Annotated in this window: 81 protein-coding genes; 37 read left to right on the top strand and 44 right to left on the bottom strand. The window is 73.0% G+C overall.

Features of this window, described 5'->3' with window-relative positions:
* The 4 genes from ACWEJ6_RS37495 to ACWEJ6_RS37480 all read right to left on the bottom strand — a co-directional run.
* The coding region (locus ACWEJ6_RS37495) for an amino acid adenylation domain-containing protein (RefSeq protein ID WP_452429992.1) at nt 1-5,332 on the bottom strand (5,332 nt) is incomplete at its 3' end.
* On the bottom strand, nt 5,329-10,074 hold the full coding sequence (locus tag ACWEJ6_RS37490; protein WP_452429990.1) for an amino acid adenylation domain-containing protein: 4,746 nt from the start codon (nt 10,072-10,074) through the stop codon (nt 5,329-5,331). The genes ACWEJ6_RS37490 and ACWEJ6_RS37495, both read right to left, overlap by 4 nt.
* A 922-nt stretch (nt 10,075-10,996) precedes the next feature.
* Nucleotides 10,997-11,284 (bottom strand): hypothetical protein, encoded by a 288-nt coding sequence (locus ACWEJ6_RS37485; protein WP_452429988.1) that lies wholly within the window; start codon nt 11,282-11,284, stop codon nt 10,997-10,999.
* Between the two features lie 29 nt (nt 11,285-11,313).
* Nucleotides 11,314-12,093, bottom strand: a complete 780-nt coding sequence (locus ACWEJ6_RS37480; RefSeq protein WP_452429986.1) for a L,D-transpeptidase — start codon at nt 12,091-12,093, stop codon at nt 11,314-11,316.
* A gap of 91 nt (nt 12,094-12,184) precedes the next feature.
* Between ACWEJ6_RS37480 and ACWEJ6_RS37475 the strand changes: the two genes are divergently transcribed.
* The 3 genes from ACWEJ6_RS37475 to ACWEJ6_RS37465 are packed head-to-tail and all read left to right on the top strand — an operon-like array spanning nt 12,185 to nt 15,886.
* Nucleotides 12,185-12,868, top strand: coding sequence for a response regulator transcription factor (locus ACWEJ6_RS37475; protein WP_358301322.1), 684 nt, complete (start codon nt 12,185-12,187; stop codon nt 12,866-12,868).
* Nucleotides 12,865-14,640, top strand: coding sequence for a sensor histidine kinase (locus ACWEJ6_RS37470; RefSeq protein ID WP_452429984.1), 1,776 nt, complete (start codon nt 12,865-12,867; stop codon nt 14,638-14,640). Before ACWEJ6_RS37475 ends, ACWEJ6_RS37470 begins: the two co-directional genes overlap by 4 nt.
* Nucleotides 14,641-14,671: 31 nt before the next feature.
* The gene (locus ACWEJ6_RS37465) at nt 14,672-15,886 is read left to right on the top strand and encodes an ROK family transcriptional regulator (protein WP_452429982.1); all 1,215 of its coding nucleotides are present in this window, start codon (nt 14,672-14,674) and stop codon (nt 15,884-15,886) included.
* A 78-nt stretch (nt 15,887-15,964) separates the two neighbouring features.
* Here ACWEJ6_RS37465 and ACWEJ6_RS37460 read toward each other — a convergent pair whose 3' ends face one another.
* Nucleotides 15,965-16,183 carry a hypothetical protein gene (locus tag ACWEJ6_RS37460; protein ID WP_352327660.1) on the bottom strand — a complete coding sequence of 73 codons (219 nt, stop codon included), beginning with the start codon at nt 16,181-16,183 and terminating at the stop codon, nt 15,965-15,967.
* A gap of 432 nt (nt 16,184-16,615) precedes the next feature.
* Here ACWEJ6_RS37460 and ACWEJ6_RS37455 point away from each other — a divergent pair, with 432 nt between their 5' ends.
* The 5 genes from ACWEJ6_RS37455 (at nt 16,616) to ACWEJ6_RS37435 (ending at nt 24,447) form a co-directional block, all read left to right on the top strand.
* Nucleotides 16,616-17,935 carry a cellulose binding domain-containing protein gene (locus tag ACWEJ6_RS37455; RefSeq protein ID WP_452429979.1) on the top strand — a complete coding sequence of 440 codons (1,320 nt, stop codon included), beginning with the start codon at nt 16,616-16,618 and terminating at the stop codon, nt 17,933-17,935.
* Nucleotides 17,936-18,283: 348 nt separating this feature from the next.
* Nucleotides 18,284-19,294 carry a ketoacyl-ACP synthase III family protein gene (locus tag ACWEJ6_RS37450; protein ID WP_452429977.1) on the top strand — a complete coding sequence of 337 codons (1,011 nt, stop codon included), beginning with the start codon at nt 18,284-18,286 and terminating at the stop codon, nt 19,292-19,294.
* Entirely contained in the window at nt 19,291-19,545 is a 255-nt protein-coding gene (locus ACWEJ6_RS37445) for an acyl carrier protein (RefSeq protein WP_358301306.1), read from the top strand. Before ACWEJ6_RS37450 ends, ACWEJ6_RS37445 begins: the two co-directional genes overlap by 4 nt.
* Before the next feature lie 20 nt (nt 19,546-19,565).
* Complete coding sequence (locus tag ACWEJ6_RS37440; protein ID WP_452429975.1) at nt 19,566-20,609, top strand: ketoacyl-ACP synthase III family protein; 1,044 nt, start codon at nt 19,566-19,568, stop codon at nt 20,607-20,609.
* Between the two features lie 49 nt (nt 20,610-20,658).
* Nucleotides 20,659-24,447 (top strand): type I polyketide synthase, encoded by a 3,789-nt coding sequence (locus ACWEJ6_RS37435; protein WP_452429973.1) that lies wholly within the window; start codon nt 20,659-20,661, stop codon nt 24,445-24,447.
* Nucleotides 24,448-24,501: 54 nt separating this feature from the next.
* Here the strand turns inward: ACWEJ6_RS37435 and ACWEJ6_RS37430 are convergent, their stop codons facing one another.
* Nucleotides 24,502-25,089, bottom strand: coding sequence for a TetR/AcrR family transcriptional regulator (locus tag ACWEJ6_RS37430; protein WP_452429971.1), 588 nt, complete (start codon nt 25,087-25,089; stop codon nt 24,502-24,504).
* Between the two features lie 85 nt (nt 25,090-25,174).
* On the opposite strand from ACWEJ6_RS37430, the gene ACWEJ6_RS37425 reads away from it, so the two are divergent.
* Entirely contained in the window at nt 25,175-26,140 is a 966-nt protein-coding gene (locus tag ACWEJ6_RS37425; RefSeq protein ID WP_452429969.1) for an alpha/beta fold hydrolase, read from the top strand.
* A gap of 19 nt (nt 26,141-26,159) precedes the next feature.
* Here the strand turns inward: ACWEJ6_RS37425 and ACWEJ6_RS37420 are convergent, their stop codons facing one another.
* Nucleotides 26,160-26,612 (bottom strand): MarR family winged helix-turn-helix transcriptional regulator, encoded by a 453-nt coding sequence (locus tag ACWEJ6_RS37420; RefSeq protein WP_452429967.1) that lies wholly within the window; start codon nt 26,610-26,612, stop codon nt 26,160-26,162.
* Between the two features lie 63 nt (nt 26,613-26,675).
* On the opposite strand from ACWEJ6_RS37420, the gene ACWEJ6_RS37415 reads away from it, so the two are divergent.
* Complete coding sequence (locus ACWEJ6_RS37415; protein ID WP_452429965.1) at nt 26,676-27,800, top strand: FAD-dependent monooxygenase; 1,125 nt, start codon at nt 26,676-26,678, stop codon at nt 27,798-27,800.
* On the opposite strand, the gene ACWEJ6_RS37410 is transcribed toward ACWEJ6_RS37415, so the two are convergent.
* Nucleotides 27,778-28,422 carry a hypothetical protein gene (locus ACWEJ6_RS37410; protein ID WP_452429963.1) on the bottom strand — a complete coding sequence of 215 codons (645 nt, stop codon included), beginning with the start codon at nt 28,420-28,422 and terminating at the stop codon, nt 27,778-27,780. The two genes, ACWEJ6_RS37415 and ACWEJ6_RS37410, sit on opposite strands and share 23 nt — an antisense overlap.
* 87 nt (nt 28,423-28,509) lie before the next feature.
* On the opposite strand from ACWEJ6_RS37410, the gene ACWEJ6_RS37405 reads away from it, so the two are divergent.
* From ACWEJ6_RS37405 to ACWEJ6_RS37385, 5 genes are all read left to right on the top strand, one after another.
* Nucleotides 28,510-29,559, top strand: coding sequence for a sensor histidine kinase (locus ACWEJ6_RS37405; RefSeq protein WP_452429961.1), 1,050 nt, complete (start codon nt 28,510-28,512; stop codon nt 29,557-29,559).
* Nucleotides 29,556-30,194 carry a response regulator gene (locus ACWEJ6_RS37400; protein ID WP_452429959.1) on the top strand — a complete coding sequence of 213 codons (639 nt, stop codon included), beginning with the start codon at nt 29,556-29,558 and terminating at the stop codon, nt 30,192-30,194. Before ACWEJ6_RS37405 ends, ACWEJ6_RS37400 begins: the two co-directional genes overlap by 4 nt.
* Nucleotides 30,195-30,326: 132 nt before the next feature.
* Complete coding sequence (locus tag ACWEJ6_RS37395; RefSeq protein ID WP_452429957.1) at nt 30,327-30,941, top strand: hypothetical protein; 615 nt, start codon at nt 30,327-30,329, stop codon at nt 30,939-30,941.
* Nucleotides 30,942-31,017: 76 nt separating this feature from the next.
* Nucleotides 31,018-31,470, top strand: a complete 453-nt coding sequence (locus tag ACWEJ6_RS37390) for a MarR family winged helix-turn-helix transcriptional regulator (RefSeq protein ID WP_452429955.1) — start codon at nt 31,018-31,020, stop codon at nt 31,468-31,470.
* Nucleotides 31,471-31,620: 150 nt separating this feature from the next.
* Entirely contained in the window at nt 31,621-32,001 is a 381-nt protein-coding gene (locus tag ACWEJ6_RS37385) for a DoxX family protein (RefSeq protein ID WP_452429953.1), read from the top strand.
* 15 nt (nt 32,002-32,016) lie between these two features.
* Here ACWEJ6_RS37385 and ACWEJ6_RS37380 read toward each other — a convergent pair whose 3' ends face one another.
* From ACWEJ6_RS37380 to ACWEJ6_RS37355, 6 genes are all read right to left on the bottom strand, one after another.
* Nucleotides 32,017-34,557 (bottom strand): ATP-binding protein, encoded by a 2,541-nt coding sequence (locus tag ACWEJ6_RS37380; protein ID WP_387678416.1) that lies wholly within the window; start codon nt 34,555-34,557, stop codon nt 32,017-32,019.
* Nucleotides 34,554-35,387, bottom strand: a complete 834-nt coding sequence (locus ACWEJ6_RS37375) for a potassium-transporting ATPase subunit C (protein ID WP_452429951.1) — start codon at nt 35,385-35,387, stop codon at nt 34,554-34,556. Before ACWEJ6_RS37375 ends, ACWEJ6_RS37380 begins: the two co-directional genes overlap by 4 nt.
* Nucleotides 35,388-37,493 carry a potassium-transporting ATPase subunit KdpB gene (gene kdpB, locus ACWEJ6_RS37370; protein WP_358301270.1) on the bottom strand — a complete coding sequence of 702 codons (2,106 nt, stop codon included), beginning with the start codon at nt 37,491-37,493 and terminating at the stop codon, nt 35,388-35,390. It abuts the gene before it with no gap.
* Nucleotide 37,494: 1 nt separating this feature from the next.
* Nucleotides 37,495-39,156: a potassium-transporting ATPase subunit KdpA gene (gene kdpA, locus ACWEJ6_RS37365; RefSeq protein WP_452429948.1), complete on the bottom strand. Its 1,662-nt coding sequence runs from the start codon at nt 39,154-39,156 to the stop codon at nt 37,495-37,497.
* Entirely contained in the window at nt 39,156-39,245 is a 90-nt protein-coding gene (gene kdpF, locus ACWEJ6_RS37360; RefSeq protein ID WP_352356118.1) for a K(+)-transporting ATPase subunit F, read from the bottom strand. The genes kdpA and kdpF overlap by 1 nt, the downstream gene beginning before the upstream one ends.
* 274 nt (nt 39,246-39,519) lie before the next feature.
* Nucleotides 39,520-40,197, bottom strand: a complete 678-nt coding sequence (locus ACWEJ6_RS37355) for a helix-turn-helix domain-containing protein (RefSeq protein WP_387678429.1) — start codon at nt 40,195-40,197, stop codon at nt 39,520-39,522.
* 149 nt (nt 40,198-40,346) lie between these two features.
* On the opposite strand from ACWEJ6_RS37355, the gene ACWEJ6_RS37350 reads away from it, so the two are divergent.
* Together ACWEJ6_RS37350 and ACWEJ6_RS37345 are read left to right on the top strand one after the other, a co-directional pair.
* On the top strand, nt 40,347-41,297 hold the full coding sequence (locus tag ACWEJ6_RS37350) for an ATP-binding cassette domain-containing protein (protein WP_452429946.1): 951 nt from the start codon (nt 40,347-40,349) through the stop codon (nt 41,295-41,297).
* Nucleotides 41,294-42,052 (top strand): ABC transporter permease, encoded by a 759-nt coding sequence (locus ACWEJ6_RS37345; RefSeq protein WP_352356112.1) that lies wholly within the window; start codon nt 41,294-41,296, stop codon nt 42,050-42,052. The genes ACWEJ6_RS37350 and ACWEJ6_RS37345 overlap by 4 nt, the downstream gene beginning before the upstream one ends.
* On the opposite strand, the gene ACWEJ6_RS37340 is transcribed toward ACWEJ6_RS37345, so the two are convergent.
* From ACWEJ6_RS37340 to ACWEJ6_RS37295, 10 genes are all read right to left on the bottom strand, one after another.
* Nucleotides 42,040-42,378, bottom strand: coding sequence for a DUF1048 domain-containing protein (locus ACWEJ6_RS37340; protein ID WP_387678437.1), 339 nt, complete (start codon nt 42,376-42,378; stop codon nt 42,040-42,042). The genes ACWEJ6_RS37345 and ACWEJ6_RS37340 overlap by 13 nt on opposite strands.
* A gap of 1 nt (nt 42,379) precedes the next feature.
* The gene (locus tag ACWEJ6_RS37335) at nt 42,380-42,736 is read right to left on the bottom strand and encodes a DUF1048 domain-containing protein (RefSeq protein ID WP_452429943.1); all 357 of its coding nucleotides are present in this window, start codon (nt 42,734-42,736) and stop codon (nt 42,380-42,382) included.
* A complete protein-coding gene (locus tag ACWEJ6_RS37330; protein ID WP_387678443.1) occupies nt 42,733-43,059 on the bottom strand; it encodes a PadR family transcriptional regulator in 327 nt (108 codons plus the stop codon). Before ACWEJ6_RS37330 ends, ACWEJ6_RS37335 begins: the two co-directional genes overlap by 4 nt.
* 82 nt (nt 43,060-43,141) lie before the next feature.
* Nucleotides 43,142-43,570 carry a YbaB/EbfC family nucleoid-associated protein gene (locus ACWEJ6_RS37325; RefSeq protein ID WP_452429941.1) on the bottom strand — a complete coding sequence of 143 codons (429 nt, stop codon included), beginning with the start codon at nt 43,568-43,570 and terminating at the stop codon, nt 43,142-43,144.
* A gap of 5 nt (nt 43,571-43,575) precedes the next feature.
* Nucleotides 43,576-44,448, bottom strand: coding sequence for a hypothetical protein (locus ACWEJ6_RS37320; RefSeq protein WP_452429939.1), 873 nt, complete (start codon nt 44,446-44,448; stop codon nt 43,576-43,578).
* The gene (locus ACWEJ6_RS37315; protein ID WP_452429937.1) at nt 44,445-44,762 is read right to left on the bottom strand and encodes a hypothetical protein; all 318 of its coding nucleotides are present in this window, start codon (nt 44,760-44,762) and stop codon (nt 44,445-44,447) included. The genes ACWEJ6_RS37320 and ACWEJ6_RS37315 overlap by 4 nt, the downstream gene beginning before the upstream one ends.
* A gap of 103 nt (nt 44,763-44,865) precedes the next feature.
* A complete protein-coding gene (locus ACWEJ6_RS37310; protein WP_452429935.1) occupies nt 44,866-45,477 on the bottom strand; it encodes a DUF1707 SHOCT-like domain-containing protein in 612 nt (203 codons plus the stop codon).
* Nucleotides 45,478-45,524: 47 nt separating this feature from the next.
* Nucleotides 45,525-46,733, bottom strand: a complete 1,209-nt coding sequence (locus ACWEJ6_RS37305; protein ID WP_452429933.1) for a cytochrome P450 — start codon at nt 46,731-46,733, stop codon at nt 45,525-45,527.
* 10 nt (nt 46,734-46,743) lie between these two features.
* Nucleotides 46,744-47,505 carry an ABC transporter permease gene (locus tag ACWEJ6_RS37300; RefSeq protein ID WP_364336704.1) on the bottom strand — a complete coding sequence of 254 codons (762 nt, stop codon included), beginning with the start codon at nt 47,503-47,505 and terminating at the stop codon, nt 46,744-46,746.
* A gap of 11 nt (nt 47,506-47,516) precedes the next feature.
* A complete protein-coding gene (locus tag ACWEJ6_RS37295) occupies nt 47,517-48,281 on the bottom strand; it encodes an ABC transporter ATP-binding protein (protein ID WP_358301232.1) in 765 nt (254 codons plus the stop codon).
* A 367-nt stretch (nt 48,282-48,648) separates the two neighbouring features.
* Here ACWEJ6_RS37295 and ACWEJ6_RS37290 point away from each other — a divergent pair, with 367 nt between their 5' ends.
* Nucleotides 48,649-48,900: a hypothetical protein gene (locus ACWEJ6_RS37290; protein WP_452429930.1), complete on the top strand. Its 252-nt coding sequence runs from the start codon at nt 48,649-48,651 to the stop codon at nt 48,898-48,900.
* A 102-nt stretch (nt 48,901-49,002) separates the two neighbouring features.
* Nucleotides 49,003-50,442, top strand: coding sequence for an LCP family protein (locus ACWEJ6_RS37285; protein WP_452429928.1), 1,440 nt, complete (start codon nt 49,003-49,005; stop codon nt 50,440-50,442).
* A gap of 1 nt (nt 50,443) precedes the next feature.
* On the opposite strand, the gene ACWEJ6_RS37280 is transcribed toward ACWEJ6_RS37285, so the two are convergent.
* A complete protein-coding gene (locus ACWEJ6_RS37280) occupies nt 50,444-51,670 on the bottom strand; it encodes a serine hydrolase domain-containing protein (RefSeq protein WP_452429926.1) in 1,227 nt (408 codons plus the stop codon).
* A gap of 83 nt (nt 51,671-51,753) precedes the next feature.
* On the opposite strand from ACWEJ6_RS37280, the gene ACWEJ6_RS37275 reads away from it, so the two are divergent.
* The 5 genes from ACWEJ6_RS37275 (at nt 51,754) to ACWEJ6_RS37255 (ending at nt 56,767) form a co-directional block, all read left to right on the top strand.
* The gene (locus ACWEJ6_RS37275) at nt 51,754-52,041 is read left to right on the top strand and encodes a helix-turn-helix domain-containing protein (RefSeq protein ID WP_449916101.1); all 288 of its coding nucleotides are present in this window, start codon (nt 51,754-51,756) and stop codon (nt 52,039-52,041) included.
* Between the two features lie 43 nt (nt 52,042-52,084).
* Nucleotides 52,085-52,714, top strand: a complete 630-nt coding sequence (locus tag ACWEJ6_RS37270; protein WP_387678471.1) for a TetR/AcrR family transcriptional regulator — start codon at nt 52,085-52,087, stop codon at nt 52,712-52,714.
* A complete protein-coding gene (locus tag ACWEJ6_RS37265; RefSeq protein ID WP_452429923.1) occupies nt 52,711-54,405 on the top strand; it encodes an AMP-binding protein in 1,695 nt (564 codons plus the stop codon). The genes ACWEJ6_RS37270 and ACWEJ6_RS37265 overlap by 4 nt, the downstream gene beginning before the upstream one ends.
* On the top strand, nt 54,402-55,190 hold the full coding sequence (locus ACWEJ6_RS37260; protein ID WP_358301216.1) for an enoyl-CoA hydratase/isomerase family protein: 789 nt from the start codon (nt 54,402-54,404) through the stop codon (nt 55,188-55,190). The genes ACWEJ6_RS37265 and ACWEJ6_RS37260 overlap by 4 nt, the downstream gene beginning before the upstream one ends.
* Nucleotides 55,191-55,435: 245 nt before the next feature.
* Nucleotides 55,436-56,767 carry an amino acid permease gene (locus ACWEJ6_RS37255; protein ID WP_452429921.1) on the top strand — a complete coding sequence of 444 codons (1,332 nt, stop codon included), beginning with the start codon at nt 55,436-55,438 and terminating at the stop codon, nt 56,765-56,767.
* A 93-nt stretch (nt 56,768-56,860) separates the two neighbouring features.
* Here the strand turns inward: ACWEJ6_RS37255 and ACWEJ6_RS37250 are convergent, their stop codons facing one another.
* Together ACWEJ6_RS37250 and ACWEJ6_RS37245 are read right to left on the bottom strand one after the other, a co-directional pair.
* Entirely contained in the window at nt 56,861-57,649 is a 789-nt protein-coding gene (locus ACWEJ6_RS37250) for an SDR family oxidoreductase (protein ID WP_452429919.1), read from the bottom strand.
* Between the two features lie 23 nt (nt 57,650-57,672).
* The gene (locus ACWEJ6_RS37245; RefSeq protein ID WP_452429917.1) at nt 57,673-58,287 is read right to left on the bottom strand and encodes a TetR/AcrR family transcriptional regulator; all 615 of its coding nucleotides are present in this window, start codon (nt 58,285-58,287) and stop codon (nt 57,673-57,675) included.
* Nucleotides 58,288-58,401: 114 nt separating this feature from the next.
* On the opposite strand from ACWEJ6_RS37245, the gene ACWEJ6_RS37240 reads away from it, so the two are divergent.
* The 3 genes from ACWEJ6_RS37240 to ACWEJ6_RS37230 are packed head-to-tail and all read left to right on the top strand — an operon-like array spanning nt 58,402 to nt 60,649.
* Nucleotides 58,402-58,617: a hypothetical protein gene (locus ACWEJ6_RS37240; RefSeq protein ID WP_364336686.1), complete on the top strand. Its 216-nt coding sequence runs from the start codon at nt 58,402-58,404 to the stop codon at nt 58,615-58,617.
* Nucleotides 58,617-58,958, top strand: a complete 342-nt coding sequence (locus ACWEJ6_RS37235; RefSeq protein ID WP_352327141.1) for an ArsR/SmtB family transcription factor — start codon at nt 58,617-58,619, stop codon at nt 58,956-58,958. Before ACWEJ6_RS37240 ends, ACWEJ6_RS37235 begins: the two co-directional genes overlap by 1 nt.
* Nucleotides 58,955-60,649 (top strand): SulP family inorganic anion transporter, encoded by a 1,695-nt coding sequence (locus tag ACWEJ6_RS37230; protein WP_452429914.1) that lies wholly within the window; start codon nt 58,955-58,957, stop codon nt 60,647-60,649. Before ACWEJ6_RS37235 ends, ACWEJ6_RS37230 begins: the two co-directional genes overlap by 4 nt.
* 37 nt (nt 60,650-60,686) lie before the next feature.
* On the opposite strand, the gene ACWEJ6_RS37225 is transcribed toward ACWEJ6_RS37230, so the two are convergent.
* Complete coding sequence (locus tag ACWEJ6_RS37225) at nt 60,687-61,058, bottom strand: hypothetical protein (RefSeq protein ID WP_397161914.1); 372 nt, start codon at nt 61,056-61,058, stop codon at nt 60,687-60,689.
* Between the two features lie 131 nt (nt 61,059-61,189).
* Nucleotides 61,190-62,137 (bottom strand): helix-turn-helix transcriptional regulator, encoded by a 948-nt coding sequence (locus ACWEJ6_RS37220; protein ID WP_452429912.1) that lies wholly within the window; start codon nt 62,135-62,137, stop codon nt 61,190-61,192.
* Nucleotides 62,138-62,219: 82 nt separating this feature from the next.
* Between ACWEJ6_RS37220 and ACWEJ6_RS37215 the strand changes: the two genes are divergently transcribed.
* Nucleotides 62,220-62,927 carry an alpha/beta fold hydrolase gene (locus ACWEJ6_RS37215; protein ID WP_387678492.1) on the top strand — a complete coding sequence of 236 codons (708 nt, stop codon included), beginning with the start codon at nt 62,220-62,222 and terminating at the stop codon, nt 62,925-62,927.
* A gap of 26 nt (nt 62,928-62,953) precedes the next feature.
* Here the strand turns inward: ACWEJ6_RS37215 and ACWEJ6_RS37210 are convergent, their stop codons facing one another.
* Both ACWEJ6_RS37210 and ACWEJ6_RS37205 read right to left on the bottom strand, forming a co-directional pair.
* Complete coding sequence (locus ACWEJ6_RS37210; protein WP_452429909.1) at nt 62,954-63,640, bottom strand: response regulator transcription factor; 687 nt, start codon at nt 63,638-63,640, stop codon at nt 62,954-62,956.
* A gap of 17 nt (nt 63,641-63,657) precedes the next feature.
* Complete coding sequence (locus ACWEJ6_RS37205; RefSeq protein WP_452429907.1) at nt 63,658-64,860, bottom strand: sensor histidine kinase; 1,203 nt, start codon at nt 64,858-64,860, stop codon at nt 63,658-63,660.
* 138 nt (nt 64,861-64,998) lie between these two features.
* On the opposite strand from ACWEJ6_RS37205, the gene ACWEJ6_RS37200 reads away from it, so the two are divergent.
* Nucleotides 64,999-66,546, top strand: a complete 1,548-nt coding sequence (locus ACWEJ6_RS37200; RefSeq protein WP_452429905.1) for an alpha/beta hydrolase — start codon at nt 64,999-65,001, stop codon at nt 66,544-66,546.
* Between the two features lie 139 nt (nt 66,547-66,685).
* On the opposite strand, the gene ACWEJ6_RS37195 is transcribed toward ACWEJ6_RS37200, so the two are convergent.
* From ACWEJ6_RS37195 to ACWEJ6_RS37140, 12 genes are all read right to left on the bottom strand, one after another.
* Nucleotides 66,686-68,842 carry an alpha-L-fucosidase gene (locus ACWEJ6_RS37195; RefSeq protein ID WP_452429903.1) on the bottom strand — a complete coding sequence of 719 codons (2,157 nt, stop codon included), beginning with the start codon at nt 68,840-68,842 and terminating at the stop codon, nt 66,686-66,688.
* 143 nt (nt 68,843-68,985) lie between these two features.
* Nucleotides 68,986-69,843 (bottom strand): GNAT family N-acetyltransferase, encoded by an 858-nt coding sequence (locus ACWEJ6_RS37190; protein ID WP_452429901.1) that lies wholly within the window; start codon nt 69,841-69,843, stop codon nt 68,986-68,988.
* Nucleotides 69,840-70,814, bottom strand: coding sequence for a hydroxyacid dehydrogenase (locus ACWEJ6_RS37185; RefSeq protein ID WP_387678510.1), 975 nt, complete (start codon nt 70,812-70,814; stop codon nt 69,840-69,842). The genes ACWEJ6_RS37190 and ACWEJ6_RS37185 overlap by 4 nt, the downstream gene beginning before the upstream one ends.
* Nucleotides 70,798-71,814 (bottom strand): dihydrodipicolinate synthase family protein, encoded by a 1,017-nt coding sequence (locus ACWEJ6_RS37180; protein ID WP_397161905.1) that lies wholly within the window; start codon nt 71,812-71,814, stop codon nt 70,798-70,800. The genes ACWEJ6_RS37185 and ACWEJ6_RS37180 overlap by 17 nt, the downstream gene beginning before the upstream one ends.
* On the bottom strand, nt 71,814-72,836 hold the full coding sequence (locus ACWEJ6_RS37175) for an NAD-dependent epimerase/dehydratase family protein (RefSeq protein WP_452429898.1): 1,023 nt from the start codon (nt 72,834-72,836) through the stop codon (nt 71,814-71,816). The genes ACWEJ6_RS37180 and ACWEJ6_RS37175 overlap by 1 nt, the downstream gene beginning before the upstream one ends.
* Entirely contained in the window at nt 72,836-73,681 is an 846-nt protein-coding gene (locus ACWEJ6_RS37170) for a carbohydrate ABC transporter permease (RefSeq protein ID WP_358301166.1), read from the bottom strand. The genes ACWEJ6_RS37175 and ACWEJ6_RS37170 overlap by 1 nt, the downstream gene beginning before the upstream one ends.
* On the bottom strand, nt 73,678-74,532 hold the full coding sequence (locus tag ACWEJ6_RS37165) for a carbohydrate ABC transporter permease (protein ID WP_344207378.1): 855 nt from the start codon (nt 74,530-74,532) through the stop codon (nt 73,678-73,680). Before ACWEJ6_RS37165 ends, ACWEJ6_RS37170 begins: the two co-directional genes overlap by 4 nt.
* Nucleotides 74,532-75,755, bottom strand: a complete 1,224-nt coding sequence (locus ACWEJ6_RS37160; RefSeq protein WP_352356043.1) for an ABC transporter substrate-binding protein — start codon at nt 75,753-75,755, stop codon at nt 74,532-74,534. Before ACWEJ6_RS37160 ends, ACWEJ6_RS37165 begins: the two co-directional genes overlap by 1 nt.
* Nucleotides 75,756-75,767: 12 nt before the next feature.
* Entirely contained in the window at nt 75,768-76,988 is a 1,221-nt protein-coding gene (locus tag ACWEJ6_RS37155; protein ID WP_387678523.1) for a Gfo/Idh/MocA family protein, read from the bottom strand.
* Nucleotides 76,989-79,055, bottom strand: a complete 2,067-nt coding sequence (locus tag ACWEJ6_RS37150; RefSeq protein ID WP_452429894.1) for a hypothetical protein — start codon at nt 79,053-79,055, stop codon at nt 76,989-76,991. It abuts the gene before it with no gap.
* A 12-nt stretch (nt 79,056-79,067) separates the two neighbouring features.
* Nucleotides 79,068-81,017, bottom strand: a complete 1,950-nt coding sequence (locus ACWEJ6_RS37145; protein WP_452429892.1) for a hypothetical protein — start codon at nt 81,015-81,017, stop codon at nt 79,068-79,070.
* A 175-nt stretch (nt 81,018-81,192) separates the two neighbouring features.
* Nucleotides 81,193-81,990: an IclR family transcriptional regulator gene (locus tag ACWEJ6_RS37140; RefSeq protein WP_352356035.1), complete on the bottom strand. Its 798-nt coding sequence runs from the start codon at nt 81,988-81,990 to the stop codon at nt 81,193-81,195.
* A 161-nt stretch (nt 81,991-82,151) separates the two neighbouring features.
* Between ACWEJ6_RS37140 and ACWEJ6_RS37135 the strand changes: the two genes are divergently transcribed.
* From ACWEJ6_RS37135 to ACWEJ6_RS37120, 4 genes are read left to right on the top strand one after another with little or no spacing between them, the layout of a single operon-like run.
* A complete protein-coding gene (locus ACWEJ6_RS37135) occupies nt 82,152-83,489 on the top strand; it encodes an aspartate aminotransferase family protein (RefSeq protein ID WP_452429890.1) in 1,338 nt (445 codons plus the stop codon).
* Nucleotides 83,476-84,657, top strand: coding sequence for a mandelate racemase/muconate lactonizing enzyme family protein (locus tag ACWEJ6_RS37130; RefSeq protein ID WP_387678536.1), 1,182 nt, complete (start codon nt 83,476-83,478; stop codon nt 84,655-84,657). The genes ACWEJ6_RS37135 and ACWEJ6_RS37130 overlap by 14 nt, the downstream gene beginning before the upstream one ends.
* Nucleotides 84,647-85,489, top strand: coding sequence for an amidohydrolase family protein (locus ACWEJ6_RS37125; RefSeq protein ID WP_452429887.1), 843 nt, complete (start codon nt 84,647-84,649; stop codon nt 85,487-85,489). Before ACWEJ6_RS37130 ends, ACWEJ6_RS37125 begins: the two co-directional genes overlap by 11 nt.
* A complete protein-coding gene (locus ACWEJ6_RS37120) occupies nt 85,486-86,247 on the top strand; it encodes an SDR family NAD(P)-dependent oxidoreductase (protein ID WP_452429885.1) in 762 nt (253 codons plus the stop codon). Before ACWEJ6_RS37125 ends, ACWEJ6_RS37120 begins: the two co-directional genes overlap by 4 nt.
* Before the next feature lie 24 nt (nt 86,248-86,271).
* Here ACWEJ6_RS37120 and ACWEJ6_RS37115 read toward each other — a convergent pair whose 3' ends face one another.
* Nucleotides 86,272-86,853 carry an HD domain-containing protein gene (locus ACWEJ6_RS37115; protein WP_452429883.1) on the bottom strand — a complete coding sequence of 194 codons (582 nt, stop codon included), beginning with the start codon at nt 86,851-86,853 and terminating at the stop codon, nt 86,272-86,274.
* Nucleotides 86,854-86,968: 115 nt separating this feature from the next.
* Here ACWEJ6_RS37115 and ACWEJ6_RS37110 point away from each other — a divergent pair, with 115 nt between their 5' ends.
* From ACWEJ6_RS37110 to ACWEJ6_RS37095, 4 genes are all read left to right on the top strand, one after another.
* Nucleotides 86,969-87,250: a metal-sensitive transcriptional regulator gene (locus ACWEJ6_RS37110; RefSeq protein WP_352356023.1), complete on the top strand. Its 282-nt coding sequence runs from the start codon at nt 86,969-86,971 to the stop codon at nt 87,248-87,250.
* A 22-nt stretch (nt 87,251-87,272) separates the two neighbouring features.
* The gene (locus tag ACWEJ6_RS37105) at nt 87,273-87,485 is read left to right on the top strand and encodes a heavy-metal-associated domain-containing protein (protein WP_358301136.1); all 213 of its coding nucleotides are present in this window, start codon (nt 87,273-87,275) and stop codon (nt 87,483-87,485) included.
* Nucleotides 87,482-88,468, top strand: a complete 987-nt coding sequence (locus tag ACWEJ6_RS37100) for a hypothetical protein (RefSeq protein ID WP_452429880.1) — start codon at nt 87,482-87,484, stop codon at nt 88,466-88,468. The genes ACWEJ6_RS37105 and ACWEJ6_RS37100 overlap by 4 nt, the downstream gene beginning before the upstream one ends.
* Before the next feature lie 28 nt (nt 88,469-88,496).
* Nucleotides 88,497-89,390, top strand: an 894-nt coding sequence (locus ACWEJ6_RS37095; protein ID WP_452429878.1) for a cation transporter, incomplete at its 3' end; no start/stop codon positions are given.

Here is an 89,390-nt window from a genome sequence, read left to right as displayed (position 1 = left end):
TGCCGGTCCGCCGGTCGGCGGGGATCTCCTCGGTGTCGCACACCAGGCAGATCATCGTGGACTCGGTGTGGCCGTAGTGGCTCTGGATCCGCAGCTCGGGCCGGGCGGCGCGGGCCCGCTCCACCAGGTCCCACGGGCACGCCTCGCCCGCCAGGATCAGCAGCCGGCGCGGCAGCACGGCGGCCAGGTCACCGCCCGAGGCCAGCAGCTCCAGGTGGCTGGGGACGCACTTGACGACGTCCACCCGGTGCTCGGCCAGGTAACCGGCGAACGCGGCCGGGTCCATCGCGGTCTCCCGCGGCACCAGGTGCACCGTCCCGCCAGTGGTCAGCGCCCCGAACACGCAGGTCAGACCGAAGTCGGCGGCGGGCGTGGAGACCACGGCGAACGACCCGCCGGGGGCGCCGATGCGCGGCAGCATGCCGCCCAGGTAGTTCAGGACGCCGCCGTGCTCGGCGGCCACCGCCTTGGGGGTGCCGGTGGAGCCCGACGTGAAGATCACGTGGTGCAGGTGCTCCGGCAGCACGTCCACCCGGGGCCGGGTGTCCGGCAGGGACGGCGGCCGGTCCAGCGTCAGCACCTGCCTGCCGGCCCCGATCAGGGGCGCGAACTCGCTCACCGTCACCACGGCGCGCACCCCGGCGGCCTCCAGCATCGCGGCGATCCGCGCCGCCGGGTACGCCGGGTCCATCGGCAGATACCCGCCGCCCGACTTCTGGATGCCGAACAACGCGCACGCCAGGTCGGCGCCCGGCTCCAGCAGCACGCCGACCGGCTCGTCGGCGCTCACCCCGGCTTCCAGCAGCCAGTGGGCGATCCGGTTGGCGGCCGCCTCCAGCTCCGCGTAGGTCAGGGCGCGGTCGGCCCCCACCACGGCCGGCGCGCCGGGGGTCTCGTCCACCCAGCGTTCGATCAGGTGGTGCACCGCCCCGGCGGGCGGCTCCGGCGGCGGCCCGCCGGCCAGCGCCGGGCCGGTCACCGGCTCCAGCGGCACCGCGCCCACCGGCGTGTCCAGGTCGGCGAGCAGCCCGTCGAGCAGGGCGGCGTACCAGCGGGTCAGCTTGGCCGCGGTGCCCGGTTCGAACAGGTCCGTCCGGTAGGCGAGGCCGCCGCGCAGCGGCGCGCCCGGCCCGTCGTCCACGACGTGCCAGCTCAGGTCGAACTTGGTGGTCAGCTCCGGCAGGTGGATCTCGGACGCCTCCAGGCCGGGCAGCTCCGCCCCGGCCACGCCGGGGACGTAGTTGAGCATCACCTGGAACAGCGGCGTGGCCGCCAGGTTCCGCTCCGGCCGCAGCCGGTCCACCACCCGGTCGAACGGCGTGCCCGCGTGCGCGAGCGCGCCCAGCGCGGACTCCCGCGCGCGGGCCAGCAGGTCGCGCCCGGTCGGGTCGCCGCCCACGTCGGTCCGCACGACCACGGTGTTGAGGAAGCAGCCCACCACGCCTTCGGTGTCCGGGTGGTCGCGGCCGGAGACCGGCACGCCGACCGCGATGTCCGCGCTCGCCGACAGCCGGGCCAGCAGCGCCTGCAACCCGGCCAGCAGCACGATGAACGGCGTCGACCGGTAGGCGGCGGCCACCGCCCTGATCCGCTCGCTCAGCTCCGCGGGCAGCTCCAGGTCCAGCGCGGCTCCGCCCGGGTCGGGCACCGCGGGGCGCGGCCGGTCGGTGGGCAGGTCGAGCACCGGCGGCAGGCCGTCCAGGTGCCCGGCCCACCAGTCCAGGTCGGCCGGGTCGGGGACCGGCGAGACCTCGGCGTACTGCGCCGGGGGCGGGTCGAGCGGCGGGCGCAGGCCGAGGCGGGCGGCGTACAGGCCGGACAGCTCCGACAGCAGCAGCCCGCGCGTCCACGCGTCGGTGGCGATGTGGTGGAAGGTGAGCGAGAGCACGTGCTCGTCGCCGTCCCCAGGATCGCCGACGGTGAGCAGCACCGCCCGCATGGGCGGCTCCCGGTCCAGCGCGAACGGCGTCGCCAGGTGCCCGGCCAGCACGTCCTCGACCTCGGACCGGTCCACGCGCGCGGTGGAGACGGGCACCTCGGCGGCGTCCCGGATCACCATCACCGGCTCGGGGCCGGAGTCGTCGACCACGCCGCGCAGCACGTGGTGCCGCTCGGCCAGGTCACGCACCGCGTCCAGCAGCGCCTCCGCGCGCAGCGGGCCGCGCAGCCGCAGCGCCACCGGCACGTTGTAGGCGCTGCTGTCCGGTTCGAGCTGCGCCAGGAACCACAGCCTGGCCTGCACCCCGGACAGCGGCACCGGCCCGTCCGCCGGCGCGCGCCGCACGCGCGCCGCAGTGGCCGGACGGGGCAGCGCGGCGGCCAGGTCGGCCAGCACCGGGTGCTCGAACAGCAGCCGCACCGGCACCGCCGCGCCCAGCCGCTCCCGCAGCCGCCCGGCCACCCGGGTCGCCGCGAACGAGTGCCCGCCGAGGGCGAAGAAGTCGTCGTCCGCCCACACCTCGGCGAGTTCGAGCACGTCGGCCCAGACCTCACCGACCAGGCGCTCGGCGGGCGTGCCCAGCGGCACCCGCACCGCGGGCCCCGCCTCGGGCACGGGCAGCGCCGCGCGGTCCACCTTGCCGTTCGGGGTGAGCGGCAACGCCTCCAGCACGCCGATCGCGGCCGGCACCATGTAGTCGGGCAGCCGCTCGCGCAGCGCCGAGCGTACCTGCGCCACGTCCACCGTCGCGGGCGTCACCCAGGCGGCCAGGCGGCGCTCCAGGCCGTCGCCGACCGGCTGCACGTACGCCTCGGCGACCTGTGGCAGGGCCCGCAACGCCGCGGCGACCTCGCCCAGCTCGACGCGGAAGCCGCGCACCTTCACCTGGTCGTCGATCCGCCCCAGGAACTCGATCAGCCCGTTCCCGGTCACCCGGACCCGGTCGCCGGTGCGGTACCAGCCGCCGGTGAAACGCTCCGCGGTGAGGTCGGGGCGGCCCAGGTAGCCGCGGGCCACGCTCGGCCCGCCGATCCACAGCTCGCCGGGCACGCCGGGCGGCAACGCCCGTCCCGACGGGTCGGCCACCCGGCACACCACGTCGGCCAGCGGCCGGCCCAGCGGCGCCCGGCCCGGCCCCAGCTCGGCCAGGGCCTGGCCGGCGTCGCAGGCCAGCACCGACACCGTGGTCTCGGTGGGGCCGTAGTGGATCTGCACCTCCAGGTCCGGTCGCGCCGCCCGGACCCGCGCGACCAGGTCCGCCGGCACCGCCTCGCCGGCCAGGATCAGCAGCTTGGCGGGCAGGGCGGCCATGCCGAGGAGTTCGAGCTGGCTGGGCACCATCTTGATCGCGTCCACCGGGTTCGCCGCCAGGCGGGCGGCGAACGCGGCCGGGTCGGTGGCCGTCTCGTGGTCGATCAGGTGGAGGGTGGCGCCCGTGGTCAGCGCGCACCACAGGTTCGTCATGCCCAGGTCGGCGGCGGCGGTGGAGACCAGCGCGAACGACGTCATCCCCGCCGGGACGACCTCGGCCACCGCGCCGAGGTAGTGCGTGATGTGCCGGTGCTCGACCGCGACGCCCTTCGGCCGTCCGGTCGAGCCCGAGGTGTAGATCACGTACGCCAGGTGCTCCGGCCGCACCGCCACGCCGGGACGCTCGCCGGACGCCTCCGCCGCGGCGGCGAGCTCGGCGCCGGTGAGCACGATCCGCGCTCCGGCGTCGGCCACCACCGCCTGGTTGCGCCGCTCCGGGTAGACCGGGTCGAGCGGCAGGTAGGCGGCGCCCGCCTTGAGCACGCCGAGCACGGCGACCACCAGCTCGGGCCGCCGCTCCAGCAGCACGCCGACCGGCTCCTGCGGCCGTACGCCGCTCTCCAGCAGCCAGTGGGCCACCTGGTTGGCGCGGCGGTCCAGCTCCGCGTAGCTGAGCGAGCCGACCGCGACCGCGTCGGGGCGGGCGTCGGCCATCCGCTCGATCAGCGTGTGCAGCGGCACGTCCACGGGCAGACCGGCGTCCCGGCCGCGCAGGTCGTCGCCGGCCGGCAGCCGCACCGGCGCGTCGGGGTCGGTGAGCATGCCGTCCAGCAGCTCCAGGTACCAGCCGGCCAGGCGGCGCACGGTGGCCTCGTCGAACAGGTCGGTGCGGAAGCGTAACTCGCCCGAGAAGCGGGTGCCGTCGTCGCCGAGCTCCAGGTTCAGGTCGAACTTGGCGGTCGGCGCGGGCGGCGTCCCGGCCTCGACCGTCAGCCCCGGCAGCGACAGCGGCGCGCCGGTGTCGTAGACGTTGAGCATCACCTGGAACAGCGGCGTGACCGCGAGGTTCCGCTCCGGCTGCAGCCGCTCCACGACCCGCTCGAACGGCGTGCCGGCGTGCGCGAACGCGTCCAGCGCCGCCGTGCGCGCCCGTGCCAGCAGCTCGGCGCCGGTCGGGTCGCCCGCGGTGTCGCCGCGCACCACCAGCGTGTTGATGAAACAGCCGACGACCCGCTCGGCGTCGGGGTGGTGGCGGCCCGCGTGCGGCACGCCGACGGCGATGTCGTCCACGCCGGACAGGCGGCTCAGCAACGCCTGCAACCCGGCCAGGAACACCATGAACGGCGACGTCCCGGCCACCGCGCGCACCTTGGCCGACAACGCCTCGGGCACCTCCACCGCGACCGCCGCCCCCTCCCACGTGGGGACGGCCGGGCGCGGGCGGGCGAGCGGCAGGTCGAGCACCGGCGGCAGGCCCGCCAGGTGGGCGGCCCACCAGTCGAGATCGGCGTCGGGCCGCCCGGCCTCCCACGCGGCCACGTCCGCGTACTGCAGGGCCGGGGGAGCGGGGGGCGGTTCCAGGCCGAGGCGGGCGGCGTACAGGTGGGCGAGATCGTCCAGCAGGACGCGTTCCGACCAGGCGTCGGTGGCGATGTGGTGCAGGGTGAGCGCGAGCACGCACTCCTCGTCGCCGAGCCGGTAGAGCGTGGCCCGCAGGGGCGGCTCGGCGTCCAGCCGGAACGGCCGCCAGGCGTGGTCGGCCAGCTCCCGCTCCAGCTCCGCCGGGGCGGCGGCCGCCATGTCGACCACGGGCACCGGCACGGCGGCGACGGGCCGCACGCGCCCGTCCTCGATGACGCCGCGCAGGATCCAGTGCCGTTCGGCCAGGTCCGCCACCGCGCCGGTGAGGGCGGCGACGTCCACCGGGCCGCGCAGCCGCAGCGTCAGCGGCACGTTGTAGGCGGGCGTGCCCGGTTCGAGCTGGGCCAGGAACCACAGCCGCTCCTGCGCCGGCGACAGCGGCATGTCCGCGGCCGACGTCGCCGGGATCCGGGGGACGGCGGCCTGCTCCTTCTGCTTCAGGGCGGCGGCGAGCCTGGACCGGACGAGTTCGGCGATCCGGTCCTCACGTACCTCGGTCATCCCTCGTCCCCCTCCATCAGGTCGGCGGCCAGCAGTTCCTCCAGCGCGGCGGCGAAGTCGGCCAGCACCGGCCGGTCGAACACCAACCGCACGGGCACGGTGACCTGCAACATCTCGCGCAGGCGGGCGGCCACCCTGGTCGCGGCGAACGAGGCTCCGCCGAGGGCGAAGAAGTCGTCGCCGGCCCAGACCTCGGGCCGTTCGAGCACCTCGGCCCAGACGGCGGCCACCAGGAGCTCGGCCTCGGTGGCCGGTTCGACCCGCGCCGGGGCCGGGCCGGCGTCCGGCTCGGGCAGCGCGTGGCGGTCCACCTTGCCGCTGGGCAGCGTGGGCAGGGCCGGCAGCGCGACCCAGCGGCGCGGCACCATGTGGCCGGGCAGCCGGGACCGGGCGTGCCGCTCGACCGCGGCCAGGTCCGCCGTCTCCGGCGCGACGTAGCCGACCAGGTGGGCCTGCGCGTCCGTGCCCGCCACGGTCACCGCGGCCTCGGCGACCTCGCGCAGCACGGCCTCGACCTCGCCCAGCTCGATCCGGTAGCCGCGGACCTTCACCTGGTGGTCGCGGCGGCCGTGGAACTCCAGCGTCCCGTCCGGCCGCCGGCGGGCCAGGTCGCCGGTGCGGTAGCAGCGGCCGTCCGGCGTGAACGGGTCGGCCACGAAGGCGGCCGCGGTGAGGTCCGGACGGCCCCGGTAGCCGCGGGCCACCCCGGCGCCGCCCAGCAGCAACTCGCCGACCGCGCCGGGCGGCACCAGCCGCAGCCGCGCGTCGACCACGTACGCCCGCTCGCCCGGCATCGGCGACCCGATCGGCACCCGGTCGCCCTCGTGCGCGCGCACCCGGTGCAGCATGGAGGTGACGGTGGTCTCGGTGGGCCCGTAGGCGTTCCACAACTCGCCGACGCGCAGCAGGATCTGCTCGGCCAGCGCCGGGTCCAGCGCCTCCCCGCCGGCGACGGCGCGCAGCGCGGGGTCACCCGCCCAGCCCGCCGCGATCAGCATCCGGTACGCGGTCGGCACCAGGTCGATCACCGTGGCCGCGCTGGTGGTGATCAGCTCCGCCAGCGCGTGCCCGTCGGTGGCCGTGGCCCTGTCCACCACCACCGACGTGCCGCCGGCGGCCAGGACGCTCCACAGCTCGGAGGCGGAGACGTCGAAGCTCAGCGGCGCGACCGCGGGCTGCACGTCGGCCGGGCCGAGGCGGAGCGTCGAGATCATCCCGGCCACGAGGGCGGCCAGGGCGCCGTGGGTGACCTCGACCCCCTTGGGGGCGCCGGTGGAGCCGGAGGTGTAGGTGACGTACGCCAGGTCCTCGGCGCGCACCTCGGGAAGGTCCGCGCGGGAGCCCGCCGCGAGCCGGTCCACGTCGAGCGTCACCGGCCCGTCCTCGCCGGGCGCCGTCTCCAGGGGCGTCCCACCGCGGGTGAGGACCACGCGGGCGCCGGCGTCCGCGGCCAGCAGGCGCAGCCGCTCGGCCGGGTGTTCCGGGTCCAGCGGCAGGTACGCCGCCCCCGCCCGCCACACGCCCAGCAGCGCCGCGGGCAACATCTCGTCCCGCGGCACGTGCACGCCGACCACGTCGCCGCGCGACACCCCGTGCGCCAGCAGCCCGGCCGCGATCCGGTCGGCGCGGTCGTTCAGCTCGGCGTGGCTCAGGGCGACGCCGTCCGGGCCGACCACCGCCGTGCCCGCCGCGCCACCCACGTGCGCGGCGAGCGACAGCGGCACCGGGGGCAAGTCGTCCGGCAGCCGGGGACCGGCCGCGCGGGCCAGCAGCGCGGCGCGTTCGTCCGGGGTGACCGGCTCGAACGTGGCGATCGCCAGGTCCGGCTCGGCCACCACGCGCCGCAGCAGCCACAGCAGCCGGTCCAGGTACGCCCCGGCCGCCTCCCGGCCGAGCAGCGCGACCGCGTACTCCAGGTGCAGCTCGGCGCCGGCGGCCGTGCGGTTGACGAGCACGCTGAACTCGTGCACCGCCGCGCCCGGGCCGACCTCGGTCAGCAGTTCCAGGCATCCGGCGCGCACCGGCACCTCGGCGTGCTGCATGGCCAGCAGCACCGGGGCGCGGGGCACGTCGGCGGGCGGGACCTCCTGGTGGACCAGCGCCCGCGTGGCGGCCTGCCCGGCCTGCCGGACCAGGTCGCGGAAGGTCGGCGCGGCGTCCGGCCGCAGCCGTACCGGCACCGTGTCGATCAGCGGCCCGACGACCCGGGCCAGCTCCGGCCGGGCGCGCCGCGCCGCGACCATGCCGACCAGCGTGTCCGGCTCCCCGGCGGCCAGGGCGAGCGCGGCCAGGTACACGGCGTACGGGGTCGCGCCGCACGCGCGGGCCAGCGCGGCCACGCCGTCCGTGAACTCCTCGGTGAGCGGCCTGATCACCCGGCACGTCGTCAGGTCGCCGGGCGGCGGCCCCGCCACCGGCGCCCCCGCCAGCTCGTCGCGCCAGAACTCGCGCAGCCGCGCGAGGTCGGGCCGGTCCTCCTGCTCGCGCACCGCCACGTCGCCGAGCTGGACCGCCGGCTCGGGGACGGGCTCACCCGCCAGCTCGGCGGCCAGCTCGTCCATCAGCACGCCGGTCGAACCGCCGTCGAAGGCGATGTGGTCCGTCACGAGCACCAGCTCGGCCACGCCCTCTCCGACGGGGCACAGGCTCGCGCGCAGCAACGGCACCTCGGTCGTCACGTCGAACACGTGCTCCACCGCGGCCCGGGCCACCTTGACCGGGTCCGCGCCCGCCGGATGCTCGACCAGGGGAACGGCGACGGGCGGGTGCACGACCGCGTACGGGACGCCGTCCTCGCCGACGGAGATCGTGCTGCGCAGGGCCTCGTGCCGGCGCAGGACCGCGTCCAGCGCCCGGCGCAGCGGCGCGCTCCCGCTGAGGTCGCGCACGCGCAGCCGGATCGACACGGTGGTGACCGGGCTGTGCGGGTGGAGCTGGCGCAAGGTCCAGAACTCGCGTTGCGCGGCGGTGAGCGGGTGCCGGGTCCGGCCGGTCCGCCGCACCGGAGCCGATCCCGGCTCGCGCAGGCGCGCCGCCAGCCCGGCCGCGGTCGGCTCGGTCAGGAACGTCGCCAGCGGCACGGTGTGCCCGAGCCGCCGGGACAGCTCGGTCACCACCCGGGCGGCGGCCAGTGAGTGCCCGCCCAGGTCGGCGAACCGGTCGTGCACGCCCACCTCCGGCAGGCCCAGCACGTCCGCGATCACCTCGGCGACCTGGCGCTCGTCGTCCGTCCGGGGCGCGACCGGCGCCGCGCTCCCCGTCCGGGCGGCGCCCAGCTTGGGCAGGGCCGCGCGGTCCACCTTGCCGGTGGGGGCGATCGGCAGGTCGCCGGTCACGCCGATCCTGGCCGGGACCAGGTGGTCGGGCAGCCGGTCACGCAGCCAGTCGCGCAGCTCGGGCTCGGTCACGCCGGAGGCGGCCACGTGCGCGACGAGGTAGGCGATGCCGTCGTCGTCGGTGTGCGCCAGGACGACGGCGCGGCGCACCGCGGGATGGCGGTCCAGCGCCGACTCGACCTCGCCCAGCTCCACCCGGTAGCCGCGGATCTTGACCTGGTCGTCGGCGCGGCCCACGTAGCGCAGCTCGCCGTCCACCCGCCGGACCAGGTCGCCGGTGCGGTAGACGCGGGTGCCGTCCGGGTCGGTGCCGAACGCCTGCGAGTCGTGGCCCAGGTAGCCGCGGGTCACGTTCGGGCCGCCGATCCACAACTCGCCGATCTCTCCCTCGGGGACCGGGTTGCCGGCGGCGTCGCGCACGCTGAGCAGCGCGTTCGCCATCGGCCCGCCCAGCGGCGGGTCGCCCTGGTGGTCGCGGCTCACCTCGAACAGGGTGGAGCCGGTGGTGCACTCGGTGGGGCCGTACATGTTGAGCACGCGGCGCACACCGGGGTTGGCGTACACGCGCGCGACCAGCGCGGCGGTCAGCCGCTCGCCGCCGGACAGCACCATGCGCACGCCGTCCGGCAGCGGCTCGCGCAGCAGCACCGACAGCGCGGACGGGACGCCGAAGACCGTGCGCACCTCGTCGCGGGCCGGCAGCGTCGGCAGCGCCAGGACGTTGTCCGCCATGATCACGGTCCCGCCGGCGAAGAGCGGCGTGAAGATCTGGGTGATCGAGGCGTCGAAGCAGATGGAGGAGCCGGCGAGCATGCCGCTCAGCTCCTCGGCGGTGTAGGCGGACGCCTCCCAGCGCACCAGGTTCAGGGTGTTGCGGTGCTCCACGACCACGCCCTTGGGACGGCCGGTGGAGCCGGAGGTGTAGATCACGTACGCGGCGTCGCCCGGCTCGCCGGGCACCTGCGGCCCGTGCGCGGCGGGCGTCACGTCGTCGACGAGCACGGTGTCCGCGCCGGTCGGCGCCGCGGTCTCGCGCCGCGCCGCCGAGGTGACCACCGCGGTCATGGCGGCGTCCTCGGCCATGAAACGTAAGCGCTCGGCCGGGTAGGCCGGGTCCAGCGGCACGTAGGCCGCGCCCGCCTTGAGCACCCCGATCAGCGCGGGCACCAGCCACTCGTCGCGGTCGAGGCAGATGCCCACCAGGTCGCCGCGTCCCGCACCTCGCGCGGCCAGGGCGTTGGCGATCCCGTTGGCCCTGCGGTCGAGCTCGGCGTAGGTCATCCGGCTCGTGCCCGCGACGACGGCGAGGCGATCGGGTGTCCGCCGGCACTGCGCCTCCAGGGCCTCGTGGAGGCGTCCCGGCGAGTCGGTGGGAGGGCGGTTCGCGCCCGTCACATCCGTAGTCATGTGTCCTCTTTCCAGCAAAGGTCAAACGTGCCCGGGTGGGCGGTATGGAACAGCCCGTTCCTCGGGACGGCACGCGGGCCCGGGCGAGGTCGTCGCTGGGCGCGTGGGGTCGTGCGGGGTCGTGCGGGCGGTTCAGTGTCGCGCGGTCGGCGGGTGCGGCGGGGGGCATTCGCGGCAAATGTCGTGTTCTGCGGTTACCGCTCCTTTCGCCCATGGTCGTCCGCGCAACAGCATCGGTGACCCGGCTTGCCGCTGACTTGGAACCTGCCATGATCTTGCTTGCAGGAGGGCGCGTCATCGGCCGGTGGGCGCGGGACGGCTCGGCAGGCGGTCAGCGACGTCCCGGCGCCCGGCGTCGGCCGGAGCGCGCGAACCTCCTGGACCGGCGACAGGCAGACCCCGGGCGCCGGACATGGGCGAGGAGTGCGGCCTTCTCGCCACTGCTCCGGGACGCCACACCGACATGATCCTCTTCGCCGGGTCGGTCCCGCAATCGGGGGCGAAAGGCAGGAAAGAGGGCGAAATGTAAGGGTCCCGTTGACATCCGGAGAAGGGTTCTCGTCAACCCCGCGCAACGGAAGGCGCGGACGGGCAAGCACATCCGTCGCGGGACCTCACGGGACGGTGAGGTCGGGAGCCGCGACGGGAAAGGCCCTGGGGTGTTGGCGCAGAGGAGGGCTAGGAAAAAGAAGGCCCCCGCCGGGGTCGGGCCCCGGCGGGGGAGGGGCGACGTCACGGACGTCGTGGCGTGCGTGCTCAGGGGCGGCGTCACGGACGCCGTGGTGTGCGTGGTCAAGGACGGCGTGGCCCCCGCACGCGGCGCCGCGGCGTCCGGGCCCTGCTCCTGCCCGTGATGGCCAGGCCGCCGACGCGGCCGACGGGCAGGAGAGGAGGGACGTCACGCGGCGGCGACGGGTCGTGATCAGCCGGTGTACCGCGGCTTGACGGCGACCGGCTCCCTCGGCCCCGCCGTCTGCTCCACCGTGGGCCGGCCTTCGGCGGGCACCGGGGAGGGCGCCGCGGAGGGGCCCCCGGCGGGCACCACGGCGGGCACTGCTGCGGGCACTGCTGCGGGTACTGCGGCGGGCACCGCGGCGGGCTTCGCGGCGGGCTTCGCGGGCTCGGCCGAGGCCGTCCCCGAGAGCCCGGCGAGGCCCGTCGCGAGCGCCAGCGCCGCGACGCCGCCGACCAGCATGGTTCTGATCTTCATAGGGTTCCTCTCATCCTTCGAACAGGGCCTCAGCCCTTGACGACGACCGGAGTGCCGATCGCCAGGTTCTTCGCCATCCAGGTGATGTCGTCGTTGCTGACCCGGACGCAACCGTGGCTGGCCCGCGTGCCGATGGCGGACGGCTTGTTCGTCCCGTGGATCGCCAGCTGGCCGGGGCCGCCGGCGAAGCTCTTCAGCACCGGCGAGAAGCCGCTCAGCCCGAAGGCGTACGCGCCGTAGGCCCCGCCGTCGCCGGTGGGCCTCACCAGCTCGGTGAAGAAGTAGCGGCCCGGCGGCGTCGGCGTCCCGGCCTCGCCGGTCGCGACCTTGCCCGTCCTGACCGGCCGGTCGCCGTCGTAGACGGTGAAGCGGAACGCCCCGCGGTCGATCTCCACGCGGTGGGAGGTCTCCGCGAGCGTCACGTCGGCGGCCTTGATCCAGCCCTTGCTGCCGTTGGGCCGGATCGGCAGCAGCACCTGGAGCCAGTCGCCCTCGTCGCGTTCCACCAGGAAGACGCGCGTCGCGCCGTAGTCGTTGGGGCTGGTGATCGTCCTCTGGGCCGCGCCCTGTCTGTCCCGGTAGATCGTGATCCGGGCCCCCTTGACGCTCGCGATCTTCGATCCGGCGCCGCCCGCCGGCTCGGCGCGCGCGATGGTGCCCGCCGCGGTGCTCGCCGTGGTGCTCGCCGTGGTGCCCGCCGTGGTGCGCGCGGGGTCGGGGCGTACGGCACTGCCTGCGCTGCCCGCGCAGCCCGCCAGCAGGAGGGCGAGTGCCGTCGCCGCGGCCGTACGAAGCAGGTTGGTTCTCACCCGGCGCAGCCTGGCGGCAGAATGTGTGGAACCTGTTTGCCTGTCATGCGAATCCCGTATGCACTCGCGCAGTGCGCATAACCTCGGGCCCATGTGCGCGTACGTGCTGGTCGCCGAGGACGACCCCAAGCAGGCCGAACTGCTCAGGCGCTACCTGGAGCGCGAGGGCCACGAGGTCCGCGTCGTGCACGACGGACGTTCGGCGATCGACGAGGCCCGGCAGGGGGACCCCGCCCTCGTGCTGCTCGACGTGATGATGCCGAAGGTCGACGGCCTGGACGTCTGCCGGGTGCTGCGCGCCGAGTCCGACCTGCCGATCCTGATGCTGACCGCCCGGTCCACCGAGGACGACCTGCTGCTCGGGCTCGACCTCGGCGCCGACGACTACATGACCAAGCCGTACAGCCCGCGCGAGCTGATGGCCCGCGTGCGCACGCTGCTGCGCCGCACCGGCAGGGCGCCGGAGACGGGCCGGCTGTTCCGGGCGGGTGACCTGGTCGTCGACCCGGTCAGGCACACCGTCACCGTGGCGGGCACGCCGGTCGACTGCACGCTCGCGGAGTTCCGGATCGTCGAGACGCTGGCCGCCGAGCCGGAACGGGTGTTCACCAGGAAGCAGCTGCTGGAGCGCGTCCACGGCTTCGACCGGTTCATCACCGAGCGCACGGTCGACGTGCACGTGATGAACCTGCGCAAGAAGATCGAGCCCGACCCGCGCCGCCCGTCCCGGCTGCTGACCGTGTACGGCGTCGGCTACAAGCTGACCCAGGCATGAGGTCGCTGTTCGTCCGGCTGCTCACCAGCTCGGCCGTCGTGGCGGTCTGCTCGATCACGGCGACGGCGTGGCTGGCCGCCAACAGCACCTCCGGCGCGATCCAGCGCGAGCAGGGCCAGACGCTGGCCAGCGACGCCCAGATCAACAACAGCCTGCTCGGTTACGCCTCCCGCCATCCCGACTGGTCCGGCGTCGCCGCCACCGTACGCGACCTCGCCGCCGCCAACAGCCGCCGCGTCGCGCTGACCACCGAGAAGGGCGCCCTCATCGCGGACTCGGCGGCCGCCGGGACCCCGCTGCCCGCCCGGGTGTCGGCCGTCGTCGATCCGCTGGCCGTGGACGTGACCCTGGTGCCGGGGGCGGCCGAGGACCGGATCGATCCGCGTGCGGTGGGCCCCTTCCTGCTGCCCGACCGTGACCGGGCCCGGCTGGGGAAGGCCGCCGACGCCTACGCCGCCTGCATGAGACGCACCGGGCAGCCCGTCCGGACGAGCGTCTCCCACACCGGCCGGCCCTCCGTGACGACGACCGGCGAGGGCGTCCCGCAGGAGCCGAGCCCGGCCCCGGCGGTGACGGCCCCCTGCGACGCGGTCACCTTCAACACGCCGACGCGCACCGAGAGGGCCGCGTTGAAGCAGCTCAACGTGCTGGTCGGCAGATGCCTGAAGGGCAAGGGCGCGGAACGCGGCTCGGTCGGCCTCGACCTCACCTGGGTTCCCAAGGAGAAGCGGCCGGCGTCCTCGGAGGCCGAGCCCGGCCAGACGATCTCGTCCTGCATCGTCGCCGCCCGCAAGGAACAGCTCGACCCCTACGTCGCCCCCGCCGCCTACCTGTACATCGGATCCCCGGCCGAGGCCGCCGGCCCGCGCATCCCGCTGCCCTCGATCGCCGGCGCCGCCCTCCTCGTGCTCGTGCTGACCGTCGGCGTCAGCGTCATGGCGGCCAGGCGCCTGGTCGGCCCGGTCAACGCGCTCACCCACGCCGCCCGGCGGATGCGCGACGGGGACAGCTCCGCCCGCGTCCAGGTCAGGACGACCGGCGAGATCAGCGAGCTGGCCACGGCGTTCAACGAGATGTCCGAGCACCTCCAGCGCATGGAGGAGCAGCGCAAGGCGATGGTCAGCGACGTCTCCCACGAGCTGCGCACCCCGCTGAGCAACCTCAGGGGCTGGCTGGAGGCGGCACAGGACGGCGTCGCCGAGCTGGACCCCGCGCTGATCGCCTCCCTGGTCGAGGAGCTCCTGCTGCTGCAGCACATCGTGGACGACCTCCAGGACCTCGCCCTCGCCGACGCGGGCAAGCTGCGCCTGCACCTCGAACCCGTGCACCTCGGCGACCTCCTCGACCAGGTGGCCACCGCCCACCGAGGCCGCGCCGAGGCCGCCGGGCTCACCCTGACCACCGGCATCATCGGCGCCCCCACCCTGACCGCCGACCCCGTACGACTCCGCCAGGCCATCGGCAACCTCGTCACCAACTCCCTGCGCTACACGCCGGCCGGCGGGCACATCACGCTGGCCGCCCGCCAGGACGGCGACCACGTGGTCATCGAGGTGACCGACACGGGGATCGGCATCCGCGCCGAGCACCTGCCGCACGTCTTCGACCGGTTCTGGCGGGCGGAGAAGTCCCGCAACCGCCGCACCGGCGGCAGCGGCCTCGGCCTCGCGATCGTCCGCGACCTGGCCGAGGCGCACGGCGGCACCGCCACGGCCGCCAGCACCCCGGGCGTCCGCACCACCTTCACCTTGCGCCTTCCGGCACGACCGTGATCCTGTGAGGACACGTCCTAGGGTGACGGGGATGACGGGATCGGCGGTGGGCGTGCGCACGCAGGAGCAGATGCGGCAGCGGAACCTGAGCGAGGTGCTGCGGCGCGTCCACAACGAGGGGGCGGTGTCACGCGCCGCGCTCGGCCGCCGGATGGGCCTCAACCGCAGCACCATCATGGACCTGACCGCCGAACTCGCCGCGGCCGGGCTCGTCCGCGAGGGCGTGCCGGCCGGGCGGGGGCGGGCGGGGCGGCCGTCCATCGTCGTCATGCCCGAGCAGGGCACGGTGTACGGGCTGGCTTTCGACGTCGCCGTGGACCGGCTGGTCGCGGCCCGCGTCGGGCTGGGCGGCCGGGTCCTCGACCGCAGGGAGGCCGTCCGCGCCCGCGCCGGGGTCGACCTGGAGGACGTCGTCGGGGTCCTGGCCGCGTTCGGCCGCGAGCTGGTCGCCGGGGCCGGGCCGGGCTCGTTGTGCGTGGGGGTGGGCGCCTCGTACTGCGGGCTGATCAGGCGGACCGACGGCACCGTGCGGTACGGGCCGCACCTCGGCTGGGTGGACCAGGCGTTCGGCGCGGAACTCGGCGCCGGGCTCGGCCTCGGGCTGCCCGTCGAGGTGGGCAACGAGGCGCACATGGGGGCGATCGCCGAGCACGTGCGCGGCGCGGGACGTGACACCGACAACCTCGTCTACCTGCACGGGGACGTCGGCGTCGGCGGCGGGATCATCGTCGGCGGCGAACTCCTGGACGGCGACACGGGCTACGGCTGCGAGCTCGGGCACATGCTGGTCAACCCGTTCGACGGCCGGCCCTGCCTGTGCGGGTCGCGCGGCTGCCTGGAGGCCGAGGTGGGGGAGGAGGCGCTGCTCGACTACGCGGGACGGTCCGGCGAGCTCGTCGGCCGCGACGGCATCCGGTCCGTCGTCGCCCTCGCCCGCGCCGGTGACGCCAGGGCGCGGGACGCCCTCGACCGCGTCGGCGACTGGCTCGGCGTCGGCGTCGTCAACCTCATCAACCTGTTCAATCCGGCGCTCGTGGTCTTCGGCGGGATGCTGCGCGACGTCTATCCGGGCGCCGAGCCGCGCGTCCGTGCCCGGATCGACGCGCACGTGCTGCCGGTGTCGCGGGAACGGGTCCGCCTGGCCGTGACGGCCCTGGGCGACGACACCACGCTCGCCGGAGCCGCCGAACTCGCCTTCGCCGGTCTCCTGGACAACCCCCTCACCACCTTGGCGGCCCTTCGCTGAGACGGCCGTCCCTCGATCGCGGCGGGCGCACGCGCCCCCGGTTCGATCCGCGGGCCCGGGGGCGTGCGTCTCACGGGGTCAGGCGTAGAGGAAGTAGTAGCTGTACTTGCTCTCCCACTGGCATGAATAGTCGTCCCACCAGTTCTGGTCGACGCCCTGGGTGCCGATCCGCTCGCACTCCGCGTGCTCCCTGAAGACGCCCGCCAGTTTCTCGGCGTTCGCCGGGGCGGCGCCGATCGTCAGCGACACTCCAAGGACCATGACGGCCGAGACGAGAACAGCGCGTGCCTTTCGCATTCGTCCTCCTGCGACTGGGGAGATCATGTCGGTGGACATTATCACTCACGGCTCCGGTGGGATTGTCGCGGCGGAATCACCGGCCGCCGGGTCATGAAACTTTCATCGGCGTGAAAGACGCCGTGGGGGTGTATCCGACCGGCTGTGCATGCCATGGATGATCTGGGGCCGTCTCCGTGCCTTACGGCCCCAAAGTACGATTTATGCCGCTTTCCCGTTCTAAGGGAAACGAAACTTCGAAAACTTTGACCATTGTCGCGTAAGTGTCATATCGTCTCCCCGCCCATATCGATGTGAGCCGCGACACTCGAACAGGACGTTGTTCTCACAGGCGCTACAGGTCGGCGTGCTCATCACGGCCGCCCTGCCATCGAACGAGACACGGACGGCCACCCGGGAAGCGGCGACCATCCGACCAACCGGAGTCGCACCATGCAAGCTCGAATCCGCACGGCCGCCGTCGGCTTGGCGATGACCGTGCTGGCCGCCGTCGGTGTGCCGGCGGCCTTCGCGCCGCCGGCACACGCGACGCAGACGATCACCGACATCGCCTACGCGCCCGCGCAACCGGCCGGCAGCAGAGGGCATCTGCTGGATCTCTACCTGCCCGCCACCGGCATCACGCCCCGGCCCCTGATCATCTGGCACACCGGCTCGGCGTGGAGCAGCGACGACGGCAAAGCCGGCGCGGACGCCATCGCCGCGATCTTCAACCCGCTGGGCTTCGCGGTGGCCGGCGTCAGCGTCCGCTCCAGCGCCCAGGCGATCTTCCCGGCCCAGGTGCACGACATCAAGGCGGCGATCCGCTGGCTGCGCGCGAACGCCGCCACGTACCAGCTCGATCCCAACCGATTCGCGATCATGGGCGACTCCTCGGGCGGCTGGCTGACGGAGATGGCCACGCTGTCCGGCGGCGTGTCGGCGCTGGAGGGCGCCATCGGCACGACCGGCGTCTCCAGCGCCGTCCAGACGGGGCTCGCCTTCTACAGCCCCACCGACTTCCTGCAGATGAACGCGCAGAACCTGCCGACCGGCGGGCTGGACCACAACTCGCCCGCCTCGCCGGAGTCCCTGCTGGTCGGCTGTCCCATCCAGACCTGCCCGGCCACCGTGGCCCAGGCCAACCCGATGACGTACGTCGACGCCAACGACCCGCCGCTGATGTTCCTGCACGGCCAGGCCGACTTCCTGGTGCCGCACGGCCAGAGCGTGCTGCTCTACAACAAGATCAAGGCTCAGTGCGGGTCGGCCACCTTCGTCTCGGTGCCCGGCGCCGACCACATGATGCCGCAGGTCATGGACCCCGCCCATTACGGCACGCAGACCGTCCGCACCACCAAGAACTGCGGCGAGACCGTCGGCACCGGCACCCTCGACCCCACCTGGCCCAACTTCACGACCTTCCTGCGCGGCGGGCTCAGGATGGGCACCTCCTGCGAGGTCACCTACGCCACCGAGGTCTGGAACGGCGCCTTCAACGGCAGCCTGACCATCAGGAACACCGGCACGACCCCCATCTACGGCTGGACCGCCACGTGGGCCTGGTCGGGCAACCAGCTGATCACCAACGCCTGGAACGCCACGGTGACCCAGACCGGCACGCAGGTGACCGCCCGCGACGCCGGCACCAACACCTACATCGGCCCCGGCTCCAGCCAGAGCCTCGGCTTCTCGGCGTCCGTCACCGGGACGAACGACATTCCCGCCCAGTTCAAGCTCAACAACCTGGTCTGCACGAGAGTGCCCGCCTGAGACGACCCGGGTTCCGCCGCCGTGGATTCCCGAATTTTATTCGGCGAATCCGCGGCGGGAAGCTGAATAGCGGCTTTCCCTTATTGCGCCACGTTCCGTCGAACCTCGGTCACGGAAGGTCGCGGATCACCTTATTGCGTTATTCGACAGGCCGCCCCTATCCTTACCCGGGACGGCCCGCCGGCTCATTTACCGTCGTATTCACCGACCGGCCGGGGGCCATGTGACTCCTCGGAAATAAATCGGATAAGCGCTTTTCCCTGTCGCGGGCCGTTGTCCGGGATTCGTCGATGAGTTAGGGGGCGTGTGCGTACACCCAACATGTTCGTCAGGAGCCTGGGCGTTTACGTGCCTGACAGCGTGAGCGTCGAGCAGGCCGTCCGCGAAGGCTGGTACCCGGCCGCGGACGCCGAGAGGTACCGGCAGCTCGGCGCGGCGGTGGCCGGCGACATGCCGGCGCCGGAGATGGCGCGGCTCGCGGTCCTGGACGCCTACGAGCGGTGGGGCGAGTCCTCCCCGCGCGATCTGGACCTGCTGCTCTACCCGTCGGTCTGGCACCAGGGCCCCAACGGCTGGCAGCCCCAGCACTACCTGCAGATGCACCTCCTCGGCGGCGGCGTGCCGGCGCACGAGATCCGCAGCGGCTGCGTCGGGATGATCAGCTCGCTGGAGCTGGCGGCGAGCTACCTCCAGGCCGCCGCGGACCGGGAGACGGCCATGGTGGTCTCCGCCGACAACCACGGCACTCCGCTGGTGGACCGCTGGCGGATGACCCCCGGGGCGCTGATCGGCGACGCCGCGGCCGCGCTCGTCCTCGGCAAGGACTACGGCATGGCCGAGCTGCTGTCGGTGAACATGACGGTGATCCCCGAGGCCGACGCGGTCAACGACGGCGCCTACCCGCTCTTCCCCCCGGACGCCACCGTCGGCAGGGGGCTGAGCTTCGGGGACCGGCACGAGGAGTTCCGGCAGCGGCTGCTCAAGGCGCAGGGCACCGGCATCCACCTGACGATCCAGAAGACGATGATGCAGCAGGTCGAGCAGACCCTGGACGAGGCCGGGATCGGCTTCGCCGACATCACCCGGGTGGCCTTCCCGCACGGCCGCCGCGAGGACCTGGACGGGCAGATGTCCTGGCTGGGCATCGACGAGGACCAGACGACCTGGGACTACGGCCGGCGCGTCGGCCACTGCGGCGCGGTCGACCAGTTCATCGCCTTCGAGCACCTGATCTCGACCGGCGGGCTCGTGCCCGGCGACCACCTGCTCATGGTCGGCTTCGGCTCCGGCACGTCGGTCGCCGCGGCGGCGTTCCGGATCCTGTCCACCGCTCCCGTCACGAGAGGAGCACGCGCGTGAGCGACGACCTCACCCGGCGGCTGGTCGAGTTCGTCCAGGACAACCTCGTCCTGGACGGCGACGACGTCAAGGTCGACGAGACGACCCCGCTCCTGGTGTCGGGCCTCCTGGACTCCCTGCGCACGGCGCGGCTGCTGAACTTCCTCAGGAAGGACGTCGGCGTCCGGGTCACCGCCGCCATGCTCGACCCCGAGAACTTCAGGGACGTCGCGACCATCGTGACGATGGTCAGAGAACTCCGATCCGCTTAGCCGGGACGAGGACGGAAGTCATGCGGTACGCGGACACCTACATCGGCGGCGTGGGAACCTACCTGCCCAGGACCGTCGTCAGCGTCGAGAAGGCCGTCGCCAAGGGCTGGTACCCGGCGGAGGACGCCGAGCTGCACAACCTGGCGGGGACGGTGGTCGCCGGCGACGTGCCGGCTCCGGAGATGGCCCTGCACGCGGCGCGCAGCGCGATCAAGCGCAGCGGCCGGGCGCCGGGCGACCTCGATCTCCTCCTGTACGCCTCGACCTGGCACCAGGGCCCGGACGGCTGGCCCCCGCACTCCTACCTGCAACGTCATCTCGTCGGCGGAGACGTGCTGGCCACCGAGATCCGGCAGGGCTGCAACGGCATGTTCATCGCCCTGGAACTGGCGGCCGGTCACCTGGCCGCCGCGCCCGGCAGGCAGGCCGCCCTGCTGGTCGCCGCCGACAACTACGGCACCCCGCTGATGGACCGGTGGCGGATGGGCCCCGGCTACATCGGCGGGGACGCCGCCGCCGCGCTCGTCCTCACCAAGGACCACGGGTTCGCCCGCCTGGCGTCGGTCTGCACGACGACGGTGGCCGAGGCCGAGGAGCTGCACCGGGGCAGCGAACCGCTGTTCCCGCCGGGCGTCACGGTCGGGCGCCGGATGAGCTTCGCGGCCCGCAACGAGCAGTTCCGGCAGCAGGTCATGCCCAAGGGCGAGGCCGGCGCGGCGTTGTTCACCATCCAGCGGGCGCTGATGGAGATCGTCGAGCGCGTGCTGGACGAGAGCGGGATCGAGGCCCGCGACCTGACCCGCGTGGCGTTCATGAACTACTCCGAGGAGATCGTCGAACAGCGGTGCATGGCCGTGGTCGACCTGCCCATGTCCCGCTCCACCTGGGACTACGGCCGCACCATCGGCCACTGCGGGGCCGGCGACCAGGTCCTCTCCCTCGACCACCTGCTCACGACCGGGCAGCTGGGCCCCGGCGACCACCTGCTCATGCTCGGCACCGGGCCAGGGGTGACCGTCTCCGGGGCCGTGCTCGAAATTCTCGAAACTCCTCATTGGGCCTGACATCGAAGGGAAACGAACGCAGATGGTCGACACTCCGCGCGGAGCCCGGGTGGAACCAGTCGCGGTGGTCGGGATCGGATGCCGTCTCCCCGGCGACGTCCACTCACCGGACGAGTTCTGGGACCTGCTGTGCGCCGGCCGCAACACGACCGGGCCGCTGCCCGCCGAACGCTGGCGCCGCTACGAGACCCGCAGCCCCGAACACGCCGCCGCGCTGCGCGACGCCGTACGGCACGGCAGCTTCCTGAGCGACATCGAGGGCTTCGACGCGGAGTTCTTCGGCCTGTCGCCGCGCGAGGCCGAGCTGATGGACCCGCAGCAGCGCATCCTCATGGAGACCGCCTGGGAGGCCCTGGAGCACGCCGGGCTGCCGCCGCACGAGCTGGCCGGGACCGACGCCGGGGTGTTCGTCGGCGTCTGCACAGCCGACTACGGCGGCCGGCTGCTGGAGGACCTGCCCCAGATCGAGGCGTGGACCGGGATCGGCGCCGCGACCTGCGCCGTGGCCAACCGCATCTCCTACTCCCTCGACCTGCGCGGCCCCAGCATGGCGATCGACACCGCCTGCTCGGCGTCGCTGGTCGCGCTGCACCTGGCCGCGCAGAGCCTGCGGCTCGGCGAGAGCGACGTCGCCCTCGCCGGCGGCGTCAACCTGCTGGTCACCCCCGGCCAGACGCTCACGCTGGGCACCGCCGGCGCCCTGGCGCCCGACGGGCGGTCGAAGTCGTTCGACGCGGCGGCCGACGGCTACGGCCGCGGCGAGGGCTGCGGCGTGGTCGTGCTCAAGCGCCTGTCGGACGCGCAGCGCGACGGTGACCGCGTGCTCGCGCTGGTCATCGGCAGCGCCGTGAACCAGGACGGCCACACCAACGGCATCATGGCGCCGTGCGGCGAGGCCCAGGAGCACGTGATGGCCCGGGCCTGCAGGCAGGCGGGCGTCGCGCCGTCCACCGTCGACTACGTCGAGGCGCACGGCACCGGCACCCGGCTCGGCGACCCGCTGGAGGCGGGCGCGCTGTCCTCGGTGTACGGCGCGGGGCGGCCCGCCGGCGACCCGTGCCTGATCGGCTCGGTCAAGTCCAACATCGGCCACCTCGAAGGCGCCGCCGGCATCGCCGGCGTCATCAAGGCGGTGCTCGCCCTCGACCGCGGGGAGATCCCGCCGAGCGTGCTGTCCGCCCTCAACCCGGCCGTCCCGTGGGAGTCCTCGGGCCTGCGCGTGGTGACGCGGCGATCGTCCTGGCCGGAGCGCGACCACCCGCGCCGGGCGGGCGTCTCCAGCTTCGGGTACGGGGGCACGGTCGCGCACATCGTGCTCGAACAGGCCCCGCCGGCCCGGCACGCGCCCGCGCAGGAGGAGGCGCCTCCCCGCGCGGAGCGGCTGTTCCCGCTGTCGGCCGCGTCGGAGCAGGCACTGCGGCAGTACGCGGGCCGGCTCGCCGATCACCTCGGGACGGGCGTCGACCCGGCGTCGGCGGGGCACACGCTGGCGCTGCGGCGCACCCATCTGGCCCGCCGCGCCGTCGTCATCGGGACGGACGGCGACGAGCTGGCGGCCCACCTGCGCAGGCTCGCCGACGACGTGCCGGCCGAGGCGGTGCTCACCGGGGACGTGCTGCCCGACCTCGGCCCCGGGCCGGTCTGGGTGTTCTCCGGGCAGGGCTGCCAGTGGCGCGGCATGGGGCGGGAGCTGCTGGCCGTGCCGGACTTCGCGTCCCTGGTCGACGAGGTGGAGCCGATCTTCGCCGAGGAGATCGGCTTCTCGCCGCGGCAGGTCCTGGCCGACGGCGACCTCGACACGATCGACCGCGTGCAGACCATGATCTTCGTGATGCAGCTGGGCCTCGCCCGGCTCTGGAACGCGTACGGAGTCGCGCCGCGGGCCGTCATCGGCCACTCCGTCGGCGAGATCGCGGCGGCGGTGACGGCCGGCGCGATGACCGCCGCCGACGGCGCCCGCCTGATCTGCCGCCGCTCGCGGCTGCTGCGGCAGGCCGAGGGCAAGGGGGCCATGGTGATGGTCGGCCTGTCCTTCGAGGAGGCGGCCGAGCGGCTGGCCGGGCGTACCGACCTGGTGGCCGCGATCTCGTCGTCGCCGGGCTCCACCGTGTTGTCCGGCGACGTCGCCGCGGTCGAGGCGGTGGTCGAGGACTGGCCGGCCGAGGGCATCGTGGTGCGGCGGGTGGCCTCGGACGTCGCCTTCCACAGCCCGCACATGGAACCGCTGGCCGTCGAGCTGGCCGCCGCCGTCGCCGATCTGTCGTTCGGCGCACCCAGCATCCCCATGTACACGACCGCGCTGGGCGACCCCCGGGCGACGCCCGTGCCGGACGGCGCGTACTGGGCGGCGAACCTCCGTGACCCCGTGCGGCTGACCGCGGCGACGACGGCCGCGGCGCAGGACGGCCACCGCGTGTTCCTGGAGATCTCCCCCCACCCGGTGGTCGCGCACTCCGTCACCGAGACGCTGTCGGAGAACGGGTTCGAGGACGTGTTCGTCGGCACCTCGCTGCGCCGGAACCAGCCGGAGCTGCCCGGCTTCCTGGCCGCGGTGGGCACGGCGCACTGTCACGGCGTCGAGGTGGACTGGAACCGGCTGCAGCCGTACGGCGGCCTCACCGACCTGCCTCCGTACGCCTGGCAGCACCGCCGCCACTGGCGCGAGGACTCCGGCGACGACGGCAACCGCGGGCACGACGTGCGCTCCCACACCCTGCTCGGCGCCGGGACCCGCCTCGCCGGCAGCCGGACCCGCGTGTGGCGGACCGGCCTGGAGGACGCCAACCGGCCCTACCCGGGCAGCCACACCCTCAACGGGATCGAGATCGTGCCCGCCGCCGTGCTGGTCAACACGTTCCTGCACGCCGCCGAGGACGAGGACGTCACGCTCACCGGCGTGGAGATGACGCATCCGCTGATGACCGCGGAACGCCGGCAGGTCCAGGTCGTGCACGAACCTCCGGCGATACGGCTCGCGGCCCGTACGCCGGCCGCCCCCGGCGAGCCGGAACCGGCCTGGCTGGTGCACGTCACCGCCGACGTGGCCGCTCCTGGCCAGGTCAAGCCCGACGTGCTGCCCGACGCCGGCGCTCTGACCCCGATCGACCCCACGTTCGTGCACCGGCGGCTGGCCGCCGTCGGCGTGCCCTCGACGGGGTTCGACTGGACGATCGAGACGCTGCTGGGCGGCGACGGCGCGCTGCGCGCCACCGTCCGGACCGGGGACGCCGAGAGCTGGGCCCCGGCGCTGGACGCGGCGATGTCCGTGGCGCCCTGCGTGTTCCCCGGCGACCCGGTGCTGCGCATGGTCGTGCGCATCGACGAGGTCGTGCTGACCGGCGCCCCGCCCGCGACCGTGGTCATCGACGCGGCCGTGGACCGGGCCGCCGACGACACCGTGCGGGCGCTGCTGGCCGACCCGGACGGCCGGGTGGTGGGACACCTCACGGGGCTGCGCTACCCGGTGATCGACGCGCCCGTCCCGGCCGAGGAGGAGCTGGGCGGGCCCGCGGAGTCGTTCGCCGGGCTGACGGCGGCGGGTCTGCGCGAGCACGTCCTGCCCGAGGTGCGCGCGGAGATCGCGGCCGTGATGCGGCTGGCCCCCGAGGACCTGGCGGTCCGTCGTCCCCTGGTCGAGCAGGGGCTGGACTCGGTGATGACGGTCATGGTCCGGCGGCGGCTGGACAAGCGCTTCGGCTGCCGTCTTCCCGCGACCCTGCTGTGGCAGCAGCCCACCATCGCCGCGATCGCGGACCGGCTGGTGGAGCTGCTCGCGGCGGCCAGGCCGGAGGCGGCGGCGGAGGCCGTACCGGAGGGCATGCCCGCGATCGGCGGGTGAGAGCGGCGCGGGCGGCCCGGCGGAGGATCTCCCCGGGCCGCCCGCGGCGTCCGGTCAGGAGCCCGCCGGCCGGCCGAGCCGGCGGAGCTGGTGGTCGAGGACGGCGGTCGCCTCGGCGATGCCCAGTTCCCCGACCAGCACCCCGTCGGCCAGCCCGCGCGCGAGCGCGAGCAGCACGTGCGCCTCGGCGCCCGCCTCGACGCCGGGGTCCGCGGCGGTGGCGGCCACGAGCGCGGCGATCTCGCGGTGCACCGCGTCGCCGCCCGCGCGGTACAGCTCGCGCACGTCGGGATCGTCGACGGCCCTGGCCAGGAACGCGTGCCCGGCGAGCAGCAGCACGGGAGCGCGCGAGCCCAGCTCGACGACGGCGAGCAGCGTGCGCCGCAGCGTGTCGGCCGGCCCGGCGGCCTCCCGCAGCGCCTCCCGGACATGGCCTTCGATCTCCTGCCTGAGCAGCTGCGCGCCGGCGCGCATCAGGTCGGCCTTCGCCCCGAAATAGTGCTGCACGAGCCCCTTGGAGACGCCGGCCTCCTGGGCGACCCCGCCGATGCTCACCCCGGCCAAGCCGTCACGGGCGCACAGCTTGAGCGCGGCATGGGCGATCTCGGCCCGCCGCGCCGCGTGGTCCACCTGCTTCGGCACGGCCCCCCTCTCTTTGCGATACGAGTGTATCGTGACGTTGTTGCGATACGATCGTATCGCGAAGGGCGAACGAAGGATCCCGCACGTGAACGATCTAGTGGAACCCAACATCGGAGCCGCGTTCCGCGCGCGGCGGCTCGGCCACTTCCGCGACGCCCCCGCCTTCGCGCGCTACCGCAACGCCTACGACGACGCCATGGCCCAGCTCCCCGAACCTGCCGAGATCCACGACGTGGTGACCGGCTTCGGATCCGTCCGGGTCTACCGTTTCGGCGGCGGCGGCGACGGCGTGCCGCTGCTCCTGCTGCCGGGGCGCACCTCGGCCACCCCGATGTGGGAGGCGAACCTGGCCGGCCTCGTCGCCCGGCGGCCGGTCTACACCGTCGACCTGCTCGGGGAGCCCGGCCTGTCGGTGCAGACCCGGGCGTTCGACGGCGCGGCGGACCAGGCGACCTGGCTGGCCGAACTGCTGGACCGGCTCGGCCTCGCCCGGGTGCACCTGGTCGGGGTGTCCATCGGCGGGTGGAGCGCCTTCCACCTGGCCCTGCGCGTGCCGGAGCGGATCGCCTCGGTGAGCGTGCTCGACCCCGCCAACCTGTTCGGCCGGATCACCTGGAAGGTCGTCGTCTTCTCGCTGGGCTCGGTGGTGCCGTTCTTCCCCGAGTCGTGGCGCAGGAAGCTGCTGAGCTGGATCTCCGGCGGGGCCGACGCCTCGGCCGACGAGCCCGTCGCCAACCTGATCTCGGCCGGGATGCGGGACTTCACCGCGTTCCTGCCGCCGCCTGCGTACCCCGCGGACGACCAGGTGGCCGGGCTCGGCGTGCCGGTGCTCGCGCTGATCGCCGGGCGCAGCATCATCCACAACCCGCGCAAGGCCGCCCTGCGGGCCCGCCGCCTGCTCGCCCGGGGCGTCGTCGAGTTGTGGCCGGACGCCTCCCACGCACTCAACGGCGAGTTCCCCGACCGCGTCAACACCCGGGTCCTCGCCTTCGCCGACGAGGTCGACCGCGCTGACGACACTGCCGGAGACACTGCCGGCGGCACGCCCTGACGCCACGGGCCGGGGCTTGTCAGCCGGGCTGCTCGCGGATCTCCCTGGTGGCCGAGCGGTAGGCGCGGGCGACCCCGGCGAGCAGGCCCAGCATCAGCGGCACCTGATCCTGCGTGAACTGCCCGCGGATCTGCTCCAGGTGCCGCTCGGAGGTGACGCGGGTGGCGTGGTACTCGGCCATGCCGCCCTCCAGCAGCTCAACCGTGACCATGCGCCGGTCGCGCTCGCCGCGTACCCGCCGCACGTAGCCGGCCTTCTCCAGACGGTCGATGAGCCGGGTCGCGGACGCGGACGGGAGCCCCAGCTCCTCGGAGATCGCCCCCACCGGGAGGGGGCCGCGCATCTCCAGCAGGATGAGCGCGGCCACGTCCACGTGGTGCACGCCGAGCCGGTCGGCGATCGCCTCGATGTGCAGCATGACCGCGATCAGGAACTCGCGGTAGACGTCCGCTTCTGGGTGGTTGTCGGTCACTCGCCCCAATGTACTTCACAGCGATGTATCTTTGAATCGAAGTAACTTCGTTTTGGAGATAAAATGGACGTTGTTGTCATCGGCGCCGGCGTGGGCGGCCTGGCCGTCGCGCGCAGCCTGCTCGCCGCCGGTCACCAGGTGCGGATCTACGAACAGGCCACCGCCATGCGCACCGGCGGCGCCGGGCTGAGCATCTTCAGCAACGGCGCCGCGGTGCTGCACGACCTCGGTGTCACCCTTGACGGCGTCGGCGGCCGGTTCGACCGGATCGACGCGCTGACCGCGGACGGCCGGCTGCGGCTCACCTCCGACATGGCCCACGCGGCCACGCTCTACGGTTTCCCGAACAAGTCGGTCTCCCGCCGTCTCCTGCTGGAACGGCTGGCCGACGGGCTGCCCGGCGACCTGATCCGCTACGGCACGGCCTGCCGGACCGTGACCCAGGACGGCGACCGGGTGACCGCGACCTTCGAGGACGGCTCGACGGCCACCGGCGACCTGCTGATCGGCGCCGACGGCCACCACTCGGTCGTCCGGCGCGCGTTGTGGGGCGACGTCCCCATCCGGACGGCCACGTTCGGCACCTGGCAGGCATTGAGCCGGATCGACATCGACCTCGCCCGCACCCATCTGCACCTCATGATCACCGGTAAGGAGGGCGCCTGCGGGATCATCCCCGCCGGTGACGGCAAGCTCCAATGGTGGTTCGACGTGCGCTGGGCTCCCGGCGAGCCGCGTCCGGCCGCGCCTTTGGCCGAGCTGCGGCGCCGCTTCGGCCATTGGGCGTCGCCCGTCCCCGAGCTGCTCGCCCAGGCGTCGGAGGCCGACCTCGACTTCTTCGGCCACCACTGGCAGAAGGTGCGCCGGGAGTGGGGCAAGGGCCGCGTCACCCTGCTCGGCGACGCCGCCCACCTCATGCCCCCCACCCTCGGACAGGGCGCCAACCAGACCCTGGAGGACGTGTGGGTGCTCGGCCGCGAGCTCGCCAAGGGCGGCGACCCGGCGCAACGGCTGCGCGCCTACGAACGAGCCCGCTACCCGCACGTCAACCTGGTGTCCAGGCTGGCCCGGCGCAGCCCGGCCAACTGGCGCATCCCCCCGTTCGTCGGCCGGATGGTCTCAGAGACGTCCCAGAGCGGGTTGCTCGCCCGCTTCAGCAACCGCCTCACCGCCGCCCTCGCCCACTGAGCGCGGGCACGCCGGGTCGCGGGCTCCGGCGCCGGTGGTAGGCGTAGGTGACGGCGGCGAGCAGCGGCCCCCACAGCAGGAGCGGAAGGTAGCAGACGGCGAAGATCGCGGCCTCCCAGCCGCCCGCCCGGCTGGGGAAGTCGGGCGGGATCGGCTCGCCGCGCATGGTCACCCCGGCGAGCTCGGTCACGAAGGCGGACGTCCACAGGACCGTCAGGAGCACGGCGCCCGACGCCGCCGGAACGACGGCGGCCGGCGTCGGCACCCTGCGGCCACGCAACCCGGGGACCCAGCGGGGGAACCGCTCACCCCACGCGGCCACCAGCCCGACGGCGGTGAACGCCGCCAGCTCCGACACGATCGACAGGAACACGACGTACAGCCGTTCACCGAGCCCGATCCCGCGGTCGAACGCCGCGGGCAACCGCCAGAGGCTGGACGGCAGCACGGTGAACGGCACGGCGTAGGCGGCGATCCGCGCCCAGCGGGGCACCCCGGCCACCGGCGCGTGGGCGGCCCGCCACGCCGTGCGCAGCCGCCCGCCGGTCACCGGCGATCCCGCGACTGCGGCGGCCACGGGGAGCGGCGCCGCGGCGCCGCGCGAACGATCAGTTCTCGTCATGGCGCTCACGCTAGGAACGACCGGGCCGCCCTGCCTCCCCCCGGCGGGGGAGTGCGGCCCCGGCGGCGTCGGCTAACGTCGGTCCACGTGAAACGCCCTCTCGCCCAGGCCGCGCGGGCCGGGGTCTACCAGCTCCTGGGCGCCGCGCTGCTGGCTCCGGTCGCCGCCGGGCTCGGCCTGCCGATCCTGGCCGAGCTGACGCCGGGCCGCCTGCTGGCGCTGTGGGCGGCGTGCCTGCCCGCCTCGGTGCTGCTCGCGCTGCTGCCGCTGACCCGCCGCCTGGAGGTGATCGCGCTGTCGGACCTGCTCGACGTGGACGTGCCCGAACGCGGTGACCGCCTCTACCTGGTGGCCCTGACCAGCCTGCACCTGTACGTCGGCGGGACGCTCAGCGCGGCCGTCCTGGCGTTGTCCCCCGGGCTGCTGCCGCGGGCCTGGCAGGCGGCGCCCGGCCAGGTGGCCGAGGTGCTGCTGCTCACCGCCGTCGTGCTGGCCGCGATGGTCGCCGCCGGGCTCGGCCAGCGCTGGGTCGCGCGGCGGCTGCTGCGTTCCGAGCCGTCCCGGCTGATCGACGAGCTGGACCGCCGCCAGTCGCTCGCCCTGGAGCTGCACGACTCCGTCGGCCACGCACTCAGCGTCGTCCTGGTGCAGGCCATGGCGGCCGAGGCGGCGCTGCGCCGCGCCGCCCCCGAGCTCGCCGCCCAGTCGCTCGGCCACCTGACGACCACCGCCCGCAACGCCCAGCAGGAGCTCGACGTGCTGCTCGGCGTGCTCGACGACGGCGCGGCCGGCCGGACGCCCACCCTGGAGGCGCTCGGCACGCTCACCCGCGGCCTCGACGTCCGGGTCAGCGTCGGCCACCTCGGCAAGGTGTCGCCCGCGACCTCGCGGGCCGCGTTCGCGATCGCCAGGGAGGCGCTCACCAACGCCCTGCGGCACGGGCACGGCCCGGTCACGCTCGCCGTCGCCGTCGCCGAACAACTGACCCTGACCATGGACAACGCGACCCTGAGCAGGCTGGGGGAGCCGGGGCGCGGCCTGACCGGCATGCGCATGCGGGCCCGGCTCGCCGGGGGGACGTGCACCTGGGAGGAGGTGGGCGGAACGTGGCGCGTCCGGGCGAGCCTGCCGCTGTGATCCGGGTCGTCCTGGCCGACGACGAGCAGCTCATCCGCTCGGGCTGGGCGACCATGCTCTCCCTGCACGACGACATCGAGGTGACGGCCGAGGCCGCCGACGGACGAGCGGCGGTCACGGCCGGCGCCGGCGCGGACGTCGTGCTCATGGACATCCGCATGCCGGTCATGGACGGCCTGGCCGCGACCCGGGAGCTGGCCCGCCGCTCGCCGAGGACGCGCGTCGTCATGGTCACCACGTTCGAGAGCGACCAGCTCGTCTGGGGCGCCCTGCGCGCGGGAGCCGCCGGCTACGTGCTCAAACGCTCGCCCGCCGGCGAGCTGGTGGAGGCGGTCCGCCTGGTGCACCGGCGCGACGCGGTGCTCTTCCCCGACGCGCTGCGCCGCATCGCCGCGCCGCACGTGGGCAGCGCCCGCCGGCGCCTGCCCGTCGAGCCGACGCCGCGCGAGCTGGACGTCCTGCGGCACATCGCGCTCGGGCGAAGCAACGCGGAGATCGCCGCCGCGCTGCACGTCACCAGGGAGACGGTCAAGACGCACGTCGGCAACCTCCTGGACAAGCTCGGCGCCCGCGACCGCACCCAGGCGGCGGTGCTCGCCTACGAGCTCGGCCTCGTCGGCCCGGTCGGGGAATGATCCCTCCCAGGAGGGAGGTGGGGTACCGCATCCCGCTCAAGAGCGAGACGGGACTTCGCCCGCTCCGGCGATGTCCGGCAGGCCGCGGAAAACCAGGATTGGGGAGGTCATCACCGCTAAGGAGTCAACGAGATGAACCCCCGCATCGCCTTCGTCGCCGCCCCCGTGCTCACCTTCACCTACGGCGTCCTCCGCATCCTGGACGGCCTCGACGGCAGCCGCGGTCCCGGCCTGGCCTGGACGACCGGGCACCTGGCCTTCATCGGCGCCCTGGCGTTCTTCGCCGTGACCTTCCACGAGATGCGCAGGCTGGCCGGCCGCGGCCGTCTGGCGACCGGGCTGGCCGTAGCTGGATATGTCGGCATCACCACGCTGATCGCCCAGTTCTCCATCGACATCGTCGTGGGATTCCGCTCGGCCGACCACGCCGCGATGGGCGTGCTCTTCGACCAGGTCCAGTCGGTTCCCGGGGTGCAGGAGGTGGTCTACGACTTCGGGCCGATGTTGTTCTTCGTCGCCCAGATCGGCCTGGTCCTCCAGCTCGCCGTCCAGCGTCGCGTCAAGCCGTGGACGCCCGTCCTGGTGGTCGCCGACGTCATGGTGCCGTTCGTGGAGAAGGACCTCATGCCGCTGGGCGCCGCCTGCCTGCTGGTCTCCTTCCTGGCGATGGCCCGGGTGTCGCGGGCGTCCCGGGCGGCCGACGGCCGGCACCGCGTGGCCGAGCCCGCCGTGCCGGCCGCCGTGTGACGCCTGGCGTTGCGCCCGCCGGCGCATGACGGGCATATAGTTCAAGAGCTGAAACAGTGTGGGCAGCGGGGGAGTCGTGGCGGAGCTGGAGATCGATTGGCCGGATCCCGAGGGCCAGGAGATCGTGGAACGCCTGTTCGCCGCGGACGCCGCCCTGCGGGCGCACTTCGACGAGACGGCCGCCGCGGTCGGGCTCACCGTGCCGCAGGCCCACACCCTGCTCCAGCTCGGGCAACCGCTGCGCATGGGCCAGATAGCCGGCCAGCTGCACTGCGAGCCCTCCCACGTGACCGGCATCGCGGACGCGCTCGAACAGTGCGGTTTCCTGCGCCGGGAGCCTGACCCCGCCGACCGGAGGGCCAAGCGGCTCGTGCTCACCGAGTCCGGCCAGGAGCTCCGCGGCCGCCTGCTGGCCCGCCTCTTCGAGCGGGCGCCGATCATCTCGGTGCTCGACGACGACCAGCGCACCGCGCTGCTGTCGCTGCTCCGTCTGGCCCAGTCGGCCGCCGGCCCGCGCCCCCGCCACTGACCTCCGGGCGATCGCCCCCCTCCTCCTCGCCCCTGCCACTGGCCTCCGGGCGATGGGCCACCCCCTCCTCCTCGCCGTCGCTGCGCCGACCCTTTGGTGCGTCGCGCAGAAAACTTCTGGTAGAACATACTTCAGTCACTGAAGTATTGAATGTTCTATCGCGGGGAGCTCGCGTTCATGTTCATCGCCATCGTCGTGCTGTCCCTCCTGCTGGCTCTCGCCTTCGCCGGCGCCGGCTTCCCCAAGCTCACCGGCAAGGACGCCATGGCGGCCCAGCTGGGCAAGCTCGGGGTGTCGGCCGGGCTCATGCGGGTCATCGGCGCGCTGGAGATCCTCGGAGCCGTGGGGCTGGTCGCCGGGCTGTGGGTCGAAGTCCTCGGGGTCGCGGCCGCGGCCGGCCTCGCGCTCCTCATGGCCGGCGCCGTCGCCACCCACCTCAGGGCCCGCGACGCCGCCAAGGACACCCTGCCGTCCCTGCTGCTGATGATCCTCAGCGCCGCCGCCTTCGCGCTCGGCCTGGCCGCCCTCTGACGCGAGCCCCGGGCCTCACCGTCCGGGGGCGGCGACGGGCAGGGTGAGGATCATGGTGAGACCGCCCCCGGGGGTCTCGTCGGGCACGAGCGTGCCGCCCATGGCCTCGGCGAGCCCGCGGGACAGGGCGAGCCCGAGCCCGACGCCGGAGTGGTTGTCGCGATCGCCGAGCCGCTGGAACGGCTGGAAGACGCGGTCGTGCGCCTCCGGCGGGATGCCGGGGCCGCGATCCATCACCCGGATCTCGACGTGGTCGCCGTGCCCGCTGGCGGTGACCAGCACGGTCCGGCCGGGCGGGCTGAAGCGCACGGCGTTGGCCATGAGGTTGACCAGGACGCGTTCCAGCAACGCGGGATCGGCCAGCACGTCGGGCAGCTCGACGGAGACGTCGCCTTCGACGCGGTCCCGCAGCGGGCCGAGATCGTCGATGGCGCGCGGCACGATCTCTTCGAGCGCCAGCGGCTGCGCGCTCACCCCGAGCACGCCGGCCTGCAGGCGGCTCATGTCCAGCAGGTTCGCCACCAGCCGGTCCAGCTTGTCCAGCGACTCCTTCGCGGTGGCGAGCAGCTCGGACCGGTCCTGTTCCGACCAGGCGACCTCGGTGCTGCCCAGGCTCTCGACGGCGGCCTTGGCGGAGGCGAGCGGCGTGCGCAGGTCGTGGCTGACGGCGGCCAGCAGCGCGGTGCGCATCCGGTCGGCCTCGGCGAGCGGGCGGGCGAGCTCGGCCTCCTGCTGGAGGCGTTCCTGGCGCAGCGCGACGGCGGTCTCGGCGGCGAACGCCTCCAGCACCGTGCGGTCGGCGGCCTCCAGCGGCTCGCCCCGGGCGGCCAGGACCAGTTCCTCGTCGATGACGACGTCGGTGTCGGACCGTCCCGGGCAGGTGGCGGGGGCGCCGCCGGAGGTCGCGACGATCCGCCAGGCGTCGGGGTCGGAGTGCTGGTCGGGCGCGCGCGCGGCCTCGGGCCGCCGTTCCAGCAGGGTGACGGAGGTCAGGCCGAAGGTCTCGCGCATGCGTTCCAGCAGCGAGGACACCGCGGCCTCGCCGCGCAGCACGTGACCGGCCATGGTGGACAGCAGCTCGGCGTCGGCGCCGGCCCGCGCGGCCTCCCTCGTCCGGCGGGCGGCGATGTCCACGATCGTGCTCACCGCCGCCGCCACCAGCACGAACACGACCAGCGCGAACAGGTTCTCCGGGGCGGCGATGGTGAACTCGCCCACCGGCGCGGTGAAGAACCAGTTGAGCAGCAGCGAACCGCCGACGGCCGCGGTGATGGCCGGCCACATGCCGCCCACCAGGGCCACCCCGACGGTCAGGCACAGGAAGAACAGGATCTCGCTGGGCAGCGACAACATGTCCCGGAACGGCGCCAGCGCGGCCGTCAGCAGCGGCATCCCGGCCACCGCCAGGGCCCAGCCGCTCGCCCGCCGGGTGCGGGTGAGCGCGGCCCGCGTACGGGCGGGCCGGCGGCGTCCCTGCTTGGCCTCCTCGTGCGTGATCATGTGGACGTCGATCGAGCCGGACCGGGCGGTGGTCTCCACGCCGACGCCCCGGGAGAAGATCTGCGCGAACCGCCCCCTGCGCGAGGCGCCGAGGACGAGCTGGGTGGCGTTGACGCCGCGCGCGAAGTCGAGCAGCGCCCGCGGGACGTCGTCGCCGACGACCTGGTGGTAGCTGCCGCCCATGTCCTCCACCAGCGTGCGCTGGCGGGCCAGGCTGGCCGGGTCGGCGCCGGCCAGCCCGTCGGCGCTGGTGACGTGCACCGCGAGCAGGTCGGCGCCCTTGGTGCGGGCGGCGATGCGGGCGGCCCGGCGGACCAGCGTGTCGCCCTCGGGGCCGCCGGTCAGGGCGACCACCACCCGCTCGCGGGTCTCCCAGGTGGTGGCGATGCCGTGGTCGGCGCGGTAGCGGTCGAGCTGGTCGTCCACCTTGCCGGCCACCCACAGCAGCGCGAGTTCGCGCAGCGCGGTGAGGTTGCCGACGCGGAAGTAGTTGGACATGGCGGCGCTGACCTTCTCCGGCGCGTACACGTTGCCGTGCGCCATGCGGCGGCGCAGCGCCTCCGGCGACATGTCCACCAGCTCGATCTGGTCGGCGCGGCGCACCACCTCGTCGGGCACGGTCTCGCGCTGCGGCACGCCGGTGATCTCCTGGACGACGTCGTTGACCGACTCCAGGTGCTGGATGTTCACCGTGGAGACGACGTCGATGCCGGCGTCCAGGATCTCGTCCACGTCCTGCCAGCGCTTGACGTTCTTCGAGCCGGGCACGTTGGTGTGGGCCAGCTCGTCGATCAGCGCCACCTTCGGCCGGCGGGCGATGACGGCGTCCACGTCCAGCTCGGTGAAGGTGGCCCCGCGGTGGACGACGGTCCGGCGCGGGATGATCTCCAGGCCTTCCAGGAGGGCGGCGGTGCGGGGACGGCCGTGGGTCTCGACCAGGCCGACGACCACGTCCCGGCCGCGTTCCCGCGCGCGGCGGCCCTCGCCGAGCATCGCGTACGTCTTGCCGACCCCGGGCGCCGCCCCGAGGTAGACCCGAAGGCGGCCCCTGCTCATGAGCGGTCGAGCGCCAGGTTGAGTTCGAGCACGTTGACGGCCGGTTCGCCCATGAAGCCGACGGCCCGGCCGGTGGTGTGCTCCTTGATGAGCCGCTCGACCTCGGCCTGGCCGAGGCCGCGCTCCCTGGCCACCCGCCGCGCCTGGAGCTCGGCGTAGGCCACGGAGATGTGCGGGTCGAGCCCGGAGCCGCTGGCGGTGACCGCGTCGGCCGGGACCTTCGCCTCGGCCTCCCCCCGGACCGGGACGGTGCGCCCGGCCGCGTAGTCCTCACCCGGCTCGGCGCACTCCACCCGCCTGCCCTGATAGGTCGCGACGAACGGGGTGGCCGGGCACGCCTGGTTGACGCTGACGGCCCGGTCGGGGAAGACCTTGAGCACCGCGCCGACCCCGTCCGGGGTGCAGTACGGGCGGGCGCCGCTGACGCCCTCCAGCTCGCCGGCCGCCCTGGAACGGGCGCAGACCTGGGTGAGCAGCGACTGCCGGCCCTCCTGGCCGGCGACCGGCAGCGTGTCCACGACGTCCTCGGGGCCCAGGTTGCTCGCGCCGGACGAGGTCGGGTCGTAGCCGTCGCCCGCCGCCGACGGGCGGGACTGGAAGTACTTCCTGATCGGCCTGCCGTCGGCGTCGGTGAAGGACTGGCCGATGAGCGCGCTGCCCACGGCCCTGCCGTCCTTCTCGACGAGCGAGCCGTTGGCGTGCCCGTTGAACAGGGCCTGGGCGACCCCGGTGGTGACCAGCGGATAGACGATGCCGAGCAGCGCGGTCAGGACGGCGACGGCGCGCAGGGCGGCGAGGTGCTGGCGGACCCAGCTTGGCAGGCGTTCCATTTATGACATCCCCGGAAGGAACTGGATCAGCAGGTCGATGAGCTTGATGCCGATGAAGGGGGCGACGATGCCGCCCAGGCCGTAGACGTACAGGTTGCGCGAGAGCAGCTTGGACGCGCTGGACGGCCGGTACCGGACGCCTCTGAGCGCCAGCGGGATCAGCGCGACGATGACCAGCGCGTTGAAGATCACCGCGGCCAGGATGGCGGACTGGGGGCTGGACAGGCGCATGACGTTGAGCGCGTCCAGGCCCGGGTAGACGGCCGCGAACATGGCCGGGATGATCGCGAAGTACTTCGCGATGTCGTTGGCGATCGAGAACGTGGTCAGCGCGCCGCGCGTGATCAGCAACTGCTTGCCGATCTCGACGATCTCGATGAGCTTGGTCGGGTTGGAGTCCAGGTCGACCATGTTCCCGGCCTCCTTGGCGGCCGAGGTGCCGGTGTTCATGGCCACGCCGACGTCCGACTGGGCCAGGGCGGGGGCGTCGTTGGTGCCGTCGCCGGTCATCGCGACCAGGCGGCCGCCCTCCTGCTCCTTCCTGATCAGGGCCAGCTTGTCCTCGGGGGTGGCCTCGGCCAGGAAGTCGTCCACGCCGGCCTCGTCGGCGATGGCCTTGGCGGTGAGCGGGTTGTCGCCGGTGATCATGACGGTGCGGATGCCCATGCGGCGCATCTCGTCGAAGCGTTCGCGCATGCCCTGCTTGACGACGTCCTTGAGGTGGATGACGCCGAGCACGCGGCCCCGCTCGGCCACGACCAGCGGGGTGCCGCCGGAGGCGGAGATGCCGTCCACGATGTGGCCGACGTCGTCGGTGGGGTGGCCGCCGTTGTCGCGCACCCACTTCATGACCGCGGTGGCCGCGCCCTTGCGGACCTCGCGGCCGTCCAGGTTCACGCCGGACATGCGGGTCTGGGCGGTGAACTGCACCCATTCGGCGCCGTGGATCTCGCGCTCGCGCAGGCCGTACCGCTCCTTGGCGAACACCACGACCGAGCGGCCCTCGGGGGTCTCGTCGGCGAGGCTGGAGAGCTGGGCGGCCTCGGCGAGCTCGGCCTCGGTGATCCCGTCCACGGGGACGAACTCGGCCGCCTGCCGGTTGCCCAGCGTGATCGTGCCGGTCTTGTCCAGCAGCAGCGTGGACACGTCACCGGCCGCCTCGACCGCGCGGCCGGACATGGCCAGGACGTTGCGCTGCACCAGACGGTCCATGCCGGCGATGCCGATGGCCGACAGCAGCGCCCCGATCGTGGTGGGGATCAGGCAGACCAGCAGCGAGACCAGCACGATGCCGGTGACGCCGTTCGCGTCGAGCGCGAGCGAGTCGGGGACGCCGGGGTTGATCTGCTTGGAGTAGACGGCCAGCGGCTGCATGGTGACGGTGGCGACCAGGAAGACGATCGTCAGGGCGGCCAGCAGGATGTTGAGCGCGATCTCGTTGGGCGTCTTCTGCCGGTTGGCGCCCTCGACCAGGGCGATCATGCGGTCGACGAAGCTCTCGCCGGGCTTCTGGGTGATCCGGACGACGATCCGGTCGGAGAGCACCTTCGTGCCGCCGGTCACCGCCGAGCGGTCGCCGCCCGACTCGCGGATGACGGGCGCGGACTCGCCGGTGATGGCCGACTCGTCCACCGAGGCGATGCCCTCGACCACGTCGCCGTCGCCGGGGATGACCTCGCCGGCCTCGACCACCACCAGGTCGCCCTGCCGCAGCTCGGGCGCGCCGACCGTGTCCCACCCGCCCTCGGCGTCGCCGCGCAGGCGGCGGGCCCGGGTGTCGGTCTTGGCCTTGCGCAGCGTCGCCGCCTGCGCCTTGCCGCGCCCTTCCGCGACGGCCTCGGCCAGGTTGGCGAAGATTACGGTCAGCCACAGCCACACGACGGTCGCCCAGGCGAAGAACGACGGATCGACGATCGCCAGGACGGTGGTGAACACCGCGCCGACCTCGACGATCAGCATGACGGGGTTGCGCCACAGCGTGGCCGGGTTCAGCTTCCTGACCGCGTCGGGAAGGGACCTGACGAGCTGCCGGGGATCCAGCAGGCCGCCGCCCACGCGGCCGTCCCGCCGTGCGGGGGAGGGTTTGTCCAGTACGGGGGTTGACATGTCAGGACAGTCCTTCTGCGATCGGGCCGAGCGCGAGTGCCGGGAGGAAGGTGAGGGCGACGAGGATCACCGTCACGCCGACGACCAGGCCGACGAACTGCGGCCGGTGCGTGGGCAGCGTGCCGGCGCCCTCGGGGACGGGCGACTGCGCCGCCAGCGAACCGGCCAGCGCCAGCACCAGGATGATCGGCAGGAACCGGCCGAAGGCCATGCACAGGCCGAGCGCCACGTCGTACCAGGGGGTGTTGACGGTGAGGCCGGCGAAGGCCGAGCCGTTGTTGTTGGAGGCGCTGGTGAAGGCGTACAGGACCTCCGACAGGCCGTGCGGGCCGCCGTTCAGCATGCTCGCGCGCCGCTCCGCCGAGCCCATCGCGAACGCGGTGCCGACCAGCACCAGGGCGGGGGTGACCAGGAAGTACAGGGAGGCGAGCTTGATCTCCCGGGCGCCGATGCGCTTGCCCAGGTACTCGGGGGTGCGGCCGACCATCAGGCCCGCCACGAACACCGTGATCACGGCGAGGATCAGCATGCCGTACAGGCCCGAGCCGACGCCGCCGGGCGCGACCTCGCCGAGCATCATGTTGACCATCGTCATCATGCCGCCGAACGGCGTGTAGGAGTCGTGGAAGGAGTTCACCGCCCCGGTGCTCGTGAGGGTGGTCGAGGCGGCGAAGGTGGCCGAGTTCGAGACGCCGAAGCGCAGCTCCTTGCCCTCCAGCGCCGCGCCGGCCGCCTGCGGCACGGTGGCGTTCCCGGACAGCTCGAAGACGTTGGTGAGCAGGACGCTCGCCAGGGCCAGCACGCCCATCACCGCGAGGATCGCGTACCCCTGCCGGACCTGGCCGACCAGCCGGCCGAAGGTGCGGGTGAGCGAGAACGGGATCACCAGGATCAGGAAGATCTCGAACCAGTTCGTCCAGCTCGTGGCGTTCTCGAACGGGTGGGCCGAGTTGGCGTTGTAGAAGCCGCCGCCGTTGGTGCCCAGTTCCTTGATGACCTCCTGGGAGGCGACCGGGCCGCCGGTGACGCCCTGCGTGCCGCCGGTCAGCGTGGTCACCTCGTGCACGCCGGAGAAGTTCTGCACCAGGCCGCCCGCCACCAGCACCAGCGCGCCGACGAAGGCGATCGGCAGCAGGATGCGCAGGGTGCCGCGGACCAGGTCCACCCAGAAGTTGCCGATCGTGCCGGACCTGCGGCGGGCGAACCCGCGGACCAGGGCCACCGCGACCGCCATGCCGACGGCCGCGGAGACGAAGTTCTGCACGGCCAGGGCGGCCATCTGGGTCAGGTGGCCCATCGTGGACTCGCCCGAGTACGCCTGCCAGTTGGTGTTGGTGACGAAGCTGATCGCGGTGTTCCAGGCGATGTGGCCGGTGACCGGCTCCATGCCGAGGCTCAGCGGCAGCTTGTCCTGCAGGCGCTGGAGGCCGTACACGACCAGGACCGAGACCACCGAGAAGGCCAGCACGCTGCGGGCGTAGACCGGCCAGCTCTGCTCGGTGTCGGCCCGCACTCCCAGCAGGCGGTAGATGCCGCGCTCGACGACGTTGTGCTTCGTCGTGGAGTAGACGCGGTGCATGTAGTCGCCGAACGGCTTGTGCACCAGGGCCAGCGCCGCGATCAGGGAGACGATGAAGATCATTCCGGCCAGGGTCGTACTCATCAGAACCGCTCCGGGAACAGCAGGGCCGCGATCATGAAGATCACCAGGCCGGCGACCACGATGAGACCAGTGGCGTTGACGGCGCTCACAGCCGCTCCACCGCCCGCACGACCAGCCCGAAGACCACGAAGATCGCGATCGTCAGGGCGACGAAGATGACGTCGGCCATCCCCACTCCTCAGTTCGATGATGAGATCACTGCCGCCCCTCGACGGGCGGCCGCAGATCCAGCAAACGCCGGAAAATGGGGTGTTTTGCCGTTCTTGACGGTTTCCATACGGCCGCCGCCCGAATCTTGACGGCCTCCCTACGCGGGCCGGTCCGGGTTCGGGAGGCTCGCGCGCGGCCCGGGCCGCGCTTCGGTCACGGCAGGAGGTCGCGCCAGCGTTCGGCCGACGCCAGGGCGTCCAGGCTGATCCGCTCCAGGAACGCGCCGCCCCTGGCCAGGCGCCGGCCCGCGGGCGTGTCGAGCCCGAGCGTCTGCCCCGCCGCCTTGGCGACCTCCGCCGCCGCGAGCGTCTGCCGGGCGCTGATCATCGTCGAGTGGTACCAGGCGTCGTCGTCGACCACGTAGACGTCGCGCCGTCGTTGCGGATCGCGTTCGCGCCTGATCAGGCCCTGCTGGGTCAGGTAGCCCACCGCCGTGGAGATCGAGGCGGGGCTCACCTTCAGGCCGCGCGCCAGCTCGGCCGCGGTGAGCCGGCCGTCCTCGCTCAGCCACAGGCCGATGAGCACGCGCGCCACCATCTTCGGCAGGCCCATCGCCACCGCCATCTCGACGGCTCCCTCTTCCGCCTCGAAGACCTGGCGGTCCCGGGGCTCGGCCGGACGCGCCGGGGCGCCGCGCCGCGCCCGCCGCGCCGTCGCCTGGTGCGCCCGCTCTGGACGGTAGTCGCCGGGGCCGCCGTTGCGGCCGACCTCGCGGCTGATCGTCGAGGTCGGCCGGTCGAGCCGCCTGGCGATCTCGGCGTAGGAGCGGCCTTCGGCGAGACCGGTCGCGATGCGCCTGCGGTCGTGCAGGGTCAATCTTCCTTCTGCCACGTCCTCACTATTGCGTTCGGCCACACACAATGCAACGTTTCATTGCATTCAGCTTCAGCGTCAATGTATCAATTTATCGCCTTTTAGCTGGGCTTATATGTTGCCGTTGATTGACACATTTTCTCAAAGCAACGTAGCTTTCAATTGTGATGAACACGTACTATCGTGACGAGTCGCGAGCCTTCGTCTCGGTGACGGGGCTGCGCAAGTCCTACGGCGCCCACCGCGTCCTGGACGGCATCGACCTGTCCATCCCCCAGGGCACCGTCTTCTCGCTGCTCGGCCCCAACGGCGCGGGCAAGACCACCACGGTGCAGATCCTCTCCACCCTGATCAAGGCCGACGCCGGCGAGCTCCGGGTCGCCGGGCACGACCTGTCCAGGGAACCCGACAAGGTGCGGGCCGCGATCGGCGTCACCGGCCAGTTCTCCGCGGTCGACGGCCTCCTCACCGGCGAGGAGAACCTGCGGCTCATGGCCGACCTGCTGCACCTCGGCCGCGCCGAGGGCCGCCGCCGAGCCGCCGAACTGCTGGAGCGCTTCGACCTCACCGACGCCGCGGGCAAGCTCGCGGCCGCCTACTCGGGCGGCATGCGCCGCCGGCTCGACCTCGCCATGACCATGGTCGGCACGCCCAGGCTCATCTTCCTCGACGAGCCCACCACGGGTCTGGACCCGCGCAGCCGCCGCACGATGTGGCAGATCGTCCGGGACCTCGTCCGGCAGGACGGCGTGACCATCTTCCTGACCACCCAGTACCTGGAGGAGGCCGACGAGCTCGCCGACCGCATCGCGCTGCTCAGCCAGGGCCGGCTGGTGGCCGAGGGCACCCCTGAGGAGCTCAAGCGCATGGTCCCCGGCAGCCACGTCGTCGTGCGCCTCGCCGACCCCGACGGCTACCGCAGGGCGGTCTCGCTGGTGGGGGCGAGCTCGCACGACGAGGAGTCCCTGACGGTGCAGATCCCCGACACCGGCGTCGGCGCGTTACGCGAGCTCCTTGAACTGCTCGACGCGCACGCCGTCGACGTCGCCGAACTGTCGATGCACACGCCCGGCCTGGACGACGTCTTCCTGGCCCTGACCGAGGAGTCCGCACGATGAGAGCGATCACCGACTCGGCGACGATGCTGCGCCGCCAGATCAGGCACATGTGGCGCTACCCCACGCTGATCCTCACCTACGCGGGCGTCCCCGTGGTGTTCCTGCTGCTGTTCGTCTACGTCCTCGGCGGCATCATGGGCGCCGGGATCGGCGGCGACCGCGCCGCCTACGTCGCCTACATCACTCCCGGCATCCTGATCATGACGATCGCCAGCGCCGCGCAGGGGACCGCGATCGCGGTGGCGATGGACATGACCGAGGGCATCGTCGCCCGGTTCAAGACCATGGCCATCGCCCGCGTCTCGGTCCTGACCGGGCACGTGCTCGGCGCGCTCGTGCAGAACTTCACCGCGATCGCCGCCGTGACGCTGACGGCCCTGCTGATCGGCTTCCGCCCCGCCGCCTCGGCGCTGGACTGGCTCGGGGTGGTGGGCGTGCTGGCCATGTTCACCTTCGCCATCACCTGGCTGTCGGCGGCGCTGGGCATGGTCACCAAGAACGTGGCCACGGCCAGCAACCTGCCGATGCCGCTGATGCTGCTGCCGTTCCTGGGCAGCGGCGTGGTGCCGCCGGAGTCGATGCCGGGCCCGTTGCGCTGGTTCGCCGAACACCAGCCGTTTACGCCGGTCATCGAAACCCTGCGCGCGCTGCTGGCCGGGCGGCCGGCGGGGCCCAGCCTCGCGGCGGCGGCACTGTGGAGCGCGGCCATCGCGCTGGGCGGGTACCTGTGGGCCCGCAGGCTCTACAACCGGTGAGGTTTCCCCTTGGCGCCGGTCTTCTCGCTGACGGACTCCTGGTAGAGGTCGGCGTAGGTGCGGGAGTCCTTGATCAGGCCGTCGGCGAAGGCGGCGACGTCCTCGCCGATGAGTTCCAGGACTCCCTTGCCGGCCGCGACGCCCTCCTCGAAGAAGTCGACGATGCCCGGCAGCAGGGACCCGTCGGTCAGCCCCACCGGCCCGACCTTGAAGAAGTACCGCTGCATCTCCTTGTAGACGATCTGGTAGTCGGGCGGCAGCGCCTTGACCCGCGCCAGGTGCGCCCGCCACTGCTTCTTGCCCTCGATGATGTCCTGGATGCCCACGTCAGCCTCCCAGCCGGCCCAGCTTCTTCGCGACGTTCCTGTTCAGCTGCTCGCGCCACCGGTCGCGGAAGCTGCGGCCCCCGGCCTCGCCGGCCAGGGCCGCGCAGAATCCCGCGATGTCGTCGCCCAGCACCTCGTGGATGTCCTGCCCGTCGGCCGCCGTCTCCTCCAGCAGCCCCAGAACGCCGTCGAAGATCGGCATCAGGTTCCGGCCGGTGAAGTCCGAGTAGTGAAAGAGATGACCTTTGATCTGGTCCCAGGCCGCCCGGTGGTCGGCCGGCAGTGCCGCGGCCCGGGCTTCGAACGCCTTGTAGTCCCTGGTGAGATCGCTGCCTGTGATGGTCTCCCAGAAGCTCATTTCCCGCCCTCCTTGAGCTTGTCGATCCGGGATGTGATGTACGCCCATTTCGCCCAGAAGGTCGCCAGTTCCGCGCGTCCCGCGTCGTTGAGCGCGTAGAACTTGCGCGGCGGCCCCTGCTCGGACGGTCGTTTCGTCACCTGGACGAGCCCGTTCTTCTCCAGTCGCAGCAGGATGGTGTAGACCGTCCCCTCGACGACGTCGGCGAAGCCCAGGTCGTTCAGTCGGCGCGTGATGGCGTACCCGTAGGTCTCCTCGCTGCCGATGATCTGGAGCACGCAGCCCTCAAGCGTGCCCTTCAGCATCTCCGTCAGATTGTCCATGGTGGCTCTTCTTCCGCCGCCTTCCGAAGTACTCGGTGATACCGAGTACTGCTATACAGTACCACAGAGTAGAGCCTTCGGGTCAGGGGCGCAGCAGGCCGCGTACCCGGTCGATCGTCGCCTCGGCCTGCTCCAGGTTCGCCAGCAGGGCGCCGGTCGAGTCGCGCAGCCGGGCGGCGACGAGGCCGCGGCCGGTCAGGAGCGCGTCGCCCGCGCCCAGGAACTCCTCCAGCCTGACGCGCTCCTCGGCCTCGGCCTGGCGCCTGGCCTGGTGGATCAGGCCGAGGACGGTCTCGGCCAGGCGCGCCGACTCCATGCGCATCGCCCGCGGGTCCAGACGCAGGTCCTGGACGCCGGACGCGCAGCTGTACTCGACGCTCACCCAGCCGTCCGGGGATTCGGCCCGGGCCGTGGCGGTCTCGCCGGGGAGCCGGCTCAGTCTGCTGAAAAGGTGGTCGGCGTCGGCCGCGAGCCGTTCGGGATCGAGGCCGAGTGCCTGCTCGAAGTCCATGGCGGTCACTCCCAGGGGAACGAGTAGGAGCCGTCGGCGGCCTGCGCCGGCACGTACCGGCCGGTGATCGTCTGGCTGCCGCTCGTGACGTCGTTGAGCGCCTTGGCGCCCGCCGCCTGCGGGACGCCCTGGGGGAGTGGCCCGCCGGCGCCCTTGCGGCGGCCGGTGAGGCCGTGCGCGGTCAGGTCCCGTTCGATCCGGTTCGCGGTGCCCCAGACCAGCAGCGGGCCCTGGGCGAAGGTGGCGGCGGCGAGGTCGCGCAGCCCGCCGCCGTCGCCGCGGGCCGCCTTGGCGCCCGCGTCCACCGCCACCGCCGCGGACAGGGCGGCGGCGCAGCCGTGCAGCAGCGTGTCGAGCAGCGACTCCACTGCCCGGTAGTTCTCGTACAGGCCGGTCAGGCAGCGGGTGGCCGCGGTGCGGGCGGTGATCAGGCTGAGCGGTGTGAGCGCGGCGGTCAGCACCCACAGCGCCAGCGCGGCCATGGCCGCCGCCACCAGGAACTGGTACAGGATCATCGCGACGAGCGCGGCGCCGACGGTGCGGAGGACGAGGGCGGTGACGACCGCGCGGATCTCGATCGAGCGCAGGCCGGCCAGGTAGGCGTCCATGCGACGGTCGAAGGCCCGGCCGTCCTCGCTCCGCCAGCTCGTCGTGGCCACCTCGCCGACCAGCGCCTCGACGTTCAGCCGGGTGGCCGCCACGTCGTCGTGCACGGCCAGCCAGGTGTCCGCGCCGTCGAAGAACGCCTGCGGGTCGTACTGGTGGACGTACATCCTGCCGACGAACGGCCAGGCGGCGGGCACGCCGAGCGCGGACAGCGTCACCGCCGCCCCCGCGCCCGCCATGAGGGCGTCGCGGGCCAGCTCGGCGGCGTTCACCGCATCCTCACGGTGGCGGCGGTCTCGGCGTCCTGCCAGGTGGTGACCGAGGTGTCCAGGTCGTCCTGGACGCGTGCGATGTCGTCGAGGCGGCGGCGCACCTCGGCCATCGTGAGGGCCTCGACCTCGTTGTAGGCCAGCGCCAGCGAATAGGTGAACGACGTGAACGCCGACTCGGCCACGGTCAGCGACACCAGCCTGGGCACCACCTCGTCCAGCCGCCTGGCCGCCTCGGGCAGGCGCGATCGCATCTCCCTGAGCCGGGACCGGTCGATCTCGATCTCGTGGGGGCCGGAAGGTGTCCGTGGATTCATCGGCATACGTGGCTCTCGTCCGTGCGGGAATGATCTGTCCAGCCTGTCCCGCCGGGGCGTGAACCACCGCAATCCTGACGAAATCCCTACGCGCCGCGCCGCGTCACCGCCGTGTGGCCTGCCGGCGGACGTCGAGCCGGCCGTGCCGCATGCGGCCGGTCAGGCGGACCCGCAACACCTCCGGCGTGTCGTCGTCGGGTGCCCTGCCGATCGCCAGCGTGCCGTGCCGTACCGAGAGCTCGTCGCTCTCCAGCACCATGCCCGGCGCCAGGACCAGCTCCACGCTGCCGCCGCTCACCCGCAGCTCGATGATCAGCTCGGGCGCGCCGCGCACCGCGCTGGTCAGGTCCAGCAGCACGTCGCTCCACGCGGTGCGCACCGCCAGCCGGTGCGGCAACGTCCAGCGGCCGTCGCGGCGCACCGAGCCGTGCTTCTCCTTGATGGTGAGCAGTTCGGCGGCCGGAGCCCCGGCCGGCGGCAGCGCGAGCGCACCGTGGCTGCCCGGTCCCGCGACCAGGTCGGTGACGAGCGGGGCCAGCGCGTTCACGGTGCGGGCGGACAACGCCACCTCCAGCCGCTCCTCGAATTCGGCCAGGTCGAGCCGGCCGTCGGCGACGGCCGTCCGCAGCAGTTCGGTGACGCGGTCGCGGTCCGCGTCGGAGGCCCGCAGCGCCGGTGAGGAGGGCTTCACGGGACCCGCCGGGAGGTCTGCCATGGGTGGTTCCTCTCTGGAGCTCAGGGGTCGGCGCTACCGGGGCGGGGTCAGGCGTCCCAGGTGACGGGGAGGCTCTTGACGCCGTAGATGTCGGCGAGCTCCGGGCGCAGGGCGACCTGGTCGGCCGGTACGGCCAGGCGCAGGCTGGGGAAGCGGCCGAGCAGCGCGGGGAAGGCGACGCGCATCTCGACGCGGGCGAGCTGCTGGCCCAGGCACTGGTGGATGCCGTGGCTGAAGGCCAGGTGGCCGCCGTCCTTCCGGCGCAGGTCGAGGGTGTGGGGGTCGGGGAAACGTTCGGGGTCGCGGTTGGCGGTGTTGAGCGACAGCAGGACCATCGTGCCGGCCTTGACGGTCTGGCCGGCCAGCTCGACGTCCTCCAGGGCGACCCGGTAGAACTGCTTGGCGACGGACAGGTAGCGCAACAGTTCTTCGACGGCCTGGTCGGCGAGCGTGGGGTCGGCGCGCAGCGCGGCGAGCTGGTCCGGGTTCTGCAGCAGGGCGAAGGTGCCGAGGGCCAGCATGTTGGCGGTGGTGTCGAACCCGGCCGACAGCAGGATCAGGGCCATGCCCTGCAGCTCCTCGTCGGTCAGGTCGCTGTCGAGCAGGTCGCTGAGCACGTCGTCGGTCGGGTGGGCGCGCTTGGCGGCCACGAGTTCGGCCAGGTACTGCTGGGTGGCGAGGTAGGCGGCGATCAGTTCCTCGTCGCCGGCCTCGCCGCCGAGGAACTTGTCGATGTTCTCCTGGAAGCGGTCCCGGTCCTCGTACGGCACGCCCAGCAGCTCGCAGATGACGATGGCGGGGATGGGCTTGGCGAACGCGGTCACCAGGTCGGCGGTGGGGCCGGCCTGCTCCATGGCGTCCAGGTGTTCGGCGGTGATCTGCTCGACGCGCTCGGTCAGCAGCCGCATCCGGCGGACGGTGAACTTGCCGACGAGCGGCTTGCGGTAGCGGCTGTGCTGCGGGTCGTCCATGAGCAAGAACTCGCCGGGCGGGGCCGGGGGCACCTCGATGTCGCCGTAGTCGATGGTGGGGTGGTGGCTCATGAGCTCCTTGCGGGAGCTGAAGCGGGGGTCGGCCAGGATCGAGCGGGCCAGGTCGTAGCCGGTGACCAGCCAGCCCTGGTGCCCGTCGGCGAAGGGGAAGCGGCTGATGGGGCCGTGCTCGCGGGCCTCGACGAGCTCCTTCGGCGGGTCGAACGGGCAGCCGGGACGGCGCTCGGCGGGCATCGGCGTGACGGTGTGCACGGAGTCGGTCATGATCGTCCTTTCAGGAGATCTTGCGGCGGTAGGTGTTCATGGCGAAGACGTAGGCGACGACCAGGATGCCGACGCACCAGGCGAGGGCGATCCAGATGTCGTTGCCGACGGGCTGCTCGGCGAACAGGGCGCGGACGGCGTTGACGATGGAGGTCACCGGCTGGTTCTCGGCGAAGACGCGCACCACGGTGGGCATGGTGTCGGTGGGCACGAACGCCGAGCTGAGGAACGGCAGGAAGATGAGCGGGTAGGAGAACGCGCTCGCGCCTTCCATGGTCTTGGCCGACAGGCCGGGGATGACGGCGATCCAGGTCAGCGCCAGGGTGAACAGGATCAGGATGCCCGCGACCGACAGCCAGGCCGACAGGCCCGCGCTTGAGCGGAAGCCCATGAGCAGGGCGACGAGCATCACGACCACCAGCGAGACCAGGTTGGCGACCAGCGAGGTCAGCACGTGCGCCCACAACACCGACGAGCGCGCGGTCGGCATGGACTGGAACCGTTCGAAGATGCCGCCCTTCATGTCCATGAACAGCCGGTAGGCGGTGTAGGCGATGCCGGAGGCGACCGTGATGAGCAGGATGCCGGGCAGCATGTAGTTCACATACGAGTCCGACCCCGTCCTGATCGCGCCGCCGAACACGTAGACGAACATCAGCATCATGGCGATCGGCATGATCGCGGTCGTGACGATGGTGTCCGGGCTGCGGGAGATGTGGCGCAGGGACCGTCCCAGCAGGACGGTGGTGTCACCGAAGAAGTGCTTGCTCATGGTGGTGGTCCTTAGGCTTTCGTGCCGACGAGGGTGAGGAAGACGTCCTCCAGGGTCGGCTGCTTCTCGACGTACTCGACCTTGGCGGGCGGGAGGAGTTGCTTGAGCTCGGCGAGGGTGCCGTTGACGATGATCCGGCCCTCGTGCAGGATCGCGATCCGGTCCGCGAGCTGCTCGGCCTCGTCCAGGTACTGGGTGGTGAGCAGCACGGTGGTGCCCTGGGCGGCGAGCTCCTTGACGGCCTGCCACACCTCGATGCGCGCCTGGGGGTCGAGGCCGGTGGTCGGCTCGTCGAGGAAGATGACCGGCGGGTCGCCGATGAGGCTCATCGCGATGTCGAGGCGGCGGCGCATGCCGCCCGAGTACGTCGCCGCCTTCCGGCCGCCCGCCTCGGTCAGCGAGAAGCGTTCGAGCAGGTCGTCGGCGATCTTGCCGGGGTTCTTCAGGTGCCGCAGCCGGGCGACCAGCACGAGGTTCTCGCGCCCGCTGAGGATCTCGTCCACGGCGGCGAACTGGCCGGTGAGGCTGATGGACTCGCGCACCTGGGCGGCCTGCCCGGCGACGTCGAGGCCGTTGACCCTGGCCGTGCCGGCGTCGGCCTTGAGCAGCGTGGCCAGGATCTTCACCAGCGTGGTCTTGCCCGCGCCGTTCGAGCCGAGCAGGGCGAAGATGCTGCCCCGCGCCACCTCGAAGTCCACGCCGCGCAGCACGTGCAGTTCCTTGTACGACTTCTCCAGGCCGTGCACCTGGATCGCCGGAGCTTGTCGTGTCGTCATCACTTGGCCCTGTCTTCTCTTCCGGGGGGTCTCGCCGTCGGCGCGACTACTTAGTGGTGCTGACTACTGGCTATATAGTGGCACGAAGTACTGGTACCTAGCAACACCGAATAGTCCCGATCGCCGAGGTGTTCATGGCGTTCACCTTCGCGGGCCGCGCTGACACCGCGCCGACGCCGTGCTGACACGGCACGACCCCGTCCTGACGCCGTCAGGGGCGGCGGGATGAACCTTTCATCGCCCGCGGGACGTTCGCGCTGGTCGCCGGGGCCGTGCGAGGGCCGATCTTGCGGTGGGGGCGAGCCCTGTCGTGCAATTCACGGTGATCGCTTCTCACACAATCCGACCCTTGACGAGGGGGGAGCCGATGCGTCGCGGAATCACCGCCCTGGCGCTTGCCGTGGTCACCACCCTGGCGCCCGTCCTGGCCATGAGCACGCCGGCGGACGCCACGTCCACGCTCCAGGTCGTCTACACCAGCCTGCCGTACGACATCTGCGTCTCCTTCGGCCAGTCGGGCCGGCAGAACGGGCGCTGGCAGACCTGGTGGTGCAGCACGCACTATCCGCAGAGCTACCCGGGCTCCACCACCTACGACCTGTGGGCGTACGTGGACTGACGCCGTTCTTCCGCATATTCCGCTGGATAAGTTGCGTACATGGGCAATCAGCCCCGAACCTATGATCTCGGGGGACGTACCACATAGAGATCATGAGGGCGGATGGGCACCAAACGGGGCGCGGGGGCAGCCATCGGCTGGGCAGCGCTGTCGATCGTCATTCCGGGCGCGGCCCATCTGCGGGCCGGGTACCGCCTGCTCGGGTTCGGCCTGCTGGGGCTGTTCCTGGCCGCGGGCGTGGCGGTGGCCCTCGTCGTGGCCTCGGCGGGCGGGTGGGCCATGGCGACCCAGGCCACCTGGGCCTCGGCGATCACCGGTGGCGCCATCGGCGTCGGCGTCGCGTGGGGGCTGCTGGTGGTCGCCTCCTACACCGTGCTGCGGCCGCGGCGGCGGCTGGTCTGGTCGGACGGCGTGGCGCTGCTGCTCGTCGCGGCCGTCGTGTCGCCGTTCGTGGTGGCCTCGCGGACGGTGTCGGAGGCCGACGCCACGCTGACCGACGTGTTCAACGCCCCCGAGCCCACGCCCATCAACCACGCCGACCCGTGGGCCGGCCGGACGCGGGTGAACATCCTGCTGCTCGGCGGCGACGGCGCGCGCGGCCGCAACGGGACGAGCATCCGCACCGACAGCGTCAACGTCGCCAGCATCGACGTCAGGACCGGCGACACCGTGCTGTTCGCGCTGCCCAGGGAGATGGAGAACGCGCCCTTCCCCAGGGGGAGCGTGATGGGGAAGCTGTTCCCGCCGCCCAAGGGCTTCTACATCGCCGGGGCCGGGCGGGAGTCGGAGGACCTGCTGAACGGCGTCTGGGCCTACGCCGACACCCATCCCGCGCTGTTCCGCAACTCGCCCACCCGTGCGCCGGACGCCGTCAAGGGCGCGGTCGGCGAGATCCTCGGCCTCAAGATCGACTACTACGTGCTGGTCAACATGTGGGGCGTGGCCCGGCTGATCGACGCGCTCGGCGGCGTGCGCATCCACGTCGAGCAGGACATCTGCTACGGCGTGGGCCGCAGCGACGGCGGCGTGATCAAGGCGGGCACCCGCCGGCTGAACGGCAACGACGCGCTCTGGTACGGCAGGGCCCGCGACCACGACGGCTCCAGCTGCGCCGGAGGCGACAACCACACCCGGATGCGCCGCCAGCACTGCGTCATCTCCGCCATGCTCGACCAGCTCGACCCGGCCAACGTGCTGCTGAAGTTCAAGCAGCTGGCCGGCGCGGCCCGGCAGACGTTCCGCACCGACATCCCGCGCGGGCTGCTGCAGGACCTGGTGCCGCTGGCCGCCAAGGTCAAGGGCGCCCGGGTGGGGACGTTGTCGATCGTCCCGCCGCGCTACAACCCGGCCTACCCGGACTTCCCGCGTATCCGGGCCGACGTCCGCAGGGCCATCCTCCGCTCGCACCGCGCGCCCGCCACCGTCGCCGCGGGCACGCCGTCCGCCACGCCGTCGAGCACGCCGTCCGCCCGGCCGTCGGGCACGCCCACCAGGACGGCGATGGCGTCGTCGGGGAAGCTGGCCGACTCCTGCGTGGCCTGAGCTACGGGCGCGCGCAGGGGCCGGTGGGCGGCTTGCCGAGGCTCACCCGCAGGGCGTTCTCGATGAACGCGCTGCTCTGCTTCTTGGACACGGTCTCCGCCTGGGTGAGGGTGCCGGTCATCGCGAGCCGCTGCTTCGGCACGTAGATCTGGAACGCGCCGAAGAAGCCGCTGTGCCCGTAGGCGGCATCGCCCGTCGCGGTCAGCCGGGCGATGCCCAGCCCGTACGGCGACCCGGCCTTGACGCTCTGCGGGGTGCTGCGCAACATCGTCCGCAGCGTCGCCGGGTGCTTGAAGACCTTGCCCTCGAACAGGCCGCGCATGAACCGGTTGAGGTCGGCCCCGGTGGAGACCAGGCCGCCGCCGCCGAAGGTGTCGAACGTCGGGTTGTGGTCGTAGGTGTCGCGCTCGCCGAGGTAGTTGTGGGCGCGCGGGCCGCGGTGCGGCTCCCACCACTCCAGGTACGTGCGGTCCATCTTCAGCGGCTCCAGCAGCAACGACCGGTACAGCCGGTGCAGCGGCTCGCGGCCGGCCCTCTCGATGACCATCCCGGCCAGGACGTAGCCCGTGTCGGAGTAGTGGTAGCCCTTGGCGGGGGCGAAGTAGGGCTTGCCCGACCGAAGCGCCCAATCCACCAGTTCCAGCGGCTTCCAGGTCTTGTCCGGGTGGTCGAGCACGTACTGGAACCACTTCTCGTCGCCCACGTAGTCGTACAGGCCGGCGGTGTGGTCGAGGAGCTGCCGGACGGTGATCCGCGACCCGTACGGGATGCGCGCGACCAGCTTCCGGTCCAGGTATTCGCTGATGGGAGCGTCCAGGCGCAGGTCGCCGCGTTCGGCCAGGCGGAGCGCGACGGCCGCGGTCATCGTCTTGGTGACGCTGGCCGTGCGGAAGGCGTCGGAGCTGCGCAGGGCGCGTCCGCCCAGCTCGTACACGCCCGCGGCGCCGTCGAAGGCCCGGCCGGGGCCGGTCACGGTGAGGATCGCGCCGGGCACGGGGGGCTTGACGACGTCGTCCAGCAGGCAGCGGAGCTGCTCGTCGGTGGCGTCGGTGGCGTCGGTGGCGTGGGTGGCGGGGGTGGCGTCCGTGGCGCTCCGGGTCGCGGCGGCGGGGACGTGCGCCGTCCGGGCGTGGGCCGGGACGGCGAGGCCGCCGCCGAGCACCACGCCGGCCAGGACGGCGCCGAGTACGCAGGTTTTCTGGGCATGATGATGATTTTTTGACCGCATGGCCAGGATTTAATCCAGATGGTATGAGTGAGACAAGAGGTTCGCCCGGATCTTGCGGTTTCCCGCACCGAGGAGGTGCCGCCATGCCCGACCCCGGCTGGGACGAGTCCCTGCTGCCCCGGGAGCGCGAGGTGCTCGCCCTGATGGCCGAGGGCTGGTCCAACACCGGCATCGCCGACCAGCTGTACGTGTCGCTGAGCGCGGTGGAGAAGCACGTCACCGCGGTGTTCGCCAAACTCGGCCTGCCCGCGTCGGCGGCCGGCAACCGCCGGGTGCTGGCGGTGCTGCACTACCTCGCGGCGACCGGCCGGCCCGGGAGACGGCCCGGGGAACGGCCGGGCGAGGGGTGGGGGAAACCGCACAGTCGGTGAGCGGGGCTTGCCGGACGCCGGCCGCCGGGCTTGAATCCTGGCCATGCGGTCAAAAATCGATCAGGACGGCCAGAAGAAGGCCTCGTTCATCGAGGAGGCCCGGCGGCGGCAGATCGTGGAGGGAGCCATCTCCACCATCGCCAGCGCCGGGCTGCCCCAGGCGTCGCTGGCTCGGATCGCCCAGGACGTCGGCGTCAGCAGGGGCGTGATCTCCTACCACTTCGCCGGCCGGGACGAACTGATCCAGCAGGTCGTCAACGCCCTGTTCACCGAGAGCAACCGGTTCATCAAGGCTCGGGTGGACCGGGCGCCGGACGCCCCGCACCGGCTGCGCGCCTTCATCGAGGCGAGCTTCGAGTTCATGGCGGCCAACCGCGCCAACTTCGTCGCGCTGGTGGACATCTGGGGCAGCTTCGGATCGCCCGAGGCCAAGCGCCGGTTCAACGCCGACATGTACGACCCGTGCCGCCACCACCTGGAGGGGATCCTGCGGCGCGGCCAGGACAGCGGCGACTTCCGCGACTTCTCGCCGCGCACGCTGGCCGCCACCGTCCAGGGCGCGATCGACGGCGTCATGCTCCAGTGGGTCTTCGACGAGGAGGCCGTCGACCTGGCCGACTGCGCCGCCGAGCTGACGACGATGTTCGACATGGCCACCCGGCGGCGGGCGTGACGGCCGCGCCGCCGTCGTACGGCGGGGGAGCGGCCGAGCGGATCGGGGGCGGCCTCGGCGGGGAAGCGGCCGAGCGGGTCGGGGGCGGCCTCGGCGGGGAAGCGGTCGGGCCGATCGCGGACGGCCTCGGCGGGGGAGCGGCCCGGCGGATCGCCGGGGGCCTCGGCGGGTTGCTCAGGGACCGGGCCGCCGCGCACGGCGACCGGGTGCTGTTCCGCTTCGGCGGCGTCGAGACCACCGTCGCGCAGGTGGAGCGGCGGACCGACCGGCTGGCGGGCGTGCTGGCCGGGCACGGCGTCCGCCGCGGCGACCGGGTGGCGGTGATGCTCGCCAACGGCGTCGGCTTCCCGGTCGCCTGGCTGGCGATCGCCAAGCTGGGCGCGGTGATCGTCCCGCTGAATCCCGGGTATCGCAGCGCCGACCTGGCACACGTCGTCAAGGACTCCGCGCCGGTGCTGGCCCTGGCCGGCTCGGCCGCCGCGGCCGGTGCGCTGCTGGCGCTGGGCCTGGGCGAGGTCGGGCTGCTCGACGCCGCCGACGCCGGGCCCGCGCCCGAGCCCGTCCCCCCGGGCGCCTTCGACGCGGGGGCCGAGAGCGCCGCCGCGCCCGGCGCCCCCGACCTGCCCGACGTCGGCTGGGACGACCTGCTCAACCTCCAGTACACCTCGGGCACCACCGGGTTCCCCAAGGGCTGCATGCTCACCCACCGCTACTGGCTCCACCTGGCCGAGCTGGCGGCCGACGTCGCCGCCGTCACCCCGGACGACGTGGACCTCACCGCCCAGCCGTTCTACTACATGGACCCGCAGTGGAACACGGTGCTGTGCCTGCTGACCGGCATCCCGCTGGTGATCCTGCCGCGCTTCTCCGCCTCCGGCTTCTGGCCCTCGGTGCGCGAGCACGGCGCCACCTTCTTCTACGTCCTCGGCACGATGCCGCTGCTGCTGCTCAAGCAGCCGCCCGACCCCGAACGGGACCGGGCCCACCGCGTCCGGCTCGTCCTGTGCTCGGGCATCGCGCCCGCCCTGCACGCCGCGATCGAGGAGCGCTGGGGCGCGCCCTGGCGGGAGGCGTACGGCAGCACCGAGGCCGGGGTCGTGCTGGCCGTCCGGCCGGAGGACACCGCGTGCGTCGGCACCGGCGCCATGGGCCGGCCCGTCCCCGGCAAGGAGGTCAAGATCGTCTTACCGGACGGATCCGACGCCCCGGACGGCGAGGTCGGCGAGATCATGGTCCGCGGCCGGCCGATGCTGACCGGCTACTGGAACCGGGACGAGCCGCTGCTGCGCGACGGCTGGTACCCCATGGGCGACCTCGGCCGCCGGGACGCCCGCGGCCACTACCACCTGGTCGGGCGGCTCAAGGAGATGATCCGGCGCGGCAGCGAGAACATCGCCGCCGCCGAGGTGGAGGCGGTGCTGACCGGCCATCCGGCCGTGCGCGCCGCCGCCGTGATCCCGGTGCCCGACGAGCTGTTCGGCGAGGAGGTCAAGGCGTTCGTGCAGGTTGCCGAGCCCGTCGAGCCGCACGAGCTGGTCGACTACGTACGGGCGCGGCTGGCCGACTTCAAGACGCCGCGGTTCGTGGAGTTCGTCGAGGCGTTCCCGATGACGCCGTCCGAACGCATCGCCAAGCACCTGCTGCCGCCCGGACGGGACGGCGCCTACGACGCCCGGGAGGGAAACCGATGAGCACCGATCTGCGGGTGCGCCGCGCCGGCTCGGCCCTGGTGGTCGCCTTCGACCGGCCCGAGGTGCTGAACGCCTTCCGGCAGCGCACCTACGGCGAGCTGGTCGCCGTCCTGGACGAGGCCGCCCGCGACGACGCGGTGGGCGCGCTGGTGCTCACCGGCACCGGCCGCGCCTTCTCGGCCGGGACCGACCTGAAGGAGGCCGGCGCGCAGCTCGCCGCCGGGTCCGACGCCGACCTGGTCGAACGGACCGCCGCGCTCCAGGACCTCACCCGCCGCTTCACCACCCACCCCAAGGTGATCATCTCGGCGGTCAACGGGATCGCGGTCGGCGTCGGCGTGGAGCTGGCCATCGCCAGCGACCTGCGGCTGGCCGGCCACGCCGCATCGTTCGCCTTCAAGGAGGTGCACCGCGGCCTGTTCCCGAGCAACGGCGTGCTGTACTCGCTGCCCCGCCTGGTCGGCCACGGCCGCGCGGTGGACCTGCTGCTGACGGGGGAGACCGTCGGCGCCGCCGAGGCGTACCGCGCCGGGCTGGTCAGCAGGCTGGTCCCCGACGCCGACCTGCTCGACACGGCGCTGGAGCTGGCCGAACGCGTCGCCGCCGCGGCGCCCACCCCGGTACGCCTGATCAAGCAGGCCATGCGGCAGGTCTGGGAGCTGGACCTGGAAGAGGTGCTCGACCTGGAGACCGAAGGGCTGCTGGCCTGCCTGCGCGGCCAGGACGTGCGCGAAGGCGTCCGCTCCTTCGTCGAACGGCGCCCCGCCGTCTACCGCGGCCACTGACCGCTGCCACTGACCGCTGCCACTGACCGCTGCCACTGATTGCTGCCACTGACTGCGGCCACTGACCGCTACCACTGACTGCGGCCACTGACCGCGCCGTCCGTACCGCCCCCGCGATCAACCAGACCCCGGCCCGGCCATGGGCCGGGGTCCGATCTCCCCTATCCGAGAACAGCAGGGAGCCGAACGCCATGACCGGGCACGACAGCGGGGGATCGCTCCACCGCGGACTCAAACGACGCCACATGACCATGATCGGGCTCGGCGGCGTCATCAGCGCCGGCCTGTTCGTCAGCAGCGGCAAGGTGATCGCCGACACCGGCCCGGCGGCGCTGGTCGCCTACGCCCTGGGCGGCCTGATCGTCGTCCTGGTGATGCGGATGCTCGGCGAGATGGCCGCCGCCCGGCCCTCTGCGGGCTCGTTCGCCGACTACGCCCGTGCCGCCCTCGGGCCGCGCGCCGGGTTCCTGGTGGGCTGGTGCTACTGGCTGTTCGCGATCGTCGCGGTCGCGTTCGAGGGCGTGGCGGGGGCCAAGCTGCTGCACTCCCTGTCCGGCGCCGTCCCCGTGCTGCCGACGGCCGTCGCGCTGCTGGCGGCGCTCACCCTGGCCAACCTGGTCTCGGTACGGCTGTTCGGCGAGACCGAGTTCTGGCTGGCCTCGGTCAAGGTCGTGGTGATCGTGGCCTTCCTCGCCGCCGGGGCGCTGTACGTCCTGGGTCTGTGGCCGTCCGGCGGCGGCGCCGGTCTCAGCGCGCTGACCGGGCACGGCGGGTTCGCCCCCAAGGGCTGGGGAGCGGTCCTCACCGCGCTCGTCACCGTGCTGTTCTCCTACTTCGGGGCGGAGATCGTCACCATCGCGGCCGCCGAGTCGGCCGAACCCGCCAAGGAGGTCGCGCGGGCCACCCTGCGGGTGGTCTGGCGGGTGCTGATCTTCTACGTCGGCTCGGTGCTGGTCATCCTGGCGGTCGTGCCGTGGAACCGCGTCCCGGCGGGCGGCGCGGACAGCCCGTTCGCGGCCGCCATCGCCGAGCTCGGCGTCCCCGGCGCGGCGACCCTGATGACCTGGGTGATCCTGGTCGCGGTCGTGTCGGTGATGAACGCCGCGCTGTACGCCGCCTCGCGCGTCCTGTGCGCGATGGCCGCCCGCGGTGACGCCCCGGCCGCGGCGGCGCGGGTGCGGGCGTCCGGGGTGCCCGCGCCCGCGCTGCTCGGCGGCGGCGCGCTCGCGCTGGCCCTGATGGCCGGCGCGTTCGCGGTCGGCGACGACGCCTTCGACCTGCTGATCAACACCGCCGGGCTGCTGGTGCTGCTGCTCTACGTCTTCGTGGCGCTCAGCCAGCTCCGGCTGCGCCGGCGTATGGAGGCCGAGTCGCCCGAGCTGCTGCGGCTGCGCATGTGGGGTTTCCCCTGGCTGAGCCGGGTGGTGGTGGCGCTGCTTGTGCTGGCGTTCGTCGCCGTGGCCTCGTCCGCCGAGGCGCTTCCCGTGGTCGGGGCGGTCGCCGTGGCCGTCGGCGGCACGCTGCTGGCCTACGAGATCAGATCCCGCCGCAAACAGCCCGCCGACGCGGTCGCCTGAACGACGGCCTGAACGACGGCCTGAACGACGGCCTGAGCGGTGGCCGGTCGGCGGCCCTCAGCGCCCTCAGCGCCCTCAGCGCCCTCAGCGCCGTCAGCGCCAATGAAGGTCGCCGACCAGTGCCGCCTCCGCGCCTCCGTCGGCGAAGATGATCTGGCCGGTGACGAAGCGGTTGTCGGCGCCGGCGAGCCAGCACAGGAGCTCGGCGATCCACTCCGGCCGCCCGGGGAAGCCGCCGAACGGTTGCGGGGCCGCCGCCTCCACCGCGGCCCGCGCCTCCTCGCTCGCGAAGATCCAGGCGGCCGCCGGCGTGTCCACGACGCCGGAGGCGACGGCGTTGAGCGCGATGCCGGCGCCCGCCCACTCCGGTGTGGGGGCGGCTCTGCGCACCCAGCGGTTCAACGCGCGCTTGGCGATCCCGTAGGCGCCGGCCGGGCCGCCGGCGGACGGGTCCGTCTCGACGAGGGCGACGGCGGCGGCTTCGTCGCCGTCCAGGCACGCCTGCATGACGCGCTCGTCGGCGGGGGCCAGCGACGAGGTCGACGACACGACCACGGCACGAGGGGCCCGGCTCCGCGCCAGCAGCGGACGTAGACCTTCGAGCGTCGCGATCGCGCCGAAGTAGTTCGTCGCCAGCAGCCCGGTTCTGCCGCCCCCGGCGACGGCGAGCACCGCGTCGACGGTCCCGGCCGCGCTCACCTGGTCGACCAGCGACCGCCGGCCCTCGGGCGTGGACAGGTCGGCCTGGACGTCGGCGTCGTCGAGGTCGCAGCCGATGACCGTGGCGCCGCGGGCACGGAGCAGGGCGGCGGTCGCGGCGCCGATGCCCGACGCCGACCCGGTGACGACGTACGTCCGCCCGGCGATCCCTTCAGCTGACATCGTGTTCCCCTTCCGGACCGGTCTCAGGACTTCTCGCTCGTACTGCGGTCGAAGAGTTCGACCAGTTCGTCCGCGCAGAGGCCGGGGTCGAGCCCGGCGTCGAGGAGCGGGACGACGCTGTCGATCGACGCCCGCAGCGCCGCCGCCATGACCCGCGGGTCGAAGGTGCGGAAGACGCCGGCGCGCTGCCCGTCCGTGAACAGGCCGGCCAGCCGGTCCAGCGACTCGGTGTGGTGCCGTTCCCAGACGCCTTGACCGCTGTTGAGCAGGATCTGCTGGAGCGCCCGCACCTGCGAGGAGTGGGCGGCGATGAACGCCACGTTCGCCCGGATGGCGGTGGCGAGCAGTTCGCGGGCGCCGGTCGCGGCCTCCACGGCGGGACGCACGTGGGCCTCGGCGTCGGCGGCGATCTGGTCGGCGACGGCCGCGAACAGCTCGTCCTTGCTGGAGAAGTGGTAGGTGATCAGCCGGCTGCTGCTGAGCCCGGCCTCCTTGCAGATGGCGTCGAAGGTGGTGGCCTGGTAGCCGCGCTCGCCGAGCAGGGTGATCGCGGCCCGGATGATCTGCTTCCTGCGGGCCGCGGTCGCTGCCTGATGGGGGCCGGGCGGACGGCCTTGACCGCCGTCGCTGTTATCCATGCAGATAACGTTATCTAGTCAGATAACAAATGGGCAAGCTGTATAGAACTTGCGAATTTTCGCAATTCGTTTAACACTTATCTCGTCAAGGCAGGCATGAAGGCAGGGGACAGTGTGAGCGAGGCGTTCGCTGCGGCGATCCGGCGCCGGGTGGATGAGGCGGCCGGCGCGCTGCGCGCGGCCGAACAGGACGGCGACGCCGACGCCGCGCTGGCCGCCGCCGGCGGGCTGGACGAGGTGCTGCGGATGGCCCGCGCGCACGGCGTGAACACCGACGAGAGCCCCGGCGCGGACCCCGGCCCGGCCCGCGGGGGAGAGGAGGCGCGCTGATGTCCGTCCCCCTGTACGAGGCCAAGGCCGAGCTGTTCCGGCTGCTCGGGCATCCGGTGCGGATCCGCGTGCTGGAGCTGCTCCAGGACGGCCCGATGCCGGTGCGCGACCTGCTGGCCGAGATCGAGGTGGAGCCCACCGGCCTGTCCCAGCATCTGGCCGTGCTGCGCCGCTCGGAGCTGGTCACCGCCCGCCGCGACGGATCGACCGTCGTGTACGCGCTGTCCGGCGGCGACGTGGCGGAGCTGCTCCGCGCCGCCCGCCACCTGCTCCAGGCCAAGCTCTCCGGCCGGCACGCGCTGCTGAACGAGCTGCTCGAATCGGAGGCCGGCGAACGGTGACCTCAGTGCTCCGGGCGGGCTGGGCCCGTCTGCGCCCCGTCCTGCCCGGCCGGGCCGATCTGGCCGCGTTCGGCCGTCATCCGCGCCGCGACCTGCTGGCCGGGCTGACGGTGGCCATCGTGGCGCTGCCGCTGGCGCTCGGCTTCGGCATCTCCAGCGGGCTGGGCGCGCAGGCGGGGCTGGCCACCGCGGTGGTGGCCGGCGCGCTGGCCGCCGTCTTCGGCGGCTCGGCGCTGCAGGTGTCCGGGCCGACCGGGGCGATGACGGTGGTGCTCGTCCCGATCATGCACGCGCACGGCGCCACCGGCGTGCTGACTGTGGGGCTGCTGGCCGGGCTGCTGCTGCTCGGCCTGGCCCTGGCCCGGGCGGGCCGGTTCATGATGCTGGTGCCCGCGCCGGTGGTGGAGGGCTTCACCCTGGGCATCGCCTGCGTGATCGGCATGCAGCAGGTGCCCGCCGCGCTCGGCGTGCCCACGCCCGCGGGTGACAAGGTGCTGGCCGTGGCCTGGCAGGCGGTACGCGACTTCGCCGCCCGTCCGAACTGGGCCGCCCTCGCCATGGCCGCGGCGGTCGCGGCGCTGATCCTGGTCGGCGGACGCCGGCGGCCCGCTGTGCCGTTCTCGCTGCTCGCCGTCGTCGCCGCCACGCTCGTCGCCGAGCTGGCGGGGTTGCCGGTGACACGCATCGGCGCCCTGCCCGCGGGGCTGCCCGCCCCGTCCCTGGAGTTCCTGGACGTCGGCGCGCTGAGCTCCCTCGTCGCCCCCGCGTTCGCCGTGGCCGCGCTGGCCGCGCTGGAATCGTTGTTGTCGGCCGCCGTCGCCGACGGCATGAGCGTCAACCATCGGCACGACCCCGACCGCGAGCTGTTCGGCCAGGGCATCGCCAACCTGGTCGCCCCGCTGTTCGGCGGCGTCCCGGCCACCGGCGCGATCGCCCGCACCGCCGTCAACGTGCGCGCGGGCGCGTCGTCCCGGCTGGCCGCGCTCGCGCACGCCGCGATTCTCGGCGTCATCGTGTTCACCGCCGCCGGGCTGGTCGCCCGCATCCCGCTGGCGGCCCTGGCCGGGGTGCTGCTGGCCACCGCGGCGCGGATGGTCGAGGTCGGCTCGGTGACGTCGATGCTGCGCTCCACCCGGGCCGACGCCGTCGTCCTGGTCTCGACCGCGGTCGCGACCGTCGTCCTCGACCTGGTCACCGCCGTCATCCTCGGCCTGATCGTGGCCGGGGCGCTCGCGCTGCGCGCCATCGCCGGGAACGTGCGCCTGGACACCGTGCCCCTGCGGGCCGACCTGCCCGGCGACCACGACGCCGAGGAGCACGAGCTGCTGGCCGAGCACATCGTCGCCTACCGGCTGGACGGGCCGCTGTTCTTCGCCGCGGCGCACCGCTTCCTGCTGGAGCTGTCGGAGGTCGCCGACGTCTCGGTGGTGATCCTGCGCATGTCCCGCATCACCACGATCGACGCCAGCGGCGCCCTGGTGCTCGGCGACGCCGTCGCCCGCCTGGAACGACGCGGCATCACCGTGTACGTCTCCGGCATCCGGGACGGCCACCACCGGCCGCTGCGCGCCCTGGGCGCGATCGCCCGCCTGGACGAGGCCGGCCAGGTGTTCGCCTCGACCCCGGAGGCCATCGCGGCGGCCCGCCGCCATCTCCACCGCACCGGCGTCCTCCCCGCCCCCATCGGCTGACCGCCGACGAAGGCGGGGCGGGCAGGCGGTGCCGCGATCAGTAGCAGTACCAGGAGAAGGCGTTGCGCTCGTCGTGGAAGGCGGCGTGGGACAGGCCCGCGCCGTGCTGCCAGCGGCACGCGTCGTGCATGTTGATGCCGTGCATGGTGCCGTCCACGCCGACGCAGCGCCAGCTCCAGACCGACTTCGGATTCTGGGCCACGGAGTTGAGGTGGCCCAGGCTCTGGCAGTACGCGTGCAGCCGGTCCAGGCCCGGCTGGCCGGTCGCGGGGCCGGCCGCGGAGGTCGCCTGGGCGGGCGGCGCGGTGGTGGCGAGGGCGGCCAGGCCGAGCCCGGCGGCGAGTGCGGTGGCGGCGAGGGCCGCGGTGACCTTCCTGGTCCTGGGGCGCGGCGCGCTGGATGCGTTCACGGGTCTCTCCTTCGCTGCGGGCGGCCCGGTCGGCCGCCTCGCACCCCAGGCAAGCGGCCGGTCCGGGGTGTCCAACAGCAGCTCGGACGGACCCGGACGGACCCGGCTGGCACCGTCCCTCCAGTACCGCCTCACCCGGAGGTCTGGTCCAGCAGGCCCTGGGCCAGGCGGCGGACGGCCGTGCGCAGCTCCGGCGGCGACTGGATCGTGAACGGGAAGCCGAGCCCGGCGAGCATGGCTGCCATGCCGTCCAGGGACTCGGCGCGCATCCGCAGCAGCACTCCGTCCGGGGTCTCGGTGAGCGTGGCCACCGACGGCGGGATGCGACGGGCCGCCTCCGCGAGGGGCACGCCCAGCACGACCTCGACGAGGTGCGCGTACGGCACCCGGGCCAGCGACGCGGTGACCTGCCGCACCGGGTCGGACTCCGCGGGGATCTCGTAGGAGGCCGTCCCCGGGACGACCGAGGAGATCCGGTCGAGGCGGAAGGTGCGCAGCTCGCCGGACAGGTGGTCGAGGCCGGTCACGTACCAGCGGCCGGAGTGGAAGACCAGGCCGTGGCCGTCCAGTTCGCGTTCGGTGGTGGAGCCCTTCCAGGAGCGGTAGCCCAGCGTGACCCGGCGGCGGTCGCGGATCGCGGCGGCCAGGGTCAGCACGGCCCGGCTCGCGGGCGTCCGCGCCGCGCGGGCGGCGAGGGTGAAGTCGAGGGTCTCCTCCAGCGCGCCGGCCTGCTGCCGCAGCGTGGCCGGCAGCACCCGCCGGATCTTGGCCAGGGCGGCCTCCGTGGCCTCGGCGGCCAGGCCCAGGCGGCGTCCGGCGAGCAGGCCGAGGACGACGGCGGTGGCCTCGTCGTCGGTGAGCATCAGCGGCGGCAGCTTGTAGCCGGGCATCAGCCGGTAGCCGCCGTACCGGCCGCGTTCGGCGGCGACGGGGATGCCCAGGTCGGCGAGCCGGGCGGCGTAACGGCGGACGGTCCGTTCGTCCACGCCGAGCCGCTGGGCGAGGTCGCGACCGCCCAGCACGTGGTGGGCCTGGAGCAGTTCGAGCATCGCCAGCATCCGGGTCGCCGGATATGACACAGGTCACCCTCTTTATCCGGGCGGGTTCTGTCCGCTTTCGGCTTTAGCGTAGCGACATCGGCTCACTTGGAAGGACGACGAGATGGCGAACTACGTGCTGGTGCCCGGATTCTGGCTCGGCGCCTGGGCCTGGGACGAGGTGGCGCACGAACTGCGCGCCGCCGGGCACCAGGTGCGGGCGGTCACCCTGACGGGGGTGGCGGAGCGGGCCGGCGAGCTGTCACCGGAGGTCGGCGTGGAGACGCACGTCGCCGACATCCTGGCGGCGATGGACGGATGGGACGACGTCGTCCTGGTCGGGCACAGCGGGGCGAACGTCCCGGTGACCGCGGTCGCCGACCGGCATCCCGAGCGGCTCAGCCGGGTCGTCTACGTGGACGCCGGGCCGCTGCCGTCCGGGGCGGCGGTGATCGACTTCAACGACGAGGACACCCAGAATGCCTGGCGCGCCCAGGTAGGGGACGGCCACGCGCTCGACGTGCCCGCCTACGAGCAGGGGGCGGGCAAGTTCGCGGGCCTGACCGAGGAACGATGGGAGCAGATCCGCGCGAAGGCGACGCCCCAGCCGTGGGGCGCGGCCGTGCAGCCGGCGCAGCGGCCGGAGCGCATCCCGGCGACGCCGAAGACCATGGTCGCCTCGACCATGCCGGTGGCGCTGATCCGCGAGCTGATCGACTCGGGGAACCCGGCGTTCGCCGCGCTCGGCACGCCCGAGTGGACGTTCGCCGAGCTGCCGACCGGCCACTGGCCGATGTTCTCGCGGCCGGCCGAGCTCGCCGCGCTGCTCTGACGTCACCGGGTGCCGGAAAGCCCGGGTCAGCGCGGCTTTCCGCAGACGGGGGGCTGCTCGGGCGGGCGCGGCGTGCCGTCCAGGTAGGCGAGCACGGCGCGGACGCGGCGGTGGCCGGAGTCGTCCGGGGCCAGGCCGAGCTTGGCGAAGACGTTGCCGATGTGCTTGTGGACGGCGTTGTCGGAGATGCGCATGCGCTCGGCGATGGTGGCGTTGTCGTGCCCCTGCGCCATGAGGGCCAGGGACTCCCGTTCGCGGGCGGTGAGGGCGGCGAGGGGGTCGTCGGCGCGGCGGGCGAAGAGCTGGGCGACCACTTCCGGGTCCATCGCGGTGCCGCCGACCGCGACCCGCCGCAGGGCGTCGGCGAACTCGGCCACCCGGCCGATGCGGTCCTTGAGCAGGTAGCCGATGCCGCCGCGGCCGTCGGCGAGCAGTTCGCCGGCGTACTCGCGCTCGACGTACTGCGAGAGCACCAGGATCGGCAGCGCGCCGTGCTCGCGGCGGGCCCGCAGCGCGGCGTGGATGCCCTCGTCGCGGAACGACGGCGGCAGCCGCACGTCGACGATGGCGATGTCGGGGCGGTGCTCGGCGACGGCGAGCAGGAACGCCTCGCCGTCGCCGACGACCGCGACGACCTCGCAGCCCCTGGCCGCCAGCAGCAGCTTCAGCCCGCTGGCCAGCAGGACGTTGTCCTCGGCGATCACGACCCGCAAGGGGCCTCCTTCGACGGTCACGACGCGCACGGCATCCGGACGGCGAGCGTGGTGGGGCCGCCCGGCGGGCTGTCGAGGCGCAGCGTGCCGTCGAGGGCGGCGACCCGCCGGCGGATCCCGGGGATCCCGGTGCCGCGCGCCTCGTCGGCGCCGCCCCTGCCGTCGTCGGTGACCTCGACGGACAGCACGTCGCCGGCCCGCTCGATCCGCAGGGACGCCCTGGTGGCGGCGGCGTGCTTGGTCACGTTCGTCAGCGCCTCGGCGATCACGTAGTAGGCCACCGTCTCCACGGACGGCGGCAGCGCGCCCAGGTCGGCGAGCTCGATGTGGACCGGCACGCTCGACCGGGCGGCCAGCGCCGTCAGCGCGCCGTCGAGTCCGCGGTCGGCGAGGATCGGCGGGTAGATCGTCTGGAGCACCGCGCGCAGCTCGGCCATCGCCTCCTCCGCCGTCTCGTGCGCCTCCTGGAGCAGCAGGGCGACCGTGTCCGGGTCGTCGGCGAGCGACTCGCGGGCCAGGCCGAGGTGCATGGCGATGGTCACCAGGCGGGCCTGCGTCCCGTCGTGCAGGTCGCGTTCGATGCGCTGGAGCTCCGCGCCGTGGGCGTCGACCACGCCGACCCGGCTCCTGGTCAGCACGTCGACCCGCTCGGTGAGCCGTTCGCGGGCCGACGGCGCGAGCAGCGCCAGGGACAGCCGGGCGTGCAGCCGGGCCAGCGCGGGCAGCCCCCACCAGGCCGCCGCGCCGAGGACGACGATCTGGGCCGACCCGCCGGCCAGCGCGGTCGCCCAATCGTCCACGGGAACGTCGAAGAACGAGAACAGCGTGGGACGCGCGTCCGCCGGGAACGCCTGCCACGCGACCATCGCCACCGCGGCGACCACGATGTTGCCCAGGCACAGCAGGGCGGCCAGCCCGAGCGGGAACCCGGTGGCGACGTGCGCGAGCGCCCAGGCGAGATCCCGCCGCCCGCCCGGCGCGCCGCCGGCCGGGACGCCGAGCAGCCGCCCGGCCCGCCGGCGGTGCCAGGCCGCCCAGCCCCGCCCCGCCGCCGGCGCGAGCAGCACCGGGAGCGCGAGCGCCGTGGCCACGGCGGTGGCCAGCGTGCCCAGCAGGTAGCCCGACCCGGACGACAGCCGGGAGACCGAGCCGGACGACAGCCAGGACGTCGAACCGGAGAACAGCCGGGAGACCGAGCCGGGGAGAGCGCGGTCACGCATGCGCACCTCCTCCTGACCTGCGTACCGGGGCACCAGTATCCCGTCACCGTCCGCGGCCGGACACTACAGCGGGCTGTACCAAGGGCGTGCGGCCGGCTGTATCGTGCCGGGCGTCCGGCCGGAATAGCGTCCCCGGCCATGAAACCGACACGTGTGCGGCCGCTCGGCCGTCTGGTCCCGGCCATCGCACTGACCGCCCTGATCGCCCTGTCCGTCGCCGTCGCGCCCCCGGCCGGAGCCGACGCCGGCGCGCCCGCGGCGACCGGCGGGAAACCCCCGGCGCTCGACTGGAAACGCTGCTCCCTGGGCCCGGACGACGCCGTCGGCAGGCAGCTCGACCAGGCGGGCGCGCGCTGCGCGGAGCTCGCCGTCCCGCTCGACCACTCCAGGCCGGGCGGCCGCGCCATCAAGCTCGCGCTGTCCCGCATCCCCGCGACCGACCGCGCCCATCGCCTCGGCGCCCTGGTGCTCAACAGCGGCGGCCCCGGCGAGAGCACGCTCGGCATGCCCCTGCGGACCCGCGCGGCCATGAAGGACGTCGCCGCCCGGTACGACGTCATCGGCCTGGACCCGCGTTTCGTCGGGCGCAGCACGCCGCTCGACTGCGGCTGGCCCATCGGCCTGTGGCTGCGCTCGGCCGGCTCGACCCGCGCCCGGTTCGACCACCAGGTGGCGGTGCAGCGCGACCTGGCCGAGCGCTGCGCCCAGCGGCACGCCGACGTGCTCCCGTACGCCAACACCCGCGACACGGCCCGCGACATCGACCTCGTGCGCCGAGCCCTGGGGGAGCGCCGGATCTCCTTCCTCGGCTACTCCTACGGCAGCTACCTGGGCGCGGTCTACACGCAGATGTTCCCCGGCCGCACCGACCGGGTGGTCCTGGACAGCGCGGGCGACCCGGGCAAGTGGGGCCCCAGGGCGATGCGGGGCACCGAGGACGAGGCGGACCGCGCGCTGCGCGCCTGGGCGTCCTGGGCCGCCGGACGCCACGGAACCTACGGGCTCGGCGCGACCCCCGCCCGCGTGCTCGCCACCGTGGACACGATCGTCGCCGCCGCGGAGGAGCGTCCGCTGCGCGTCGGGGCGTACGAGGTGGACGACCAGGCGGTCCCGTACCTGCTCTCCGTCGGCTCCGCGAACGACCGTCCCGAGGCGCGCGCCGAGTTCGCCGCCACCGTCCGGACCCTGAACGAGGCCGCGCACGGCCGCCGCGCCGAACCCGGCGCCGAGCTCGCCGGATTCCTGGCGTTCGTCCTGACCGGCGCCGGTTCGCCGCTGGCCAGCCCGGCCGCCGCGATCACCTGCGGCGACCGGGCCGCGCCGGGCGACCCCGACGTCTACTGGGACGACGTCCAGCGCAGCCGGGCGCGTCACCCGCTCTTCGGCCCGGTCAAGAACAACATCTGGCCCTGCGCCTTCTGGCCGGACGAGCCGCGCGAGCCGCTCACGCACGTCGCCAACCCCACCCCCGCGCTGATCGTGTCCGCCACCGGCGACACCGCCACCACCTACGAGGGCAGCAAGGCCATGCACCGGGCGCTGACCGGCTCCCGCCTGCTCACCCTGCGCGGCGCCATCGCCCACGGGATCTACGGCGAGTACGGCAACGCCTGCGTGGACGCCAAGGTCAACGCCTACCTGGCCACCGGCGCACTCCCCGCCACCGACCAGACCTGCCGCCCCTGACCGGCCCGCCGATGGGAGGCCGGGCTAGGGAGGGCCGGGCTCGGGAGGGCCGGGCTCGGGAGGGCAGGGCTCGGGAAACGGTGCTCCCCGCCCTCGGTCGCGAGGGCGGGGAGCGGGGCCTGGTGGTCCGCCGCCCGCGTTAGCGGCCTCTCACCCGTACCTCCGCCAGGGCGAGCGGGTCGGTGCCGGAGGAGAGCTGGATGCGCACGTGCCGGCCGGTGGTGCCGGCGGGCAGTTTGACCGTGCTGGGCCGGCCGGCCTGTTCCTGCACGTGCACGGCGGTCACGCCCGGCGTCGTGCGGGCCGCCTCCAGGCCGTCGGCGGTGATCGGCTGCTCGGAGGACATCACCCAGTAGTCCCGCAACCGTTCGGCGCAGCAGTCGGTGCGGTTCCAGATCTCCACGCTGTCCAGCGCGGCCGAGGCCCCCAGATCGACCTGCCACCAGGCTTCCCTGGCCGGTTCCTGGGTGTGGGTGACCGAGCCGTTCCAGAAGCCGCCGTCGGTGTTGCCGTCCACGGCCCGCGCGGCCGGGGCGTCGTAGCCGGTGCTCTGCTGGGTGGCCGGCTTGCCCTGGGCCAGGTTCGGCAGCACCACCGAGACGGGGAGCCGGTACGCCGCGCGCAGCCGTCCGGACTTGAGCGTCGCCTGGATCCCGAGCGCGGCGGGCTCGGCCCCGGGCGGCACGGTCACGGTGACCGGCACCTCGGTGCTCGCCCCGGCGGCCAGGCGGCCGATCCGGGTGCTCGCCGGGGTGACCGTCCAGCCGTCGGGCGCGGCGAGGGTCAGCGAGGCCGCGCGCAGCGGCGTGGAGCCGGGGTTGGTGACGGTCACCTTGCCGGTGAGGGTCTCACCGGCCTGCGCCTGCTCGGGCAGGTCGGTGCCGAAGCGCGGCAGGGCCGTCACCCCGGGCGTCTCGATCTTGAACGAGTAGGCGTACTGCCCGGTCTCGGCGGGCGTGGTGACGACCACCCGGCCCTGCTCGTCGCGCTGCCACGGCAGCGGGCCGGCGTCGGAGCCGAGCAGCGTGATCCGCGTCCCGGGGCCCGCCGGCACGTCCGCGCCCAGCGTGAGCCGCTCGCCCGGCCACTTCAGCGCGGTCGCGTAGAGGACGCCGTCCTTGACGGTGTACCGGACGTCGTCCGGGCCGCCCTTCTCCTCGGCGCGCGTCCAGTACGTGGTGCCGTACATGGCCTCGCCGTTGACCTTCAGCCAGGAGCCCATGTCCAGCAGCCGTTCCCGCTGCACGTCGGGGATGGTGCCGTCGGCCTTCGGGCCCACGTCCAGCAGCAGGTTGCCGTTCTTGCTGACGATGTCCACGAAGGAGTCCACGAGCTGGTCGGAGGTCAGGTAGTCCTCGATGGGCTCGTTCTGGTTGTAGCCGTAGGAGTGCGCGATGCCGCGGCTGGCCTCCCACTTGACGGGGTCGATGTCCGGCTTGACGGAGTACTCGGGCGTCTGGAAGTCCAGCTCGTGGCTCTCCAGCGCGCCGCTCTCGATCTTGCACCGGTTGGCGACCGCGACCTCCTTGCCCTTCTTCGCCGCCTTGTTGTAGTAGTCGGCGATCACCCCGGCGGTCTGCCACTGGGCGGCCGAGCGGTCCCATTGGCCGTCGCACCACAGGATGTCGGGGTCGTAGCCGTCGATCAGCTCGCGCATCTGCGGGAGCATGTAGTCCTTGACGTAGTCGCCGCTCTGCGGGGCCCCGGTGTAGGGCACCGGCTGGCCGGTGTACGGGTTGGTCGCCGGGTGGCCGGTGAACAGCGGGTTGTACCACTCCATGAGCGAGTAGTAGAAGCCCGCGCGCAGCTTCCCGTCGGCGCGGGCCGCGGTGAACAGCTCCTTGGCCAGGTCGCGCTTCGGGCCCATCGCCATGGTGTCGCGCTCGCTCACCTTGCTGTCCCACAGGGCGACGCCCTCGTGGTGCTTGGAGGTGAGGACGAAGTACTTGGCCCCGGCGTCGTTGAAGAGCTTGACCCAGTCGGCGGCGTCGAACTTCTCGGCCTTCCACTGCTCGGCGAAGCGGTCGTAGGCGAAGTCCGGCCCGTAGGTGTCCCGGTGGTAGCTGTTGGTCGCGTTCCCGGGGGAGTTCATGTAGTACCAGTACCACTCGGCGTAACTGCCGCGCGGGCCCCAGGCCGGGACGGAGTACGCCCCCCAATGGAGGAAGATGCCGAACTTGTCGTTGTTGAACCAATTAGGGGTCGGGTGACTGTTCAGGGATTCGACGGTCGGCTCGTAGGGGCCGTCCGTGGCGGCCTGGGCAGGAGCGGGAAGACATCCGATGATACTGAGCATGGAGACGGCGAGAAGTCGACGTAAGCGGGCCATGTCCACTCCAAAGCGGGGGGAGAGATTGGAGGAAAGGTAGCCCGATCTTTGATCTCTCGGCAAGAGCTGCGCGGAGATTCATCCGATGTCTGTCTGGAGAGGCGTAGCGGTCAGAAGTAGTCCGCCGGCCAGTGGGCGGCGTTCTCCGCGCCCACCACGGGGCCCGGGTCGCCCAGGATCGCGCGGGCCATCCCCGTGCGGTCCCGCTCCCGGACGACGCTCCCGAACAGGTGCGGCAGGGCCGGCTCGCCCCAGGTCAGCCGGGCCCTGCCGGTACGGACGCCCCGGGCCGCCGCCTCGGCGGCCAGCGCGGAGAGCACCCCGGGCAGGTCCCCGGCCACCTCCAGCACGTCGAGGACGCCGCCGTCCCAGCGCACGGCGGCGTACCCGGCGTCCCCGGCCAGCAGCTCGACCGGGTCGCCGTACCAGATGGGCAGCCGGTCCCGCCAGTGCGCCTCGTCGCGCACGGCGGTCAGCGGACGCCGCGCGTTGTGCCGCTCGTACACCTCCCGCAGCACCGCCGCCTCGCCGGCCGGGATCCTGCGCAGCTCCCGCCCGGCCGGGCCGGTCCGGCGCAACGGGCCGGACACCGTCCGCAGCTCGAAGCCGGTCCAGTCCTTGTAGACCCCGGGCGTGCCGGTGAACAGCAACGACCAGGCGCAGCCGTCGGCCGCCATCGCCTCGGCCGCCATCGCCAGCAGCCGCCGGACGTGCCCGCGCCCGCGGACCGACGGATGGGCGGCGACGTTGGCCACGCCCCCTGTCCGCACCTCGCCGCCCAGGCCGTCGTGCAGCCGGCGCGGCAGGTAGTACACGCAGGCCGACACGTCGCCGGTCACGAACGTCCGGCCGTACCGGCCGGGGTCGGTCTCGTACAGGGGCACCACGTGCGGGGCGTCGAAGCAGGCGGCCCACAGCGCGTAGAGCGCCTCCCGGTCGCCCGGACGGGCGGTGCGCAGGGACGTCATCCCATCCTCCCCAGCAGCTCCGGCGTCACCTCGTGCGCCAGCGGGAGGCCGCCGGCGTACCGGGCGATCTCCTCGACCACCACCCGGCCCTGACGGGCCCGCCCCGAATCGGTGCCGGCCGCCTGGTGCGGGGTGAGCAGCACGTTCGGCAGCGCGCGGAACGGGTGCCCGACCGGCAGCGGCTCCTCGTCGAAGACGTCGATCGCCGCGTCCAGCCGTCCCGGACGCAGCTCGGCCAGCAGGGCGGCCTCGTCCACCAGCCACGACCTGGCGGTGTTGACCAGCCCGGCGCCGTCGGGCATCAGCGCCAGCTCCCGCGCCCCGAGCAGGTGGCGCGTCTCCGGCAGCGCCGGGGCGTGCACGGCCACGATCCGGCTGGTGGACAGCAGCTCGTCCAGCTCCACGGCGCCCTCGTGGTACGGGTCGGCGACGGTGACCTCGGCGCCGAGCGCGCGGACGAGGTCGAGGTAGGCCCGGCCGGTCCTGGAGGCGCCGATGACGCCGATCGGGCAGCCGAGGATCTCCCGCCTGGCCGGCGCCCGCTCGGCCGCCTCCCACGGCCGGCCGCCGCGCAGGGCGTGGTCGAAGCGGTGCACCTGGTGCAGCAGCGCCAGCGTGAACGTCAGCGCCACCTCGGCCACCGACCGGGCCATGGCCGCGCCCGCCTGCGTCACCCGGACGCCCCGCGCCCACAGCTCGCCGGTCACGAACGGCTTGACCGTCGCTCCGGTGTGCGCGACCAGCCGCAGCCCCGGCGCCCGGTCGAGCAGCTCGGCGGTCAGCGGCGGCACCCCCCAGGAGGTCACCAGCACCTCGGTGCCGGGCAGCGCCTCGGGCAGCGCGCGGTGGTCGTCGAGCAGCCGCACGTCCCCCAGGGCCAGCAGGGCGGCGGGGTCGGGGAAGAACTGCGCGCGCAGCGGCGGCGGGACGCTGACCAGGACGCGCACGGCGGAGTCAGCCGAGCCAGGCATCGCGGTGCTCCGCCACGAAGTCGTCGTCGGTCAGCCACGGGTAGGCGGCGCTGACCCGGGTCAGCTCCTCGGCCTGGCCGGGGGAGAGGCCCTCGTCCGGGTCGAGGCACCAGGTGCCGGCCAGCAGGCCCTGCCTGCGCAGCACCTCGTGCACGCCGGCGATGCAGCCGGCGAAGGCGTTGGCGCTGTCGAAGACGGCGGCGTTGGCGTCGGTGAGCGCCGTGGCCCGGCCCCACCACCGCGCCGGGTCGTCGCGCAGGCCGTCGACCATCTCCACCGCCGCCCGCGTCCACACCGCCCACTGGCCGAGCAGGCCGCCGGCGAAGCGCAGGCCGCCGGGCAGCTCGGCCAGCAGGTCGCCGATGATGTGGTCGTCGTTGCCCGTGTAGAGGGCGACCTGGTCGGCCCGGTCGGAGGCGGCCACGCCGTGCGCCACGTCCAGCGAGCGGTAGCGGTCGAACGCCGCCACCTTCACCGCGACCGTGGAGGGCTGGTCGGCCAGGGCCCGCCAGAAGCCGCGCGACAACACCGGCCCGCCGATCGCCGCCTGGAGGTAGAAGCCGACGACCGGCAGCACCTCGCCCACGGCCCGCGCCCGCGCCAGCAGGTCGTCCTCGGAGGCGCCGGGCACGACCGGCGAGAGCAGCACGGCGTCGTACCCCAGCGAGGCGGCCAGCTCGGCCTCGGCCACCGCCTGCGCGGTCGGCCCGCACGCCCCGGCGACCAGCACCGGCCGCTCCCGGGCGGAGTCGCGGGCGGACTCACGGGCGACGTCGGCGGCCAGCCGGAGGACCGGCTCCAGCAGCCCGGCCCCGCGGATCTCGAACTGGGTCGTGTGCACGCCCACGGCCAGGCCGCCGGCCCCCGCCGCCAGGTAGTACCGGGTGAGCGCGGCCTGGCGGCGCTCGTCCAGCGTCCGGTCCGCGGTGAGCGCCAGCGGGTGGGCGGGGATGACGGTCCCCGCCCGCAGGCGCGACAGCGCGGGGTTCGGCGTGGGCATCAGAATCTCCCGTCTCGTACGGCGAACTTGGTGGGCTTGCCCGACGTCGGCAGCCCGGCGGCCAGCCAGTCGGCCTGCCAGTCGACCAGCGTGCCCAGCGGCACGTTCGGGTAGCCGAACAGGCGGTGGCACAGCGTGGCGTCGTTCAGCAGCGCCGTCGCGGCCTCCGCGCCCTCGAAGGACACCGGCGTGCCGAGGCGCGCGCCGAAGGCGGCGGCCACCCGGCGCACCGAGGCGGTCTCGGGGCCGGTCAGGTTCAGCGTGAACGGCGTGCCCGCCGTCGCGTGGCCCAGCGAGCGCAGCACGACCTCGTTGGCGTAGCCCTGCCACACCACGTTGACGTGCCCGGTCGTCACGTCCACCGGAGCGCCGGACAGCACCCGCTGCCCGATGTCGGCCAGCACGCCGTACCGCAGGTCCACGGCGTAGTTGAGGCGGACGATCGTCACGGCCGTGCCGCGGGCGGCGGCCGCGTGCTCGAAGACGCGCTCGCGGCCGAGGCAGCTCATCGCGTACTCGCCCACCGGCCCGACCGGGTCGCCCTCGACGCTCCCGCCGGATGACAGGGGCACCAGCGGGTAGACGTTGCCCGTGGACAGCGCCGCGACGCGCGCACCGCCGTACCGCTCGGCGACGCGGGCGGGCAGGGCCGCGTTGACGACCCAGGCCAGGTACGGCGCGGCGGACGTGCCGAACTTCGCCCCGACCATGAAGACCACGTCCGCGGCGTCGGGCAGCGTGCCCAGGTCGCCGTCGAGCAGGTCGAAGGGGACGACGTCCACGCCGTGCGCGGCGAGGGCGCCGGCCGCCGCGCGGTCGGACCACCGGGAGACGGCGAAGACGCGGTCGTCGCCGCGACCGGCGGCGTCCAGGCCGCGCCGGGCCAGGCGGCACAACGTGGGCCCCATCTTGCCCCCGGCGCCCAGCACGACCAGGTCGCCGGAGCCGGCGGCGAGGTCGGCGACGAGCGACTCGGACGGGCGGGTGAGGTGCTCTTCCAGATCGTCGACGGAGGTGAACATCAACCCTTGATCCCCGACATCGTGACTCCTTCGGTGAAATAACGCTGGCCGACCAGGTAGGCGGCGAAGATCGGTACGAACGCGACCGTGGCCCCGGCCAGCACGACGCTGAGCGGCACGTTCTCCGTCTGCAGGGAGGCGATGCCCACGGTCAGGGTGCGCATGTCGGCGCCGCCGCCGATGATGAGCGGCCAGAGCAGGTCGTTCCAGTGCCACAGGAAGACGAAGACGCCCAGCGTGGCCAGGATCGGCTTGCACAACGGCAGGACGATCCTGATGAAGATCCGCCATTCGGAGGCGCCGTCGAGCCGGGCCGCCTCGAACAGCTCGTCCGGCAGGCCCATGATGAACTGCCGCATGAGGAAGACCGCCTGCGCGTTGGCGAGCGTCGGCAGGATCAGCCCCCAGTACGTGTCCACCCCGCCCAGCTCGGCGATGAGCATGAAGGTCGGGATGAGCGTCACGTGGTAGGGCACCATGACCATGGCCAGGAACGACCAGAACATGGGCTCGCGGCCGGGGAACCGTTTCTTGGCGAAGGCGTATCCGGCCAGCGAGGCCAGCAGCAGCACGGCCACCACGCTGACCACGGAGTAGATCAGCGTGTTGACGGTCCAGGTGACCAGGTCGCGGCCGCCCAGCACCTCGCCGTAGGCGCTGAAGTCGACCGGCCAGGGCAGCATGCTCTCCGGGAACGTCACGGCCGTGCCCGGCTTCAGCGACAGCACGACCATCGCGTAGAACGGGAACAGCGTGACCGGCGTGGCGACGGCCAGCAGGACGAACCTGGCCACCTTGCCGCCCCTGGTCGGCTCCAGCGCCTTGTACGGGCGGTATGTCGTCACTTCGACCTCCCGATCATCAGGCGCTGGACCAGCGCGACCACGAGGGTCATGACGAACAGCGCGACGCCGATGGCGCTGGCGTAGCCGAAGTCGAAGTTCTTGAACGCCTGCTCGTACAGGGCCATGACCAGCGTGAAGCTGCCGTGCGCCGGGCCGCCGCCGGTCATCACGTAGACCAGGTCGAACACCTGGAAGGAGTTCGTCGTCTCGATCACGGCGACGAAGAACAGCGCGGGGCGCAGCTGCGGGGCCACGATGTAGCGGAACCGCTGCCAGGTGGAGGCGCCGTCGGTGAGCGCGGCCTCCTCCAGCTCCCGCGGCAGGTCCTGCAGCCGGGCCAGGACGATCAGCATGCCGTACCCGAACCTGGACCAGACCGAGACGATCACCAGGGCCGGGATGACCAGCGTGGTGGAGGCCAGCCAGGACTGCCCGGTGAGCTTGGTGATCGGCCCCTCGGAGGAGAACAGCCAGGTGAAGACCGTCCCGGCCAGGACCAGGCTGGTGACGACGGGCAGGAAGAAGACCGAGCGGAAGAAGGCCGCCCCGCGGAAGGCGCGGCGCACCAGCAGCGCCATGCCCACCGAGGCGGCCATCGACGCCGGCACGTACAGGATCGTGTAGATCAGCGTGATGCGCAGCGACTCCCAGAAGACGGGGTCGGCGGCCATCCGCCGGTAGTTGTCCACGCCGGTCCACTCCGGGCTGGCGCCGATGGAGGAGTCGAAGAACCCCAGCAGCACCCCGGCGACGGACGGGCCGAACCGGAACAGCAGGAAGAGCAGGAGGCACGGCAGGACGAACAGCAGTCCGGTCCGCGCCTCCCACCGCCTGACGTCGATCGCCGCCATCAGCCACCCAGCAGCGCGTCCGCGGCCTTGGCCGCGTCGGCGAGCGCCTGCTCGGGCGTCTTCTTGCCGATCAGCGCGGCCTGGATCTCGGGAGCCAGGACGCCCATCACGTCACGCGCCTTCTCGTGCAGCGGCCCGGCCGTGGTCAGGTCGAGCGCCTTCTCCACCTCGGCCTGCACCGGGTCGGCCGCGTACAGCGAGCCGGTGGACTTGCGCGGGGAGAAGTAGCCCGAGGCCAGGTCGTAGGCCTTGCTCGGGGCGGCGCCGGTGGCGAAGCCGATCCACTTGCCCGCCGCCTCCTTGTGGTCGGACGCCTTGAGCAGGGCCAGCGAGCCGACCGTGCCGTAGGCGACCTGCTTGGCGTCGGTCAGCGGCGGCAGGACCTTGATGTTCTCCTTGCCCCAGAACGACTCGACGTCGGCGGGCAGCTGCTGCCAGGTGCAGGCCACCTTGTTCTGGGCGGTCCTGGTCTGCTCGAACTTGGGCAGCCCGGTCAGCAGGTCCTTCTCCACGTAGCCGCCGTCGGCCAGCTTCTTCAGGAAGGTCAGCGCCTTGACGCCCTCGGCGCCGCCGAACGCCGCCGACTTGCCGTCGGGGCTGAACACGTCGCCGCCCGCCTGCCACAGCAGCGGGTAGAACGACTGGTTGAGGGTGGCGGCGGGGTCGGCCCAGTAGTTGGTGACGTCGACGTCCTTGGCCTTGAACTTCGGGGCCAGGGCGAGCACGTCGTCCCAGGTCTTGGGGAACTCGGTGACGCCGGCGGCGTCGAACGCCTTCTGGTTGCAGACCAGCGGGTTGGCCGACATGAGGATCGGCGCGCCCATGACCTTGCCGTCGATGGTGACCGACTTCAGGGCGTTGTCCCGGTAGTCGGCCTTGTCGGCGAGGTAGGCGTCCACCGGCTCCAGCGTCCTGGCGTACTTGGGGAGCTGGTCGGGGATGAGGTAGACCACGTCGGGCGCCTTGTTGCCGGCGATCGCCGTGGACAGCGCCTCGTCGCGCTTGGCCCACGGGTAGATCTCGACCTTGACGTCGATGTTCGGGTTGGCCGCCTCGAACGCCTTGGTCTGCTCGTCCCAGAACGCCTGGTGCTTGGGCTGGTCGGCGATGTTCGGGTAGATCCACATGGTCACGGTCTGCTTCTCGTCGCCTCCGGAGCCGCCGCCGCAGGCGGTCAGCGTGCCGAGGGCGGCCGCAGCGGCGGCCAGCGCGCGCAGTCGCATGATGGTTCCTTCCTAGAATGCGGGCACGGTGACGACCGTGCCGCTGTGCCGGGCCTTCTCGGCGGCGAAGACCGCGAGGTGGCTGTGGAGCGACTCGGTGGGGCCCGAGCGCACGTGTGCGGGGTCGCCGGTGGCCAGCGCGGTGACGAAGGCGTCCATCACGCCGTCGTCGCCGCCGCCGTGGCCGTCGCCGGCGTTCGAGCCGGTCTCGGCGACGCTGCGGCGGCTGCTGCGGCCGTCGCGGAAGTCGAGGACCTCGACCGACTCGCCGTCGCCGATCAGCCGCCCGTGGGTGCCGAAGATCCTGGTCTGGCGGTGGGTCTGCTCGGTGAAGGCGGTCATGGTGAAGGTCGCGGTCGCGCCGCCGGTCAGCTGCATGGCGAGCACCTGGTGGTCGACCACGTCGTTGTCGCAGGCGTAGACGCACCTGCCGTACGGGCCGGTGCGCAGGGCGTCCATGACCTGCTCCTCGTTCTCGCCGAGGACGCTGGTCGGCCAGTCGTAGCCGCGGTCCAGGTACAGCCGGGGCGCCGAGTACGGGCACCGGGGCTCCAGGACGCAGTCGAGGCAGCGGTCGGCGGCCTGCTCCGGGCGCCGCTCGGGCCTGAAGTGGCCGAGCGAGCCGAAGCTGGCGACCTGCTCGATCCTGAGCCCGGTGACGTAGGTCAGCCAGTCGAGGTCGTGGGAGGACTTGGCCAGCAGCATCGGGCTGGCCAGGCGCTCGCTGCGCCAGGGGCCGCGCACGTAGGAGTGCGCCTGGTGCCACCAGCCGACCGGCTCCAGGTGCTCGACGCTCATGACCTCGCCGAGCACGCCGCTGTCCACGGTCTCCTTCACCAGCGCGGTGTAGGGCGTGTAGCGCAGCACGTGGCAGACGGCGAGCAGCACGCCGGTCTCGCCGACGGCCGAGACGATCTCGCGGCACTCCTCCTCGGTCGGCGCCATGGGCTTCTCGACGAGCAGCGCGTAGCCCGCCCGTGCCAGGGCGATGGCGGGCTCGACGTGCAGGCGGTCCTGGGTGGCCAGGACGACGGCGTCGGCCACCCGCTCGCGCAGCAGGTCGCGCCAGTCGCCGAACTCGCGCACGCCTGGGCCGGCCAGCTTGGCCCGGCGGGCGGGGTCGGGGTCGGCCACGGCGACCAGCTCCGCGCGATCGGGGTGCGCGGCGATCCAGGAGGCGTAGGTCTGCCCCCGGTTGCCCGCTCCCGCGACCGCCAGCGTTATTTTTCGCACCTAAATCACCAGATTTCCTGATGTGAGGACCTTCGGGCCGTCGGCCGGCAGCTCCCTGGCGACGCCCTCCTCGACGTTGCCCGTGTGCTGGACCACCTCGAAGGCCTTGATCGACAGACGGCCGCCGCCGAACTGGCAGCCGGTCGCCGCGTAGCGGTTCCGGCCGGCGTCGAGCTGGACGTGGGCTCCGGCGTTCTGGCTGCGGACCCCGGCCAGCTGCCAGGAGACCAGCCCGGCGGCCTCCACCCGCGACAGCCCGGCCTCGGCCAGCTCGGTGCCGCCGTCGAGGCGGATGCGCTGGTCGGCCTTGCCGGCGGCGGCCAGGCCCACGTTCTTCACCGTGCAGCCGGTCAGCGCCACCGAACCGGCCAGGACCAGCGGGGCCGCGCCCTCGGCGCCGTTCAGCGTCGAGCCGGACAGGCGCAGGTCCGCGCCGTTGAAGGCGTTGCCGTTCAGGCCGTGGAACGTGGTGCGGCTGACGTGCAGCGGCGCGGTCACGTTCGCCTGGACGATCTCGCTCTTGGCCGGGACGTTGAAGACGCAGCCCTCGATGATGTTGGGCCGCCGCGACAACTTCGACTGCTGGGAGACGATGAGCGTGTGGCTGGCCGAGCAGCCGCGCATCTGCACGCCGTCGGCGTTGACCCAGATCATGCCCGAGCCCTCCAGCGACGGCTTGCCGATGACCTGGAGGTCCTCCAGCGTCAGGTCGGTGACCTTCACCCGGGCCACGAACCACGAGCAGACGTGCTTGCGCACCGTGATGCGCTTGGCCGCCGAGCCCCAGGCCGCGCCGGAGTTGGCGAAGGTCATCAGGCCGGAGTTGCCGGTGTAGGTCAGGTCGTGCTCGTACTGGCCGTGGGTGACGAACGGGCCCTGGTCGTCGCCGTCGCCGTGGCAGTTCTCCACGTAGCAGTAGGCGCTGGCGGTGAAGTCGTTCAGGTGCCGGGCGTTGGCCGTGTGGCAGTCGCGGACGTGGCCGTACAGGCAGTAGATCTGCTGGGTCAGGTAGCCCGCCCCGCCCCAGGTCACGCTGGCGGGGTTCTTCAGCGTGCAGCGCTCGGTGCGGAAGTGGGTGGCCCAGCGCCGCATGATCAACGGCCAGAACGTGCCCGTGCCGTGGATGCCCTCGACGTCGCAGTGGACGGCGTACTCGTAGGCCAGCGGGTGCGAGCCGGTGTACTGGTCGCCGTCCGCGACGCCCTCGAAGCGCAGGTTGCGCACGTGCACGCGCTCGACCGGCTCGACCAGGGTCCAGGTGATCGTGCGGCCGGCGGCCAGCTCCCAGCCGTTCTTGTAGTTGACCCGGATGTGCGTGCCGTCGACGATCTGGGTGACCTCGACCAGCTTCTGCAGCTCGCGCTCCCAGCGGCCGGACAGCGCGTTGACCTCGGCGCTCCACCACTGCCCGACCTTGAAGGCGGCGGAGTCGGCGACCTCGAAGACGTCCGACAGGTCGGGCACCGGGGCGCTCAGCTTGTGGCTGACCGTGGTGGCGGTGACCTTGCCGCGGAAGAACATCACCGCCGCGAACGGGTCGTCCTGGCCCGCCTTCTCGATGCCGGCGGTGGTCATGGTGTGGCCGCCGAAGTCGAGCACCAGGTCCGAGCGCTGGAACTTGTGGCGCTTGACGAAGTTGAGGTCGGTGTGGGCCTCGATCCTGGAGATGGCCGGGTCGCCGACCATGGCCTCCAGGGCGTCGTCGGCGGGGGTCTTGTCGTCGAAGACGCCGAAGGCGCGGAAGTCGAGGCAGCCGTCGTGCAGCTGGATCCAGCGGCCCTTGGGCGCGGAGCCGAGCACGGTGCCGCCGTTGGCGGGCGCGGTGGAGGCGGCGTCCCAGCGGACGAGCTTGCCGCCGCCGTCGCCCGGCTTGAGATAGCCCGCGACCTGCGCCAGCGTGCCGTCCGTCAGTTTGGCGGCCTCGAAGGCGAGCAGTTCGGCCACGGTGGCGACCGCCTGCACCTCGTCCTTGGGCTTCTTGTCCGGCTCGGCGAGCGCGGGCTTGGCCATCAGGACGGTGCCGACAGCCGCTAAACCGGTGACGCGCAGGATGTCACGACGTTCCATGGGGGTGGTTCCTTACAGTGCGAGGGTGTCGGCGATGAGGACGCGGGGGCCGGCGGGCGGGAAGGCGCGCTCGACGCCCTCCTCGGTGCAGCCGGTGTGCACCAGGACGGTGGTGGCGGTCAGGTCGAGCCGGCCGCCGGTGAACCGGGAGCCGGTGGCGCGCCAGCGGTTGTCGCCGGTGGCCGGCTCGACGCGGGTGCCGGTGGCCGTGCAGGCGGCCAGTTCCCAGGTCAGGACGCCCGGACCGGCGGCCCGGCCGAGCGCGGCGTTCTCCAGCGTGACGCCCTCCAGGCGCAGCCGCTGGTCGCGCACGGCGCTCAGCTCGACGCGCACGCCGTCGAGCCGGCCACCGCTGATCACGACGTCGGCCGAGCCCACCGAGACCTTGCCCGATCCGCTCAGGACGCAGCCGGTGAAGCGCAGGGGGCCGGAGCCGCGCAGGGTGGCGCCGTCGAGACCGGTGATGGCGCACTCCTTGAAGTGCAGCGCGTTGCTCACCGGCGTCTGCACCAGCACCTGGTCCTTCGGCAGCTCGAAGGAGCAGCCCTCGATGACGTTGGGCCGGCCGGAGCGGCTGGACCGCTGGCCGATCGCGACGGTCTTGGCCGAGCAGCCGCGCATGTGCAGGCCGTCGGCGTTCACCTGGAGCGTTCCCGCCGGGTCGAACGTCGAGCGCGGGATCACCCGGACGTCCTCCAGCGTCAGGTCGGTGATCTTGGTTCCGGCGACGAACCACGAGCACAGGTGCTTGCGCACGGTGATGCGCTTGGCGCTGGTGCCCCAGAGCGCGCCGCTGTTGGCGATGTCCATGAGGCCGGAGTTGCCGGTGAAGACCAGGTCGTGCTCGTACTGGCCGTGGGTGGTGAAGGGGTTGCCGCCCTCGTCGTCGCCGTCGCCGTGGCAGTTCTCGACCGTGCAGTAGGCGCTGGCGGTGAAGTCGTTGAGATGGCGGACGTTGGAGGTGGTGCAGTCGGCCACGTGGCCGTACAGGCAGTAGATCTGCTGGGTCAGGTAGCCGGCTCCGCCGTACATGACGGTCGGGGGGTTCTTCAGGCTGCAGCGCTCGGTGCGGAAGTGGGTGCACCAGCGTCGCATGATCACCGGCCAGAAGCTGCCGGTGGCGTGCACGTCCTCGACGTCGCAGTGGACGGCGTACTCGTAGGCGATCGGGTGCGAGCCGGTGTACTCGTCGCCGCCCGGGGCCGCCTCGAAGCGCAGGTCGCGCACGTGCACGCGCTCGACCGGCCGGACCAGCGTCCAGGTCAGCGTACGGCCGGCGGCCAGCTCCCAGCCGTTCTTGTAGTTGACCCGGACGTGCCGGCCGTCGACGACCTGGGTGATCTGGACCAGGCGCTGGAGCTCGCGTTCGTACGTGCCGGCCAGCGCGTCGACCTGCACGGCCCACCACTGGCCGACCTGGAACTGCCGGGAGTCGACCTCGAAGACGTCGGCCAGGTCGGGGAGCGTGGCCGTGAGCGTGCCGGTGATGGTGGTCCCGGTCCGCTCGCCCTGGAAGAACAGGACCGCGCCGAAGGGGTTGTCGTGGGAGTTCTTCTCGATGCCGGCGGTGGTCATGGTGTGGCCGCCGAAGTCGAGCACCAGGCCGGAGCGCCGGAAGGTGTGGCGCTTGACGAAGTTGAGGTCGGTGCGGGCCTCGATCCTGGAGACGGCGGGGTCGCCGACCATGGCCTCCAGGGCGTCGTCGGCGGGGGTCTTGTCGTCGAAGACGCCGAAGGCGCGGAAGTCGAGGCAGCCGTCGTGCAGCTGGATCCAGCGGCCCTTGGGCGCGGAGCCGAGCACGGTGCCGCCGTTGGCGGGCACGGTGGAGGCGGCGTCCCAGCGGACGAGCTTGCCACCGCCGTCACCGGCGCGGTGATAGCCCGCGACACGCAGCAGCGTGCCGTCGGCGAGTCGGGAGGCGTCGAGCGCGAGAAGGCGCGCGACGTCGGCTACATGGTTCATGGGGGGAGGCCTTCGGGAGCGGGGTGATGGGAAGGCCGGGCGACGTGCGAAGGCGGGCAGGCGGCGGTGCTGCGGCCAGACGTCCGGCGCCGGGGGCCGCGGCGCTCGGAGTCGGATCTTCGCCCGAAACGATTGGCGAGGACGCTAGACAGTGGATGAGGCATCTGTCAAGCCGTCACGTGGCATGCCCGAGATGCTGGGAGATCATCGCCGCCGTCTCTCTCACCTCCCGGCCGAGCTCCTGGTAGCGCCAGGCGGGCAGGTCGCGCTTGAGCGAGGTGATGCTGATCGCGCCGACGCAGGCGCCGGTGTGGTCGCGCAGCGCGCTGCCGATGCAGAAGATGCCGTCGGCGTCCTCCTCGTCGTCGACCGCGTAGCCGAGTTCCCTGACCGTCTTCAGGTGGGCCAGCAGCACCGGCAGCTCGGTGATCGTGTTGCCGGTGCGGCGCGGCAGGCCGACGTGGCCGACGACCCTGGCGACCTCCTCGTCGTCCATCTCGGCCAGCAGCGCCTTGCCCAGCCCGGTGCAGTGGGGCAGCTCTCTGGTGCCCATCCGCAGGTCGACCTGGATGCGCTCGCCGTTGCTCACCTGGTCGACGACGACCGCCTGGCCGGCCTCGGGCACCGCGAGCCTGGAGTTCATCCCGGTGCGTTCGGTGAGCGCGACCAGCGCGGGGCGGGCCACGTCGCGCAGCGAGAGCTGCTCCTGGGCCCTGGCGCCCAGCCTGGACAGCGCCATGCCCAGCCGGTAGCGGCGGTTCATGCCCTCGCCGTCGTCGGCGACCAGGCTGTAGCCGCGCAGCGTGTAGAGGGTGGCGAAGGCGGCGCTCTTGCTCAGCCCGCAGGCCGCGGCGACCTCGGTCACGCTCATGCCGCCACCCGGCCCCACGCGGGACAGGACCTCCAGCACCTCGGCGGCGCGGGCGACGCTGCGGACCCAATATCGCGATTCCTCAGCAGCAGTGTTCGTCACAGCCGAACAGCTTAGCGGAATTCATCGTTGACCCCCACCCAATCTCGTGTTTCAATCTCCCTCGTCTGTTCGGTATTGCCAAACACTGTTCGGAATTTGTGGCGGACGATCAGCGCTTCCCAGGCCGGGCCGGGCCGGGAGGCGCGTCGGAGGAGAGAGATTTGAAGCACCTAGCCGAGCGCGCACGCCAGGTCATCCCCGGCGGCGTGAACAGCGGGCAGCGCAGCATTCCCGGGCTCACCGACCTGGTGATCACCCATGCCGCCGGCGCCCGCTTCCGCGACTCGCAAGGACGGGAGTTCGTCGACTACCACGCCGCCTTCGGCCCGCCGCTGCTCGGCCACAACGACCCCGACGTCGGCGCGGCCGTCGCCGAGGCCGGCCGCACGGTGGACCTGTGCGGCGTGGGCGTCACGGCCGGCGAGGTCGAGCTCGCCGAGACGCTGGCAGAGCTCGTGCCGAGCGTGGAGAAGGTGCTCCTGACCAGCACCGGCAGCGAGGCCACCTTCCACGCCCTGCGCGTGGCCAGGGCCGCGACCGGCCGCCGGCTCGTGGTCAAGTTCCAGGGTTGCTACCACGGCTGGCACGACGCGGTCAGCCTCAACGTGATCTCCGCGCCGGAGAAGGTCGGCACCCACGACCCGATCTCGACCGGCATCCTGCCCGAGGTGCTGCGGGCCACGCTGGTCCTGCCGTTCAACGACCCCGAGGCGGTACGCCGGGCGTTCGCCGAGCACGGCGACGACATCGCCGCCGTCATCCTGGAGCCGGTGCCGCACAACGTCGGCTGCCTGCTGCCCGAGCAGGAGTTCCTGCAGACGCTGCGCGCCGAGTGCACCAGGGCGGGCAGCGTGCTGATCTTCGACGAGGTCATCACCGGCTTCCGCCACCACCTGGGCGGCTGGCAGGCGATCTGCGGGATCACCCCCGACCTCACCACCATGGGCAAGGCGATCGCGAACGGCTACCCGGTGGGCGCGCTCGGAGGCCGCGCCGATCTCATGGAGCTGTTCAGCTCGCGACCGGGCGGCCCCGCCTTCTTCGCCGGCACCTACAACGGCCACCCCGCCGTCGTGGCGGCCGCCCTGGCCACGCTGCGCAAGCTGCGCGAGGAGCCGGTGCACGAGCACGTCTTCCGACTCGGCGAGCGGATCAGGGCCGGCCTGGCCGAGGTGTTCGCCTCGCTGGACATCCCGGCGCTGGTCAGCGGGTACGGCTCGGTCTTCGTCGGATATTTCATGACCGGACCCGCCCGCACCTACGACGACCTGCTGCGCAATGATGCCAACATGTTCATCGGGTACCGCCGCCGGCTGCTGGAGCACGGCGTCTTCGAGCTGCCACTGAACCTCAAGCGCAGCCACGTCTCCTACGCCCACACCGACGCCGACGCCGACCACCTGCTGGAGGCGGCCGCCACCGCGGCCAGGCTCGCCCGCGGCGACGTGCTCGACCTGACCGACGTCAGCACCATGGGCGGCGCCGATGCTCACCGTTGACACCAGCCGCCCGGCCGGCCCCGCCGGCCGGATCAGCCGCGTCGAGACCCTCTCGCTGGGCACCGCCTGGCGCGACTTCTCCTACGTGCGCATCCACACCGACGAAGGGCTGAGCGGCATCGGCGAGATCACCCACCCCTACCGGGGCCGGGAGACCTGCTCGCTGACCGAGGCCATGGCCCAGCGCCACCTGATCGGCGCCGATCCCTTCGACGTCGAGGAGATCTGGCTGCGGATGTACCAGGGCGACTTCCTGCGCGGCGGCGACGTCGGCGGCATCGTCGTCTCGGGCGTCGACCAGGCGCTCCACGACATCATGGGCAAGGCGCTCGGCGTGCCCGTCTACCGGCTGACCGGCGGCGCCTGCCGCGACCGGGTGCGGGTCTACGCCAACGGCTGGTACACCGGCGAACGCGACCCGCAGGTGTTCGCGGCCAAGGCCAAGGAGGTCGCCGCCCGCGGCTACACCGGGCTGAAGTTCGACCCGTTCGGCGCCGGGCTGGGCGAGTTGTCCCGGGCCGAGCTGCGGCTCTCGGTCGACATCGTCGCGGCGGTCCGCGAGGCCGTGCCCGACCTCGACCTGTTCGTCGAGGGGCACGCCCGGTTCGCGATGCCGACCGCCGTCCGGCTCGTGCGCGAGCTGGAGCCGTTCGACCTCGGCTGGTTCGAGGAGCCGCTGCCGTGGACGCACATCGAGCGCTACGCCGAGCTGCGCGCCCGCGCCGCCATGCCCATCTCCGGCGGCGAGCACTTCCACAACCGCTACGAGTACGCCCGGCTGTTCGCCACCGGCGCGGTCGACATCATCCAGCCCGACCTGTCGATGGCCGGCGGGTTCACCGAGATCAGGAAGCTGGCCGCGCAGGCCGACGTGCACGCCATGCTCGTCGCCCCGCACAACTCCAACTCCCCGCTGTGCACCACGGCCTCCGTGCACGCCGTGCTGGGCATGCCGAACCTGCTGATCCTGGAGACGTTCGACGGCATGCTGGAGCCGTACGTCTTCGACGCGCTGAAGGGCGTGCTGCCGGTGGTCGACGGTCACGTCGGCCTGCCGGAGCGGCCCGGCCTCGGCGTCGAGCTGGCCGACGAGGTCTTCGCCGAGCACCCGCCGTCCCACCGGTTCTGGAACATGTTCAAGGAGGGCTGGGAGAAGCGTGATCGTTGACGTCCACTCCCACCTGTTCAGCTGCCCGGACGACGTCGGCGACCCGTTCGCGGCCGAGTCCGCCCGCGCGCACGGCGGTCACGTCGACCTGACCGTGCGCTGGGCGGACTACGCCGCCACCTCGCCCGCCGGCACCCGTACCGTCGTGGTGGGCGGCAAGGCCAGGCGGTCGGGCCTGTGGGTGGACGACGCCGCCGTGGCCGCCTACGCCGGCGAGCACCCCGACCGGCTCATCGGCTACCTGTCGCTCGACCCCACCCAGCCCGGCTGGCGCGACGAGCTCGAACACGGCCACCGCGACCTGGGGCTGCGCGGCATCAAGCTCATGCCGATGTACGCCGGTTTCGACCCGGCCGCGCCCGAGCTGGACGACCTGTACGCCTACGCCGCCCGCCACGGCCTGCCGCTGCTGGTGCACACCGGGACCACGTTCGTCTCGGCCGCGCCCCTGCGCTACGCGCTGCCGGTGCACCTGGACGAGGTCGCCATCAGGCATCCGGAGCTGCGCATGGTCCTGGCCCACCTGGGCCACCCGTACGAGGGGGAGTGCATCGCGGTGATCCGCAAGCACCGCCACGTCTACGCCGACGTCTCCGCCCTGCACTACCGCCCCTTCCAGCTCTGGCACAGCCTGCGCCTGGCCCAGGACTACGGGGTGTGGGGCAAGCTGCTGTTCGGCAGCGACTACCCCTTCACCACGGTGGACGCCTCGGTGGCGGGGCTGCGGGCGGTCGGCGCGGTCCCCGGCATCCCCGGTCTGCCGCCCCTGGACCAGGAGGAGATCGAGAAGCTGATCCACCGCCTGTCGCTCGACCTGCTGGGGCTGTCATGACCGAACTGGCCGTGGTCACCGGGGCCGCCCGGGGCCTCGGCCAGGCCATCGCCGCGCGCCTGACGGCCGACGGCTACCGGGTGATCACCGTCGACCGGCCGGGCGCGGGCTGCGTCTACGACTTCGACCTGGCCGACACCGAGGGCCTGGCCGGGCTGGCCGACGCGGTCCGCCGCGACCACGGGCCGATCCACGTCCTGGTCAACAACGCCGGGGTGGCCCGGCTCGAACACTTCAACGAGATCACCGTGGCCGGCTGGCAGGCCGTCATGCGGGTCAACTGCGACGCGCCGTTCTTCCTGGCGCAGCGGGTGGCCGAGCACATGATCGCCGACGGCGTGCGGGGGCGGATCGTCAACGTCTCCTCCAAGAACGGCCTCATGGCCGAAGCCGGGCTGGCCCACTACAACGCCTCCAAGGGCGCCCTGGAGCTGATCACCCGCTCGCTCGCCGCCGAGCTGGGCGCTCATGGCATCACCGTCAACGCCGTGGCGCCGGGCATGATCGCCACCCCGATCGACGGCGACTTCCCCTTCGACCGCGCGGCCTTCGAGGCGGCGTGGGAGGAGCGCATCCCGCTGCGCGGCGGGTACGGCAGGCCGGACGACGTGGCCGGCGCGGTGGCGTACCTGGCCTCGGAGTCGGCCCGCTACGTCACCGGCTCCACCCTGGTCGTGGACGGCGGCGTGCTGGCCGACCAGATGCCGAGGACGCGGTTCATGCCGCCGTACCGGAACTCGTTGCGGCCCGGTCCCTGACCTGCGGCGTCGCCGGGGCTCAGGTCAGCCGCCGTCCAGCGGGTTGGCGGCGATCCGCCCCGCGACGTCGTTCCGGACCGACGCCGCGGCGGCGCTGTCCGGCTTGCGCCTGGCCTGGTCCTCGAAGCAGGTCAGGAACTCGGCGCCGAAGCCCAGCCTGGGGTATCGGGCGAGCAGCTCGGCCCTGGCGTCCGGCGCGAACTCCTCGGGCCGCCGCCCGACCACGTCCCAGCTCGTGGCGACCTGCAGCAGGTGGGACTCCGGGTCGTCGGCGGCGGACACGTCGGCGCGCATGTGCAGCCTGATGATCTCGGCGGCCCGCTCGGCGCGCTCGGCCGGCCAGCCGGCCGCCGTGCCGAACACCCAGGCGAGCTGCCCGCCCGCCTCCTCGAACGGCAGCCGGTGGTTGTCGAAGGGCTCGGTCAGCCCCATGTCGTGGAGCAGCGCCGAGACGTAGTAGAGCTCGTCGTCGAAGGCGATGCCGTGGGCCGCGCCGTACATGGCTCCCCACAGGTAGGCGCGCACGCAGTGGTTGAGCAGCGCGGGCGAGCAGTGACGACCGGCCACCGACAGCGCCGCGGCGGCGGCGGGAGTCTCCGGGAACATGCCTTCAGCCTTTCATCCGGCCGCCGGATCTCGTCGGCAGGGGCCGCCACTTGCCTTCTGGATACCATAGGGGGGTATAGTGTCTTCAACGGCAACGAGCCGAGGGAGGGCTGACATGGCTGGACACGGCAGTGGCAAGCAGGACCAAGGGATGCGGTTGCGCCGCATCGAGGGGCAGGTCCGCGGCCTGCAGCGGATGGTCGAGGACGACAAGTACTGCATCGACATCCTGACCCAGGTGTCGGCCGCGACCAGCGCCTTGAAGTCGTTCTCCCTGTCGTTGCTGGAGGACCACCTGGCCCATTGCGTCGCCGAGGCCACCGCGAAGGGCGGCCCGGAGGCCGAGGCCAAGGTCAAGGAAGCCTCCGACGCCATCGCCAGACTTGTTCGTTCCTGACCGGATTGAGGGAGAGACCGATATGAGCACCACCACCTACACCGTCAAGGGCATGACCTGCGGCCACTGCGTCAGTTCGGTCAAGGAGGAGGTCGGCGAGGTGGCCGGGGTGACCGGCGTCGAGGTCGATCTGGCCTCCGGCCTGCTGACCGTCGAGAGTGACAGCCCGATCGACGCGGCGAAGATCGTCGCCGCCGTCGAGGAGGCCGGGTACGAAGTGGCGAACCAGTCGTGAACACCGCAGCCAAGCTCGGCTCCTACGCCCTGGGGCTGGCCGTCGTCTTCGGCGGCGCCCTGGGCGCCGGCAAGGTCGTGGGCCCGGTGGGGGCCGCTCCCGCCGCCGACCACAGCGCCATGACGGCCACCGCGGAGACCGCGCAGAGCGCGGGCCACAACCAGCACACCGCCCAGCAGCCGACGACGACGAAGAAGAACGATACCCCCGGGGGGCTCCAAGTGTCCGAGAACGGTTACACCCTCAACCCGCTCACCACGTCGCTCAAGCCCGGCGAGCCCGCCGACTTCCGCTTCTCCGTGACCGGCCCCGACGGCCGCCCGGTCACCGACTACCAGGTCCAGCACGACAAGAAGCTGCACTTCATCGTGGTCTCCCGCGACCTGGGCAGCTTCCAGCACGTCCATCCGGAGATGTCGGCCGACGGCATCTGGTCGGTCAAGGTCACCTTCCCCGAGGCGGGCGGCTACCGGGCCTTCGCCGACTTCGCGCCGACCGGCGGCGCGGCCCTGACGCTGGGCGCCGACCTGGCCGTGGCGGGCGACTACCAGCCCAAGCCGCTGCCGGAGACCGGCCGCACCTCGAAGGTCGACGGCTACGAGGTCACCCTCGACGGCGACCTGACGCCGGGCCAGGCCAGCAAGCTCACCCTCAAGGTCAGCAAGGACGGCAAGCCGGTCACCGACCTGCAGCCCTACCTCGGCGCCTTCGGCCACCTGGTCGCCCTCCGCGGCCGTGACCTGGCCTACCTGCACGTCCACCCCGACGGCGAGCCGGGCGACGGCAGGACGCAGCCGGGCCCCGAGATCGTCTTCTACGCCGAGGTGCCGAGCGGCGGCGACTACCGCCTGTTCCTGGACTTCCAGCACGAGGGCGAGGTCCGTACCGCCGACTTCACGCTCGCGGCCGGGCCGCGGCCCGCCACCCCCGCCACCCCCGACGCGTCGGCGACGCCCGCCGGGCACGGCAACCACAGCCACTAAGAAATGCCACTGGGAAAGGGGAACGGTGATGACCTCTGTCACCGATGACCGGCAGAACGCGGTCGAACTCTCGATCGGCGGCATGACCTGCGCCTCGTGCGCCAACCGCATCGAGCGCAAGCTCAACAAGATGGACGGCGTGACCGCCACGGTCAACTACGCCACCGAGAAGGCGAAGGTCACCTTCCCCGAAGGCGTCGATCCGCAGCAGCTGATCGCCCAGGTGGAGGCGGCCGGCTACACCGCCGCGCTGCCCGCGCCGCCCCGCTCCGAGGGCGAGCCGGGCGAGCGGGAGCCGGAGGACGAGCTGCGGCCACTGCGCAGTCGGTTGATCACCTCGGTGGTGCTGGCGGTGCCGGTGATCGCGATGGCGATGATCCCGCCGTTGCAGTTCACCAACTGGCAGTGGATGTCGCTGGTGCTCACCGCGCCGGTCGTCGTCTACGCCGGCTGGCCGTTCCACAAGGCCGCCTGGACGAACCTGCGCCACGGCGCCGCCACGATGGACACGCTGATCTCGGTCGGCACCATCGCCGCGCTCGGCTGGTCGCTGTGGGCGCTGTTCTTCGGCACGGCCGGCACCCCGGGCATGACCCACCCCTTCGCGTTCACGATCGAGCGCACCGACGGGTCGGGCAACATCTACCTGGAGGCCGCGGCGGGGGTGACCGCGTTCATCCTGGCCGGCCGCTACTTCGAGGCGCGCTCCAAGCGCCGGGCCGGCGCCGCCCTGCGCGCCCTGCTCGAACTGGGCGCCAAGGACGTCGCCGTGCTGCGCGACGGCGTCGAGACCCGCATCCCCAGCGACCGGCTGGCCGTGGGCGACCGGTTCGTCGTGCGGCCCGGCGAGAACCGAGACGGTCTGCGCGTAGCGGAAGCCGCGGTTGGTCCTGCCCGGCTGGCTGTTGCGGAAGATCCAGTA

The sequence above is a fragment of the Nonomuraea sp. NPDC004702 genome, from assembly GCF_053601695.1.
Note: the sequence above shows the minus strand (reverse complement) of the source record. Positions and strands in the feature narration are given on the sequence as shown.

What these genes read in the sequence shown, in the direction of transcription:
- ACWEJ6_RS37490 (WP_452429990.1), bottom strand. Translation starts at nt 10,074, where the DNA reads ATGACTACGGATGTGACGGGCGCGAACCGCCCTCCCACCGACTCGCCG.
- ACWEJ6_RS37485 (WP_452429988.1), bottom strand. Translation starts at nt 11,284, where the DNA reads ATGAAGATCAGAACCATGCTGGTCGGCGGCGTCGCGGCGCTGGCGCTC.
- ACWEJ6_RS37475 (WP_358301322.1), top strand. Translation starts at nt 12,185, where the DNA reads ATGTGCGCGTACGTGCTGGTCGCCGAGGACGACCCCAAGCAGGCCGAA.
- ACWEJ6_RS37470 (WP_452429984.1), top strand. Translation starts at nt 12,865, where the DNA reads ATGAGGTCGCTGTTCGTCCGGCTGCTCACCAGCTCGGCCGTCGTGGCG.
- ACWEJ6_RS37465 (WP_452429982.1), top strand. Translation starts at nt 14,672, where the DNA reads ATGACGGGATCGGCGGTGGGCGTGCGCACGCAGGAGCAGATGCGGCAG.
- ACWEJ6_RS37460 (WP_352327660.1), bottom strand. Translation starts at nt 16,183, where the DNA reads ATGCGAAAGGCACGCGCTGTTCTCGTCTCGGCCGTCATGGTCCTTGGA.
- ACWEJ6_RS37455 (WP_452429979.1), top strand. Translation starts at nt 16,616, where the DNA reads ATGCAAGCTCGAATCCGCACGGCCGCCGTCGGCTTGGCGATGACCGTG.
- ACWEJ6_RS37440 (WP_452429975.1), top strand. Translation starts at nt 19,566, where the DNA reads ATGCGGTACGCGGACACCTACATCGGCGGCGTGGGAACCTACCTGCCC.
- ACWEJ6_RS37415 (WP_452429965.1), top strand. Translation starts at nt 26,676, where the DNA reads ATGGACGTTGTTGTCATCGGCGCCGGCGTGGGCGGCCTGGCCGTCGCG.
- ACWEJ6_RS37410 (WP_452429963.1), bottom strand. Translation starts at nt 28,422, where the DNA reads ATGACGAGAACTGATCGTTCGCGCGGCGCCGCGGCGCCGCTCCCCGTG.
- ACWEJ6_RS37395 (WP_452429957.1), top strand. Translation starts at nt 30,327, where the DNA reads ATGAACCCCCGCATCGCCTTCGTCGCCGCCCCCGTGCTCACCTTCACC.
- ACWEJ6_RS37385 (WP_452429953.1), top strand. Translation starts at nt 31,621, where the DNA reads ATGTTCTATCGCGGGGAGCTCGCGTTCATGTTCATCGCCATCGTCGTG.
- ACWEJ6_RS37380 (WP_387678416.1), bottom strand. Translation starts at nt 34,557, where the DNA reads ATGAGCAGGGGCCGCCTTCGGGTCTACCTCGGGGCGGCGCCCGGGGTC.
- ACWEJ6_RS37375 (WP_452429951.1), bottom strand. Translation starts at nt 35,387, where the DNA reads ATGGAACGCCTGCCAAGCTGGGTCCGCCAGCACCTCGCCGCCCTGCGC.
- kdpB (WP_358301270.1), bottom strand. Translation starts at nt 37,493, where the DNA reads ATGTCAACCCCCGTACTGGACAAACCCTCCCCCGCACGGCGGGACGGC.
- kdpA (WP_452429948.1), bottom strand. Translation starts at nt 39,156, where the DNA reads ATGAGTACGACCCTGGCCGGAATGATCTTCATCGTCTCCCTGATCGCG.
- ACWEJ6_RS37350 (WP_452429946.1), top strand. Translation starts at nt 40,347, where the DNA reads ATGAACACGTACTATCGTGACGAGTCGCGAGCCTTCGTCTCGGTGACG.
- ACWEJ6_RS37345 (WP_352356112.1), top strand. Translation starts at nt 41,294, where the DNA reads ATGAGAGCGATCACCGACTCGGCGACGATGCTGCGCCGCCAGATCAGG.
- ACWEJ6_RS37335 (WP_452429943.1), bottom strand. Translation starts at nt 42,736, where the DNA reads ATGAGCTTCTGGGAGACCATCACAGGCAGCGATCTCACCAGGGACTAC.
- ACWEJ6_RS37330 (WP_387678443.1), bottom strand. Translation starts at nt 43,059, where the DNA reads ATGGACAATCTGACGGAGATGCTGAAGGGCACGCTTGAGGGCTGCGTG.
- ACWEJ6_RS37325 (WP_452429941.1), bottom strand. Translation starts at nt 43,570, where the DNA reads ATGGACTTCGAGCAGGCACTCGGCCTCGATCCCGAACGGCTCGCGGCC.
- ACWEJ6_RS37315 (WP_452429937.1), bottom strand. Translation starts at nt 44,762, where the DNA reads ATGAATCCACGGACACCTTCCGGCCCCCACGAGATCGAGATCGACCGG.
- ACWEJ6_RS37310 (WP_452429935.1), bottom strand. Translation starts at nt 45,477, where the DNA reads ATGGCAGACCTCCCGGCGGGTCCCGTGAAGCCCTCCTCACCGGCGCTG.
- ACWEJ6_RS37305 (WP_452429933.1), bottom strand. Translation starts at nt 46,733, where the DNA reads ATGACCGACTCCGTGCACACCGTCACGCCGATGCCCGCCGAGCGCCGT.
- ACWEJ6_RS37300 (WP_364336704.1), bottom strand. Translation starts at nt 47,505, where the DNA reads ATGAGCAAGCACTTCTTCGGTGACACCACCGTCCTGCTGGGACGGTCC.
- ACWEJ6_RS37295 (WP_358301232.1), bottom strand. Translation starts at nt 48,281, where the DNA reads ATGACGACACGACAAGCTCCGGCGATCCAGGTGCACGGCCTGGAGAAG.
- ACWEJ6_RS37290 (WP_452429930.1), top strand. Translation starts at nt 48,649, where the DNA reads ATGCGTCGCGGAATCACCGCCCTGGCGCTTGCCGTGGTCACCACCCTG.
- ACWEJ6_RS37285 (WP_452429928.1), top strand. Translation starts at nt 49,003, where the DNA reads ATGGGCACCAAACGGGGCGCGGGGGCAGCCATCGGCTGGGCAGCGCTG.
- ACWEJ6_RS37280 (WP_452429926.1), bottom strand. Translation starts at nt 51,670, where the DNA reads ATGCGGTCAAAAAATCATCATCATGCCCAGAAAACCTGCGTACTCGGC.
- ACWEJ6_RS37275 (WP_449916101.1), top strand. Translation starts at nt 51,754, where the DNA reads ATGCCCGACCCCGGCTGGGACGAGTCCCTGCTGCCCCGGGAGCGCGAG.
- ACWEJ6_RS37270 (WP_387678471.1), top strand. Translation starts at nt 52,085, where the DNA reads ATGCGGTCAAAAATCGATCAGGACGGCCAGAAGAAGGCCTCGTTCATC.
- ACWEJ6_RS37260 (WP_358301216.1), top strand. Translation starts at nt 54,402, where the DNA reads ATGAGCACCGATCTGCGGGTGCGCCGCGCCGGCTCGGCCCTGGTGGTC.
- ACWEJ6_RS37255 (WP_452429921.1), top strand. Translation starts at nt 55,436, where the DNA reads ATGACCATGATCGGGCTCGGCGGCGTCATCAGCGCCGGCCTGTTCGTC.
- ACWEJ6_RS37250 (WP_452429919.1), bottom strand. Translation starts at nt 57,649, where the DNA reads ATGTCAGCTGAAGGGATCGCCGGGCGGACGTACGTCGTCACCGGGTCG.
- ACWEJ6_RS37245 (WP_452429917.1), bottom strand. Translation starts at nt 58,287, where the DNA reads ATGGATAACAGCGACGGCGGTCAAGGCCGTCCGCCCGGCCCCCATCAG.
- ACWEJ6_RS37235 (WP_352327141.1), top strand. Translation starts at nt 58,617, where the DNA reads ATGTCCGTCCCCCTGTACGAGGCCAAGGCCGAGCTGTTCCGGCTGCTC.
- ACWEJ6_RS37215 (WP_387678492.1), top strand. Translation starts at nt 62,220, where the DNA reads ATGGCGAACTACGTGCTGGTGCCCGGATTCTGGCTCGGCGCCTGGGCC.
- ACWEJ6_RS37205 (WP_452429907.1), bottom strand. Translation starts at nt 64,860, where the DNA reads ATGCGTGACCGCGCTCTCCCCGGCTCGGTCTCCCGGCTGTTCTCCGGT.
- ACWEJ6_RS37200 (WP_452429905.1), top strand. Translation starts at nt 64,999, where the DNA reads ATGAAACCGACACGTGTGCGGCCGCTCGGCCGTCTGGTCCCGGCCATC.
- ACWEJ6_RS37195 (WP_452429903.1), bottom strand. Translation starts at nt 68,842, where the DNA reads ATGCTCAGTATCATCGGATGTCTTCCCGCTCCTGCCCAGGCCGCCACG.
- ACWEJ6_RS37190 (WP_452429901.1), bottom strand. Translation starts at nt 69,843, where the DNA reads ATGACGTCCCTGCGCACCGCCCGTCCGGGCGACCGGGAGGCGCTCTAC.
- ACWEJ6_RS37185 (WP_387678510.1), bottom strand. Translation starts at nt 70,814, where the DNA reads ATGCCTGGCTCGGCTGACTCCGCCGTGCGCGTCCTGGTCAGCGTCCCG.
- ACWEJ6_RS37180 (WP_397161905.1), bottom strand. Translation starts at nt 71,814, where the DNA reads ATGCCCACGCCGAACCCCGCGCTGTCGCGCCTGCGGGCGGGGACCGTC.
- ACWEJ6_RS37175 (WP_452429898.1), bottom strand. Translation starts at nt 72,836, where the DNA reads ATGTTCACCTCCGTCGACGATCTGGAAGAGCACCTCACCCGCCCGTCC.
- ACWEJ6_RS37165 (WP_344207378.1), bottom strand. Translation starts at nt 74,532, where the DNA reads ATGGCGGCGATCGACGTCAGGCGGTGGGAGGCGCGGACCGGACTGCTG.
- ACWEJ6_RS37160 (WP_352356043.1), bottom strand. Translation starts at nt 75,755, where the DNA reads ATGCGACTGCGCGCGCTGGCCGCCGCTGCGGCCGCCCTCGGCACGCTG.
- ACWEJ6_RS37150 (WP_452429894.1), bottom strand. Translation starts at nt 79,055, where the DNA reads ATGGAACGTCGTGACATCCTGCGCGTCACCGGTTTAGCGGCTGTCGGC.
- ACWEJ6_RS37145 (WP_452429892.1), bottom strand. Translation starts at nt 81,017, where the DNA reads ATGAACCATGTAGCCGACGTCGCGCGCCTTCTCGCGCTCGACGCCTCC.
- ACWEJ6_RS37130 (WP_387678536.1), top strand. Translation starts at nt 83,476, where the DNA reads ATGCTCACCGTTGACACCAGCCGCCCGGCCGGCCCCGCCGGCCGGATC.
- ACWEJ6_RS37120 (WP_452429885.1), top strand. Translation starts at nt 85,486, where the DNA reads ATGACCGAACTGGCCGTGGTCACCGGGGCCGCCCGGGGCCTCGGCCAG.
- ACWEJ6_RS37115 (WP_452429883.1), bottom strand. Translation starts at nt 86,853, where the DNA reads ATGTTCCCGGAGACTCCCGCCGCCGCCGCGGCGCTGTCGGTGGCCGGT.
- ACWEJ6_RS37110 (WP_352356023.1), top strand. Translation starts at nt 86,969, where the DNA reads ATGGCTGGACACGGCAGTGGCAAGCAGGACCAAGGGATGCGGTTGCGC.
- ACWEJ6_RS37105 (WP_358301136.1), top strand. Translation starts at nt 87,273, where the DNA reads ATGAGCACCACCACCTACACCGTCAAGGGCATGACCTGCGGCCACTGC.